Source organism: Pseudoxanthomonas sp. UC19_8 (assembly GCF_042700505.1).
GTDB lineage: Bacteria > Pseudomonadota > Gammaproteobacteria > Xanthomonadales > Xanthomonadaceae > Pseudoxanthomonas_A > Pseudoxanthomonas_A winnipegensis.
In genome coordinates this window covers 1152068-1267410 of record NZ_CP170559.1, presented here as the reverse complement: position 1 = coordinate 1267410, position 115343 = coordinate 1152068, and the positions used below count along the sequence as shown (strand labels likewise).

The 115343-nt window shown below is 68.2% G+C and carries 85 protein-coding genes, 6 pseudogenes and 1 riboswitch (1 of these 92 cut by a window edge); of the genes and pseudogenes, 27 read left to right on the top strand and 64 right to left on the bottom strand.

Features of this window, described 5'->3' with window-relative positions; genetic code table 11:
* Positions 1–810, top strand: partial view of a M3 family metallopeptidase gene (locus ACFJIT_RS05420; RefSeq protein ID WP_379655277.1) — the final stretch only. It extends 1350 nt beyond the left edge of the window; 810 of the gene's 2160 nt are visible here — the last part of the coding sequence; its start codon lies off the left edge, out of view; the stop codon is at positions 808–810.
* 677 nt (positions 811–1487) lie between these two features.
* Here ACFJIT_RS05420 and ACFJIT_RS05415 read toward each other — a convergent pair.
* The 3 genes from ACFJIT_RS05415 to ACFJIT_RS05405 form a co-directional block, all read right to left on the bottom strand.
* Positions 1488–1907 carry a hypothetical protein gene (locus ACFJIT_RS05415; RefSeq protein WP_131659723.1) on the bottom strand — a complete coding sequence of 140 codons (420 nt, stop codon included), beginning with the start codon at positions 1905–1907 and terminating at the stop codon, positions 1488–1490.
* Between the two features lie 88 nt (positions 1908–1995).
* On the bottom strand, positions 1996–3126 hold the full coding sequence (locus ACFJIT_RS05410) for a fatty acid desaturase family protein (protein ID WP_379655276.1): 1131 nt from the start codon (positions 3124–3126) through the stop codon (positions 1996–1998).
* A complete protein-coding gene (locus ACFJIT_RS05405; protein WP_379655275.1) occupies positions 3127–4209 on the bottom strand; it encodes a ferredoxin reductase in 1083 nt (360 codons plus the stop codon). It abuts the gene before it with no gap.
* Between the two features lie 122 nt (positions 4210–4331).
* Here ACFJIT_RS05405 and fabR point away from each other — a divergent pair, with 122 nt between their 5' ends.
* Together fabR and ACFJIT_RS05395 are read left to right on the top strand one after the other, a co-directional pair.
* Positions 4332–4979, top strand: a complete 648-nt coding sequence (gene fabR / locus ACFJIT_RS05400) for an HTH-type transcriptional repressor FabR (RefSeq protein WP_130518736.1) — start codon at positions 4332–4334, stop codon at positions 4977–4979.
* 44 nt (positions 4980–5023) lie between these two features.
* Complete coding sequence (locus ACFJIT_RS05395; protein ID WP_379655274.1) at positions 5024–5617, top strand: YdeI family protein; 594 nt, start codon at positions 5024–5026, stop codon at positions 5615–5617.
* Positions 5618–5624: 7 nt separating this feature from the next.
* Here the strand turns inward: ACFJIT_RS05395 and ACFJIT_RS05390 are convergent, their stop codons facing one another.
* Both ACFJIT_RS05390 and ACFJIT_RS05385 read right to left on the bottom strand, forming a co-directional pair.
* The gene (locus tag ACFJIT_RS05390) at positions 5625–7268 is read right to left on the bottom strand and encodes an acyl-CoA dehydrogenase family protein (protein ID WP_379655273.1); all 1644 of its coding nucleotides are present in this window, start codon (positions 7266–7268) and stop codon (positions 5625–5627) included.
* Between the two features lie 36 nt (positions 7269–7304).
* Positions 7305–7862 (bottom strand): hypothetical protein, encoded by a 558-nt coding sequence (locus ACFJIT_RS05385; protein WP_130533317.1) that lies wholly within the window; start codon positions 7860–7862, stop codon positions 7305–7307.
* A 158-nt stretch (positions 7863–8020) separates the two neighbouring features.
* Between ACFJIT_RS05385 and ACFJIT_RS05380 the strand changes: the two genes are divergently transcribed.
* The 4 genes from ACFJIT_RS05380 (at position 8021) to pdeM (ending at position 14216) form a co-directional block, all read left to right on the top strand.
* Complete coding sequence (locus ACFJIT_RS05380; RefSeq protein ID WP_379655272.1) at positions 8021–9022, top strand: ligase-associated DNA damage response exonuclease; 1002 nt, start codon at positions 8021–8023, stop codon at positions 9020–9022.
* A gap of 157 nt (positions 9023–9179) precedes the next feature.
* Positions 9180–10784 (top strand): ATP-dependent DNA ligase, encoded by a 1605-nt coding sequence (locus ACFJIT_RS05375; protein ID WP_379655271.1) that lies wholly within the window; start codon positions 9180–9182, stop codon positions 10782–10784.
* An 89-nt stretch (positions 10785–10873) separates the two neighbouring features.
* Positions 10874–13579, top strand: coding sequence for a DEAD/DEAH box helicase (locus ACFJIT_RS05370; protein WP_379655724.1), 2706 nt, complete (start codon positions 10874–10876; stop codon positions 13577–13579).
* The gene (gene pdeM, locus ACFJIT_RS05365) at positions 13569–14216 is read left to right on the top strand and encodes a ligase-associated DNA damage response endonuclease PdeM (protein ID WP_379655270.1); all 648 of its coding nucleotides are present in this window, start codon (positions 13569–13571) and stop codon (positions 14214–14216) included. Before ACFJIT_RS05370 ends, pdeM begins: the two co-directional genes overlap by 11 nt.
* A gap of 17 nt (positions 14217–14233) precedes the next feature.
* Here the strand turns inward: pdeM and ACFJIT_RS05360 are convergent, their stop codons facing one another.
* On the bottom strand, positions 14234–15484 hold the full coding sequence (locus ACFJIT_RS05360; RefSeq protein ID WP_379655269.1) for a multidrug effflux MFS transporter: 1251 nt from the start codon (positions 15482–15484) through the stop codon (positions 14234–14236).
* A gap of 308 nt (positions 15485–15792) precedes the next feature.
* Positions 15793–15907, top strand: a riboswitch (glycine riboswitch).
* Positions 15908–16062: 155 nt separating this feature from the next.
* Here ACFJIT_RS05360 and gcvP point away from each other — a divergent pair.
* Positions 16063–18950, top strand: a pseudogene (gcvP, locus tag ACFJIT_RS05355) (aminomethyl-transferring glycine dehydrogenase).
* Positions 18951–19176: 226 nt separating this feature from the next.
* Positions 19177–21291 (top strand): putative bifunctional diguanylate cyclase/phosphodiesterase, encoded by a 2115-nt coding sequence (locus tag ACFJIT_RS05350; protein WP_379655268.1) that lies wholly within the window; start codon positions 19177–19179, stop codon positions 21289–21291.
* Positions 21292–21304: 13 nt separating this feature from the next.
* Here the strand turns inward: ACFJIT_RS05350 and ACFJIT_RS05345 are convergent, their stop codons facing one another.
* Together ACFJIT_RS05345 and ACFJIT_RS05340 are read right to left on the bottom strand one after the other, a co-directional pair.
* Entirely contained in the window at positions 21305–23215 is a 1911-nt protein-coding gene (locus ACFJIT_RS05345; protein ID WP_379655267.1) for an ATP-binding protein, read from the bottom strand.
* Positions 23216–23464: 249 nt separating this feature from the next.
* On the bottom strand, positions 23465–23890 hold the full coding sequence (locus tag ACFJIT_RS05340) for a DUF6496 domain-containing protein (protein WP_379655266.1): 426 nt from the start codon (positions 23888–23890) through the stop codon (positions 23465–23467).
* Between the two features lie 166 nt (positions 23891–24056).
* Between ACFJIT_RS05340 and ACFJIT_RS05335 the strand changes: the two genes are divergently transcribed.
* The gene (locus ACFJIT_RS05335; protein ID WP_379655723.1) at positions 24057–26399 is read left to right on the top strand and encodes a GH92 family glycosyl hydrolase; all 2343 of its coding nucleotides are present in this window, start codon (positions 24057–24059) and stop codon (positions 26397–26399) included.
* Positions 26400–26465: 66 nt separating this feature from the next.
* Here ACFJIT_RS05335 and ACFJIT_RS05330 read toward each other — a convergent pair whose 3' ends face one another.
* The 7 genes from ACFJIT_RS05330 to lexA all read right to left on the bottom strand — a co-directional run bounded on the left by ACFJIT_RS05330 (position 26466) and on the right by lexA (position 34347).
* Positions 26466–26624 carry a hypothetical protein gene (locus tag ACFJIT_RS05330; protein WP_379655265.1) on the bottom strand — a complete coding sequence of 53 codons (159 nt, stop codon included), beginning with the start codon at positions 26622–26624 and terminating at the stop codon, positions 26466–26468.
* An 85-nt stretch (positions 26625–26709) separates the two neighbouring features.
* Positions 26710–27336 carry a hypothetical protein gene (locus tag ACFJIT_RS05325; protein ID WP_130522816.1) on the bottom strand — a complete coding sequence of 209 codons (627 nt, stop codon included), beginning with the start codon at positions 27334–27336 and terminating at the stop codon, positions 26710–26712.
* A gap of 327 nt (positions 27337–27663) precedes the next feature.
* Positions 27664–28179 (bottom strand): alpha-ketoglutarate-dependent dioxygenase AlkB, encoded by a 516-nt coding sequence (locus ACFJIT_RS05320; protein WP_379655722.1) that lies wholly within the window; start codon positions 28177–28179, stop codon positions 27664–27666.
* Positions 28180–28259: 80 nt separating this feature from the next.
* Entirely contained in the window at positions 28260–31526 is a 3267-nt protein-coding gene (locus tag ACFJIT_RS05315; RefSeq protein ID WP_379655264.1) for an error-prone DNA polymerase, read from the bottom strand.
* Positions 31527–31563: 37 nt separating this feature from the next.
* A complete protein-coding gene (locus tag ACFJIT_RS05310; RefSeq protein ID WP_379655263.1) occupies positions 31564–32994 on the bottom strand; it encodes a DNA polymerase Y family protein in 1431 nt (476 codons plus the stop codon).
* Between the two features lie 92 nt (positions 32995–33086).
* Positions 33087–33737, bottom strand: a complete 651-nt coding sequence (gene imuA / locus ACFJIT_RS05305) for a translesion DNA synthesis-associated protein ImuA (protein ID WP_235871605.1) — start codon at positions 33735–33737, stop codon at positions 33087–33089.
* 4 nt (positions 33738–33741) lie between these two features.
* Positions 33742–34347 (bottom strand): transcriptional repressor LexA, encoded by a 606-nt coding sequence (gene lexA / locus ACFJIT_RS05300; protein ID WP_379655262.1) that lies wholly within the window; start codon positions 34345–34347, stop codon positions 33742–33744.
* A gap of 124 nt (positions 34348–34471) precedes the next feature.
* Between lexA and ACFJIT_RS05295 the strand changes: the two genes are divergently transcribed.
* Complete coding sequence (locus ACFJIT_RS05295; RefSeq protein WP_379655261.1) at positions 34472–34693, top strand: AbrB/MazE/SpoVT family DNA-binding domain-containing protein; 222 nt, start codon at positions 34472–34474, stop codon at positions 34691–34693.
* Between the two features lies 1 nt (position 34694).
* Positions 34695–35123: a type II toxin-antitoxin system death-on-curing family toxin gene (locus ACFJIT_RS05290; RefSeq protein WP_379655260.1), complete on the top strand. Its 429-nt coding sequence runs from the start codon at positions 34695–34697 to the stop codon at positions 35121–35123.
* Between the two features lie 333 nt (positions 35124–35456).
* On the opposite strand, the gene ACFJIT_RS05285 is transcribed toward ACFJIT_RS05290, so the two are convergent.
* The 12 genes and pseudogenes from ACFJIT_RS05285 to ACFJIT_RS05230 form a co-directional block, all read right to left on the bottom strand.
* A complete protein-coding gene (locus ACFJIT_RS05285) occupies positions 35457–36740 on the bottom strand; it encodes an FAD-dependent oxidoreductase (RefSeq protein WP_379655259.1) in 1284 nt (427 codons plus the stop codon).
* A gap of 59 nt (positions 36741–36799) precedes the next feature.
* On the bottom strand, positions 36800–38161 hold the full coding sequence (locus ACFJIT_RS05280) for an NAD-dependent succinate-semialdehyde dehydrogenase (protein ID WP_379655258.1): 1362 nt from the start codon (positions 38159–38161) through the stop codon (positions 36800–36802).
* A 309-nt stretch (positions 38162–38470) separates the two neighbouring features.
* Positions 38471–40000, bottom strand: a complete 1530-nt coding sequence (locus ACFJIT_RS05275) for an efflux transporter outer membrane subunit (RefSeq protein WP_379655257.1) — start codon at positions 39998–40000, stop codon at positions 38471–38473.
* Positions 39987–41564, bottom strand: a complete 1578-nt coding sequence (locus tag ACFJIT_RS05270) for an MDR family MFS transporter (protein WP_379655256.1) — start codon at positions 41562–41564, stop codon at positions 39987–39989. The genes ACFJIT_RS05275 and ACFJIT_RS05270 overlap by 14 nt, the downstream gene beginning before the upstream one ends.
* Positions 41561–42769 (bottom strand): HlyD family secretion protein, encoded by a 1209-nt coding sequence (locus ACFJIT_RS05265; protein WP_379655255.1) that lies wholly within the window; start codon positions 42767–42769, stop codon positions 41561–41563. Before ACFJIT_RS05265 ends, ACFJIT_RS05270 begins: the two co-directional genes overlap by 4 nt.
* Before the next feature lie 155 nt (positions 42770–42924).
* Positions 42925–43764, bottom strand: coding sequence for an ABC transporter permease subunit (locus ACFJIT_RS05260; protein ID WP_379655721.1), 840 nt, complete (start codon positions 43762–43764; stop codon positions 42925–42927).
* A gap of 14 nt (positions 43765–43778) precedes the next feature.
* Entirely contained in the window at positions 43779–44729 is a 951-nt protein-coding gene (locus tag ACFJIT_RS05255) for an ABC transporter permease subunit (protein WP_379655254.1), read from the bottom strand.
* A complete protein-coding gene (locus ACFJIT_RS05250) occupies positions 44726–45868 on the bottom strand; it encodes an ABC transporter ATP-binding protein (RefSeq protein WP_379655253.1) in 1143 nt (380 codons plus the stop codon). The genes ACFJIT_RS05255 and ACFJIT_RS05250 overlap by 4 nt, the downstream gene beginning before the upstream one ends.
* Before the next feature lie 140 nt (positions 45869–46008).
* Positions 46009–47136, bottom strand: coding sequence for a polyamine ABC transporter substrate-binding protein (locus tag ACFJIT_RS05245; protein WP_379655252.1), 1128 nt, complete (start codon positions 47134–47136; stop codon positions 46009–46011).
* Between the two features lie 108 nt (positions 47137–47244).
* A complete protein-coding gene (locus tag ACFJIT_RS05240; protein ID WP_379655251.1) occupies positions 47245–48609 on the bottom strand; it encodes an aspartate aminotransferase family protein in 1365 nt (454 codons plus the stop codon).
* A 239-nt stretch (positions 48610–48848) separates the two neighbouring features.
* Positions 48849–50235: pseudogene (locus ACFJIT_RS05235) on the bottom strand (glutamine synthetase family protein).
* A complete protein-coding gene (locus ACFJIT_RS05230; protein WP_379655250.1) occupies positions 50232–50996 on the bottom strand; it encodes a gamma-glutamyl-gamma-aminobutyrate hydrolase family protein in 765 nt (254 codons plus the stop codon). Before ACFJIT_RS05230 ends, ACFJIT_RS05235 begins: the two are co-directional and overlap by 4 nt.
* 187 nt (positions 50997–51183) lie before the next feature.
* Here ACFJIT_RS05230 and ACFJIT_RS05225 point away from each other — a divergent pair, with 187 nt between their 5' ends.
* The 3 genes and pseudogenes from ACFJIT_RS05225 (at position 51184) to ACFJIT_RS05215 (ending at position 54391) form a co-directional block, all read left to right on the top strand.
* Positions 51184–52548 carry a glutamine synthetase family protein gene (locus tag ACFJIT_RS05225; RefSeq protein ID WP_379655249.1) on the top strand — a complete coding sequence of 455 codons (1365 nt, stop codon included), beginning with the start codon at positions 51184–51186 and terminating at the stop codon, positions 52546–52548.
* A complete protein-coding gene (locus tag ACFJIT_RS05220) occupies positions 52538–53833 on the top strand; it encodes an NAD(P)/FAD-dependent oxidoreductase (RefSeq protein WP_379655248.1) in 1296 nt (431 codons plus the stop codon). Before ACFJIT_RS05225 ends, ACFJIT_RS05220 begins: the two co-directional genes overlap by 11 nt.
* A 95-nt stretch (positions 53834–53928) precedes the next feature.
* Positions 53929–54391, top strand: a pseudogene (locus ACFJIT_RS05215) (bacteriohemerythrin).
* Positions 54392–54395: 4 nt separating this feature from the next.
* Here ACFJIT_RS05215 and ACFJIT_RS05210 read toward each other — a convergent pair.
* From ACFJIT_RS05210 to dapA, 6 genes are all read right to left on the bottom strand, one after another.
* Entirely contained in the window at positions 54396–55682 is a 1287-nt protein-coding gene (locus ACFJIT_RS05210; protein WP_130517742.1) for an MFS transporter, read from the bottom strand.
* A gap of 346 nt (positions 55683–56028) precedes the next feature.
* The gene (locus ACFJIT_RS05205) at positions 56029–56319 is read right to left on the bottom strand and encodes a hypothetical protein (protein WP_379655247.1); all 291 of its coding nucleotides are present in this window, start codon (positions 56317–56319) and stop codon (positions 56029–56031) included.
* 451 nt (positions 56320–56770) lie between these two features.
* Entirely contained in the window at positions 56771–57178 is a 408-nt protein-coding gene (locus ACFJIT_RS05200; RefSeq protein ID WP_379655246.1) for a hypothetical protein, read from the bottom strand.
* Positions 57179–57748: 570 nt separating this feature from the next.
* A complete protein-coding gene (locus ACFJIT_RS05195) occupies positions 57749–58141 on the bottom strand; it encodes a hypothetical protein (protein WP_379655245.1) in 393 nt (130 codons plus the stop codon).
* 146 nt (positions 58142–58287) lie between these two features.
* Positions 58288–59058, bottom strand: coding sequence for a formate dehydrogenase accessory sulfurtransferase FdhD (gene fdhD / locus ACFJIT_RS05190; RefSeq protein ID WP_379655720.1), 771 nt, complete (start codon positions 59056–59058; stop codon positions 58288–58290).
* A gap of 121 nt (positions 59059–59179) precedes the next feature.
* Positions 59180–60079 (bottom strand): 4-hydroxy-tetrahydrodipicolinate synthase, encoded by a 900-nt coding sequence (dapA, locus tag ACFJIT_RS05185; protein ID WP_379655244.1) that lies wholly within the window; start codon positions 60077–60079, stop codon positions 59180–59182.
* Between the two features lie 209 nt (positions 60080–60288).
* Here dapA and ACFJIT_RS05180 point away from each other — a divergent pair, with 209 nt between their 5' ends.
* On the top strand, positions 60289–60768 hold the full coding sequence (locus ACFJIT_RS05180) for a VOC family protein (RefSeq protein WP_379655243.1): 480 nt from the start codon (positions 60289–60291) through the stop codon (positions 60766–60768).
* Positions 60769–60902: 134 nt separating this feature from the next.
* On the opposite strand, the gene ACFJIT_RS05175 is transcribed toward ACFJIT_RS05180, so the two are convergent.
* Entirely contained in the window at positions 60903–61451 is a 549-nt protein-coding gene (locus ACFJIT_RS05175; RefSeq protein ID WP_379655242.1) for a cupin domain-containing protein, read from the bottom strand.
* 203 nt (positions 61452–61654) lie between these two features.
* On the opposite strand from ACFJIT_RS05175, the gene ACFJIT_RS05170 reads away from it, so the two are divergent.
* Complete coding sequence (locus ACFJIT_RS05170) at positions 61655–62965, top strand: aspartate aminotransferase family protein (protein WP_337053785.1); 1311 nt, start codon at positions 61655–61657, stop codon at positions 62963–62965.
* 296 nt (positions 62966–63261) lie between these two features.
* On the opposite strand, the gene ACFJIT_RS05165 is transcribed toward ACFJIT_RS05170, so the two are convergent.
* The 3 genes from ACFJIT_RS05165 to ACFJIT_RS05155 form a co-directional block, all read right to left on the bottom strand.
* Complete coding sequence (locus ACFJIT_RS05165; RefSeq protein ID WP_379655241.1) at positions 63262–63792, bottom strand: adenine phosphoribosyltransferase; 531 nt, start codon at positions 63790–63792, stop codon at positions 63262–63264.
* A 62-nt stretch (positions 63793–63854) separates the two neighbouring features.
* Positions 63855–65411, bottom strand: coding sequence for a YdiU family protein (locus tag ACFJIT_RS05160; RefSeq protein WP_379655240.1), 1557 nt, complete (start codon positions 65409–65411; stop codon positions 63855–63857).
* A gap of 693 nt (positions 65412–66104) precedes the next feature.
* Positions 66105–66314 (bottom strand): cold-shock protein, encoded by a 210-nt coding sequence (locus tag ACFJIT_RS05155; protein WP_130517728.1) that lies wholly within the window; start codon positions 66312–66314, stop codon positions 66105–66107.
* 507 nt (positions 66315–66821) lie between these two features.
* On the opposite strand from ACFJIT_RS05155, the gene ACFJIT_RS05150 reads away from it, so the two are divergent.
* The 3 genes and pseudogenes from ACFJIT_RS05150 (at position 66822) to ACFJIT_RS05140 (ending at position 69763) form a co-directional block, all read left to right on the top strand.
* Positions 66822–67370 (top strand): YaeQ family protein, encoded by a 549-nt coding sequence (locus tag ACFJIT_RS05150; RefSeq protein WP_130522839.1) that lies wholly within the window; start codon positions 66822–66824, stop codon positions 67368–67370.
* Between the two features lie 2 nt (positions 67371–67372).
* Positions 67373–68563, top strand: coding sequence for an NAD(P)/FAD-dependent oxidoreductase (locus ACFJIT_RS05145; protein WP_379655239.1), 1191 nt, complete (start codon positions 67373–67375; stop codon positions 68561–68563).
* 127 nt (positions 68564–68690) lie between these two features.
* Positions 68691–69763: pseudogene (locus ACFJIT_RS05140) on the top strand (LacI family DNA-binding transcriptional regulator).
* A 49-nt stretch (positions 69764–69812) separates the two neighbouring features.
* Here the strand turns inward: ACFJIT_RS05140 and ACFJIT_RS05135 are convergent.
* Positions 69813–71465 carry an alpha-amylase family glycosyl hydrolase gene (locus tag ACFJIT_RS05135; protein WP_379655238.1) on the bottom strand — a complete coding sequence of 551 codons (1653 nt, stop codon included), beginning with the start codon at positions 71463–71465 and terminating at the stop codon, positions 69813–69815.
* Positions 71462–72949: an MFS transporter gene (locus tag ACFJIT_RS05130; RefSeq protein ID WP_379655237.1), complete on the bottom strand. Its 1488-nt coding sequence runs from the start codon at positions 72947–72949 to the stop codon at positions 71462–71464. The genes ACFJIT_RS05135 and ACFJIT_RS05130 overlap by 4 nt, the downstream gene beginning before the upstream one ends.
* Positions 72950–73340: 391 nt before the next feature.
* On the opposite strand from ACFJIT_RS05130, the gene ACFJIT_RS05125 reads away from it, so the two are divergent.
* Together ACFJIT_RS05125 and ACFJIT_RS05120 are read left to right on the top strand one after the other, a co-directional pair.
* Entirely contained in the window at positions 73341–74948 is a 1608-nt protein-coding gene (locus ACFJIT_RS05125) for an alpha-glucosidase family protein (RefSeq protein ID WP_379655236.1), read from the top strand.
* 316 nt (positions 74949–75264) lie between these two features.
* Positions 75265–78035: pseudogene (locus ACFJIT_RS05120) on the top strand (TonB-dependent receptor).
* A gap of 630 nt (positions 78036–78665) precedes the next feature.
* Here ACFJIT_RS05120 and ACFJIT_RS05115 read toward each other — a convergent pair.
* From ACFJIT_RS05115 to ACFJIT_RS05075, 9 genes and pseudogenes are all read right to left on the bottom strand, one after another.
* Positions 78666–80096 carry an MFS transporter gene (locus ACFJIT_RS05115; protein ID WP_379655235.1) on the bottom strand — a complete coding sequence of 477 codons (1431 nt, stop codon included), beginning with the start codon at positions 80094–80096 and terminating at the stop codon, positions 78666–78668.
* A gap of 103 nt (positions 80097–80199) precedes the next feature.
* A complete protein-coding gene (locus ACFJIT_RS05110; RefSeq protein ID WP_379655234.1) occupies positions 80200–80784 on the bottom strand; it encodes a GIY-YIG nuclease family protein in 585 nt (194 codons plus the stop codon).
* Positions 80781–82160 (bottom strand): DUF763 domain-containing protein, encoded by a 1380-nt coding sequence (locus ACFJIT_RS05105; RefSeq protein ID WP_379655233.1) that lies wholly within the window; start codon positions 82158–82160, stop codon positions 80781–80783. The genes ACFJIT_RS05110 and ACFJIT_RS05105 overlap by 4 nt, the downstream gene beginning before the upstream one ends.
* Complete coding sequence (locus ACFJIT_RS05100) at positions 82157–82855, bottom strand: DUF1772 domain-containing protein (RefSeq protein WP_379655232.1); 699 nt, start codon at positions 82853–82855, stop codon at positions 82157–82159. The genes ACFJIT_RS05105 and ACFJIT_RS05100 overlap by 4 nt, the downstream gene beginning before the upstream one ends.
* Before the next feature lie 82 nt (positions 82856–82937).
* A complete protein-coding gene (locus tag ACFJIT_RS05095; RefSeq protein ID WP_379655719.1) occupies positions 82938–83243 on the bottom strand; it encodes a UBP-type zinc finger domain-containing protein in 306 nt (101 codons plus the stop codon).
* A 7-nt stretch (positions 83244–83250) separates the two neighbouring features.
* Complete coding sequence (locus ACFJIT_RS05090; protein ID WP_379655231.1) at positions 83251–84924, bottom strand: FAD-dependent oxidoreductase; 1674 nt, start codon at positions 84922–84924, stop codon at positions 83251–83253.
* A gap of 305 nt (positions 84925–85229) precedes the next feature.
* Positions 85230–85508, bottom strand: a complete 279-nt coding sequence (locus tag ACFJIT_RS05085) for a hypothetical protein (protein WP_379655230.1) — start codon at positions 85506–85508, stop codon at positions 85230–85232.
* Positions 85509–85655: 147 nt separating this feature from the next.
* Positions 85656–86087 (bottom strand): transposase, encoded by a 432-nt coding sequence (locus ACFJIT_RS05080; RefSeq protein WP_379655229.1) that lies wholly within the window; start codon positions 86085–86087, stop codon positions 85656–85658.
* 472 nt (positions 86088–86559) lie between these two features.
* Positions 86560–88006, bottom strand: a pseudogene (locus ACFJIT_RS05075) (glycoside hydrolase family 30 beta sandwich domain-containing protein).
* A gap of 148 nt (positions 88007–88154) precedes the next feature.
* Here ACFJIT_RS05075 and ACFJIT_RS05070 point away from each other — a divergent pair.
* Positions 88155–88481, top strand: a complete 327-nt coding sequence (locus tag ACFJIT_RS05070; RefSeq protein ID WP_340648802.1) for a BON domain-containing protein — start codon at positions 88155–88157, stop codon at positions 88479–88481.
* A gap of 653 nt (positions 88482–89134) precedes the next feature.
* Here the strand turns inward: ACFJIT_RS05070 and ACFJIT_RS05065 are convergent.
* From ACFJIT_RS05065 to ACFJIT_RS05025, 9 genes are all read right to left on the bottom strand, one after another.
* Positions 89135–91807, bottom strand: a complete 2673-nt coding sequence (locus ACFJIT_RS05065) for a M1 family metallopeptidase (protein WP_379655228.1) — start codon at positions 91805–91807, stop codon at positions 89135–89137.
* 409 nt (positions 91808–92216) lie between these two features.
* Positions 92217–92816: an XAC0095 family protein gene (locus ACFJIT_RS05060; RefSeq protein ID WP_379655227.1), complete on the bottom strand. Its 600-nt coding sequence runs from the start codon at positions 92814–92816 to the stop codon at positions 92217–92219.
* A gap of 386 nt (positions 92817–93202) precedes the next feature.
* Positions 93203–95515, bottom strand: a complete 2313-nt coding sequence (locus ACFJIT_RS05055; RefSeq protein ID WP_379655226.1) for a restriction endonuclease subunit S — start codon at positions 95513–95515, stop codon at positions 93203–93205.
* On the bottom strand, positions 95512–96981 hold the full coding sequence (locus ACFJIT_RS05050; protein WP_379655225.1) for an N-6 DNA methylase: 1470 nt from the start codon (positions 96979–96981) through the stop codon (positions 95512–95514). The genes ACFJIT_RS05055 and ACFJIT_RS05050 overlap by 4 nt, the downstream gene beginning before the upstream one ends.
* A 4-nt stretch (positions 96982–96985) precedes the next feature.
* A complete protein-coding gene (locus ACFJIT_RS05045) occupies positions 96986–97708 on the bottom strand; it encodes a hypothetical protein (protein WP_379655224.1) in 723 nt (240 codons plus the stop codon).
* Complete coding sequence (locus ACFJIT_RS05040; RefSeq protein WP_130533374.1) at positions 97708–98343, bottom strand: transcriptional regulator; 636 nt, start codon at positions 98341–98343, stop codon at positions 97708–97710. Before ACFJIT_RS05040 ends, ACFJIT_RS05045 begins: the two co-directional genes overlap by 1 nt.
* Positions 98344–98406: 63 nt before the next feature.
* Positions 98407–100788, bottom strand: a complete 2382-nt coding sequence (hsdR, locus tag ACFJIT_RS05035; protein ID WP_379655223.1) for an EcoAI/FtnUII family type I restriction enzme subunit R — start codon at positions 100786–100788, stop codon at positions 98407–98409.
* A 79-nt stretch (positions 100789–100867) separates the two neighbouring features.
* Positions 100868–101173, bottom strand: a complete 306-nt coding sequence (locus tag ACFJIT_RS05030; RefSeq protein WP_379655222.1) for a type II toxin-antitoxin system RelE/ParE family toxin — start codon at positions 101171–101173, stop codon at positions 100868–100870.
* Between the two features lie 6 nt (positions 101174–101179).
* A complete protein-coding gene (locus ACFJIT_RS05025; RefSeq protein WP_379655221.1) occupies positions 101180–101443 on the bottom strand; it encodes a YlcI/YnfO family protein in 264 nt (87 codons plus the stop codon).
* A gap of 215 nt (positions 101444–101658) precedes the next feature.
* Here ACFJIT_RS05025 and ACFJIT_RS05020 point away from each other — a divergent pair, with 215 nt between their 5' ends.
* Positions 101659–102246, top strand: a complete 588-nt coding sequence (locus tag ACFJIT_RS05020) for a DUF4375 domain-containing protein (RefSeq protein ID WP_379655220.1) — start codon at positions 101659–101661, stop codon at positions 102244–102246.
* Positions 102247–102404: 158 nt separating this feature from the next.
* Here ACFJIT_RS05020 and ACFJIT_RS05015 read toward each other — a convergent pair whose 3' ends face one another.
* The 3 genes from ACFJIT_RS05015 to hflK form a co-directional block, all read right to left on the bottom strand.
* Complete coding sequence (locus tag ACFJIT_RS05015) at positions 102405–103697, bottom strand: adenylosuccinate synthase (RefSeq protein WP_379655219.1); 1293 nt, start codon at positions 103695–103697, stop codon at positions 102405–102407.
* A gap of 637 nt (positions 103698–104334) precedes the next feature.
* A complete protein-coding gene (hflC, locus tag ACFJIT_RS05010; protein ID WP_379655218.1) occupies positions 104335–105198 on the bottom strand; it encodes a protease modulator HflC in 864 nt (287 codons plus the stop codon).
* Positions 105195–106349, bottom strand: coding sequence for an FtsH protease activity modulator HflK (hflK, locus tag ACFJIT_RS05005; RefSeq protein WP_379655217.1), 1155 nt, complete (start codon positions 106347–106349; stop codon positions 105195–105197). Before hflK ends, hflC begins: the two co-directional genes overlap by 4 nt.
* 230 nt (positions 106350–106579) lie before the next feature.
* On the opposite strand from hflK, the gene ACFJIT_RS05000 reads away from it, so the two are divergent.
* The 3 genes from ACFJIT_RS05000 (at position 106580) to ACFJIT_RS04990 (ending at position 110765) form a co-directional block, all read left to right on the top strand.
* The gene (locus tag ACFJIT_RS05000; RefSeq protein WP_379655216.1) at positions 106580–108379 is read left to right on the top strand and encodes a glycoside hydrolase family 15 protein; all 1800 of its coding nucleotides are present in this window, start codon (positions 106580–106582) and stop codon (positions 108377–108379) included.
* Positions 108376–110115, top strand: a complete 1740-nt coding sequence (gene zwf, locus ACFJIT_RS04995) for a glucose-6-phosphate dehydrogenase (protein WP_379655215.1) — start codon at positions 108376–108378, stop codon at positions 110113–110115. The genes ACFJIT_RS05000 and zwf overlap by 4 nt, the downstream gene beginning before the upstream one ends.
* Before the next feature lie 137 nt (positions 110116–110252).
* On the top strand, positions 110253–110765 hold the full coding sequence (locus ACFJIT_RS04990; RefSeq protein ID WP_379655214.1) for a gluconokinase: 513 nt from the start codon (positions 110253–110255) through the stop codon (positions 110763–110765).
* A 629-nt stretch (positions 110766–111394) separates the two neighbouring features.
* Here ACFJIT_RS04990 and folP read toward each other — a convergent pair.
* The 4 genes from folP to rlmE all read right to left on the bottom strand — a co-directional run bounded on the left by folP (position 111395) and on the right by rlmE (position 115245).
* A complete protein-coding gene (gene folP, locus ACFJIT_RS04985; protein ID WP_379655213.1) occupies positions 111395–112294 on the bottom strand; it encodes a dihydropteroate synthase in 900 nt (299 codons plus the stop codon).
* 40 nt (positions 112295–112334) lie between these two features.
* Entirely contained in the window at positions 112335–112520 is a 186-nt protein-coding gene (locus ACFJIT_RS04980) for a hypothetical protein (protein WP_130521417.1), read from the bottom strand.
* Between the two features lie 82 nt (positions 112521–112602).
* Positions 112603–114540, bottom strand: coding sequence for an ATP-dependent zinc metalloprotease FtsH (gene ftsH / locus ACFJIT_RS04975; protein ID WP_165394525.1), 1938 nt, complete (start codon positions 114538–114540; stop codon positions 112603–112605).
* 72 nt (positions 114541–114612) lie between these two features.
* Entirely contained in the window at positions 114613–115245 is a 633-nt protein-coding gene (rlmE, locus tag ACFJIT_RS04970) for a 23S rRNA (uridine(2552)-2'-O)-methyltransferase RlmE (RefSeq protein ID WP_130521466.1), read from the bottom strand.
* Between the last annotated feature and the right edge of the window lie 98 nt (positions 115246–115343).

Below are 115343 nucleotides of genomic sequence, written 5' to 3'. Positions count from 1 at the left end.
GCGCGCGCGTCCAAGCGCGGCGGCGCGTGGATGAATTCCTACGTGTCGCAGTCCGCGCTGACCGGCGACAAGCCGGTGGTGGCCAACCACCTCAACATCCCCAAGCCGCCGGCCGGCCAGTCGACGCTGCTGACCTGGGACGAGGTCACCACCGCCTTCCACGAGTTCGGCCATGCCCTGCACGGCATGTTCTCCGACGTGAAGTACCCCTACTTCTCCGGCACCAGCGTGCCGCGCGACTTCGTCGAGTTCCCCTCGCAGGTCAACGAGATGTGGGCCGACGATCCGGCGATCCTGCGCCACTACGCCAAGCACCACCAGACCGGCGCGCCGATGCCGCAGGCCCTGCTCGACAAGGTCGTGGCCGCGGCCAAGTTCAACCAGGGCTTCGCCACCACCGAATACCTGGGCGCGGCGATGCTGGACCAGCGCTGGCACCAGATCACCGAGGACCAGGTCCCGGCCGCGTCCGGCGTGGTGGACTTCGAAGCCAAGGCGCTGGCGGCTGATGGCATCGCCTACGCCCCGGTGCCGCCGCGCTACCGCACGCCTTACTTCAGCCACATCATGGGCGGCTATTCGGCCGGCTACTACGCCTACATCTGGTCCGAGGTGCTGGATGCGAACACCCAGCAGTGGTTCAAGCAGCACGGCGGCCTGAGCCGCGCCAACGGCGACCGCTTCCGCAAGACCCTGCTCTCCCAGGGCGGCAGCCAGGACGCGATGAAGCTGTTCGTCGACTTCACCGGACACGCGCCGCGGATCGAACCGCTGCTGGAGAAGCGCGGGCTGGAGGCGAAGGCGGACTGAGGGCTTGCGAGCAGCAGGCAAGTCGCGTCGCCGCAGGGCGGTGACGCGACTCTGTCGACGGGATGAGTGCGGGGCGGTGAGCGCATTGCGCCCACTAGCCTCGACCAGGCCGAGCGCGGCCCTCGGCTCGGCTCCCCCTCGATGGCCGACGCTTGAATGGGAAAGATTGACCGCGCCTCATGGCCAGGTGGGAGCAACTGTCCCCTCGAATCGCGCAGCGGCCTGCCTGTAGAGCGGAGCTTGCTCCGCTGGGGCCTTCCCCACAAACCGAACGAAACGCAGCGGAGCAAGCTCCGCTCTACAGGTGGGATTCGGTTGGCGCTCCGCGAGCACCAAGCGCGCCGCCGCGATTCATTCTGTCCGCTCTGTACCACGCGCGGCAGGATCGAGGCTTTGCGGCGAATAGATCTGGATTTCTTTCGAACCGAAGCCCCATCCATGACGCGCGCGGCAGCGGGCCGGCGGGCGGTGGCCGCGACGAGCGAGGCAGGATGCCGAGCGCCCGAGTCAGGGCAGGATGCCCTGATCGAGGGATAAGCGGACGCCGCCCGCCGGACCGCTGCCCCTCCGAAGTCAGCGCCCCCCCCACTGATCAGGCGAAGAGCCACAACGCGCAAAAAAAGCCCGGCTTGCACCGGGCTTTTCTGACGTAGTTCTTCTTGAAAGGCCTCACTCACTCAGGGCTTGGGCGGCGTTGCAATACGCAGCCCGTCACCCGCCGGCGTCACTGGATAGATCCGCCCGGTCTTCGGGTCCAGCACCTGGTTGTTACCAACCTGCACCGCGCCCGGCACCAGCCGGCCCTGCGCATCGATCACGCGCGCGGGCGTCGCCGGCGCAGTGGGCGTGACGCTGCTGGGCTGCGTGGGCCGCTGTGCATCCGTAGCAGGCCCCTTGGGACTGACCGGCGGCGTGGTCGCGCGCTGGCCCGCGTCCGAGCGCACCCCGGTGCTGCGCTGGGGAGACGTACCGGAGGCATCGCGCGCATTGGGAATCTGCACCGGCTGCGGCTGGTTGAGCTGCTGCGCCTGCGCCAGCGGCGCGGCGGCCAGGATCGGCAGCGCCGCGATCGACAGGATGACGGTCCGGTTGAGCATGACCGAACTCCTTTGTGTGAGTGTCCGGCCACGCTAGCGCGATGCCGCTGGCTGCGCGGTGAAGCCCGCTCCGCGCACGCGGCGCGGTTCAGCCGGCCGCGGGCGCCTCGACCAGCGCGCGCACCCGGCGCGGTCGGCTCGGAAACGCATGGCGCACGATGCGCCAGGCCACCTGGCTGAACTGTTTGAACAGCGAGCCGGTGTTGTAATGCTGCCCATAGCGCGCACAGATCTCGCGCACCTCCGCCGCCATCTCGCTGTAGCGGTTGGCCGGGATGTCGGGGAAGAAGTGATGCTCGATCTGGTGACTCAGATCGCCGGTGAGCACGTCCACCAGCGCACCGCCGGAAATGTTGGACGACCCGCGCAGCTGGCGCAGATACCAGTGGCCACGGCTCTCGTTGCGCACGCAGTCCTTGGGGAAGGTCTCCGCATCGGCGGTGAAGTGACCGCAGAAGATCACCACATAGGTCCAGATGCTGCGCAGCATGTTCGCCGCCAGGTTGCCCAGCAGCACCGGCAGGAACCACGGCCCGGCCAGCGCCGGGAACAGCACATAGTCCTTCAGCACCTGCCGGCCCATCTTGCGGCCGACCGGCGCGAACTGCGCGCGCAGCTGCCTGAAGCTCATCTTGCCGGCCAGCCAGCGGCCCAGGCGCAGGTCCTGGATCGCCACGCCCCACTCGAACAGCAGGCAGAACACCACCGCGATCGGCGGCTGCAGCAGGTAGAACGGCTTCCAGCGCTGCTCGGGGAAGATGCGCAGCAGGCCGTAGCCGATGTCGTCGTCCAGCCCGCGCACGTTGGTGTAGGTGTGGTGGCGGAAGTTGTGCGTCTTCTTCCAGTTCTCGCTGGTGGCCACGATGTCCCACTCGTAGCTGCGGCTGTGCAGCTGCGGATCGCCCATCCAGTCGTACTGGCCGTGGATCACGTTGTGGCCGACGGTCATGTTCTCCAGGATCTTGGACAGCGCCAGCAGCGCGGTGCCGAGCACGCACAGTGGCCACAGCAGCGCCGGCACGAAGGTTCCGCCCACTGCGCCGGCGAACAGCGCGATGCGGCCCAGCGCACCGCTCCAGCGCACCGCCGCGACCGCGCGGCGGATGTAACGCGCATCGCGCGCGCCGAGCGCGGCCACGGTGCGGGCGCGCAGGGCGTCCAGCTCGGCGCCGAAGCGCTGCAGCTCGTCCTGGGACAGGGGGCGGTTGTGCTTGCTCATCTAAAGGTCCAGCGTCAGGTCGGTGGCCGCGGCGCTGATGCACAGGCGCACGGTGGCGTCGGGCTCGCCCGAACGCGCATTGGTCTGGGTGTCGCGGGTGATGCCCTCGCGCCGGGTGCAGGCGCAGGTATTGCAGATGCCCATGCGGCAGCCCGAGGCCGGGCGCAGGCCCTGCGCCTCCAGCGCCTCCAGCAGCGACGCGTCGCGCGGCACGGTCAGCGTGCGCCCGCTGCGTGACAGGGTGAGGGCAACGCTGCCGCCCTCGCCCGGCAGCGCGCGCGGCGGGGTGAAGGCCTCGGCCTCGAACCGCACCACGCGCCCTTCCAACTGCGCACGCGCGCTCTGGACAAAGCCGTGCGGGCCGCAGGCGAACACCTGGCGATGGCCGAGCTCGGGCACCAGCGCGGCCAGGTCGGTGTCGTCGATGCGCGCCGCCGCCGGGCCATCGGCCTGGCGGGTCAGCCGCAGATGGACGCGCAGGCCGCGATGGCGTGCAGCCAGCGCGGCAAGTTCGTCGGCGAAGCAGACCTCGGCGCGGGTGCGTGCCCAGTACACCAGGTCCAGCTCGACCGGCATGCCGGCCGCGTCCAGCTCGCGCAGCATCGCCATCAGCGGCGTGATGCCGCTGCCGGCGGCCAGGAACAGCCAGGGGCCGTGCACGGCGGCCGGCAGGGTCATGGTGCCGAAGGCCGCGCCCAGCGCGAACACCTCGCCGATGCGCGCGTGCCGGCACAGGTGTTGGCTGACCCGCCCGCCTTCGACCTCACGCACGGTGATCTCGATCCGGTTGCCGGCGACCCTGCTGGGGCTGTAGCTGCGGGTGATCCGGGCGCCGTCCAGCTCCACGCCCAGGTTGATGTGCTGGCCGGCGCGCAGCCCGGCGAAATGGCGGTTGGTCTGCAGCACCAGCGTGACCGCGCCTTCGGCGGCCTGGCGGCGCTCGCGCAGGCGCGCCAGCGGGCGCTCCCAGCTCCACAACGGGTGGACCCGGCTGGCCCAGAAGTCGAAGACCGCCGGCTCGACCAGGCGACGGGCGACGCGCTGGACCGGGGAGCTGGAACGAGGACGACGGATCGCATTCATGGCCATGCACTATACAGGCGTGAGAACGGATGTCTATACACTTGTATATTGATGTGAGGGGCTATGATGGCGGCGCCCCGCACGGACCAGGATCCGCAGTGCCCGCTACCGAGTCCGCCGCCATCGACCCCAGCTCCGACGACGCCAGCGGCGGCCGCCGCGCCGCCATCTCGCGCCAGGACCTGCTGGCCGCCGCCCTGCGCCTGGTCGGCCCGCACCGCAGCCTGTCCTCGCTGAGCCTGCGCGAGGTCGCCCGCGAGGCCGGGATCGCGCCGAACAGCTTCTATCGCCAGTTCCGCGACATGGACGAGCTGGCCGTGGCCCTGATCGACCTGGCCGGCCGCTCGCTGCGCCAGATCATCGGCCAGGCCCGCCAGCGCGCGGCCTCGACCGACCGCAGCGTGATCCGCCTGTCGGTGGAGACTTTCATGGAGCAGTTACGGGCCGACGACAAGCTGCTGCACGTGATGCTGCGCGAGGGCATGGTCGGCTCGGACGCGTTCAAGGCGGCGGTCGAGCGCGAGCTCACCTACTTCGAGGACGAGCTGCAGGTGGACCTGGTGCGCCTGGCGGCGGCCGAGGGCGCCACCCTGCACCAGCCGGCCCTGGTCTCCAAAGCGATCACCCGCCTGGTGTTCGCCGCCGGCGCCAGCGCCATGGACCTGCCGCGCGAACGCGATCCGGAGCTGATCGGCCAGCTCTCCACCATGCTGCGCATGATCCTGACCGGCTCGCGCGCGATGGCCAAGGGCGTGGGCGTCGATCGCTGACGCTTGCCCTCAAGTTCGAACAAGCACGCAGACGGAAGAGCGCGATGACGGCAGCGACGGCGAATCCCAAGGTGGATGCATTCATGGTGCGGGCCGAGCGTTGGCGGGCCGAGTTCGAGGCGCTGCGATCGATCCTGCGCCAGACGCCGCTGACCGAGGACCTGAAGTGGGGGCAGCCCTGCTATGCGTTGGGCAAGGGAAACGTCGTGCTGATGCACGGCTTCAAGGAGTACTGCGCCCTGCTGTTCATGAAGGGCGCCCTGATACCCGACCCGGATGGCCTGCTGGTCCAGCAGACCGAGTACGTACGATCGGCGCGGCAGATCCGCTTCACCGCACTGGATCAGATCAAAGGCAAAGCCGCGACACTGAAGGCCTATGTCGAGGCGGCCATTGCGGTCGAACAGGCCGGGCTCAAGATCGCCCCCAGGAAGACCGCCGATTTTCCCGTGGCGGACGAGTTCCGCGCGCGGCTGGAGGAAAACGCGGCGCTGAAGGCCGCCTTCGAAGGCCTGACGCCGGGCCGCCAACGCGGTTATCTGCTGCATTTCTCGTCGGCCAAGCAGTCCAAGACCCGCCAGGCGCGGGTCGAGAAAAACCTTGCGCGGATCATGGCCGGCCTCGGCCTGGACGATTGATTCGCGCTCAGGGCAACGCACGCGCGATCAGCAGCGCGAAATCCGTCTCCGCCGGCAGCGTGCCCATCGCCAGTCCGTGCGCACCGCCCAGGCGCGAGCGGCAGAACGGCTCGGCCACGGGGCTGCCCGTGCGCAGTAGCGCGCCGGCCTGCAGCAGCAGCGCCAGGCGCTCGACCAGCAGGCGCGCGTCGGATTCGACCATCGCGCGGCCGGCCAGCTGCGCGGCGACGAGGTCCAACTGGCGATCGTAGTCGTGATCCCGCCCGCGCGCGGCGTTCAACTCGTCCAGCAGCGCCTGCACGCAGTCGGGCTCCCTGCCCAAGGCGCGCAGCACGTCCAGGCACTGGATATTGCCGCTGCCTTCCCAGATGCCGTTGAGCGGCGACTGCCGGAACAGGCGCGGCAGGATCGATTCCTCGACGTAGCCGGCGCCGCCCAGGCACTCCTGCGCCTCGTTGACGAAGGCCGGCGCGCGGCGGCACAGCCAGTACTTGCCGATGGCGGTGGTCACGCGCGCCAGCGCGGCCTCGTGCGGATCGTGCGCGGCGCGATCGACCGCGCCGGCCACGCGCAGGGCCAGGGCCAGGGCGGCCTCCCATTCCAGCGTCAGGTCGGCCAGCACGTTGCGCATCAGCGCATGGGCGGCCAGCGGCTGGCCGAAGCTGGCGCGATGGCGCGCGTGATGCACGGCCTGGGCCAAGGCCATGCGCATCTCGGCGGTGGCGCCGAGCATGCAGTCCAGCCGGGTGAGCATGACCATCTGCAGGATGGTGGCCACGCCGCGCCCTTCCTCGCCGATGCGCCGCGCCCAGGCACCGGTGAACTCAACCTCGCTGGACGCGTTGGCCCAGTCGCCCAGCTTGTCCTTGAGCCGCATCAGCCGGAAGGCGTTCTTCTGGCCATCGGGCAGGCGGCGCGGCATCAGGAAGCAGCTCAGCCCGCACGGCGCCTGGGCCAGGACCAGCCAGCCGTCGGACATGGGCGCGGAGAAGAACCACTTGTGCCCGACCAGCGCGTATTCGCCCTCGCCCGCCAGCGGCGTGGCGCGCGTGGCGTTGCTTCGCACATCCGAGCCGCCCTGCTTCTCGGTCATGCCCATCCCCAAGGTGATGCCGGTCTTGTCGGCGATGGGCACATCGCGCGGGTCGTAGTGCGGGGCGGCGGCCTTGTCCGCCCATTCGCGCAGGGCGGGCTCGCGGCGCAGTACCGGGACCGCGGCGTGGGTCATGGTCAACGGGCAACTGGTGCCGGCCTCGGCCTGGTGATGCAGATAGCTGAGCGCGGCCCGGGCGACATGCGCGCCCGGCCGCGGCGTGTGCCAGGACAACCCGGCGACGCCGCCGGCCTTGGCCGCGTGCAGCAGCTGGTGATAGGCGGGATGGAATTCGACCAGATCGATGCGCTGGCCGAAGCGGTCGTGCGTCTTCAACCGCGGCTTGTCACGATTGGCGTCGAAGCCCAGGGCATAGAGTTCGCTGCCTGCCTGTGCGCCATAGGCCTGCAGCGCGGCGGCGAATTCGCCGCCGCCCTCGCGCATGCAGCCCTCGCGCAGCACTACATCGTCGGTCCAGAGATCGCGCGGCGCGAACTCCGGCGGCTGGTTGTCGACCGTGTGGGTCTCGAAGGCGGGCGTGGCGCGGTGTTCCATCATCGGTGTCCTCCCGCGCCGATTGTGCCGCAGGAACGGTCAGCCGCCCTGCTGCAGCGCGACGACCTTGACGTCGACATCCTTGCAGGCCGCGTCGTTGCACACGCCGTTGATCCACACCTGGCCGCTGCCCAGCATCACGCCGTTCTGGTTCACCTGGAGCGCGCCATAGCGCTGGGCGGTGATGACCTGCGCGATGGCAGGCGTCAGGATCTGCTCGTACTGCGCGACGAAGTCCTGCGCGTTGTCGATGCGCCGCTTGCGATCGGCCAGGCGCACCTCGAAGGGATAGCGCATCAGCGCCGCCACCGCGGGGCGGTCGTCCGCCTTGACCGCCGCCTGCAGCCGCTCCAGCACGCTGCGATAAGCCGCGTGGTCGCCAAGCACCTGATCGATGCGGGCATCGACCTCGGCGTCATTGGTGGACGTTTCCTGCGTGGCGGCAGGCGCCGAGGCCGACAGTGCTGCGGCCGGCGCGGAGGCGACCGATGCCGTGGAAGCCGCAGGCGCTGAGGCAACAGGTGCGCCGGCCTGCGGCGCCTCGGGTGCGCACGCGCTCAGCGCAAGCAGCAGCGTGGGTAGCAGCGTTGTTCTCATGAGTCCTCCAAGTCCGCTTGCCTGCAGCTTGCAGGCCAGGGTGTTGTGGCGGCGTAAGCCCGATGCGTCAGCTGCGGTTCGGGTTCGATCTCAAGTTCTGAGACGGCCCGTCCCAACGTTGGCGGCCTGTGCACATCCCAGTCCGCACCCTCCCGACCATGGCCCAAGCCTCAAACGACCTGATCGTCCTGCGTCCCGAAGGGCTGTATTGCCCGGCCGGCGATTTCCATATCGACCCCTGGCGGCCGGTGCCGCGCGCGGTGATCACCCACGGTCACGGTGACCACGCGCGCACCGGCATGGGCCGTTACTGGGCCACGCGCGAGAGCCTGCCGATCCTGCAGTGGCGGCTGGGCGAGCAGGACTACGCCATCCACGATTACGGCGAGGCCTTCCGGATCGGCGATGCGCGCCTGTCGCTGCATTCGGCCGGCCATGTGCTGGGCTCGGCGCAGGTGCGGGTGGAAGTGGGCGATCAGGTCTGGGTCGCCTCGGGCGACTACAAGCGTCAGCCGGACCCGACCTGCGCGCCGTTCGAGGTGGTGCGGTGCGACACCTTCATCACCGAGGCGACCTTCGGCCTGCCCATCTACCGCTGGCCGGACACGCGCGAGGTCGCGCGCGAGATCGTCGCCTGGCGCCGGCACTGCGCGCAGCGCGGCGAGGCGGCGATCCTGTACTGCTATGCGCTGGGCAAGGCGCAGCGGCTGCTGGCCGAGCTGCGCGACCTGGACGATCAGCCGGCGCTGCTGCACGGCGCGATCCAGGCCGGCGTGGAGGTCTATCGCGGCGCCGGCATCGCCATGCTCGATACCTTGCCGGTGTCGGAGACCGCCAAGGGCAGCGACTACGCCGGCCAGCTGATCCTGGCGCCGCCCTCGGCGGCGGGCAGCCCGTGGATCCGGCGCTTCCGCAAGGCGCAGCAGGGCTTCGCCTCGGGCTGGATGCGGGTGCGCGGCAATCGCCGTCGGCGCAATTACGATCGCGGCTTCGTGGTCTCCGACCACGCCGATTGGCCGGATCTGCTGCGCACCGTGCGCGAGACCGGCGCGCGTCGGGTGATCGCCACGCACGGCAATACCGACGCCATCATCCGCGCGATGAACGAGGCCGGCATCGCGGCCGAAGCCTTCCGCACCGATTACGGGAGCGAGGAGTGAAACGGGCCGTGTTGTCGCCTTCGCGCGCTTGCAGTGCTGCCTGCGCAGGCGCGTTCTCGTCCTCATCGCGCGGCTGTGCCGTGGGACCGAAAGCGAAGTCCCTGGATTCCCGCGTGCTCGGGAATGACGAGGAAGACGTTGCGCAGGGGTGGTCGGCATGAAGCGCTTTGCCGAGCTGTACAAGGCGCTGGACGAGAGCACCGCCACGCTGGACAAACGCGCGGCGCTGATCACCTATTTCCGCGATGCGCCGCCGCGCGATGCGGTGTGGGCGCTGTACCTGCTGGCCGGCGGCAAGATCACCGGCCCGCGGCAGAAGATCGCCGGCACCGGCGAGCTGCGTGCGTGGATCGCGCAGGAATCGGCGACGCCGGACTGGCTGGTGGACGACAGCTACGACCATGTCGGCGACCTGGCCGAGACCCTGGCGCTGCTGCTGGACGACCCGGCCGCCCCGCCGCCGGACGTGGGCCTGGCCGAATGGATCGAGGAGCGTCTGCTGCCGGTGGCCAACCGGGACGAAGCCGTGCGCCGCGCGGTCATCGTCGAGGCCTGGCATGCCCTGCCCTATGCGCAGCGGCTGGTGTTCAACAAGCTGCTGACCGGCGCGCTGCGCGTGGGCGTGTCGCAGCGGCTGGTGCAGCAGGCGCTGGCGGAAATGAGCGGCATCGACATCGCACGCATCGCCCAGCGCATGCTCGGGACCTGGGCGCCAACGCCGCAGTTCCTGCAGGATCTGCTTTCCGACGAGGAGCTGCCTGGCGATCGCCAGCAGCCGTATCCGTTCTTTCTGGCCTCGCCACTGGAGGCCGAGGTCGGATCGCTGGGCGACATCGGCCACTGGCGCCTGGAATGGAAGTGGGACGGCATCCGCCTGCAGCTGATCCGCCGCCACGGCGAGGTGGCGCTGTGGTCGCGCGGCGAGGAGCGCCTGGACGGCCGCTTCCCGGAGATCGAAGCGGCCGCGGCCACACTGCCGCGCGACTGCGTGATCGACGGCGAGCTGCTGGCCTGGCGCGCCGGCGAGGACGCGCCGCTGCCCTTCACCGCGCTGCAGACGCGCATCCAGCGTCGCAAGCCCGGCGCCAAGACGCTGGCCGACACGCCCGCGCGCGTGCAGGCCTACGACCTGCTGGAGCTGGACGGCGAGGACCTGCGCGAGCAGCCGCTGGACCAGCGCCGCGCCCTGCTGGAACAGCTGCTCACCGCGCACGCCGATCCGCGCATCGTCCTGTCCTCGCAGGTCCAGGCCGCCGACTGGGAAGCCGCCGCGCAGCTGCGCGAGGATTCGCGCACGCGCGGCGTGGAGGGGCTGATGCTCAAGCGCGGCAGTTCCACCTACCAGGGCGGCCGCCGGCGCGGCGACTGGTGGAAGTGGAAGATCGATCCGCTGACCATCGATGCCGTGCTGCTGTACGCCCAGGCCGGTCACGGCCGGCGCAGCACGCTGTACACCGACTACACCTTCGGCCTGTGGGACGGCGACACGCTGGTGCCGGTGGCCAAGGCGTATTCGGGGCTGGACGATGCGGAGATCCTCAAGCTGGACAGCTGGATCCGCGCGCACACCACCGAGCGCTTCGGGCCGGTGCGCGCGGTCACGCCGCACCACGTGTTCGAACTGGGCTTCGAGGCGGTCAACCTGAGCAAGCGGCACAAGTCCGGCGTGGCCACGCGCTTCCCGCGCATCCTGCGCTGGCGCCACGACAAGCCGATGGCGCAGGCCGACCGGCTGGAAGACCTCAAGGCGCTGGCGCGGTGACGCCCCGCAAGACCGCGGCGACCGGCCGCACCGGCAAGGCGCAGCCGAAGGCGACGCGCCCGACGCGCGCGCGCGCCTTCGACGCGCCGCTGCAGGCCTGGCTGGGCACGCGCGGCTGGAAGCCGCTGCCGTTCCAGCGCGAGGTCTGGCAGCACTACCTGGCCGGCCGCTCCGGCCTGCTGCACACCCCGACCGGCAGCGGCAAGACCCTGGCCGCCTTCGGCGGCCCGCTGTTCGAAGCCCTGCACGAAGCTGCCTTGAGCCCCTCTCCCCCCGGGAGAGGGGTTGGGGTGAGGGTGCGTCCGAAGACAAGAAGCGCAACCGCACCAGATCTGCCTGCTGAACTAGCGCTTCAGACAGCGGCGACGCCCAAGGGCTCTTCTTCCAACCGCGAGGAAGCAGAACCCACCCCACCCCCCAAAAAAAAGAACAACCGCGTCCGCCCCCTCCAGGTGCTGTGGATCACCCCGCTCAAGGCGCTCGCCGCCGACACCACCCGCGCGCTGAGCGAGGCCATCGCCGGCGTCGGCCTGGACTGGCAGGTCGGCCAGCGTACCGGCGATGCCAGCGCGCGCGACAAGCGTCTGGCCCGCGCCGGCAAGCTGGACGTGCTGGTGACCACGCCCGAGTCGCTGGCCCTGCTGCTGTCCTATCCCGACACCGCGCCCCAGCTGCGCCAGATCCGCGCGGTCATCGTCGACGAATGGCACGAGCTGCTGCCCAACAAGCGCGGCGTGCTGCTGCAGCTGGCACTGGCCCGCCTGCGCGCTCTCTCGCCGCGTATGAAGACCTGGGGGCTGTCGGCGACGCTGGGGAATCTGGAGGAGGCTGCGGGGGCGTTGATGCCGGTGGTCGAGGCGGGACCGGGGACGGGGGACCCGGGACCCGGGAAAGCGCTGGCCGCAGGTGTCACGGCCACCGGGCAAGCCAACGCTTCTGTTTCACTCCCGGGTCCCGGGTCCCCGGTTCCCGGTCCCGGCTTCGCCCTCGTCTCCGGCGTCCGCCCCCGCACCCTGGTGATCGAGACCCTGCGGCCCAAGGCGGGCGAGCGCTTCCCGTGGTCGGGCCATCTGGGTTTGGCGCAGCTGGCGCGCGTGCTGGACAAGCTGATGTCGGTGCGCACCAGCCTGGTGTTCACCAATACCCGCGCGCAGGCCGAGCTGTGGCACCAGGCGCTGGCCTCGGTCTGGCCCGAGGCGCTGGAGACCCTGGCCCTGCACCACGGCTCGCTCGGCCCCAAGCTGCGCGCGCAGGCCGAGGCCGGCCTGCGCGCCGGCACGCTGCGCTGCGTGGTCGCCACTTCCAGCCTGGACCTAGGCGTGGACTTCCCGGCGGTGGACCAGGTGCTGCAGGTCGGCAGCCCCAAGGGCATCGCGCGCCTGCTTCAGCGCGCCGGCCGCGCACGCCATCGTCCGGGCGAGGCCGGCCACGTGGTGTGCGTGCCGACCCACGCGCTGGAACTGGTCGAGTACGCCGCCGCGCGCCAGGCCATCGCCCGCAACGCGATCGAGCCGCGCCACGCCCCGCGCCTGTCGCTGGACGTGCTGGCCCAGCACTGCGTCACCCTGGCGCTGGGGGGCGGCTTCGAGGCGGACGCGCTGCTGGCCGAGGTACGCAACACCCAGGCCTTCGCCGCGCTGGACGAGGTCACCTGGCGCGCGGTGCTGGACTTCATCGAACGCGGCGGCAGCGCGCTGGACCGCTACCCGGATTTTCACAAGGTGGTACGCGACGAGGACGGCGTCTACCGCGTGCACGACCGCAAGGTCGCCCTGCGGCACCGGCTGTCCATCGGCACCATCACCAGCGACGGCGCGGTGCAGGTGAAGTTCCTGCGCGGCGGCGGGCTGGGCTCGATCGAGGAGCAGTTCGTCGGCCGCCTGCGGCGCGGCGACCGCTTCCAGTTCGCCGGCCGCACGCTCGAGCTGGTGCGCCTGGAAGACATGACCGCCTACGTGCGCGTGGCCAAGCGCGGCGACGGCACCGTGCCCAAGTGGATGGGCGGGCGCATGCCGCTGTCCTCCGAGCTGGGGCACGAAGTGGAGGCCGTCTTCGGCGGCGACCACAGCGCGCCGGAGCTGCGCGCGATCGCCCCGCTGCTGTCCCTGCAGGCGCGCCTGTCCGCCCTGCCCGCGCCGGGCAGCCTGCTGTGCGAGCGGGTCAGGGCGCGCGATGGCCTGCACGTGTTCCTGTACCCCTTCGCCGGACGCCAGGTGCACGAGGGCCTGGCCGCGCTGCTGGCGCTGCGCTGGGGCCGGCTGCACGCCAACACCTTCGCCTTCGCCGCCAACGACTACGGGCTGGTGCTCTCGCCCGCCAATGCGGTCGAGCTGGAAGAGGACACCCTGCGCGCCCTGCTCTCGCCCGAGCGGCTGCTGGAGGACCTCACCGCCAGCCTCAACCTGGGCGAGCTGGCGCGCCGCCAGTTCCGTGAGATCGCGCGCGTGGCCGGCCTGCTGCCGCCGTCCCTGCCCGGCAAGACGCCGCGCAGCATGCGCCAGCTGCAGGCCTCCAGCGGGCTGCTGTTCGACGTGCTGACCCGCCACGACCCCGACCACCTGCTGCTGCACCAGGCCCAGCGCGAGCTGTTCAGCGGCGTGCTGGAACTGGACCGCCTCACCGACACCCTGCACGATTGCGCCCGGCGCCAGCTGCGGCTGTGCGCCCCGGCCAGCCTGACGCCGTTGTCCTTCCCGCTATGGGCCGAGAGCCTGCGCGGGCAGCTCAGCACCGAGGACTGGAGTACGCGCGTGCAGCGCGCCGCGCAGCAGCTGGAACGCAAGCATGGCCGTTGAGCTGGACCTGATGCTGGCCGGTGAACCGATGCGCGCCCTGGGCGACCGGGCGCTGTACTGGCCCGCGCGCCGGCGCCTGCTGATCGCCGACCTGCACCTGGGCAAGGGCGACATCTTCCGTCGCGCCGGCATCGCCCTGCCCAGCGGCGGCACCCACCACGATCTGGCCCGGCTGGCGGCGCTGGTCGAACACACCGGCGCGCACGAGCTGTGGGTGCTGGGCGACGTGCTGCACGGCCCGGCGCCGCAGGCCAGCTGGCGCGGGCATGTGGACCGGTGGCGGCGCCAGCATCATCACCTGCGCGTGATCGCGCTGGCCGGCAACCACGACCGCGACCTGGACGCCGCCGCCGACCTGGGCTTCGAAGCGTTTCCGGACAGCGTCGAGGACGGGCCGTTCGTGCTGCGCCACCACCCGCAGCCCGACCCGCAGCGGCACGTGCTGTGCGGCCATCTGCATCCGGTGTTCAAGGCGCCGGGCACCACGGTGCGCTGGCCGGCCTTCCTGCTGCGCCAGGAGATGACGGTGCTGCCGGCGTTCTCGCAGTTCACCGCCGGCGTGGTGCCGGACCTGGCCCCGGGCGAGCGGCTGATCGCCTGCGTCGAGGGCCAGGCGATCGCGCTGCCGCCGGCCTGAGTGGCGGCGGCGGGCTTCTAGACGTTGTCCTGCGGCTCCAGGCGCGGGGTGATCGCGTCCTGGCGCGGCAGGCGGCGGCCGGCGCGGCGGTCGGCCTTCCAGCACAGCCAGCCGGCCAGGAAGAACGCACTGGCGGCCAGCGCCAGCTTGACCGGGTTATGCGCCACCAGCGGCGAGACCACGCCGGCGACCAGCGCGCTGACCATCAGCTGGACGAAGGCCTGCAACGAGGACGCCAGCCCGCGCTGATGCGGGTACAGGTCCAGCACGGCCAGCGCCAGGATCGGGAACACCAGGCCCATGCCGGTGCCGGCCACGAAGATCGGCAGCACCGCCCACGGCACCTGCAGGCGCGGCGCCAGCAGCGCGTAGACGATGCTGGCAATGCCGGACACGCCGCAGCAGACGAAGCCCAGCCGCGCCTGGGTGGCCGGCTTCATCCTGCCGGCCATGCGCCCGGACAGCCACGCGCCCAGGGTCATGCCGCCGATGGTGGGCAGGAACAGCCAGGCGAACTCCTGCTCGGTCTTGCCCAGCAGTTCGAGCACGAACACCGGCGCCGAGGCGATGTAGAGGAAGACCCCGCCGAAGGCCAGCGCGCCGGACGCGGCCAGCCGCTGGAAGCGCCGGTCCAGCCCGATCGAGGCATAGCGGCGCGCCAGCCCGCGCGGCGACAGCGGCGTGCGCGCGTCCACGGGCAGGGTCTCGGGCAGCCAGGCCGCGGTGGCCAGCAACAGCAGCAGGCCGAAGACCATCAGGAACCAGAAGATCATCGGCCAGCCAAGGCCGGTGCCCAGGATCCAGCCGCCCATGATCGGCGCGATGGCCGGGGCGATGCCGAAGATCATCGACACCTGGCTCATCAGCTTCTGCGCCAGCGGGCCGGCGTAGAGGTCGCGAATCACCGCGCGGCCGACGATCATGCCGGCGCCGGCCGAGAAGCCCTGCAGCGCGCGGAACAGCAGCAGCGTGCCCAGATCGCGCGACAGCGCGCAGCCGGCCGAGGCGGCCACGAACACGCACAGCCCGGCCAGGATCACCCGCCGCCGCCCGAACGCGTCGGACAGCGCGCCATGGGCCAGGCTCATCACGCCATAGGCCAGCAGATAGACGCTGACGGTCTGCTGCACCGCGGTCTGGTCCACGCCCAGGCGCTGGGCCAGCTGCGGGAAGGCCGGGAAGATCGTGTCGATGGAGAACGGGCCGAACATCGCCAGCCCCGCCAGCAGCAGGGCGAGACGGCGGGTCGAGGTGGCGGGCAACGGCATGCGGGGGTCCGGGAAAGCGGGGGCCTGCCGCGCGGACGGCACGGCGGGCGCGCCGCGCGCAGGGCGCGGCGTGACGGGGAAGGAAGGCGGGTTGGTGCTCATGATAGGCGCTGCGCGCAGCGTCTTGCCGCACGGCACTGAACAGGGCTCGCGCGGCTCGCGCTGCCGCAGGCGATACGCACCCGTCCGCGGCCCGTATAATCGCCAGGGCAACACAGGTGGGAGAAGCGGCGCGGGGCCATGCCAGGCCCGCACCGCTGCCGAAGGCGCAACGCCCGTAATCGCTCAGGCCCGATACCACCGCAGGCAGCACACACTCTGGAGAGACCGGCCGCCCGCGAGGGTCGGCGCCGGCGCCGAAGGGGCACAAGGCGCAGTCCAGCGCGCCTCCAAACTCTCAGGCAGAAGGACAGAGGGGCGCGAGAGGATGCTTCCATCCGCTCGTCGTTCCCGCGCAAGCGGGAACCCGGCGACGTTGCCCGCGGCCAGGCCGCAGGCCGGCGCCGGATCTCCGCTTCGCGCGGGGGGACGCGGCCAGGAGGGGAGGTCCGTTCCATCCCGCGTGCCCTCTTCTTCGGATGCCTGCCATGTCCCAGCCCTCCCCGTCCTTGCGCGACCTCGAACACCACGCCGCGTTCGTCGAACGCCATATCGGCCCCAACGACACCGAGATCGCGCAGATGCTCGAGGCGGTCGGCCACCCCAGCCTGGATGCGATGACCGACGCCATCGTCCCGGGCAAGATCAAGTCGCCCGCCGCCCTGGCCCTGCCGGAAGGCGTCACCGAAGAGGAGGCGCTGGCCAAGATCCGCGCCATCGCGCAGAAGAACCAGGTGTTCAAGAGCTTCATCGGCCAGGGGTACTACGGCACCCACACGCCCAAGGTGATCCTGCGCAACATCCTGGAGAACCCCGCCTGGTACACGGCCTACACGCCCTACCAGGCCGAGATCTCGCAGGGCCGCATGGAAGCGCTGATCAACTTCCAGACCCTGTGCGCCGACCTGACCGGCATGGAGATCGCCAACGCCTCGCTGCTGGACGAGGCCACGGCCGCGGCCGAGGCGATGACCCTGGCCAAGCGTTCGGCCAAGTCCAAGTCCAATGTCTTCTTCGTCCACGACGCGGTGCATCCGCAGACCCTGGAGCTGCTGCGCACGCGCGCCGAGCCGCTTGGCATCGTGCTGGAGCTGGGCACCCCGGCGCAGGCGATGGAGGCCGACGCCTTCGGCGTGCTGCTGCAGTATCCGGACACCTTCGGCGAGCTCTCGTTCGACACGCTCGCCGGCTACCAGGCGCTGACCGACGCGGTGCATGCGCGCCAGGGCCTGGTGGCCGTGGCCACCGACCTGCTGGCGCTGACCCTGATCGCCGCGCCCGGCGAATGGGGCGCGGACATCGTGGTCGGCAACTCGCAGCGCTTCGGCGTGCCGTTCGGCTTCGGCGGCCCGCATGCGGCGTTCATGGCCTGTCGCGACGCCTTCAAGCGCTCGATGCCCGGCCGCCTGATCGGCGTGTCGATCGATGCGCAGGGCAACCCGGCCTACCGCCTGACCCTGCAGACCCGCGAGCAGCACATCCGCCGCGAGAAGGCCACCTCCAACATCTGCACCGCCCAGGTGCTGCTGGCGGTGATGGCCTCGATGTACGCGGTCTACCACGGCCCCGAGGGCCTGACCCGCATCGCCCGCCGCACCCATCGCCTGGCAGCGATCCTGGCCGCCGCGCTGCGCGGGGCGGGCGTGCAGGTCGGCGAGCACTTCTTCGACACCTTGCACGTCAAGGCCGTCGATGCCGACGCGCTGCACGCCCGTGCGCTGCAGGCCGGCATCAACCTGCGCGTGATCGACAGCGAGGCGCTGGGCATCAGCCTGGACGAGACCACCACCCGCGCCGACATCGTCGCCCTGGGCGAGCTGTTCGGCGTGGAGGTCGATGTGGACGCGCTGGACGCGGCCAGCGCCGATGCGCTGCCGCAGGGCCTGGTGCGCACCAGCGCGTTCCTGCAGCACCCGGTGTTCAACACCCACCACAGCGAGCACGAGCTGCTGCGCTACATGCGCGCCCTGGCCGACAAGGACCTGGCGATGGATCGCACCATGATCCCGCTGGGCAGCTGCACCATGAAGCTTAACGCCACCGCCGAGATGATCCCGGTGACCTGGCCGAGTTCTCTGCGATCCATCCGCTGGCGCCGGCCGCGCAGTGGGCCGGCTACCGCCAGCTGATCGACGAGCTGGAGGCCATGCTGGTCGAGTGCACCGGCTACGACGCGGTCAGCCTGCAGCCCAACTCCGGCGCGCAGGGCGAGTATGCCGGCCTGCTGGCGATCCGCGCCTACCACCGCTCACGCGGCGAGGGCCATCGCGACATCTGCCTGATCCCCGAATCGGCGCATGGCACCAATCCGGCCTCGGCGCAGATGTGCGGCATGAAGGTCGTGGTCACCAAGTGCGATGCCAACGGCAACGTCGATGTCGAGGACATCCGCGTACAGGCCGAGAAGTATTCCGACCGCCTGGCCGCGCTGATGATCACCTACCCGTCCACGCATGGCGTGTTCGAGGAGGACATCGTGGCCATCTGCGAGGCCGTGCACGCGCACGGCGGCCAGGTCTACACCGACGGCGCCAACATGAACGCCCTGGTCGGCGTGGCCAAGCCGGGCAAGTGGGGCTCGGACGTGAGCCACCTCAACCTGCACAAGACCTTCTGCATCCCGCACGGCGGCGGCGGCCCGGGCGTGGGACCGTGCGCGGTCAAGTCGCACCTGGCCCCGTTCCTGCCGCGCACGCTGGGCGGACAGGGCGAGGTGGGCATGGTCTCGGCAGCCAGCTTCGGCTCGGCTTCGATCCTGCCGATCAGCTGGATGTACATCACCATGATGGGCAGCGCCGGGCTGCGCAAGGCGACCCAGGTGGCGCTGCTCAACGCCAACTACATCGCCAAGCGCCTGGCACCGCACTACAAGACGCTCTACACCGGCCGCAACGGGCTGGTCGCGCACGAGTGCATCCTGGACGTGCGTCCGCTGGAGAAGACCACCGGCATCAGCGCCGAGGACATCGCCAAGCGCCTGATCGACTTCGGCTTCCACGCCCCGACCCTGAGCTTCCCGGTCGCCGGCACGCTGATGGTGGAGCCGACCGAGAGCGAGTCCCAGCACGAGCTGGACCGCTTCATCGACGCCATGATCCAGATCCGCGAGGAGATCCGTGCGGTCGAGGACGGCCGCCTGGAACGCGAGGACAACCCGCTCAAGCACGCCCCGCACACCGCCGTGCAGGTCTCCGGCAGCGAGTGGACCCACGCCTACCCGCGCGAGCTGGCGGCCTTCCCGCTGCCCTCGCTGCGCCAGGCCAAGTACTGGCCGCCGGTGGCGCGCGTGGACAACGTCTACGGCGACAAGCACATCATGTGCGCCTGCATCCCGGTCGATGCCTACAAGGAAGACGTCGAGGCCTGATCCCAGGCCCGGGTCGAGACTACGAAAGCCCCGCCTCGGCGGGGCTTTTCGTTGCCGGCGGTGTCACAGGGCGATGACGCGCCAGGTCACATTCCGCCGGGCGCCGGCAAGCCCGAGGGGCGTGCGACCGCCCGATCCAGCCCGCACGGGAGGCGCCGGGATCGGCATGGACCTTGCTTGATCGGCTGGTCGCGGTGCCCTCCCCCGAGCCGAATTCGTCAGTCGCATGTCCGGTATCTACAACCCTCTCCTGGTGGTCGCGTCCTTCATCGTGGCCGCCTTCGCCTCGTATGTGGCGCTGAACCTCACCGGGCGCATCGCCGCCAGCAGCGGCCGGGCCGCGCGCGGCTGGCTGGTCTGCGGCGCCTGCGCGATGGGCTTCGGCATCTGGTCGATGCACTTCATCGGCATGACCGCCTTCCGCCTGCCCATCCCGCAAGGCTACGACCTGCTGATCACGCTGTATTCGCTGCTGATCGCGGTGGTGGCCTCGGCCTATGCGCTGTGGATGGTGACCCGCGAGACCCTGCCGGCCAGCCAGCTGTTCGGCGGCGGGACGATCATGGGCGTGGGCATCGCCGCCATGCACTACGTGGGCATGGCCGCCATGCGCATGCAGCCGGGGATCGACTACGACCCGCTGTGGTTCGCCCTGTCGGTGCTGATCGCCATCGCGGCGGCCACCACGGCGCTGTTGATCTTCTTTAGGCTGCGCAGCGAGCGCCTCAGCCACCTGCTGCCGTGGCGCCTGGCGGCCGCCAGCGTCATGGGCCTGGCCATCGCCGGCATGCACTACACCGGCATGGCGGCGGCGCGCTTCCCGGCCGGAAGCGTGTGCGGCGCCGCCCTGCACAACGGCCTGACCCCGCCGGTGCTGGCGGCGCTGATCGGCATGGCGACCTTCGCCATCCTGGGCATCGCGCTGATGACCTCGGTGCTGGACCGGCGCCTGCAGGACCGCACCGCGCTGCTGGCCGCCTCGCTGGCCAAGGCCAACAGCGAACTGAGCCATCTGGCCCTGCACGATGGCCTGACCAGCCTGCCCAACCGCATCCTGCTGGAGGAGCGGCTGGGCGAGGCCATCGCGGCGGCCGAGCGGGAGGGCGGGCGCTTCGCCCTACTGTTCGTCGACCTGGACGGCTTCAAGGGCATCAACGACGCCTACGGTCACCAGATCGGCGACCGGCTGCTGCTGCAGTTCTCCTCGCAGCTGGTCAGGCGCCTCTCGCCGCACGCCACCATCGCCCGGCTCGGCGGCGATGAGTTCGTGGTGCTCAGCACGATCGAGGCGCCGCAGGACGCGATGCGCATCGCCGAGCTGCTGATGGAGCTGGCCAGCGTGCCGCTGGAGCTGGACCGCAGCGAGATCGCCGTGTCGGCCAGCATCGGCGCGGCGCTGTATCCCGAACACGGCACCGTGGCCCACGACCTGCTGGCCAACGCCGATGCGGCGATGTATGCGGTCAAGGAGCGCGGCCGCAACGGCTACCAGCTGTTCGAGCCGGGCATGAACCACGGCGCGCACGCGCGCATCGCGCTGATCCAGGACCTGCGCCGCGGCCTGCAGCGCAACGAGCTGCGCCTGCACTACCAGCCCAAGCTGCGCGCACCGGACGGGCCGGTGATCGGGGTGGAGGCGCTGGTGCGCTGGCAGCATCCGCAGCGCGGGCTGATCATGCCGGGCGACTTCATCGCGCTGGCCGAGCGGTCCGGTCTGATCATCGAGCTGGGCCGCTGGGTGCTGGACGAAGCCTGCCGCCAGCTCGCCCAGTGGCGCGCCCAGGGCCTGGAGGTGCAGAGCGTGGCGGTGAACCTCTCGCCCAACCAGTTCCATTCCGACCAGCTCTACCAGGATGTGGCGCAGGCCCTGCGCCGCCACGGCCTGCCGGCCAGCGCGCTGGTGCTGGAGATCACCGAATCGATGGCCATGCACGATGCGGAGGCCAGCCTGGCGATCCTGCAGCGGCTGGTGGAGATGGGCGTGAGCATTTCCATCGACGATTTCGGCACCGGATACTCGAGCCTGCTGTACCTGAAGAAGCTGCCGGCCAGCGAACTGAAGATCGATCGCGGCTTCGTGCAGGACCTCGAGCGCGGTGGCGACGATGCCGCCATCGTGTCGGCCATCATCGCGCTGGGCCACTCGCTGGGGCTGCAGGTCATCGCCGAGGGCGTGGAAACCCCGGCCCAGCAGTCCCTGCTCACAGAGCTGGGCTGCACCCTGCTGCAGGGCTATCTGCTGGGCCGTCCGATGCCGGCCGAGGAGGCGTGCGGCTTCTTCGAGAAACGCCAGGACGTGGGATCGCCTGACAGCCAGACGCCGGGGCCGATCCCGACCTGAGCGGGGTGCGCGCTCAGGCGCGTTCGGTCACCGCCGCCAGCGCCTCGCGCAGCTTGGCCGCGGTCACCGGCTTGACCAGATGGTGGTCGAAGCCGACCTGCCGGGTCAGCTCGCGATCCTCCGTGGTGCCCCAGCCGGTCAGCGCCACGATGCGCAGCGCTGCGCCGTCGGCCCGCGCGCGCAGCCGGCGGCAGACCTCGTGCCCGTCCATGCCGGGCATGCCGATGTCGGTGATGATCACGTCCGGCCTGGCCTGTTCGGCCGCGGCCAGGCCGTCGGCGCCGTTGTAGCGCGTGGTGACCTGGTGGCCGAGCAGCTCGAGCACCATCGAGATCGAATCGGCCGCATCGCGGTTGTCGTCGATCAGCAGCAGCTGCAGCGCGCCGTCGCGGGCCGGCTTGTCCTCGACGCCATGCACCACGGCCGGTGCCGGCGCGTCCAGCGGCAGGCGCACGGTGAAGGTGCTGCCCTGCCCCAGGCCGGCGCTGTGCGCCTCGATGACGCCGTCGTGGCGGCCAACGAGCTCGCGCGCCAGCGCGATGCCCACGCCCAGCCCGCCGAAGGACGCATGCCGGTTGCTGTCGACCTGGGCGAAGAGCTCGAAGATGTGCTGCAGCTTGTCGGGCTCGATGCCGATGCCGGTGTCACGCACCTCGACCATCGCCCGGCCGTCCTGTTCGCCCACGCGCAGCCGCACCTGGCTGCCGGGATGGCTGAACTTGGCCGCGTTGCTGAGCAGATTGCCCAGCACCTGCGCCATACGCGTGGAATCGGCGCGCACCCACACCGGCGCCTGCGGGAGTTCCAGCTCCAGGCGCACGTCGCGTTCCAGATAATGGGCACGAAAGGCCTCGGCCACATGCGCGGCCAGCTGGCCCAGGTCGCAGCGTTCCTTGCGCAGCACCACCTTGCCCAGCGCGATGCGGTTGATGTCCAGCAGGTCGTCCAGCAGCTGGCTCATCTGCACGATCTGGCGCTCCATCATCGGCGCGGCCGGATGCATGGCCACGCCGTGGCTGCCCAGCTTCATCGCCTGCAGGCCGCTGGTGATGGTCGCCAGCGGATTGCGCAGTTCGTGCGCCAGCATGGCGATGAACTCGGTCTTGCGCCGACCGTCCTCGCGCAGCGCATCCTCCATCTGCTTGCGGCTGGAGATGTCGTTGAACAGCACCGCCACCTGATGCAGCGCCGGCTCGCCAAAGCGCAAGGCATAGACGTCGTAGTAGAAGCCCAGCTGCGCGGCGCTGTGCTCGAAGCGCTCGGGCACGCCGCTGCGGGCGATGCGTCCATAGGTCTGGAACCAGTGCTCCTCGTGCGCCGGCGCGATCTCGCGCATGCGCCGACCCGGCGCGTCCTGGATACCGGTCTGCCGCGCGAAGGCGGCGTTGACCTCGAGAAACAGGTAATCCTGCGGACGTCCCTGCGCGTCGAACAGCATCTGGATCACACAGAAGCCCGCATCGATCGAGTCGAACAGCAGCCGGTACTTCTCGGCCGCCTCGCGCGCGCGCCGGCGCAGCGAGTTGCGCCCGGTCACATCGTCCAAGACGCCGATCAGCTGGCTCGGGCGTCCCTGCGCGTCGCGGGCGACCACGCGCGCACGGTCGCGCAACCAGCGCTGCCCGCCGCCGGGCAGGCGCACGCGGTACTCGATGTCCAACGGCGCATCGCCGGCGAGGAAGGCGTCGTACTCGCGGCGCGCGCCTTCGGTGTCGGCCTCGAACAGCGCCTGCCACCAGTCCTGTTCCGGCGAGGACAGCCCGAGCAGCAGGCGTGCGTCGTCCCCGTCCGGCGCGCGACGTGCCGACGCCGGCAGCACCGACGTGTGATAGAGCACGCCCTCGGTGCGCTGTGCGTCGGGAACGGCGCGTTCGAACGCCTCCGGCATCGGCGCCCCGTCGGGCACCGGTGTGGTGTACGGCATCGCATGACCCCTGTGGTGACTCCAGCAGGCTAGCGGCTGGGGATTCGATGGTCTGTGAACAGCGTGGCGATCCTCGCGGCCGCCGGTGCCGCCGGGCACACCCGACCACTGCTTAGGCGCACATGTTGCTCAGAGGCGCTAACCGTTACGCGTTGTGCGGGAACGACGGTTGGAACGCTCGGGCGACGTGCGAAAGTCGCTAGGTTCCCGCGTTCGCGGGAACCACGGTTGGGGCCTGTGCGCGGGCCGTCAGCTGGATTTCTTGCGCGCCGTCTTTTTCGTGGCCTTCTTTGCAGACTTCTTCGCGGTCTTCTTTGCTGTCTTTTTTGCGGCCTTCTTCGCGGTTTTCTTGACGGCCTGCTTCGTCGTCTTCTTCGTGGCGCGCTTGCGCCCGGTGGCCAGGTCCTGGCCGGCCTTGTGCTTGACCTCGCCGGAGGCTTTCTTGCCGGGCTTGGCCTGGACGCCGTCGCGGCGCGCTCTGGACAGGCCGATCGCGATGGCCTGCTGCCTGCTCTTGGCGCGGCCCTCGCCGGCCTCCAGTTCCTCGATCTCCTCGCGCACGTACTCGCCGGCCTGGGTGCTGGGGGACTTGCCGGCGCGCTTGTCGTCCTGCGCGGCCTTGTGTGCGGACTTGTTGCTGGGCATGGAAGACTCCCGATGCATCTGGAGTTCCACCTATAGAGCCGCCCCTGTCAAGGTCGCGTGCGTATCGCCGTGATGCGTGCCACCGCAGGACCAAGGTCGAGCAGGAATGCCCGGCGCTCCGTGCTAGGGTCCGTGCCCATCATCGCAATGGGGTCCATGAGCAATGCGAAACCTGTCCACCCAGCGCTCGGCGCTGATGCGGCATGTCGGCGTCCTGGGGCTGGCCGGTCTGCTGGCGGCACTGCCGCTGTCGGGCACCGCCGCGCAACGGCTGACGCCAGCCGAGCAGGCGGCGTTCGATGCGGTCGATCCCTTCATCGGCAGCGGCGGCGAGGGCCACACCTTTCCCGGCGCCACCCTGCCCTTCGGCATGGTGCAGCTTTCGCCCGATACCCAGATCAAGTCGCGCAAGGACGGCTATGGCTGGGCGGCGGGCTACCGCCACAGCGACAGCACCATCGTGGGCTTCTCGCATACGCACTTCTCCGGCTCGGGACATTCGGATCTGGGCGACTTCCTGCTGATGCCCTCCACCGGCGAGGTCAAGCTGGAGCGCGGCGACATCGACAAGCCCGGCAGCGGCTTCACCTCGCGCTTCCGTCACCAGACCGAGACCGCCCAGCCCGGCTACTACGCCGTGACCCTGGACGATGCCGGCGTGCGCGCCGAGCTGACCACCACCGCGCGCGTGGGCGTGCACCGCTACACCTTCCCCAAGGGCAAGCCCGGGCACGTGATCCTGGACATGCGCACCAGCATGTACGACTACCCGGGCAAGGTGCTGTGGTCGCGCGTGCGGCTGCGCGCCGACGGCACGGTGACGGGTTTCCGCGAGACGCGCGGCTGGGCGCCCGGTCGCCAGCTGTATTTCGCCATGCGGTTTTCCAAGCCCCTGACCGGCCACACGCTCAACGACACCGAGCAGGACGTGATCTACAAGGGCTTCGCCCCGCCGGCCGACAAGGCTCCGGGCCAGCGCGCGCAGATCGAGGGCCGCCAGCTGGTCGCCAGCTTCGATGTGGGCGATGCGGGCGGCCCAGTGCTGGTCAAGCTGGCGATCTCGCCGGTCAGCGAAGAGAACGCCATCGCCAATCTCGATGCCGAAGTGCCCGGCTGGGACTTCGACGGCTTGCGCGACGCGGCCAGGCAGACCTGGGCCACGGCGCTGGCCGCGGTGCAGGCGCAGGGCACGCCGGTCCAGCGCACGCAGTTCTACACCGCGCTGTATCACACCTTCCTCGGGCCGACGCTGTTCATGGACGTCGATGGCCGCTATCGCGGCCCGGACAACGCCGTGCACCAGGCCAAGGGCTGGACCAACTATTCGACCTTCTCGCTGTGGGATACCTATCGCGCGCTGCATCCGCTGCTGACGATCGTCCAGCCTGCCGCGCACACCAACGACATCGTCAACTCGCTGCTGGCCGCGCGGCGCGAGAGCCCGTATGGGATCCTGCCGATCTGGGCATTCAACGGCCTGGAGACCTGGTGCATGATCGGCTACCACGCCGTCCCGGTGATCGCCGATGCCTACATGAAGGGCATCCGCGGCTACGACACGCGCCAGGCGCTGGAGGCGATGGTCGCCAGCGCCAACTACGGCCCCTACGACGGCATCGCGCAGTACCGCGAGCTGGGCTATGTGCCGATCGACGAGGAAGGCGAAGCGGCCTCCAAGACGCTGGAATACGCCTTCGACGACTGGACCATCGCCCAGGTCGCGCGCGACATGGGCGATGCCGGCATCACCGCCGAGTTCGACAAGCGCGCGGGCAACTGGAAGCACGCCTTCGACCCGGCCACCGGCTTCATGCGCGCGCGCAAGCGCGATGGATCCTTCCGCGAGCCTTTCGATCCCACCGCCAGCGGCTACGGCACCGACTACACCGAAGGCAACGCCTGGCAGTACTCGTGGTACGTGCCGCAGGACGTGGCCGGGCTGGTCAAGGCGCATGGCGGCGCCGACGCGCTGCTGGGCAAGCTGGATGCGGCCTTCGACGCCAAGGTGGACCCCAAGGTGTTCGAGCACATGGAGGACATCACCGGCCTGATCGGCTGGTATGCGCACGGCAACGAGCCCGGCCACCACGTGGCCTATCTCTACGCCTACGCCGGCCAGCCCTGGCGCACACAGCAGCGGTTGAAGCAGATCATGGACACCCAGTACAAGGCCACGCCCGACGGGCTGGCCGGCAACGACGATCTGGGCCAGATGTCGGCCTGGTACGTGTTCACCGCGCTGGGCTTCTACCCGGTCACGCCGGGCAGCAACCAGTACATCATCGGCCGGCCGTTCCTGCCGCGCGCCACGCTCAACCTGGAAGGCGGCAAGCGCTTCACCGTGATCGCCGACGGACTGGATGCCGCACATCCTTACGTCGGCAACGTGCTGTTTAACGGCAAGCCGCTGGACCGCGCCTACCTCACCCACGCGCAGATCATGGCCGGCGGCGAACTACGCTTCACCATGCAGGCCCAGCCGAACACGACCTGGGCCACCGACCTGGGCAAGCTGCCCTATTCGATGTCTTCGCAGTAAGAACTCCAGGTCAGAGCAAGACGAAGGGCGGGTCGCAGGACCCGCCCTTCGTCGTTGTGCGTGGCCTCAAGCGCCGTGCGGATGGCCCGGTGCGAGCGGTTCGTCGACGGCGGGGTCGCCCTCTTCCTGGCCGTCATGCCGCGACGGGGCGGGCAACGGCGGCGGATCGTCCACGCGCGGGTCCATGTCGGACGGCGGGATGGGGGCGTTGGGCAGGGTCGGCATGCGGCGCTCCTAAAAGGCTGTCCGCAACAGACTGCATGCAGGGGCGTGGACGTCACGCCATCGCGTGACGGAGGAGTCGCGAGGCCTAGAGCCGCGCGGCCAGTGCCTGGTTGAAGTTGGCCGGCAGCGGCGCGGTCATCGACTGGGCCTGGGCCACGGACGGAGCGAGCGTGCCGCCCAGCTCCAGCGCGCCCGAGCGCGATCCGGCCGGTGCCACCCAGTCGCTGGCCGCGATCGGGGTGGCCATGGCCGGCGCGGACGCGGGACGGTGCAGCAGGTCCTGCATCTGGCCGCGCAGGCCGGGCATGGCGGCCAGCACCAGGACCAGGGCCATCGCCGCGCCACCGCAACTGATGGCAGCGCGCAGCGCCAGGGCCGGACGCCCCGGCGTGCGGGCGCGCGTGGCAATACGCGTGTCCTCGACGGGGGCATCGAGCAGCGCGGCGCGCGCGGCGTCTTCGCACAGCGTGATCTGGCCCAGACGCAGCGCGGCCTGGTAGGCGGCCACGGTGAAGCCGGCGGCGGCGATCAGCTCGCCCCGCGTCGCACCCTGGGTGAAGCCGTCGGTGGCCAGCTGCTGCACGGCGGCCTGCGCCTGCGCGCCATGGACCGAACCGTAGGCATGGACCAGCACGGTCTGGCCGCCACGGCTGAGCAGCAGGGCGGCGTCGGGCTGCTGCGGGCCATCGGCGGGCAGCGGCGCGGCACGCACGGCAAAGCCTTCCTGGCGATACGCCAAGGCCAGGCGATCGCCAACGGAAGCTGACGCACCCCCGGCGCGCCGGAGGCGATGGTGATGCTTCAAGCCGTGCATGTAACGCCCCTGTTCCTGGCGAGCCTATGCGGATCGCGTGCGCCTGTTTAGATCTGTCAAGACGGAGCTGCAAGCGCTTTCTGAAGCGGATATCCCGAATTACCAACGTGATCGAGTTGACAAGTGCATGTACGTCACGCTTGTCGAGGAAACGGCGGCACTCCCGGCCCGCCAGCCGGGGAACTCAGGCATTGCACACCGCACGCAATGCGCTTGACGCAGTTCTCAGTCCGGCCGCGCGCGGAACACCACGCTCATGCGCGGTGCCACCGCCGCATCGGTCTTGGGAATGCCATGTTCGTGGGTGAGCTGGCTGGCATGGCTCATCACCAGCAGGCTGCCCGGGGCCAGGTCGAGGGCGAAGGTGCGGCGGCGGCCGTGCATGGCGCGGATGTGCATGCGCCGGGTGCCGCCCAGCGAGACCAGCGCGATCGGTTGGCCGGGGACCAGCGTGTGCAGCTTGTCGTGGTGCATGGCCACGCTGTCGCGGCCGTCGCGATAGAAGTTCATGCCCACCCCGGTGTACGGCGCCGGCACGCGCGCTTGCACCAGGGCCAGCATGTCGGCCAGCGGCAGCTGCGGCGGTAGATCGTCCAGCCGGTAGCCGGCGCGCAGACGCGGCACGTCGACGATGCGGTCGTACATCGGGCGGCGCTCGTGCTTCCAGTGGGCGCCCTCGCGCAGGGCGTCGAACCAGCGCGCGGCGGTGGCCGCATCGACCACGTCGGGCCAGTAGCGCATGCCGCCCTCGGCGTCGTCGAACACCGTCAGCGGCGCGGGCGCGAACAGGTCGCCGACGTACGGATGGGCCGAGCGCGCGTTCAATGGAAATCCCGCGAGGGCAGCGCCAGCTCGCCGAGCATCTCGCTCAGGTCGCGCAGGTCGCCGGCGATGAGGTGTTCGACCCCGTCCACGCGCTCCCAGCGCCCGCGCACGGCCAGCAGCCGCGACTCCAGCAGCGCGCGTCGCCGGCGCATCGCCAGGTGCGGCCAGACGATCACGTTGATCATGCCCTGCTCGTCCTCGAGGGTTACGAAGATGGTGCCCTTGGCCGTGGCCGGGCGCTGACGCTGGGTGACCAGCCCGGCCACGTGCACGCCGCTGCCGCTGGGCCGGTCCTGCAGCTCGCGCAGGCCGAGGATGCGCTGGGCGCGCATGCGCCCGCGCAGCAGCGCCATCGGATGCGCCTCCAGGCTCAGGCCGACGCTGCGGTAGTCGGCGGTGATGTCCTCACCCGTGCGCGGCGCCGGCAGCGCGATGGCCTGCTCGCGCGGGCTGCCGGGCAGCAGCGGGCGACGACGCTCGACCCCGGCCACCGCCCAGCGCGCGGCATTGCGGTGACCGACCAGCGAGCGCAGCGCGCCGGCTTCGGCCAGCGCGGTGCGGGCCTTCTCGTCCAGGCCGGCGCGCAGGCACAGGTCTTCCAGATCGGCGAAGGCGCGCTGCGCGCGCGCGGCCATGATCGCCTTGCCGGTGGCCTCGGACAGGCCGGCCACCTGGCGGAAGCCCAGGCGGATGTCCGGCTGCTCGCCCGGATCGTGCGCGCTGCGCCACGGCCTTCCGCCGACCAGGGTGTTGTCCCAGTCGCTGTGCAGCACGTCCACCGGCAGCACGGTGACGGCCTGGCGCGCGGCCTTGCCGCGGCGCGCGTCCTGCACGATCTGGCTGGGCGAATAGAACCCCATCGGCTGCGCATTCAACAGGCCGCAGGCGAAGGCCGCAGGCTCGTGCCGTTTGAGCCAGCAGCTGACATAGACCAGCTTGGCGAAGGAGGCCGCGTGGCTCTGCGGGAAGCCATACGAGCCGAAGCCCTTGATCTGGTCGAAGATCTGGTCGATGAACGCCGGCGCGTAGCCCTTGTCCTCCATCAGCTGGCGGATGCGCACGCGGTGCGGCTCCATGTCGCCGCCGCGTCGCCAGGCGGCCATCGAGCGGCGCAGGCCGTCGGCCTCGTCCGGCTGATAGCCGGCATGGATCACCAGCTCCATCACCTGCTCCTGGAACAGCGGCACACCCAGCGTCGGCCCGAGGATCTCCTCGACGCCCTCGGACGGATAGGTGGGCTGCTCCAGGCCCTGACGCCGGCGCAGATAGGGATGGACCATGTCGCCCTGGATCGGCCCGGGACGCACGATCGCCACCTCGATCACCAGGTCGTAGAACTTGGCGGGCTTGAGCCGCGGCAGCATGGCCATCTGCGCGCGCGATTCGATCTGGAACACGCCGACCGTGTCGGCCAGCTGGATCATGTCGTAGGTGGGCTTGTCGTTGGACGGGACACTGGCGATGTCGTGATCGCGCCCGCGGTGTATGCGGATCAGGTCCAGCGTCTTGCGGATGCAGGTCAGCATGCCCAGCGCCAGGCAGTCGACCTTGAGCATGCCCATGGTCTCCAGGTCGTCCTTCTCCCACTGGATGATGGTGCGGTCGGCCATGGCCGCGTTCTCCACCGGCACCACGGTGGACAGGGTCTGCTCGGCGATGACGAAGCCGCCGACGTGCTGGGACAGGTGGCGCGGCTTGCCTTCGAGCATGCCGGTGAGGGCCAGGATCTTCACGATCAGCGGGTTGGCGGTATCGAAGCCGGCCTCTTCCAGCCGCTGCTGCATCGGCGTGTCGCCATTGCCCCAGCCGAAGCAGTTGGCCAGCAGCGCGATCTGGTCCGGCGGCAGGCCGAAGGCCTTGGCCACCTCGCGCACCGCGCTCTTGCCGCGGTAGCTGATGACGGTGGCCGCCAGCGCCGCACGCGCGCGGCCGTACTTGCGATAGACGTACTGGATGACCTCCTCGCGCCGCTCGTGTTCGAAATCGACGTCGATATCGGGCGGCTCGTTGCGCGCCTTGGACAGGAAGCGCGAGATCAGCAGTCGATTCTCGTCCGGGTCCACCGCGGTGATGCCCAGCGCGTAGCACACGGCGGAATTGGCCGAGGAGCCGCGCCCCTGGCACAAGATTCCCTGCGACTTGGCGAAGCGCACCACGTCATGCACGGTCAGGAAGAAGGCCTCGTACTTCAGCTCCTCGATCAGCGCCAGCTCCTGTTCGATATCGCCCCGCACCTTGTCGGAGATCGTCAGGCCGCGCTCGGCCCAGCGCGTGCGGATCCCGGCCTCGGTCAGTTCGCGCAGATAGCTGGTCGCGGTATGCCCGGTCGGCACCAGCTCGGCCGGGTAGTCGTACTTCACATCGCGCTTGAGGTCGAAGCCGCTACAGCGCCGGGCAAGGTCCACCGTCGCCTCGAGCAGCGCCGCCGGATAGATGTTGCCCAGCGCCCGGCGCGAGCGCAGGTGACGCTCGCCGTTGCGGAACAGCAGCGCGCCGGCCTCGGCCAGCGGCACGATGTGGCGGATCGCGGTGATCGTGTCCTGCAGCACGCGCTCGCGGCGGGTGGCCATGTGCACATCGCCGCTGGCCAAGGGCGTCATGCCCAACTGCCGGGACAGCGCCAGCAGCGCGGCCAGCCGCGCGTCGTCGTCGCCGTCGCGCAGCAGTTCCACCGCCAGATAGGCGCGCTCGCCGAACACCTGCTGCAGCCAGCGCCCGTCCTGCGCCTGCGGCTGCGCGCCGGGCAGCCACAGGGCGAACAGTTCGGGCGCTTCGGCATGGAACTGCGTCTCCACATCGCCACGCGTCAAGGTGTAACGGCCCTTGCTGGCCGCGCGCCGTGCGGTGGTGATCAGCGCGCACAGCTGGGTGTAGCCGGCGCGCGTCTCCACCAGCAGCACGAAGCGGGTGCCATCGACCAGCGCGAACTCGCTGCCGACGATCAGGCTGACGCCGGTGGCCCGTGCGCCTTCCCAACCGCGCACGATGCCGGCCAGCGAGCATTCGTCGGTGATCGCCAGCGCGCTGTAGCCGCAGGCCTTGGCACGTTCGAACAGTGCCGTGGCATCCGAGGCCCCGCGCAGGAAAGAGAAATCCGACAGGCAGTGCAGCTCGGCATAGGCCGGCAGGCCGTCTGCGGCCATGCCCTGCGGCGCATCGTCGTTGGCCGCCGTGCGCAGGCGCTGGGCCGTGCGCCAGGCGCGCGGCATGCGCCCACCCGGCGTGTCCCGATCCACCCCATCGACCGCGTCATCCCAACTCATCGCCCTCTCTCCCGCAGCTTTCCACTCACGCCCCGCCTCACCCGAACCACCCATGCAGCATCCACGGCGCATCGCGCACGCCGGCCGGCTGGAACGCCCAGGCACGCTGGCCACGCGCGGTTTCCACCACGTAGTAGTCGCGACGCGCATCGCCCTGGTCCCACCAACCGCTTTCCAGACGTTCTGGGCCGGAGATGATCCGCGCCGGGCCATGCAGGGCCACCGGCTGCGGCAGCAGCCAGGCCGGGCGCAGCGGACGCGCGGGGGCGGCCTCCACGCCGCGCGCCGGCGCATCGCCCAGGGCGCGGCGCCAGGCCTTTTCCGGGCGCGGATCGCCGGCCGGTTCGACCCGGTAGACGGCCGCATCGCCCAGCCGCGCGCGCAGGCGCTCGCGCAGTTGCGGCCAGTCCAGCGCCTGCTGCGGGCGGGTGTCGAACAGGTCGCGCACCGCGGGCACGAACGGCGGCAGCTGCCGCGCCAGCAGGCGCAGGCCCACCACCGGCCGATCGATGGCCACGCGCTCCAGGCGGTTGCGCGCCAGTTCGAACAGCAGCGCCTGGTTACGCTCGGGCGCCAGCAGGCCGACCTCCACATCGCTATGGCCCTGCTCGTGCTCCAGCCGCAGCACGAAACGCTGCACGCCGCCGTCGCGGATCGACAGATAGGTGCACAGATCGCCAACCAGGCGCCGCAGCGGGAACAGCAGCGCCATGTGGTTCTCCACCTCGTAGCCCATCTCCACGCGCGCGTCGAAGTGGTCCGGCGGTGCGTACCAGTCCAGCGGGTCGTCGGCCTGCCCATACAGGCGATCCAGGTGTTCGAGCAGGGCCAGACCGAAGCGCCGCCGCAGCCCGTCGCGCGGCAGCGCGCGCAGCGCGGCCAGCGTGTGCAGACCCATGCGGTGCAGGCGCTCGCCGCTGTCCTCGGGCAGGTGCGCGGCGCGGACCGGCACCGCGTCGAGGACCTGCTGCAGGCGCTCGGGGCGCGCAATGGCCAGGCCGTCCTCGCGCCCGGCCAGCACCTGCGCCGCGCGCGGCGTGGGCGCCAGTGCCAGCCGATGGCGGAAGCCCAGCGTCTCCAGCTCCTGGCGCAGGCGCCGGGCGAAGCGCGGCCACGGCCCGAACAGGCGGAAGCTGGCGCGCGCCTCCAGCACGATCGCATGCGGCCACTGCTGGCTGACCAGCGAGCTGTGGCGATAGGCCCAGCTGGCCAGGAAGCGCTGGCTGCGCGCCTGGTCCTGCGCATCGAAATCCACCGTGCGCACCTGCGCCAGCAGCGCGTGCGCGGCCGACAGGCGCATGCCAGGCGTCAGCCCGGCCTGGGCGGCGGCGGCGTTGACCGAATGCAGCCGGCGCAGCTGCGCCGGCCCTTCGACCAGTACCAGCGGCGCGGCGCGCTCGTCCTCGGGCAGGCGCCGCAGCACCGTGTCCATGGCCAGGTGCGGCAGCAGGATGCAGGCCCACAGCATCAGCGCACCGCCCGCGCGCAGGGCGTCGCGTCAGCGTCGGGTCGGGGAGCCGGATTCCACGGCAGCGGTCGATGCGATGGCATGGCCACGCCTCAATGCACCAGCCGCAGCGGCTGGGCCGGCACCTGGCCGCCGCGACACTTGCGCACGCGCCAGGCGCCCTCCTCGCTGCGGTACTCCAGGCGCAGCGCGGCCGGCGAGGCGTTGAGCGCATGGCGCGCCTCGCGCAGGGCGAAGCCGCAGCAGTCGCCGCTGTCGGCGGCCACCTGCAGGCGGCGCAGCGCGCGCTCGTCGGCCGCCTGCGGCCAGCCCAGCACGGCCGCGCAGGCGCCGCTGCGCAGGCACTGCTCGAAGGCCCACAGCGCATCGCGCGGCGCCGCGTCGACCACCTCCAGCTGCGCCAGATCCACCCCGCGGCCCTGCCAGGCCGGTGCGTAAGGGATGTACGGCGGGGCGATCAGCGCCACGCGCTCGCCGGCGCTGGTCAGGCGCGCCAGCGTCGGCAGCAGCAGGGCGATCTCGCCGATGCCGTCGGCCGGCAGCAGCAGTTCGGTCAAGGCCTTGCGCGGCCAGCCGGCGGTGGGCAGCAGTGCGTCCAGCGCGGCATGGCCGGTGGGCTCGCCGTCATGGCGCGGCGCGCCACCGCGCCCGGCCCGCCAGACCGTGCGCGCGGCCAGCAGCTCGTCCAGCGGCAGGCCCGGGGCCGGCACCGCCGACAACGCACGACGTGGCACCTCGGCCACGGCCTCAACCCCTGCGCACCAGGCCGCAGTACAGGCCTTCGATGGCGAAGTCCGCCCCGGCCGGCACCTCGATCGGCGCATGCGCCGGATTGCGCGGCAGCAGGCGCAGCTGGTGCCGGCCGCGCTCCAGGCGCTTGATGGTCAACTCGCCCTCGATGCGCGCCACCACGATCTGCCCGTCGCGCGCCTCGGCGCTGCGATGCACGCCGACCAGGTCGCCGTCGAGGATGCCATCGTCGATCATCGAATCGCCCTGCACGCGCAGCAGATAGTCCGGCCGCAGCGAGAACACGCCGGCATCCAGCAGCAGCTGCTCGTCCAGGCCGATATCCGCGCCGATCGGCACGCCGGCGGCGACCCGGCCCAGCACCGGCAGCGCCAGCAGCGCATCACGGCGCGCGGCCTCGGGCAGCCGGATGCCGCGCTTCTGCCCAGCGCGCAGCTGGATCAGGCCCGCCTCGGCCAGTGCCTGGACGTGCTTGTGCGCGGCATTGCGCGAGGAAAAGCCGAATTCAGCCGCGATCTCCGCCAGGCTGGGCGCGTGACCGCGCAATGCCTGGGCCTTCAGATAGACCAGCACGGCGGCGCGTTGAGGGGTCAGGGGGTCCATGGGTGGACATTTGTACACCGCTTGCGTCGCACGAGGCGAGATACGGCAAAGTTCTCGCTGGCCCTTGCGTTCCTGCGCCGACCTGTCGGAATATAACCATCGTTATAACCTCGAGCGCACAACCATGAAGCTCAAGATCACCACCGTCGGCAATTCGGCCGGCGTCATCCTGCCCAAGGACCTGCTGGCCCGCCTGCGCCTGGAAAAGGGCGACACGCTCTATGCCCTGGAAATTCCGGACGGCATCAAGCTCACCGTCTTCGACCCGACCCTGGCCGCGCAGATGGAAGTGGCCGAGCGGATCATGCGCGAGGACCGCACGGTGCTGCACAAACTGGCGCAGTGAGATGATCGTCTGGATGACGCGGGCCCTGGTGCTGGCCATCCACGACCGCCAACTGGCCGAGCACGGCGGCAGCGGCGGTGTGCGCGACGACGCCCTGCTCGATGCGACCCTGGCCCGCCCCCAGCAGCTGTTCGGCTACGGCCATCCACCTCCGGACCTGGCCGCGCTGGCCGCCAGCCTGGCGTTCGGGCTGGCCCGCAACCATCCGTTCGTGGACGGCAACAAGCGCACCGCCCATGTCTGCTACCGCGTGTTCCTGGTCCTCAACGGCGTGGAGCTGCAGGCCCGCGACGAAGACAAGTACATCGCCATGCTCGGCCTGGCCGATGGCGCCCTGGCCGAAGCCGCCTTCGCCGACTGGATCCGCAAGCACCTGACGCCCAAGCCCGGCAGCCAGCTCCACGAGCCTGAGGCGCGTTACGGCGGTTGATGACCACGCAGTACCCGACCGGGGCGAGGCTCCGCGAAGAATGGATGGGGAATTCTTTGACTCTCGACCCGACGTCTTCCGACGCCACGCACGAGGCAGCGCGCCGGCGGGCGGTGGCCGCGACGAGCGAGGCAGAAGCCGAGCGCCTTAAGGCAGGGCAGGATGCCCTGACCGAGGGAAAAGCGGATACCGCCCGCCGGTCCGCTGCCCTTCCGAAGCCAGTAACGCCCACGCGTTGAGAGCGCCAGGAAATCCAACGTCTTCAGCCTTATGCGAGAAAGCCACTGGATTCCCGCCTTCGCGGGAATGACGGTAGGGAGTTTGCAGCGGAACTCAGCCGCCGTCGGCCAGTTCCAAGCCAGAAGGCGCTTCCGATACCACCTGTAATCCATCGCCCGCCAACGCCAGCAGAAAGGCATCGGGCAAGGCCAGCTTCCCGAACAGGCCATGCTGAAGGCCGCTGAGCACGCGCAGCATGTGGCCGCGCCCGCCTGGCATCCGGCCCAGCCGGAGAAAAGCAAGATCGCGCAGCCTGGCCACCCGGTCGCGGTCGGACTGGAACAGCGGCGTCAGCCAGCGGCTCCAGAACTGATAGAGGCCCACATGCGCACGACGGCGCTGCTGATAGCGGGCCAGCGCGGCGGGAAGGTCGGCTTCGGCGCGCAAGGCATCGCGCAGCGCGGCGGCATCCATCAGCGCCATGTTGACGCCCTGCCCCAGCTGCGGACTCATCGCGTGCGCCGCATCGCCCATCAGCAGCAGACGGTCCCGATGCCAGGTGTGGACCACGGCATCGCGATAGCCAGCGCGCGCCAGCTGGCCACAGGCCTCAAGCGGATGCAGTCGCGCATCGGCCTGCGGCCACAGCGCAGCGACCTCCTGCCGGAAGGCCGGCATCCCCGCCTGCTCCCAGGCCGCGAATCCCTCGGCCGGCAGGCTCCAGAAGAAGCTCAGGCGCGGCGTGTCATCGCCCGGGCGCGTCCCGACCGGCAGCATGCCGATCATCTTGCGCGCAGCCACGTAGCGCTGGCGCAGCTCATGCGGCCAGGCCCAGTCTTCCTGCGGCACCAGGCACCACAGCGCGCCCCACGGATAGGCGGCCTCCGAGCGGACTCCCTGCGTGTGCCGGCGCAGCGCCGAGCCCGCGCCATCGGCGGCGATCACCAGATCGAACGGCCCATGCCACTGGCCCGAGGCCTCGCGCACGCGGCGCGTGTCCTGGCTGATCTCGACGATGCGCGTGCCGCAGTGCACGCCGCCGTAGCCCTCCCACGCCTGCGCCAGCAGCGCGAACAGCGCCCCGCGCTGCATGCCCAGCCCGAACAGACGCCGATCCAGATGCGCATAGCGCATGTCCATGACCGCGCGCCCCGCCGGCGTCTCGCCATACAGACGATCGATGCGACGCCCATGCGCCAGGGCCTGCGGCAACAGACCCATCTCCCACAGCACCTGCAGCCCCGTGGGCTGCAGCAGGAAGCCGGCGCCCACCGGCCCCAGCACCGGCGCCTGTTCGAAGACATGCACCTGATGCCCGTCCGCGGCCAGCAATGCGGCCGCCGCCTGGCCGGCGGTGCCATAGCCGATTACCGCGATCTGGTGCCTGTTCCCTGGCATGCCCCACTTTCCCGACGTGCTTGGTGCCCGCGATCATCGCATGCGGGCACCGCGCCGGATCAGCTCACGTAGATGCTCTTGATGTTGGTGAACTCATGCATGCCGTGGTTGGCCAGTTCGCGACCGAAGCCCGAGCGCTTGGTGCCGCCGAACGGCAGGCGCACGTCGGACTTGACGATGGCATTGACGAAGGCCGCGCCGCATTGCAGCTGCTGGGCCACGCGCTCGCCGCGAGCGGCATCGGCGGTCCACACACTGCCGCCTAGGCCGAAGCTGGTGTCGTTGGCCACGCGCACGGCCTCGGCCTCGTCGTGCACCCGCAGGATGCTGGCCACCGGGCCGAACAACTCCTCCGCATAGGCCGGCATGCCAGCCTTGACGTGATCCAGGATGGTCGCCGGGTACTCGGCATGGCCGGGCCCGGGCCGGCCGCCGAGCAGCACGGTGGCGCCATCGGCGACGCTGGCGGCGACCTGCTTGTGCAGTTCGTCGCGCAGATCCTGGCGCGCCATCGGCGCCAGCGTGGTGGCTTCATCGTTGGGATCGCCGGTGCGCAGCTGGCCGGCGGCCTCGACGAAGCGCTGCACGAAGCGCTCGGCGATCGCATCGACCACGATGAAGCGCTTGGCCGCGATGCAGGTCTGGCCGGCGTTGTCGAAGCGGCCCTTCACCGCCGCGGCGACCGTCTTGTCCAGGTCGGCATCGTCGAGCACGACGAAGGCATCGCTGCCGCCCAGTTCCATCACGCATTTCTTCAGCACGCTGCCGGCGGTGGCGGCGATGGAGCGGCCCGCGCGCTCGGAGCCAGTCAGCGTGACCGCGGCCACGCGCGGATCGCGGATGACCTGGGCGGCCTGATCGTTGTCGATGTGCAGCACGCCGAACACACCCTCGGGCACGCCGCCGGCGCGCAGCGCCTCGGCGATGGCATCGGCGCAGCGCGGCACGTTGGTGGCGTGCTTGAGCAGCGCGGTGTTGCCGACCATCAGGGTCGGCGCCAGGAAGCGGAACACCTGCCAGATGGGGAAATTCCACGGCATCACCGCGAACACGCAGCCGATCGGTTCGTAGCGCACGTAGCTGGAGCGCGCCTCGGTCTGGATCGGCTCGGGCTTCAGGTAGTGCGCGGCGTGGTCGGCGTAGTAGTCGCAGGCGTCGGCGCACTTGTCGACCTCGGCCAGGGCTTCCTTCTTCAGCTTGCCCATCTCGGCCGTCATCAGCGCCTGGAAGGTCCCGCGTCGCTCGCGCAGCGCCGCGGCGACCGCATGCAGGACTTCCGCTCGCGCCTCGATGGAGCGCTGGGCCCATTCGGGGAACGCGGCCTGGGCCGCGTGCAGCGCCGCCTCCACGGTGTTGGAGCCCATCAGCGTCTGACGGTGCTCGACCTGGCCGGTGTAGGGATTGGGGACTTCAGTAGACATGCGCGACTCCGCGAAGCATCAAGACAGCGCGCCATCATCCGCCGATGCGCGTTACCCAGCCGTCGCCGCTGCTTCGTCCCGCTCCTTGTGGGAGCCGCCATGGCAGCGATGGGGCTCTACCGGCAAAGCCCCATCGCCGCCATGGCAGTTCCCCCCTTGTAGAGCGGAGCTTGCTCCGCTGGGGCCTTCCCCACGAACCGAACGAAGAGCAGCGGAGTCCCCAAGCGGGGATGGCCACAAGCTCCGCTCTACAGACGGACGGCTGCTGGAGTTGAGGAGACAGTTGCTCCCACCCAGCATCCCCGCCACTCAGCGCCCCGCGATGCCCGGCTGCGGTGCGTCCTGCCAGCCCAGGCCCAGGCTCTTCTGCAGGGCCACGTAATCCACCAGCAGCTGCACCTGCGCCTGGGCCGCGCTGTCTCGGGCGCTGCGCTGCTGGCGCTGCACGTCCAGCAGGTCGATCTGCGAGGAGGCGCCCGCCGCGCGTCGCTGCTGCATCAGCACGGCGGCGCGGTCGGCCGAGGCCTGGGCCTGCACCGCCACCAGCAGCTGCTGGCGCGCCGAACCGAAGTTGGACAGCGCGGTGTTGGCATCCTGCAACGCGGCCAGCACGGTGTTCTCGTAAGCGGCGGCGCGGCCTTCGGTGCCGGCGCGGGCCTGGGCGACCTGGGCCTTGATGCGGCCGAAATCGAAGATCGACCAGCGCAGGAACGGCGCCACCAGCGTAGCGGCCGAATCGGCATTGAGCTCGCTGGGCTTGGTCGCCACCGCGGCCAGGTTGCCCATCAGCGTGACCTGCGGGAAATAGCCCGACAGCGCCTCGCCGATCTGGGCGTTGGCGCCGGCCAGCTCACGCTCGGCCTGGCGCACGTCCGGGCGGCGACGGATCATCGCGGCCGGGTCGTCCACCTTCACCTGCGCCGGCAGCGCGGGCAGCGGCACGACCGGCACCAGGCGCGCATCGAGCGAACCGGGCACCTGCCCGACCATCAAGGCCAGCTGGTCCAGCGCCTCGCTGCGCTGGGCCTGCAGCGGCAGCAGCCGCGCTTGGTCCTGCTGCAGCTGGCCGCGGGCGCGTTCGACCTGCAGGTCCGAATCCGCCCCGTGCGCACGGCGCTGGGTGGTGAGGTCCAGCGCCTGCTGCGCATCGCGCACGGCGTCCTGGCCCAGGGCGATACGCGCCTGCAGGCCGCGATAGTTGAGATAGACCTGCGCGATCTCGGCGGCCAGGCGTACCTGCGCATCGGCCAGCTGCGCCTGCGCGGCCTCGGCCTGCGCCGCCGCGCCTTCAGCGGCGCGACGGCGGCGGCCGAAGAAGTCCAGCTCCCAGCTGGCGTCGAAGCCGGCCAGGTACAGGTCGCTGTCCAGATCGAGGTCGCGCGCGGCCTGTTCGACCGCCGCGCCGGTGGCCGGGTCGGTGGCCTGGGCGATGCCGGCGGCCCCGTCGCGGATGTCGTGCTGGATCGAATCCGGCGCCTTGACGTGGGCGTAGGCGCCCATCGCACCGACCTGCGGCAGGCGTTCGGCGCGGCGCTGGGCGAACAGCCCGCGCGAGGCCTGCACCCGCGCGTCGGCCGCGCGCAGGTTGGGGCTCTGGCGCAGCGCGGTGTCGATCAGCCAGTCCAGCTGCGGATCGTGCAGTTCGCGCCACCACTGGCTGGGCGGCGGCGCGCTGACCACCTCGGCCGCGTCGGCGCGATGCAGGCGCGGCGCCTGCACGGCCTCGGGCGCCACCTCCGGGCGAACATAGTCGGGGCCGAGCACGCAGCCGGCCAGCAGGGCCGGCACCAGTACGGCCAGGGATGCGCGCGCGGCGCGGCGGGCGTCAATGCATCGCAAGTTGCGTCCCCTTGGGCAGCGGTTTGAGCAGGAAGGCCAGCGGGATCGAACACACCACGATGACGCCGAAGATCCAGAACAGGTCGTTGTAGGTCATCACCAGCGCCTGCAGCTGCACCATCCGCGCCAGGGCGCCGATGGCCTGCATCGCGGCATCGCCACCGGCGGCGTGCAGGGCACCGGTGAGCTGGTGCACATAGTCCTGGCCCAGCGGCGAGTTGGCCGTGACTGAGCTGCCCAGCACTTGGGTGTGATAGGTCATGCGCCGCTCCTGGAAGGTGGAGATCAGCGCCAGGCCGATCGAGCCACCCAGGTTGCGCGCGGCGTTGAACAGGCCCGAGGCATCGCCGGCCAGGTCCTTGGGCACCGAGCTGATCGCCGCCTGGTTGAGCGCCATCATCGCCAGCGCCAGCCCGCAGCCCTGCAGCAGCTGGCCGGCGACGAAGGTCTTGCCCACGCTGTAGGAGGTCAGGTCGATATTGATGAAGCACGCAGCGGCGAAGCACAGCAGCCCGCCGATCACCAGCACGCGTACGTCCACCGTGCCCAGCAGCTTGGGCATGAACGGCATCAGGATCACCGTAGGCACGCCGCCCAGCAGCAGCACATAGCCGGACTGCTCGGTGTTGTAGCCCGAGACCATGGCCAGGAACTGCGGGATCATGTACATCACGCCGAACAGGATCATGCCCACCGCGAGCATCATCACAAACACGGCGCTGAAGCTGCGATTGAGCAGCACCTTGAGCTGGATCACCGGCTCGTGCCGCAGGAACTGGGTCGCCAGCAGCGCGGCGAAACCCACCAGCGACAGCGCCGACAGCAACAGGATGAATTCCGATTCGAACCAGCGCTCGCGCTGCCCCTCCTCCAGCACCACCGTCAGCCCGCCCAGGCCGGCGGTCAGGCCGAAGATGCCCAGCCAGTCGGCCTCCAGCAGGCCGGCCCAGCGCGCCTGCTCGTGCTGCAGCCCGAGCAGCAGCAGCGCCACCAGGCCCGCGCAGACCGGCACGTTGAGGAAGAAGGCGTAATGCCAGCTGACGTTCTCGGTCAGCCAGCCACCCAGCAGCGGGCCGATCACCGGGCCCATGATCACCGTCATGCCGAACAGCGCCGTGCCCATGGTCTGCTGCGACGGGGGCAGGCGCGTGGCGACGATGGTCAGCGCGGTGGGGATCAGCGCGCCGCCGGCGAAGCCCTGGCCGACGCGGCCGACGATCATCATCGGCAGCGAGGTCGACAGCCCGCACATCACCGAGAACGCGGTGAAGGCCAGCGCGCAGATCAGCAGGAAGTTGCGCAGCCCCAGCGTGCGCACGAACCAGCCGGTCAGCGGAATCATCACGATCTCGCTGACCAGATAGGCCGTGGAGATCCACGTGCCCTCGGTGCCGCTGGCGCCGACCTCGCCCTGGATGGTCGGCAGGGCCGCGTTGACGATGGAAATGTCCAGGGTGGCCATGAACGAGCCGATCGTGCCGGCGGCCACCGCCAGCCACGCCCCGGCGTCGGCCTTCTGCGCGCCGGCCGTCCGAGCGCCCGCGCTGGCGCCGGTGGCGCTCACGGCTTGGAGGTGTCCCGGGCGTCGAGACGGTCGGCCTCGTCCTGGGCCTCGTCCTTGGCGCCCTTGGCCGAACGCGTATCGACCGTGGCGATCACCGACATGCCAGGCACCAGCACCTTGCGCGCCTGCTCGCCGGCGTCCACGCGGATGCGCACCGGCACGCGCTGGACGACCTTGGTGAAGTTGCCGGTGGCGTTCTCCGGCGGCAGCAGCGCGAACTGCGATCCGGTGCCGGGCGACAGGCTCTCCACGTGGCCATGCAGGGTCACCCCCGACAGCGCATCGACCTCGATCTCGACCGGCTGGCCCGGGCGCATCAGCCCGACCTGGGTCTCCTTGAAGTTGGCCGTCAGGTACAGCGACTCCACCGGCACGATGGTCATCGTGCGCGTGCCGGCGGCCAGGAACTGACCGACCTGCACGGTGCGATCGCCCACGCGCCCGTCGATGGGCGCCTTCAGATGCGTATCGCCCACCGCCACGTTGGCCTGGTCGACATTGGCCTGGGCCTGCTGCAGCCCGGCCTTGGCCTGCTCCAGCTGCGCCTCGCCCGCGGCGATCTGGCTCTGCGCGCCGACGATCTGCGCCTGGGCGGCATCGAACTGCGCCTGGGCCTGATCGCGCTGCTGACGCAGGCTCTCCAGATGCTCGTGGGTGTCGGCACCGGAGGCGGCCAGTGGCGTGAAGCGCGCCACCTCGGCCTTGGCGAACTTCAGCTGCACCTGCGCCGAGGCGGCCTGGCTGCGCGCCTGCACCAGCTGCGCGCGATGGCCCTCGATGGCCGCCTGCGCGGCGGCGATGTCGGCCTGGCGCACGGCCACGGCGGCCTGGGCCTGCTCCAGCTGCGCGGTGTAGGTACGGCCATCGATCTCGATCAGCGGCTGCCCCGCCTTGACCCGGGCGTGGTCCTCGACCAGCAGCTTGGTGACATAGCCGTTGACGCGCGGCGCCACGGCCACCGCATCGGCCTGCAGATAGGCATCGTTGGTCTCCTGCAGGTAGCGCCCGATGAGCAGGTGATAGACCAGCCAGACGATCAGCGCGATCAGCACCACCACGCCGATGAGGATCAGCGTCCAGCGCACCTTGGGATTCTTCAGCGGCGAAGGCTTGGGCGGATCCTGCCGGCCCTGCGGATCGTCCCCGTCGGCGGGGGGCTGCGCACGGCCGTCCTGGCCGCGGTCGGGATCGTCGTGTTGGCTCAAGGCAGGTTCCTGCGCGCGAAGGTGGGGGCCATGCCCCAGGCGCTTGCACCCGCGATCTGCGGCGCAAGCGCTCGGGGCCGTGCACGTCTGCGTGGAGGCTAGAGCACCGGGGCCTCACGACGCCGTGAAAGTGAAACCCGGAGTCCCATTTAATGTCAACTCCGGCCGTCGTCCCCGCCCCGCAGCGCCAGCTGCCGGTCCCGCTTGCGGCGCTGTTCGCCGCGCGACATCAGCCACCAGCCCAGGCACGCGCACAGCGACACCGCCACGATCATCAGCGTCGCCAGGGCATTGATCTTGGGACTCAGGCCCAGCCGCACCGAGGAGAACACCTTCATTGGCAGCGTGGTCGAATCGGGGCCGGAGACGAAGCTGGCGATCACCACATCGTCCAGCGACAGGGTGAAGGCCAGCAGCCAGCCCGAGACCAGCGCCGGGGCGATGATCGGCAAGGTGATCAGGAAGAACACCTTGACCCGGTTGGCGCCCAGGTCCATCGCCGCCTCTTCCAGCGACCTGTCCAGCTCGGCCATGCGCGAGGACACCACCACGGCGACGAAGGCCAGCGAGAAGGTGGTGTGCGCGATCCAGATCGAGACCATGCCCTTGGGCTGGAAATGGAACACCTCGCCCAGCGAGACGAACATCAGCAGCATCGACAGACCGATGATCACATCGGGCATCACCAGCGGCGCGGCGATCAGCCCGCCGAACAGCGTCCTGCCCGGAAAGCGGCGCAGGCGCGTCATCGCCAGCGCGGCCAGCGTGCCCAGCACCACCGCGGCGGTGGCGGTCCAGAAGGCGATGCGCAGGCTCACCCAGGCCGCCTCCAGAATCGACGCGTCGCCCAGCAGCTCGCCATACCACTTGAGCGAAAACCCCGCCCACACCGTGGCCAGCCGCGAGCGGTTGAAGCTCCACAGCATCAGCAGCAGCACCGGCAGATAGAGGAACGAAAAGCCCAGCCCGAGCACGATCCGGGCGGGCCAGCGCATGCGACCGAACGCGCTCACGTCAGCCGGCCCTCGAGCTGGCGCTGCTGGACGCGGTGGAAGATCAGGATCGGGATCATCAGCAGCGCCAGCATCGCGATGGCCACCGCCGAGGCCAGCGGCCAATCGCGGTTGGCGAAGAACTCGTTCCACAGCACCCGGCCGATCATCAGCGTGTCCGGGCCGCCGAGCAGTTCGGGAATCACGAACTCGCCCACCGCCGGGATCATCACCAGCATGCAGCCGGCGACGATGCCGGCGCGCGACAGCGGCAGGGTGATCGTGACGAACGCCTTCCACGGACGCGCGCCCAGGTCGTAGGCCGCCTCGAGCAGCCGCGGGTCGTGTTTGACCAGGTTGGTGTACAGCGGCAGCACCATGAAGGGCAGATAGCAGTAGACGATGCCGAGGTAGGCGGCCAGCGGCGTGTACAGGATCTGCCGGCCCGCGATCCAGCCCATCGCCTGCAGCGCATCGATCACGCCCAGCTGCTCCAGCAGCCGTCCGACCGGCCCGCTGCTCTTGAGCAGGCCGATCCAGGCATAGACGCGGACCAGGAACGAGGTCCACGACGGCAGTACCACCAGCATCACCGCGATGTGGCGCGAGGCCGGCGGCAAGCGCGCGATGACATAGGCCATCGGATAGCCGATCAGCAGCGCCAGCAGCGTGGCGATGGCGGCGATCTTCAGCGAGCTCAGGTAAGCGGCGATGTAGCCGTTCTGCAGCGCGCCCAGCTGCAGGTAGTTGGACAGGTCGAGCCTGAGCGCGACCTGCGCACCGTCCATGTCCAGGATCGGCGTGTACGGCGGCATGGCGATGGCCAGCCTGGCGAAGGAAATCTTCAGCACGATCAGGAACGGAACGGCGAAGAACACCAGCAGCCACAGATACGGCACCCCGATCACGCCCCAGCGCGGGCCGGGCGTGCGCTGGCGCAGCCGCGTCAGCCAGGCCGGCGCGCTCATTGGGTCAGCACCACGCCATCGTGGTCGCCCCACCACACCCAGACCGGATCGCCCCAGGTCAGGCCCTCGCTGGCCCAGCGCTGCACATTGGCGAAGTGCGCCAGGACGACCAGACCGCTGGGCAGCCTGACGTGATAGACCGAATGACTGCCGAAGTAGGCGATGTCCTCGATCACGCCGGGGGCCTTGTTGTACGGCTGCGCCGGTTCCTCCTTGGCGATGCCCAGCTTCTCCGGCCGCACGGCGAAGCACACCGCCTGGCCTGCAAAGCCGGAAATGCCGTGGCCGACGTAGATGTCGGTGGCCAGCTGCGGCGCACGCAAGGTGACGAATTCGGCGTGGTCCTGGTCGATCACCGCCTCGATCATGTTGACCGAGCCGATGAAGCCGGCGGCGAAGCGGCTGGCCGGCTGCTCGTAGATCTCATCGGGCGTGCCGACCTGGCGGATGCGGCCGGCCTCCATCAGCGCGATGCGGGTGGCCATGGTCATGGCCTCTTCCTGATCGTGGGTGACCATCACGCAGGTCACGCCGGTCTTCTCGATGATCGACACCAGCTCCAGCTGCATCTGCGTGCGCAGCTTGCGGTCCAGCGCGCCCATCGGCTCGTCCAGCAGCAGCAGCTTGGGCCCCTTGGCCAGGCAGCGCGCCAGCGCCACGCGCTGCTGCTGCCCGCCGGAGAGCTGGTGCGGCTTGCGCCTGGCCAGACCGTCCAGCCGCACCAGCGCGAGCATCTCATCCACGCGCCTGGCGATCTCGCGCTTAGGGATGCGGTCCTGCTTGAGGCCGAAGGCGATGTTCTGCTCCACCGTCATGTGCGGGAACAGCGCATAGGACTGGAACATCATGTTGATCGGCCGCTCGTACGGCGGCAGCGCGCCCAGCTCCTGGCCATCGAGGAAGATCCTGCCGGCACTGGGCGTCTCGAACCCGCCCAGGCAGCGCAGCAGCGTGGATTTGCCGCTGCCCGAGCCGCCCAGCAGGGCGAAGAGCTCACCCCTGCGGATGGACAGGTCGATCTCGTCCACGGCCAGGACGCCATCGAAGTCCTTGCGCACGCCCTCCAGGCGCAGATAGCCCTCCGCCCCCGGCGCGGGGCCGGATCCCGAAGTGACCACCTGCTGTTCCCCTGCCGCCATCTCGCTGCCTTCGTCGCTGTTGGATGCCTGCGCGGTACCGGCCGCCGTGGGTGGATCATGCGGGCGACGGGCGGATCACGCCTGGATTCTGCCGCAGCGCCGCACCACGATGCAGGCCATGCGCCCCGCCCCGTCGCCGCCTACCGGCTGGTCTTCAGATCGGTCCACAGCCGGGTGTACTGCTTGTCCACCTCCGGCGGGATGATGGCGAAGGTGAACAGCTTGGCTTCCACCTCCGGCGGCGGATAGATCGTCGGGTCGGAGGTGATGGCCTTGTCCATCAGCGCCTTGGCCTTGGGCACCGCGTTGGGATAGCGGACGAAGTCCGAGTCGCTGGCCATCACCTTCGGGTCGAGCAGGTAGTTGATGTAGGCGTAGGCGTTGTCCACGTTCCTGGCGTCCTTGGGGATGGCCAGCATGTCGAACCACAGCGGCGCGCCTTCCTTGGGGATCGAGTAGGCGATGTGCACGCCGTTGCCGGCCTCGGCCGCGCGCTCGCGCGCCTGGATCACATCGCCCGACCAGCCCACCACCAGGCAGGTATCGCCATTGGCCAGCGCATCGATGTAGGCGGAGGAATGGAACTGGCCGATGTAGGGGCGGATCGTCTTGAGCAGCGCGCCGGCCTTGTCGATGACCTGCGGATCGGTGCTGTTGGGGTCTTCGCCCAGGTAGTTGAGGGCGATCGGGATCAGCTCGGACGGGGTGTCCAGGAAGGTGACGCCGCAGTCCTTGAGTTTGGCCAGGTTCTCCGGCTTGAACACCAGATCCCAGCTGTTGGTGACCTCGGTATTGCCGAAGGCCGCCTTGACCTTGTCCACGTTGTAGCCGATGCCGGTGGTGCCCCACATGTAGGGCACGGCGTACTGGTTGCCGGGATCCTGCTTGGCGATCTTCTGCATCATCTGCGGGTCGAGGTTGGCCAGGTTGGGGATCCTGGCCTTGTCCAGCGGCTGGAACACGCCGGCCTGGATCTGCCGCCCCAGGAAGTTGAGCGTGGGCACCACCACGTCGTAGCCGCTGGCGCCGGCCAGCAGCTTGGCCTCCAGCACCTCGTTGCCGTCGAACACGTCATAGGTCACCGAGATGCCGGTGGCCTTCTCGAAGTCGGCATTGGTGTCCGGGGCGATGTAGTCCGACCAGTTGTAGACGTTGACGTTCCTGGACTTGCCGCCGCCCGCCTCGCCCGACGCTGCCGCGCCATCCCCGCCGCCGCAGGCGGCCAGGCCGGCCATCGCCACCACCATTCCGAACACCCGCAACTTCATCGCCACTCTCCACACTGATCCGCCGCCGCGGCGGTCGTTGGTCAGACTGTACCCGTCGCAGCCTGCGTGCGGCCCGGGTCGATGGGCTGTCCTGACCGGCATCACGCCTCAGATCCCCAGTGCCGCGGCGGTGTCGTCCAGCGCCTTCCAGGCCTTGTCGAACAGCTCGTCCACCTGCGCGCGCTCGATCACCAGCGGCGGTGACAGCAGCATCGCGTCGTAGGTGGCACGCAGGATCAGCCCGTGGCGCAGCGCGTTGTCCCGACACAGCGCCCCCACCTTGCCGCGTTCCTCGAACAGGGTGCGCCGGCCCTTGTGCGGGACCAGCTCCAGGGCGCCCATCAGGCCGACGATGCGCGCCTGGCCGACCAGCCGGTGCTCACCCAGCTCCGCCCAGCGCTGGGCCAGGTACGGCGCGATGTGATCGCGCGCGGTCTCGACGATCCGCTCCTCCTGCAGAATGCGGATGTTCTCCAGCGCCACCGCCGCGCACACCGGATGGCCCGAGTACGTCGCCCCGTGCGCCAGCTCGCCGCCCTGCGCCTTCAGCACGCCGGCCACGCGCTCGCCAAACATCGCCGCGCCCAGCGGGATGTAGCCGGAGGTGATGCCCTTGGCGATGGTCATCACATCGGGACGGAAGCCGAAGGTCTGCGCGCCGAACCATTCCCCGGTGCGGCCGAAGCCGGTGATCACCTCGTCGGCCACCAGCAGCACGTCGTACTGGCGGCAGATGCGCTCCACCTCCGGCCAGTAGGTGCGCGGCGGGATGTACACGCCGATCGCGCCCATCACCGGCTCGCCGATGAAGGCGGCCACGCGCTCTGGCCCCAGTTCGAGGATCTTGTCCTCCACCCGGCGCGCGGCGAGCAGGCCGTATTCGTCTTCTGAAAGCTCGCCGCCATCGTGGAACCAGAACGGCGGATCGACATGGACGATGTCCGGGATCGGCAGGCCGCCCTGCCCGTGCATGCTCTTCATCCCGCCCAGGCTGGCGCCGGCCACGGTGGTGCCGTGGTAGCCGTTGTGGCGGGCGATGAAGACGTTCTTGCGCGGCTGGTCCTGCACCGCCCAGTAGTGCCGCACCAGGCGCAGGATGGTGTCGTTGGCCTCCGAGCCGGAGTTGACGAAGAAGGCGTGATCCAGATCGTACGGCGTCAGCTCGGCCAGCTTGGCCGCCAGGCGGATGGTCGGCTCGGTGGTGCACTGGAAGAAGCTGTTGTAGTAGGCCAGCTGCTCCATCTGCCGCGCGGCGGCCCGGCCCAGCTCGGCGCGGCCATAGCCGATGTTGACGCACCACAGCCCGGCGAAGGCGTCGAGCAGCTTGTGGCCTTCGGCATCCCAGACGTAGCAGCCCTCGCCGCGGGTCAGGATGCGCGTGCCCTTGGCGGCCAGCGCCGCGTTGTCGTTGAACGGATGCAGATGGTGAGCGGCATCGAGGTCTTGCAGAGTGCGGGCTTGGTGGGCATCCATGGACTTGTGCTTCTCGCTTGTTACACAGTGGCAGTCGTACTTGCGTTGGTTTCTCTTAGCGGCTTGGATCAGCCCATAAGGCCATCGTTTCCGCGACCTAGAAAAACCGTCATTCCCGCGAAAGCGGGAATCCATGGACCTTCGCGCGCAAAGCCCATGTCCACGGGGGTCCCCGCTTTCGCGGGGACGACGACGGAGAATGATCGGCCGCTTCCACAGCGCCACCGCGTGGCACGCGCCTAGACATTCAACAGCAGAAACTCCCGCTCCCACGAACTGATCACCCGGAAGAACGTCTCGTACTCCTTGCGCTTGACCGAGATATAGGCACGCACGAAGCGTTCGCCCAGCAGCGCCCGCAGCGGCGCGCAGCCCTCCAGTTCGTCCAGCGCCTCGCCCAGCGAGCGCGGCAGCTCGAAGCCGATGTCCTGCGCACTGCTGGCCAGCGGCTTGGTCGGCTGCAGCTTCTCCTGCAGCCCCAGCAGGCCGCAGGCCAGGGTCGCCGCCATCGCCAGATACGGATTGGCGTCGGAGCCGGCGAAGCGGCTCTCCACGCGCGTGTTCTCCAGCGTGTCCTTGGGCACGCGCAGGCCGCAGGTGCGGTTGTCGTAGCCCCACTGCACATTGATCGGCGCCACCTGGCCGATGGCCAGGCGCCGGTAGGAATTCACGTTGGGCGCGAAGAAGGCCATGGTCATCGGCGCGTACTTCTGCAGCCCGCCCATGTAGTGCAGGAAGGTCTTGCGCTCCTTGCCCAGCTCCTTGCCGGCGAACACGTTCGCGCCGGTCCTGCGATCCAGCAGGCTCTGATGGATGTGCATGGCGCTGCCGGGCTCGTTCTCCATCGGCTTGGCCAGGAAGGTGGCGTAGATGCCGTGGCGCAGCGCGGCCTCGCGCATGGTGCGCTTGAACAGGAAGACCTGATCGGCGCGGCTGAGCGCGTCGGCGTGAGTGAAGTTGACCTCAAGTTGCGCCGCGCCGGATTCGTGGATCAGCGTGTCCACGTCAAGCTCCATCGCATCGCAGTAGTCGTACATCAGGTCCAGGATCGGGTCGAACTCGTTGACCGCATCGATGGAGTACGACTGGCGCGCGGTCTCCGGCCGGCCCGAGCGCCCGGCCGGCGGCAGCAGCGGAAAGTCCGGGTCGGTGTTCTTCTGCACGCAGGAAGAACTCCAGCTCCGGCGCCACCACCGGCTGCAGGCCGGCCTCCTCGTAGGCCTTGAGCACGCGCCGCAGCACGTTGCGCGGGGCCAGATCGTGCGGCTCGCCGTCCTTGGTCCAGCAGTCGTGGATCACCTGCGCGGTGGGATCGGCGGCCCACGGCACCATGCGCACGGTGCCCGGGTCCGGGCGCAGGAACATGTCCGAGTCCGAGGGGCTGGTCAGCTCGTAATAGTCGTCGGGATAGTCGCCGGTGACCGTGGTGGCGAAGATGCCTTCGGGCAGGCGCGTGCCGTAGTCGTGGCTGAACTTGTCGGCCGGAATGATCTTGCCGCGCGCGATACCGGTGATGTCCGGCACCAGGCACTCGACCTCGGTGATGCGCCGCTCCTTGAGCCAGCGCCGCAGCGAATTGTCGGCCGGCTCTGCGGGCGTATCGGGTTGGGTCTTGCGGCGGCTCATGCGAAGGCGACCTCCTGGCGGCGGGTGGCACGGGCACGGCAGGCCTGGCCGAAGGCATGGAAGATGCCGGCGTAGAACGGCTGCTCGGTCACCCGCCACTCCGGATGCCATTGCACACCGAGCAGAAAACTCGCGCCTTCATGTCGAAAGGCCTCGATCAGGCCATCGGGCGCGGTCGCCTCGACCACCAGGCCCTCGGCCAGGCGGCGCACGCCCTGGCCATGCAGCGAATTGACCCACGGCGCGTCCTCGCCGAAGGACGCCAGCAGCCCGCCCGGCGCCAGTGTCACCGGATGGGCCGGGCCGTACTGCATCTCCAGCGGCGCGCGCGTGTCCTCGCGATGGTCCATCAACCCCGGCACCGCGTGCACCTTCTGGTGCAGCGTGCCACCCAGGGCGACGTTGACCTCCTGGAAGCCGCGGCAGATCGCCAGGATCGGCACGCCGGCGGCCAGCGCCGCACGCACCAGCGGCAGCGCGGTGCCGTCGCGCGCCGCATCGTGCGGGTTGCCTTCCCAGCTCGGTTCGTCCGAATAGTGATGCGGCTCGATGTTGCTGACCGCGCCGGTCAGCAGCAGGCCATCTACCGTGTCCAGCAACGCCTCCACCGGCAAGGCCGGCGTCAGCGACGGCCACAGCAGCGGCACGCAGCCGGCGCCCTCGACGAGCGCCCGCAGGTACTTCTCGCCCACCATCAGAAAGGGATGCGATCCGATCGGTCTGCGGTCGGTCGGCACACCGACCAGCGGCGGTCTGGCCATGCAGGACGACTCCTCAGGGCGTTGAAGCAAGCTAGCGTGGCCGTTTTATTTTTACAACACACACCGCGTGCGAGCCGTCGGTTGCTGTCCTGCAGGCCAGATTCATGAACTCGCGCGGCAACGGCGTTGAGTATTCTTGACAACAACGCGCCTGCTAGGCTGTCTCCAACGCCGCCAAGAGTCCGCCATGACCGCCCCGTCTGACGCCCGCGACGCCGCTACCCTGGCCGCCCTGCCGGACCTGGAGGCCATCGACCTGCTGCTGCCGGACATGAACGGCGTGCTGCGCGGCAAGCGCATCACGCGCCAGGCGCTGGACAAGGTATTCGCCGATGGCATCTGCCTGCCGATGTCGCTGATCGCCACCGACATCACCGGCAACACCGTCGAGGAAACCGGCCTGGGCTACGACATCGGCGACGAGGACCGCATCTGCCGGCCCGTGCCCGGCTCGCTGCGGCCGGTGCCATGGGCGCCGCGCCCCACCGCGCAGCTGCTGCTGGCGATGGAGGACGGCGCCGGCGGCCTGTTCGAGGCCAATCCGCGGCAGGTGCTGGGCCGGGTGGTGCAGCGCTTCGCCGACCTCGGCCTGACCCCGGTGGTGGCCATCGAGCTGGAGTTCTACCTGTTCGACCGCCTGCCCGATGCGCACGGCCGCCCGCAGCCGGCGATCAACCCCAATACCGGCACGCGCAACACGAGCACGCAGGTCTATTCGATCGAAGACCTGGACGACAACCGCGATTTCATCGATGCGGTCGCGTCCGTGTGCCGCGCGCAGGACATCCCCGCCGACACCGCCGTGGCCGAATACGCGCCGGGCCAGTTCGAGATCAATCTCAAGCATCGCGCCGACGCGCAGCAGGCCTGCGACGACGCGGTGATGCTCAAGCGCGCGATCAAGGCCGTGGCACAGCAACAAAGACTGCAAGCCAGCTTCATGGCCAAGCCGCTGGTCGACCAGGCCGGCAGCGGCCTGCACGTGCACGTGAGCCTGCTCGACGCGCAGGGCCGCCATGTCTTCGCCGGCACCGCGCAGGCGCCGGCCGCGGCGCTGCTGCACGCCGTCGGCGGCCTGCAGGCCAGCGCGGCCGACACCATGCTGCTGTTCGCCCCGCACGCCAACAGCTACCGCCGCTACGTGCCCAACGCCTTCGTCCCGCTGGGCCGCAGCTGGGGCTACAACAACCGCACCGTGGCCATGCGCATCCCGCACAGCGATGCGGCCAACACGCGCATCGAGCACCGTATCGCCGGCGCCGACGCCAATGTCTACCTGGCCTGCGCCGCGGTGCTGGCCGGGATGCTGCATGGACTGGAACAGCGCCTCGATCCCGGCCCACCCATCGTCGGCAACGCCTACGCCCAGACCGAGCAGCACAGCCCGCACTGGCGCGGTTCGATCGAGGATTTCCTGGGCAGCGCCTTCATCGCCGAACATTTCGGCGAGCGCTTCCGCCACCTCTACGGCCAGCAGAAGCGCAAGGAACAGCGCAGCTTCGACACCCAGGTCACCGACCTGGACTACGCCTGGTACCTGCGTGCGGTCTGAGCCCGACACGCCCGGCACCTACCCCGACAGCTGGTACGCGGCCAGCACCACGCCCCTGCCCGCCCAGCCCACGCTCGAGGGGCGCATCGACTGCGATGTCTGCATCCTCGGCGCCGGCTACACGGGCCTGGCCGCGGCGCTTGAGCTGGCCGAAGCTGGCCATCGCGTGGTGGTGCTGGAGGCGCAGCGGATCGGCTGGGGCGCGTCGGGCCGCAACGGCGGCCAGGCCATCGTCGGCTTCGGCTGCGGCGAGGAGAAGCTCGAGGCGCTGGTGGGCCTGGACGACGCGCGGCGCATGTTCGATCTGTCCCGCGAAGGCCTGGCCTGGCTGCACGCGCGGCTGGCCCGACACGGCATCCAGGCGCACTGGCGCCCCGGCCACGCCACCGTGCCGCTGAAAGCCCGCCAGCAGCGCGAGGTGCAGGCCATGGTCGAACGCTTCCACACCCACTACGAGCATCCGGTGCAGTGGTGGGACCGCGAACGCCTGCGCGCCACCCTGGCCAGCGAACGCTACCTGGGCGCGCTCTACGATCCGATCAGCGGCCACCTGCATCCGCTGGCCTATGCGCTGGGCCTGGGACGCGCGGCGCTGGACGCCGGCGTGCGCATCTTCGAGACCAGCGCGGTGACCCGCCTGCAGCGCGGCGCGCGGCCGATGTTCAGCACGGCACGCGGGCAGGTGCACTGCGACTTCGGCGTGCTCGCCGGCAATGCGCCGCTGCACGGTATCGCGCCGGAACTCGAAGCGCGGATCATGCCGGTCGGCACCTACATCGCCGCCACCGTCCCGCTGGGCGAGGAACGCGCACGCGCGCTGATCGGCAACGACATGGCCGTGGCCGACACGGCCTGGGCGCTGGACTACTACCGCCTCAGCCACGACCACCGCCTGCTGTTCGGTGGACGCGCCAGTTACTCCGGGCGCCCCCCGCGCGATCTCGCGGCGATCATGCGCCGGCGCATCGCGGAGGTGTTCCCGCAGTTGGGCGAGGTCGCGTTGGATTATGTCTGGGGCGGCCTGGTAGACATCTCGCGCAACCGCGCCCCGCACTGGGGGCGACTGCAGCCCAATCTGTACTTCGCGCAGGGCTTCTCAGGCCACGGCGTGGTCGCCACCGGCCTGGCCGGCAAGCTGATCGCCGAGGCCATCGCCGGCCAGTCCGCCCGCCTGGACCTGTTCGCCAAAATCCGGCAGGCGCCCTTCCCTGGCGGACAGGCACTGCGCACGCCGCTGCTGGTGGCGGCGATGAGCTGGTACAAGCTGCGCGACGCGCTGTGGTGACCGCACGACATTGACTGCGATCAATGCCGCGGCGATCGGCCGATGCCAGCCTGCGGGCATGGGGCCTCAGGGCCCGCAACCGCACGGGACACGCGATGGCACTTCTGATCTGGCAGGACGATCTGGACACCGGCATCGGGGTGATCGACCAGCAGCACCGGCGCATCGTCGAGATGATCAACACTCTGCATCAGACCCAGCAGCAGGGCCAGCGCCTGGCGGTGGGCGAAGTGATCGCCGAACTGGTGGACTACACCCTCTCCCACTTCGCCTTCGAGGAGGAGCTGATGGAGGAAGCCGGCTATCCCTTCTGCGCCGCGCACAAGCGGGTGCATGAGGTGTTCACCCGCCGCGTCAGCGAGTACCGCCTGCGCTTCGAGGCCGGCGAAGACGTCACCGAGGAACTCAAGCAGATGCTGGCGCGCTGGCTGTTCAACCACATCCGCAGCGACGACAAGGCCTATTCGGAGACCGTGCGCCGGCACCTTGGACCAGTTCAGCCGCCACCACCAGCAGGGCGGCTGGCTGGCGCGCACGATGGCGCGCCTGTTCCGCTGAAGGCCTACAGCGTGACGCTGGCGTGGCGGCGCACCGCCAGCAGGGCCAGGATGGTGATCAGCGCCGCCCCGCTGAGGTAGAAGCCCACCGGCTGCACGCCGTACTTACCGGCCAGCCAGGTCGCCACGTACGGCGCCGGCGCGGCGCCCAGCACGCTGGCCAGGTTGAAGGACAGCGACGAGCCCGTGTAGCGCACCTCGGTCGGATACACCTCCGACAGCAGCGTGCCGACCGGGCCATAGGTCCAGCCCATCACGAACAAGCCCAGGCACAGGAACACCAGCACGAAGGCCGGATGCCCGGCGGTGAACAGCGTCGGGAACACCAGCCCGAACAGCAGGATGCCCACGCTGGCCACCATCATCGCGTGGCGCGCCGAAGTGCGGTCGCCGAACTTGGCCGAGATCGGGATGCCGGCGGCGAAGAACAGCATGCCCACCATCTGCATCAGCAGGAACTCCTGCTTGGAGTACCCCAGCGTCACGGTGCCGTAGCCCAGCGCGAACACCGTCATCAGATAGAACAGCACAAAGGTCGCCAGCGCCCCCAGCGTGCCCAGCACCAGCGGCCCCAGATGCTGGGAGAACACCGCGCGGAACGGCACGCGCAGACGCTCGTTACGCTCGATCGCCTGCTGGAAGGCCGGCGTCTCGCGGATCGACAAACGCACCCACAGGCCGATCAGCACCAGCAGCGCCGAGGCCAGGAACGGCACGCGCCAGCCCCAGGCCAGGAACTGCTCCGGCGACAGCAGCGCGCCCATGATCAGGAAGGTCGAGGCCGACAGCAGAAAGCCCAGCGGCGCACCCAGCTGCGGGAACATGCCGTACCAGCCGCGCTTGCCCGGCGGCGCGTTCTCGGTCGCCAGCAGCACCGCCCCGCCCCACTCGCCGCCCAGGCCGATGCCCTGGCCGAAGCGGCACAGCGTCAGCAGCACCGGCGCCAGCAGGCCGACGCTGTGATAGCTGGGCAGCAGGCCGATCACCACCGTGGAGATGCCCATGGTCAGCAGCGCCGCCACCAGCGTGGCCTTGCGGCCGATGCGGTCGCCGAAATGGCCGAACAGCGCCGAGCCGAACGGCCGCGCCACGAACGCCACCGCGAAGGTCGCCAGCGACGCCAGCTGCGCGGCCACCGGATCGCCCTGCGGAAAGAACAGCTTGGGGAACACCAGCACCGCGGCGGTGGCGTAGATGTAGAAATCGAAGAATTCGATCGTGGTACCCATCAGGCTGGCCAGCAAGACGCGGGCCGGAGAGTTGACGGGCGGGGCGGCGGTGGTCGAGGACATCTTCAGGTCGCGTTCCGGAACAAAAGCCGGCGGATTCTGTCATGTTTGACCGGGGGGCGTGGAGACGGTTGCGCTTGAGACGATTCGCGAGGACGAGATGAGCCAAATGTTATGGATTGCCCAAGTCTTCCCTAATCTCATGGTCATAGGAAATGCTACGGCCCAAGAATATGGCGCCGACTGTGTCATAGGCATCCGTTTCTTGACCTGTCAGCACTTCGCGGGCGGCCATTCAGATAAGCGTAGCGAATCATTTAATCAATATGGCCTTAGGTGCCGACCAGATCAGATAATAAAGCCCAGTCAAGCGACATGACAGCAGCACACATAATTCAACACGCATTGGCTACTGTTGCAAGCCGGACCCAGCTCTTTTCCGGACTTCAGCTATTAATTTAGGATCGTCAACAGGACAGAATTTAACGGCGCCCCCGGAATAATCATAGCGCACCACGTCAATTACCCCATTGGCACGCAACAGTTGAAATATCCCAGGATCCTCGCCACCACTCTCATTCGCGATCTTTATAGCATCCTGTGTAAGCGATCTCGCAGTTACCAGACCAGTCTTTTTACCGCCGGCACTTAGCCACTCAAAATCCGCAAAAGCTCCATTATCAGTGATGTAGGTACTCATGTGTATATCTGACCTTAATTCCTCCCCTGGCGGCAGGAAGTGAGGGGCTCGACATCCGGATCTAAGTTGAAAATTCGCATCATAAAGCCTTCCACAAGCACAGAAATTCGCTACGCAAGCACAAATTACGGCGATCTGGCCCAATTTACGATTTGACACGTAGGACTTCATTTTTTCGCACTTAGAGATAGTATTCGGATCTGGCGCCCACGCCGGATAGCGCCCCGCCGTTGAGAGCATAGTGGAGATGCAGGATACCGCGGCAATGTTACGTTGGGCGCACGCAACCTCCGGATTACTTAGTGTGCCGCTCCAAGATGAGGCATTTGCACTTGTTCTGCTCGTAGCAGACATCATGTGCGAAGCAACACACTTGAGCACGCGTGTTGTTTGATATGCATGCCCCGTCAGAGCAAATGCCATCTGGGTCGTGACGTCGTAGGAGTCATGGTCATAACGTTGTATTACAGTGCCTGAGAAATCGGTCAGCAGACGTGTGCTGCCCAGCAAGTCGCTCAAGAAATAGGCACGACAGCTGCGCGCATGACGCTGGTCGATGCCCGGCCCCCGTCAGGATCGGATTAACCGTGGTGCCCTGCGTCTCCTGGACCACGTCCAGCCCGTCACAGAGGTGATTGGTGGTGGCCCCACCCTCGGTTTTGGCGATGCGCCGTCCCAATGCGTCATAGCTGAAACTGGCGATGACCGTGCTGCCGGACTTGATCTGGATCAGCCGGTCGCGATCGTCCCAGACGTAGGTTCGGCTGCCTTCGCTGATCAGGTTGCCGTTGCCGTCGTAGCTGAGGGCGACGTTGTTAGCCTTGGTCTGGCGGTTGTTGTCTGTTGGTACTGGCCGCAAGAAGCGACTGCGGGGCGTGCGTACCGGTCTGGGCCACCAGCTGGCCGCTGCCGTCTTAGCCACAGCCCAAGCTGCCCAGCGCCGTCTGCCCGGACTTGCCACAAGTTGTCGTACTTCCAGCCCAGCGCATCGGAGATGCTATAAAACCCTGTTGTGACTTAGTCGAGACCATAAAGAACCAGAAAATTAAATGGATCACTTACCTCGCGGATACAGCCCAAGCACTTCCAGGATTCTAAATGCCGGAGCCAGAACAAGATATACGACCAGGGGAGAGTAGATAAAGATAGCGGACATCGAAATTAAATCCAGATAGGCTGGATGTCTATTAATAAGCCAATCCCTCGTTGAAAAGACAAAAACAGTAATTCCAAAGAGTTTTATTGCTATCCAAATGGCAGACAGGATTAACCTATTAGCACTCACGGCGAGCCCCACTGTTTAATGGATTAGCCAACTTCCTCCGCCCTCAGGCCCTCGCACTAACTTTCTCCACAAGCCGTCCGCGCTTGGCGGTATCCACTCCATTTCAAAGGATTCCAGGTCTTTCCGCCTCTGACGCTTCATCCATCAGTGCGGATCCCCTTCACAAATTCCAAGCGCCCGATCAAGAATATTCTTGGGAGGAAGACCACCCATACTTGGATGCGCAGCTATATATGTCTTCGCGGCCTTGATGGCTCCTCGATCTTTCTCGCGGCAGCTCCAATACGGCACCGCGGGCGCGTACACGCCAAGATCGAATAACGCCTGACCGATATCCCTCTCGTGCAGCGCCACAGAATAGGAAAGATCATGGCGTTCTATCGCAGCGGCCGACAGTCGGATACGCCCCAGCGCCTGGGAGACCTCATTCTGACCGGCCAGGGTGGCCATCATATCCGCCCCTTGCTTGATCCCAAAATAAAATCCGATACCGCCCGCAGTCCCCATCAAAACCAATATCAAGGCAATCTTGGCCACGCTCTTCATCCCTTCTCCCTTCCAGTGCGCGCCCGCACCATAGCGTTGCGTTGAAGCACTCGTTCTCACCACCCAGAGCCCAGCCACTGAGAAGGGCTCGGTGTAGCGTGGCCCACCGATGCGCCAACGCCCCGATCTTCAGCGCCTTATCCGTCCAGCCGCTGGGGATGGGTATAGACAGCGTAGCCGTCCTCGCGGGCGAAGCCCAGCAGGGTCAGGCCGGTGCGCTGGGCCAGCGCGAGGGCCAGGGCGGTCGGGGCGGAGATGGCGGCCAGGAAGGCGATGCCGGCGCTGGCGGCCTTCATCGCCATTTCGTAGCTGGCCCGGCTGGTGACGACCAGGAAACCGGCCTGGGGATCGAGCCCGGCGCGGTGCATGGCGCCGATCAGCTTGTCCAGCGCGTTGTGCCGGCCCACGTCTTCGCGCACCAAGGCGATCTCGCCGTCGGCCAGCGCCCAGCCGGCGGCATGGGTGGCGCCGGTGCGGGCGCCCAGCGGTTGGGCGGCGCGCAGCGCGCGCAAGGCGCGCTGCAGCGCTGCGGGCGTCACGACGATCCCGGGGCCGACCGGTGCGGGATCGCGCAGGGCCGCCTCCAGCAGTTCGCTGCCGCACACGCCGCAGCCGCTGCGCCCGCTCATGCTGCGGCGGCGTCGCTGCAGCGCCTGCTCGCGTTGCGGCGGGATGCGCATGCGCACCTCCACGCCTTCAAGCAGGTGTTCGATCGACTCGACATGCGCATCCTCGATGGCCTCGACGATGCCCTCGCTGAGCGCGAAGCCCTGGGCGAAATCGACCAGGTCGCACGGCGTGGCCATCATCACCGCGAACGGCGCGTCGTTGTAGACGAAGGCCACCGGCACTTCCTCGGCGATCTCGTCCGCGCGTGCCTCGGCGACTTCACCGCGCACGCGCACCATCTCGCGCCGCACGCTGCCGGCGTCTTCGGTTGAAGCCGGCCGCGTCGGATCGCTCAAGGCCGCAGGCCTGCGATCCGGCGCGGGGCGGCACGACCTGTGCGCGGCGCCGGCGACATCGGCGTCAGCCCAGCAAGCCGGCTTCGCGCAGCGCCGCCTCGACCTTGGCCTGGTTGGCCGGCTCGAGTTCGGTCATCGGCAGGCGTAGCGTGCCGCCGCAGTGGCCCAGGCGCGACACCGCCCACTTGACCGGGATCGGGTTGGCCTCGACGAACAGCTGCTTGTGCAGCGGCAGCAGGCGTCGCTGGATCGCCATTGCGGTGACGACATCACCGGCCAGCGCCGCCGCGCACAGCTCGCGCATCAGCCGCGGGGCAACATTGGCGGTGACGCTGACGTTGCCGTGGCCGCCGCACAGCATCAGCGCCACGGCCGTGGCGTCGTCGCCGGAGTAAATGGAAAAGCCTTCCGGCGCCTCGCGGATCAGCCACTGCGCGCGCTCGATGTTGCCGGTGGCCTCCTTGATGCCGACGATGCGCGGCAGCTGCGCCAGGCGCAGCACGGTGTCGTGCGCCAGGTCGGCTGCGGTCCGGCCGGGCACGTTGTAGAGCACGATCGGCAGATCGCCGGTGGCCTCGGCGATGGCGGCGAAGTGGCGGTACTGCCCTTCCTGACCGGGCTTGTTGTAGTAAGGCACCACCTGCAGCTGGCTGTCGGCGCCGACCTCGCGCGCGAACCTGGCCAGCGCGATCGCCTCGGCGGTGGAATTGGCCCCGCAGCCGGCCATCACCGGCACGCGGCCGGCGGCCTGCTCGACCGCCACGCGGATGATCTCGCAGTGCTCCTCCACGTCGACCGTGGGCGACTCGCCGGTGGTGCCGACCACGCCGATGCAATCGGTGCCTTCGGCCACGTGCCAGTCCACCAGTTTGCGCAGGGCGGCGTAGTCGACGCTGCCGTCCTGGTGCATGGGGGTGACGAGCGCGACGATGCTGCCGCGCAGGGGGGCGTGGGAAGTGGTCATGAAGGCAGGGCTTGCGGAATGGAATGGAGGGAACCGTCGATTCTAAGCGGCACGGCGCGGCCGCGGGCGCGCCGCAAGCGGTGTCGCCTGCAACCATCGCGCTCGGAGTCCGTTGGCCTGCGTGTCGATCTTCATCGCCTTCGCGCGTCGGAGCCGTATAAGGACGCGGCAGTCCCGCCGCGTCGTTCACCGCCAGGAGGAAACACCCCATGATTCCGAAGAACACCCTGTGCCTCTGGTACGACGGCACCGCGCTGGAAGCTGCGCAGTTCTACGCGCAGACCTTTCCCGACAGCCAGGTTGGCGCCGTGCGGCGCGCGCCGTCCGACTTCCCCTCCGGCAAGGCCGGCGACGTGCTGGTCGTGGAGTTCACCGTGTGCGGCGTGCCGTGCATCGGGCTCAACGGCGGGCCAGTGTTCAAGCACAGCGAGGCGTTCTCGTTCCAGATCGCCACCGATGACCAGGCCGAGACCGACCGCCTGTGGGACGCCATCGTCGGCAACGGCGGGCAGGAGAGCGCCTGCGGCTGGTGCAGGGACAAGTGGGGCCTGTCCTGGCAGATCACGCCGCGCACGCTGACCGAAGGCATGGCCGATCCGGACCCCGCGGTGGCCAGGCGCGTATTCGAGGCGATGATGACGATGGGCAAGATCGATGTGGCCGCGATCGATGCGGCGCGCCGGGGCTGATCCCAGGGAGACTCTCCAGCGTCTGATCCTGCTGCTGCTTCGCGTCGCAAGGAGAAGCGGCTGTCTGGATACCGCGCGATGCCCTGCACGCTCCGCAGCCCATCGCTCGCAGGGCTGCGACGGCGGCGTCGGTCTCAGAACGTCGGCGGCGTGTTCGCGCTGACGATCACGGCCTCGGTCTCGCCCAGGTTGCGGAGGCGATGCGGCACGCGGCTTTCGAAGTAATAGCCCTCGCCGGCGCGCAGCACGCGCACCTGCTCGCCGACGGTGATCTCCACCTCGCCGGCCACGACCACCCCGCCCTCTTCGCCGGCGTGGACCAGCAGGGTCGGGCCGGTGTCGGTGCCCGGCGGCATCACCTCGCGCAGGATGCACATCTGCCGTCGCGCCACGCGTTGTCCGACCAGGAAATAGTGCACGCCGTTGCTGCCCACATCGGGCGTGTCGGCCACCGTGTAGAACGGGCTGTCCGGCGGTCCCGGCTGCAGGTCGAGGGTGAAGAAATCGGCCAGCGAGATCGGGATGCCGTCCAGCACCTTCTTCAACGAGCCGACCGAGGGGCTGACCTTGTTCTGCTCGATCAGCGAGATCGTGCTGTTGGTCACGCCCACGCGCTTGGCCAGCTCGCGCTGACTGAGCTGCTTGGCGGTGCGCACCTGCTGCAACCGCGCTCCGATGTCCATGGTGGCTCCCTGGCTGCCCATCTGTTGCGGATTCTTGACACGCAAGGCCGCATTGAGCCGTTTCGGCCGCAAGTTGTAAAGTTTCTTCAACGCGCTAGGCTAGCGCCGATCCCTTTCCCGTCCCCTGCGAGGCCTGCATGAGCGCCGATTCCCTCTCCCCGCGCGATGGCTACGCGGCCCACTACGCCGAACTGGGTGCACACATGCCCGATTCGCTGGACGCGTTCTGGATGCCGTTCACCGCCAACCGTGCGTTCAAGGCCAAGCCGCGCCTGCTGGCCAGCGCCAAGGACATGCACTACATCGACGTCGACGGCCGGCAGATCCTGGACGCCTGCGCCGGGCTGTGGTGCGTCAACGCCGGTCATGCGCGGCCGCGCATCGTCGATGCCGTGCGCCAGCAGATCGGCACGCTCGACTTCGCGCCCAACTTCTCGATGTCCTCGCCGCTGCCGTTCGTGCTGGCCGAGCGTCTGGCCGCGCTGACGCCGGGCGACCTCAACCACGTGTTCTTCACCAACTCGGGCTCCGAGTCGGTGGACACGGCGCTGAAGATCGCCCTGGCCTACCAGCGCGCGCGCGGCGAAGGCCAGCGCACCCGTCTGATCGGCCGCGAGAAGGCCTACCACGGCGTCGGCTTCGGCGGCATCTCGGTGGGCGGGCTGCCCAACAACCGCAAGTGGTTCGGACCCGGCCTGCCGGGCGTGGACCATCTGCGCCACACGCTGGATATCGCGCGCAACGGCTTCTCGCAGGGTCTGCCGCCGCATGGCCTGGAGTGGGCCGAGGAACTGGAACGCGTGATCGCGCTGCACGATCCGTCCACCATCGCCGCGGTGATCATCGAACCGATCTCCGGCAGCGCCGGCGTGATCCTGCCGCCGGAGGGCTATCTCAAGCGCATCCGCGAGATCTGCACGCGGCACGGCATCGTGCTGATCTTCGACGAGGTGATCACCGGCTTCGGCCGCGTCGGCAAGGCCTTCGCCTCGCAGCGCTTCGGCGTCACGCCAGACATCATCACCGCGGCCAAGGGCATCACCAACGGCTGCGTGCCGATGGGCGCGGTGTTCGTGTCCGAGGACATCTTCGAGGCCTTCGACCAGGGGCCGGACAGCGCCATCGACCTGTTCCACGGCTATACCTATTCGGGCCATCCGCTGGCCTGCGCCGCCGCGCTGGCCACGCTGGACACCTATGCCGAGGAGAATTTGTTCGAGAAGGCGATCGAACTGGGCGACTACTGGCAGCAGGGCCTGCATTCACTCAAGGGTCTGCCCCATGTGATCGACCTGCGCAACTTCGGGTTGATCGGTGCGATCGAATTCGCGCCCCGCGAGGGAGCGCCGGGCGCGCGCGGCTTCGAGGTGTTCCGCCGCGCCTTCGAGGACGGCCAGATGCTGACCCGCGTGACGGGCGATGTGATCGCGCTGTCGCCGCCGCTGATCGTGGAGAAGCCGCACATCGACCGGATCTTCAATGTGCTGGCCGATGTGATCAGGGCGACGGGCTGAGGCGGGAGATCGCGCGCGGGGCGACGGCCTGCTTCCCGCCAGTCCCCGCGAACGTCCATGGATCCCCGCGTTCGCGGGGATGACGGAATTTGCGCTGACGCACGTGTGGCGAATGCCCGCTCCGGCACCGCTCCGCCCCTCCCCTTGCGCAGCAGGGGGAGGCCGGGAGGGGGTTGGATCAGGTCGCGGGAAACGCTGGCTCAGGCTTCCAAAGCACCCGCCGTATCAAACCTCTTTCCCGAGCATTCAGGGCCGCAGATGTCACAGGACCCCGGCTCCGCCGGCGCTTGTTGCCCTCACGGAAAGCGCAGCACCGCGGTCAGCGGCAGGTCCGCCTGCCAGCGCCCGCGCCCGCCCAGCGCCTGCAGCTCGATCAGCATTGCCGCGCCCAGCACGTCGCAGCCCTGCTGTCGCGCCAGCGACAGCGCCGCATGCAGCGTGCCGCCCGAGGCCAGCACGTCGTCGACGATCAGCACGCGCGTGCCCGGCGGCAGCGCGTCGCGGTGCATCTGCAGGGTGTCCTTGCCGTATTCCAGGCCGTACTCGACGCTGAGCACCGAAGCGGGCAGCTTGCCCGGCTTGCGCACCGGCACGAACCCGCACTTGAGCGCACGCGCCAACGCCGCGCCGAGGATGAACCCGCGCGATTCGATGCCCAGCACCGCCTGCACGCCGGCCTCGCGCCAGGGATCGGCCAGCGCGGCCGTGGCCGCCGCGAACCCAGCCGCATCGGCCAGCACCGGCGTGATGTCCTTGAACAGCACGCCAGGCTTGGGGAAATCGGGCACATCGCGGATCAGCGCGGCCCATTCGGTTTGCACGGACATCGACACGCTCGTGGTCCTGGGTAAAGCGCGATGCTACTGCACCGCGCCGCACGCTGCCGTGCTCAAGAGCTGCACGACAGCATCGAGCAGCCCACCCGATCGCGCGCCCAGTCCGGGCGCTTGCGGGCGAAGGCCTCGCGCCCCGGCTGATCCTCGTAGGGACGGCGCAGCACCTCCAGCAGCGTGTGGATGCCGCCCAGGTCGCCGTCGTGCGCGCGGTCGATCGCCTCCTGCGCCAGATAGTTGCGCAGCACGTAGCGGGGATTGACCCCGCGCATGCGCGCACGCCGTGCGGCCTCGTCGCCGTCCTGCGCGCAACGCGCGGCGTAGCGCGTCAGCCAGTCGGTGAACGCAGCCGCGTGCAGCTCGAACTTCGCGGCGTCGTAGAACGCCTCGCGCAGCGCCTCCAGCGCCTGCGGGCCTGGAGCCTGCTCGCCCAGCTCGCGGAAGAACAGCGTCATGTCCACCTCGGCCGCGTGCAGCAGCGCGCGCAGATCGGCCATCAGCGCGGCATCGGCCGGCGTGTACTGCGCCAGGCCCAGCTTGGCCGCCGTATCGCGGCGCTCGCAGGCGGCGAACACATCCGCATACGCCTGCAGCCCGGCCTGCAGCGGCGCCGGATCGGCGAACAGCGGGGACAGCGCGCCGGCCAGCCGGCTCAGGTTCCAGAACGCCACCTGCGGCTGCCAGCCGTAGCGATAGCGTCGGCCCTGACGGTCGGTGGTGTTGGGCGTCCAGTCCGGATCGAAGTCGTCGATCCATCCATACGGACCGTAGTCGATGGTCAGGCCCAGGATCGACAGGTTGTCGGTGTTCATCACTCCGTGGACAAAGCCCACCCGCATCCAGTGCGCCATCAGCTCGGCCGTGCGCGTGCACACCTGCGCAAACCAGGCCGCATCGCGCGCCTCGCCGGCCGGGCCGTCGAGCTCGGGAAAGTCGCGCGCGATGGTGAAGTCCACCAGCCGGCGCAGCAGCGCCACATCGCCGCGCGCCGCCGGTAGCTCGAAATGTCCGAAGCGCAGGAACGAGGGCGCCACCCGGCACACGATCGCCCCCGGCTCCGGCGCGGCATGGCCGTCGTAGAACATGTCGCGGATCACCGCATCGCCCGTGCCGACCAGGCACAGCGCGCGCGTGGTCGGCACGCCGAGATGCGCCATCGCCTCGCTGCACAGGAACTCGCGGATCGACGAGCGCAGCACCGCACGGCCGTCGGCGAAGCGCGAGTACGGCGTCGGCCCCGCGCCCTTGAGCTGCAGCTCCTGGCGACGCCCGTCCACCGCGATAACCTCGCCCAGCGAGATCGCCCGCCCATCGCCCAGCTGTCCCGCCCAATGGCCGAACTGATGCCCGCCATAATTGGTGGCGAACGGCGCCATGCCCGGCGCCAGCGCATTGCCGCCGAACACCTGCGCAAAGCGCGGCTCGGCGATGTCCTCGGCCTGCAGGCCCAGCAGCGCGGCGACCTCCGGCGACCAGGCCAGCACGCGCGGCGCCGCCACCGGCGTCGGCGCGACCGAAGACCACAGCGCCCCTTCGACCTGACGCGCCTGCGGCCCCACGACCGGATCGCCCGGCAGCTCGGCGATGAATCGGTTGTCGAAGTTCAACTGCATGGAGCCCGCCTCGCGTTTGCGCCTTGTCGCTGCTGATATGGCGGCGCTACCGGCATAAAAAAGGTGCTTCGCCGGAGGACGCGGGAGCAGCTGTCTCCTCGGATCCCGCAGCGACCTATCTGTAGAGCGGAGCTTGCTCCGCTGCTTTTCGTCCGGTTCGCGCGAAAGGCCCCAGCGGAGCGAGCTCCGCTCTACAGAGTAGGATCCGCCCTTGTGGCCTGTCTGGCCAATGGCGATGGCGCTTTGCCGACGAACCCTCATGGCGGCTCATGCATTACCGGTAGCGCCTTATCGCCGCCATTGGCCAGACAGGCCACAAGGGCGGATCCCACGGTGACTTGGGGCAGACAAAGCACGTCGCGTTCAGCATTTCAGCCGGGACGAGGCTCCGCTGCAGATGGATCGCGATTTCTTTCGACAAGAAGCCTTACTGCCTGACGCGCGCGGCAGCGGTTCGGCGGGCGGTGGCTGCGGCAAGCGAGGCAGGACGCCGAGCGCCCGACTCAGGGCGCCGATGCCCTGATGGAGGGAAAAAGCGGACACCGCCCGCCGAACCGCTGCCCGTCCGAAGCGGCGATGCGTATGCACCTCCGGAGTCGCACCACGCACGGCCCAAGCCCCCTCGATAAAGCAAAAAAAAACGCCGGGACAAGCCCGGCGTTCTTCATGCGTGTTGACGCGGTGGGGGCTGGATTACAGCGCCTGCACCTGGTCGGCCTGCATGCCCTTCTGACCCTGCACGGCCACGAAGGTGACCTGCTGGCCTTCCTTCAGCGACTTGAAGCCGTTGCCCTGGATCGCGCGGAAATGCACGAACAGGTCCGGGCCGCTCTGCGGGGTGATGAAGCCGAAGCCCTTGGCATCGTTGAACCACTTGACGGTGCCGGTCTGACGATCGCTCATTTTTACTACTCCTGAAAACATGATGGGTAATCGCGGCGCCGGGATTCCGGGCCGAGACTGGGTTTGCAGGCGTAGGAAAAACGCAAACGATGTAGCCGATCTGTCGATCTACCGCATCAGGCTCACGAACCACGGTGACCCTGGCAAGCACAGTGGGCCGCACGATACGCAGGTTGCGGTGAAAAAGCCAACACAATCGCCGGCCGATCCAGGAAATTCGCCGGCCAGGCCCCGACATTTCCAAACCCGATCGTTCAACAAGCCACGAAATCCCTTTCAAAACAAACAGCTAGCCGGTAGCATACGCCGTCCGGCAGGTGCCCCAAGTCGCCGCCGGTGGCGCCAGCGGATGCTGCGCTGCAGCAGTGCAGTGGGCGTTCGCGCCGGCTCCAGGCCCTGGATGGCCCTGTCCTGCGCGGGATCCTCCCTGCCCCCTCCTTCCCGTGATCGCCCGCGCCGCCTGCCTGCGCGGGGGACGCGTTTGTTCTCACTTCCTTGTCTTGAGCCATGGCCCTTTCCGCCACGATCCGCAAGGTCGAGCTGCAGATCAGCGACCTCGACCGCAACCACTACGCCAGCCACAGCCTGACCCTGGCCCAGCACCCCTCGGAGACCGACGAGCGCCTGGTGGCGCGCGTGCTGGCCTTCGTCCTGTATGCCGACGAACGCCTGGCCTTCGGCCGCGGCCTGAGCAACGAGGACGAACCCGACCTGTGGCGCCGCGACTACAGCGGCCAGATCGAACAGTGGATCGAACTGGGCCAGCCCGACGAGAGCCGCCTGCGCAAGGCCGCCGGCCGCGCGCGCGAGGTGGTGGTGGTCGGCTACGCCGGGCATGCCGGCGATGTGTGGTGGCACAAGCACGCCGCCTCGCTGCGCCGCATGAAGCAGCTGACCGTGATCGACCTGCCGCAGGACGCGATCCGGGAACTGGCGGCCAGGCTCGTGCGCACCCTGCGCCTGGACGTGCTGATCCAGGACGGCGAAGTCCAGCTGATGGGCGACGATCTGCAGCTGGTGGTGGTCCCCATCGTCCGCCACGCGCCGCAGGACTGAAGGTGCCGTCCGGCTTCACCCACGATGTCCTGATCATCGGCGGCGGCGCGGCCGGGCTGATGTGCGCGGCCACCGCCGGCGCGCGCGGACGGTCGGTGCTGGTGATCGAGCACGCCAACCGCGTGGGCAAGAAGATCCTGATGTCCGGCGGCGGGCGCTGCAACTTCACCAACACCGGTACCTCGCCGGCCAACTATCTGTCGGACAACCCGCACTTCTGCCGCTCGGCGCTGGCGCGCTACACGCCGCGCGACTTCATCGCGCTGGTCGAGAAGCACCGCATCGCCTATCACGAGAAGGAGCTGGGCCAGCTGTTCTGCGACGACGCGTCCAAGCAGATCGTGGCCATGCTGGTCGCCGAATGCGAAGCAGCCGGCGTGCGCATCGCCACCGGCTGCGGCGTGGAGCGCGTGGTCGCACGCGAGGATGGCGGCTATGCGGTGCACACCGCGCAGGGCGTGTTCGCCGCGCCCTCGCTGGTGGTGGCCAGCGGCGGGCTGTCGATTCCCGCCATGGGCGCCAGCGGCTTCGGCTATGCGCTGGCGCGGCAGTTCGGCCACACGGTGCTGCCCACGCGCGCGGGGCTGGTGCCGCTGACGCTGAGCGGCCGCCCGCAGGAGCAGCTGGCCGACCTGGCCGGCGTGTCGCTGCCGGTGCGCGCGGCGTCCGGCAAGGTCGCCTTCGACAACGCCATGCTGATCACCCACCGCGGCATCAGCGGCCCGGCGATCCTGCAGATCTCCTCGTACTGGCAGCCCGGCCAGCCGCTGCACCTGGACCTGCTGCCGGGGCAGGACGCGCTGGCCGTGCTGCAGGCGCAGCGGGCCGCGCGCCCCGCCGCCGAGCTGAAGACGGTGCTGGGCGATCTGCTGCCGCGCCGCTTCGCCCAGCGCCTGTGCGAACACTGGCTGTCCAATCGGCCGATGAAGCAGTTCAACGACCCGCAGCTGCGCCAGGCCGCCGAGCTGCTACGGGCCTGGCCGCTGGTGGCCAGCGGCACCGAGGGCTATCGCACCGCCGAGGTCACGCTGGGCGGCGTGGACACGCGCGAGGTGTCGCAGGCCACGTTCGAATCCAGGCGCGCGCCCGGCCTGCATTTCATCGGCGAGGTGCTGGACGTCACCGGCTGGCTGGGCGGCTACAACTTCCAGTGGGCCTGGGCCAGCGGCCATGCCGCAGGCGAAGCGGTGTAGCGGAAGGTTCCAGGACGGCGGCCAACGGCGCCTGAGCCGGCGCGGCCATCGGGCTTGACCCGACGCCCGCACCCACAAAGCGCAATCGATGCGGCACTGCAGCACGGCCTTCCCGAGGCCGCATGGCATGATCGCGCGCAACGCAATACAGGCGTGGTGTTCCGTGCAGCATTCGATCAAGGGCAAGGCCACCTCGCTCGACATCGCGCACCTGGCCGGCGTGTCCCAGCCCACGGTCTCGCGCGCCCTGCGCGGCAGCCCGATGGTCAACGAAGACACCCGCCGGCGCATCCTGGCCATCGCCGAGCAGCTGCACTACAAGGTCGACAAGAACGCCTCCAACCTGCGCACCCAGCACACCGGGACGCTGGCGCTGCTGTTCTTCGAGGACCCGACGCCGGACGAATCGGCGATCAATCCGTTCTTCCTCTCGATGCTGGGCTCGATCACCCGCGCCTGCGCGCTGCATGGCTACGACCTGCTGATCTCTTTCCAGAACCTGTCCACCGACTGGCAGGCCGACTACGCCGACAGCAAGAAGGCCGATGGGCTGATCCTGCTCGGTTATGGCGACTACCTGCAGTCGCGCGTGCGGCTGGAGAAGCTGCAGCAGCAGGGCATCCGTTTCGTGCGCTGGGGCGCCGCGCTGCCCGGCCAGCCGGGCGTGTCGATCGGCTGCGACAACTTCCAGGGCGGGCACGACATGGCCGCGCACCTGATCGCCCAGGGGCGGCGGCGCATCGCCTTCCTCGGCCATGCCTCGGCGCACTACCCCGAATTCAGGAGCGCCATCGTGGCGTCTGCGCCGCCCTCGACGCGGCGGGGCTGCGGCACGAAGCCGCGCTGCAGGTGGACGCCGAGACCAGCGAACGGTCGGGCTACGACGCGGCGCGCACGCTGCTGGCGCGTGGCGTGGCCTTCGACGCGGTGTTCGGCGCCAGCGACCTGATCGCCATCGGCGCGATGAAGGCGCTGCGCGAGGCAGGCCTGCGCATCCCCGAGCAGGTGGCCGTGGCCGGCTTCGACGATATCCCGCTGGCGGGCTTCGTCACCCCGGCCCTGTCAACCGTGCAGCAGGACACGCGCCAGGCCGGCATGCTGCTGGTGGACGCCCTACTGCAGCAGCTGCACGGCCAGCCCGTGGACAGCCAGACCATCCCCGTCACGCTGGCGCTGCGCGGCTCCACCCACTGCGGCTGAAGCGCCGCGCAGGCGTCACCGCAGGTCGAGGCGCGTAGGCGCGCCCCGCTCAATCGCGCAGCCGGTGGCCCATGTCTTCGGCCAGGCGCTTGCGCAGGTCGGCATTGGTCAGCGCACCGTCGTAGAACAGCACCCGGACGCCATGCGCCGGCACCTCCAGCGCGAGGCGGTCCTCGATGCGCACCTGGCTACCGTCGAAGCCATCGCGCCAAGTGCCGGCCTGCAGCAGCGTCTCCAGTCGCAGGGTCGAGGCCTTATCGGCCTTGTTGAGCAGCACCAGCGCGGTCTGCGCCTGCCCGTCGTGCTCGTAGACGCGATAGAAGGCGCCGGTATCGCCCTTCAGCATCAGGTTGAGCTGGAGCCCGCGCTGCAGGGCGATCGAATCGCGGCGCAGGTTGGCGATGCGCCTGAGGTTGCGGTAGATCGCGCTGTCGCCCGCGGCATCGATGCGCTGCTGGCCGTAGTAGTTGCGGTTGCCGGCATGCTCGGCCGCGCCGCGCATGAAGCCGGTCTCCGAGCCGTAGTAGATCGCCGGGATGCCGCGCGCGGTGAACAGCCAGTTGTTGGCGTCGATGAAGCCCGCATCGCTGGCATCCAGCCGCGCCATGTCGTGGTTGTCGTAGAAGGTGACCAGGTCGTACGGATTTGCGTACGGGCCGTCCTCGAGATACAGCGTGCGCTCCAGGTCCTCGTAGCCACCGCCCTCCTTGCCGAACACCTTCGACAGCCTGGCACGCTGCGGGAAGTCCAGCACGCTGTAGTGACCGTTGCGCTCCAGCGTGTGGGCGGCGATGAAGGCCGCGTCGTAGTCGAAGGCCTCGCCGAACATGAAGAAGCCCGGGTGCCTGGCGCGGATGCGGTCGGCGAACTGCTTCCAGAAGCGGTGCGGCATCCAGCCGATCGTGTCCACGCGAAACGCCGCCGCGCCCTGCTCGATCCACTGCTCGTAGGCGCCGGCCAGATAGTCCAGCACCGCCGGGTTGTCCTCGGCCAGGTCCGAGAGCTGGGCCAGGCCGCCACCGGTGTTGTAGAAGGCGTGCATGGGGTTGTGCTTCGGATCCAGCTGGGACGGATCCAGGTTCTGGTGGTCGGCCAGCTTGCGGCCGTCCTTGTCGAAGATCTGGCCGAACTTGGGCTGCGCCTTGGGCATCGAGTACGCCGGCGAGCCGTGGTTGGCCACGATGTCCAGCACCACGTCCAGCTGCTGGCCCTTCATGGCGCGGGTGAAGCCGGCGAAGTCCAGGCCCTTGCTGGGCAGGTGTTCGTCCAGCTTGTAGAAGTTCACGCCCCAGTAGCCGTGATAACCGGTCTTGCCCCGGTCGGTCATCGCGCTGCCCCAGCGCACCGGATCGCCGCCGGTGAAGGCCTCATCCGGGTTGTCCACGATCGGCGTCACCCACACCGCGCCGAAGCCCATGTCGTGGATATAGCCGGCGTTGTCGACGATGCCTTTGAAGTCGCCGCCGAGGTAGCCGATGTTGTCGCTCTGCCCGACCGGCGCGCCCGGCGTGGGCAGGTCGAAGGTGCGGTGTCGACCGCCCTGGTCGCGATGATCGTTGGACGGATCGCCGTTGACGAAGCGGTCGGTCATCACGAAGTAGATCGCCTTGCTGGCGAAGGGTTCGAGCGTGCCGTACAGCTCGTCGGCGCGCGCCGGCACGGCCAGGGACAGGGCCAACAGCGAAAGGCAGAACGTTCTCATGCGTGGGCTTCCGGACGGGCGTCCCGCACGCGCAGCGTGCACAGGCCGGCCACCAAGAGGCTCAGGCCACCGACGGCCAGCGCGTTGATCGGCGCGCCGCCCAGCACGGTCTTGACCAGCAGGCCCAGGATCGAGGCGGCCACCAGCTGCGGGATGACGATGAAGAAATTGAAGATGCCCATGTACAGGCCCATCTTGCGCGCCGGCACGCTGTCGGACAGCAGCGCATAGGGCAGCGACAGGATCGAGGCCCAGGCGAAGCCCACGCCGACCATCGACAGCAGCAGCCCGTGCGGATCGCGGATCAGCAGAAACGACAGGAACCCCACTCCGCCCAGGCACAGATTGAGCAGATGGCTCCAGCGCAGCCCCAGCACCCGCACCATCTGCGGGATCACGATCGCGGCCAGCGCGGCGAAGCCGTTGTAGGCGGCGAACAGTACACCCACCCAGTTGGCGCCGTCGTTGTAGGCGGCCGAAGTGGTATCGCGCGTGCCGAAGTGCGTGGCCGTGACCGCATCGGTGGTGTAGATCCACATCGCGAACAGGGCGAACCAGGAGAAGAACTGCACCACCGCCAGCCGGCGCATGGTCGGCGGCATGTCCAGCAGATCGTCGACGATAGCCGCATACATGCCGCCGCGCACGCGGCCGCGACCCAGCAGCAGGGCGCCGAACACGGCCGCGCCGCCGCCCAGCACATACAGCTGCTTGTCCAGGCCCAACAGCGCGACCAGCGCGCAGCCGATCAGGCCCAGCACCAGCGCAGCGGTGCCCAGGCGCAGACGCAGCGCGGGCGGGGATGCCGATAGCGCCGGCGCGACCTCCGCCTCCGGCGCTTCGCGCTCGCCGGCCAGCTGGCCCGGCGGGTCCTCGCGCGTGGTGAGCACGGTCCACAGGATGGTCAGCAGCAGCACCGCCCCGCCGAAGTAGAACGCATAGCGCACGGTGTCCGGCACCTCCCCTGCACCGGCGGTGTTGGCCACGCCGGCCTGCGCCAGCAGCCAGGGCAGCAGGCTGGCCACCACCGAGCCGATGCCGATGAAGAAGCTCTGCATCGCATAGCCCGAGGCGCGCTGACGCGTGGGCAGCAGGTCGCCGACGAAGGCGCGGAAGGGCTCCATCGAGATGTTGATCGAGGCGTCCAGCACCCACAGCAGGCCAGCCGCGATCCACAGCGCGGGCGAGTGCGGCATCGCCAGCAGCGCCAGCGTGGCCAGCACCGCACCGATGAGGAAATACGGGCGACGCCTGCCCAGCCGCGTCCAGGTGCGGTCGGACAGATAGCCGACGATGGGCTGCACGATCAGCCCGGTCAGCGGCGCGGCCATCCACAGCACCGGGATGTCGTCCACCGAGGCGCCCAGGGTGTGGAAGATGCGGCTGACGTTGGCGTTCTGCAGGGCGAAGCCGAACTGGATGCCCAGAAAGCCGAAGCACATGTTCCAGATCTGCCAGAACGACAGGGTGCGGGTTTGGCTCATGACGCGCGATCGATCCCCTTGCGACACCGCGCGGCCGTGTCGAATCACGGCCGCGGTTCGCCGGGCGACATGGTGACCGTTGCCGTCGCGCTTTCCATGCTGCAGTGCAACCAAGTGTGTGCATACGCTGCGATGTCAAAGTCGCTTTATTCGAATGTGTACGACACGCCCGAAACACCTATTTTCAAGCGGTATCAGCGATGCGCCGCATGATCGATGCACCCCGCGCGAAGCCCCTTCTTCGACTCACACATCGCAGCGCGCTGCATACGTATTCATGGCCTCGCCCCGTCGTTGCGCGAGGACGCGCCGGGTCATGCGTGGAATAGTGGCGCCCGCTTCGCCCAGGGCCGCTCGCGGCGCCCGGGCCGGATGACTTCGGGGAACGGCAATGAACAACTGGTGGCGCGGCGCGGTGATCTATCAGGTCTACCCGCGCAGCTTCAAGGACACCAATGGCGATGGCGTGGGCGACCTGCCCGGCATCGTCGAGGGCCTGGACTACATCGCCAGCCTGGGCGTGGACGCGATCTGGATCTCGCCGTTCTTCAAGTCGCCCATGGCCGACTTCGGCTATGACATCGCCGACTACCGCGATGTCGATCCGCTGTTCGGCACGCTGGCCGACTTCGACGCCCTGCTGGCCAAGGCGCATGCGCTGGGCCTGAAGGTGATGATCGACCAGGTCCTCAGCCACTGCTCGGACCAGCACGCCTGGTTCCAGGAGAGCCGGCTGAGCCGCGACAACGCCAAGGCCGACTGGTACGTCTGGGCCGATCCGAAGGAGGACGGCACCCCGCCGAACAACTGGATGTCGCTGTTCGGCGGCGTGGCCTGGCGCTGGGAGCCGCGGCGCGAGCAGTACTACCTGCACAACTTCCTCGGCGCGCAGCCGGATCTGAACTTCCACAACCCGGCCGTGCAGCAGGCGACGCTGGACAATGTGCGGTTCTGGCTGGACCGCGGCGTGGACGGCATGCGCCTGGACGCGATCAACTTCTGCTTCCACGACGCGCAGCTGCGCGACAACCCGCCCAAGCCCAAGGACCAGCGCGTGGGCCGCGGCTTCAGCGCGGACAACCCCTACGCCTACCAGTATCACTACTACAACAACACCCGCCCGGAGATGCTGCCCTTCCTGGAGCGGCTGCGCGGGCTGATGGACCGCTATCCGGACGTGGCCGCGCTGGGCGAGATCTCCTCGGAGGACTCGCTGGCCACCACCGCCGAGTACACCGGTCGCAAGCGCCTGCACATGGGCTACAGCTTCGAGCTGCTGGTCGAGGATTTCAGCGCCGGCTACATCCGCGACACCGTCGCCCGGCTGGAGGCGGCGATGGACGATGGCTGGCCGTGCTGGGCCATTTCCAACCACGACGTGCCGCGCGCGGTCTCGCGCTGGGGCGGCGCGGGCGACGATGCCTTCGCCGCGCAGCTGGTGGCGCTGGTGTGCTCGCTGCGCGGCTCGGTGTGCCTGTACCAGGGCGAGGAGCTGGGCCTGAGCGAGGCGCAGGTGCCCTTCGAGCTGCTGCAGGACCCCTACGGCAAGGCCTTCTGGCCCAACTTCAAGGGCCGCGACGGTTGTCGCACACCCCTGCCTTGGCGCGATGCCGATGCCGGCGGCTTCACCAGCGGCAAACCTTGGCTGCCGGTGCCGGCCGAGCACCGTGCGCGCAGCATCGCCGCCCAGCAGGCCGATGCGGACTCGGTCCTGCAGCACGTGCGCCGCTTCCTGCGCTGGCGGCGCCGGCATCCGGCGCTGGTGCTGGGCACGATCGCCTTCCTGCAGACCGACGAGCCGGTGCTGGCCTTCCTGCGCGAACACGAAGACCAGCGCGTGCTGGTGGTGTTCAACCTCTCGGCCCAGGCGCAGCGCTGGACCCTGCCCGAAGGCCTTGCCGCCACCGCGCTGGAGGATCACGGACTGCCGGGTACACGACTCGAAGGACGCACGCTCGCCCTGCCCGCGCGCGGCAGCTGGTTCGGCGCCGTGGCGTGATCGAGCGTGATGTCGGCGGCTGCGCGGAATCGTTCCTGCGCTGCAGCACGGACGCCAGAAACCGCCGGAAAGCCCTTGTTTTCAAGCCGTTTTCGGTCGCGCGAGCGAAGACGCAGGCCGCTGCATCGCCCGTCCGATGACGCCGTTGCAAGCGCACCGCCATGAATACGTATGCAGGCCCATGCACATCCGGGAACGCGCACTACCATGGCCGCCCATTCAAGCAAGGCGCTGTTCCGGGCCTTCGCGAATCGCCGGTGTCGAGGGGGACACCGGATCAACTCGAATGCAGTACCAACATTGACTGGAGGGGAAAATGTTGACTCCCAAGCGCAACCTGCTGTGCCTGTCCATCGCCGTGGCCATGAGCATGGCCACCGCCCAGGCCTGGGCCCAGAGCACGCCGGCCGACACCGAGGCCGATCCGGCCGCGGTCAAGACCGACGCCACCGACCTGGACCGGGTCAAGGTCACCGGCATCCGCCGCGGCATCGAGGGCGCGATCTCGGTCAAGAAGGACGCCACCTCGATCGTCGAGGCGATCTCGGCCGAGGACATCGGCAAGCTGCCCGACGTGAGCATCGCCGAGTCGCTGGCCCGCCTGCCCGGCCTGGCCGCGCAGCGCGTGGCCGGACGCGCGCAGGTGATCAGCGTGCGCGGCCTCTCGCCCGACTTCTCCACCACCCTGCTCAACGGCCGCGAGGTGGTGAGCACCGGCGACAACCGCAGCGTGGAGTTCGACCAGTACCCGTCCGAGCTGGTCAACGGCGTGACCGTGTACAAGACGCCCGACGCCGGCCTGGTCGGCCAGGGCCTGTCGGGCACGGTGGACATGCAGACCGTGCGTCCGCTGAGCTTCGGCGAGCGCGTGATCGCGCTCGGTGGCCGCTACCAGCGCAACTCGCTGGGCAAGGCGGCCAACGTCGATCCTTACGGCAACCGCCTCAGCGCCAGCTACATCGATCAGTTCTTCGACAAGACCCTGGGCCTGTCGATCGGCTATGCGCATACCGACACGCCGATCCAGGAAAACCAGGTCGGCCTGTACGAGCCGTGGAGCACGCAGAACACCGACAGTGGCAACCGCCCCGGCGTGGCGCCGGGCACTTACTTCTCCGACGGCATCAAGGCCCTGCGCCGCACCGGCAACTCCAAGCGCGACGGCGTGATGGCGACCCTGCAGTACCGCCCGTCCAACGCCTGCGACCAGCACGCCTGGACGCCTTCCACACCGAGGCCGAGCAGGTCGATACGGCCAACCAGTTCGAGGTCAACCTCAGCAACTACAACGGCGGCTACACCCCGGGCCTGAACATCGCCAACCCGCAGGTCAACGGCAACGACACCTTCACCGGCGGCACCGCCAGCGGCGTCTATCCGCTGGTGCGCGGCATGTACAACAAGCGCAAGGACAAGATCGACGCCTTCGGCTGGAACAACGCCTTCAATGTCGGCGCGGTCAAGGTCAACGCCGACCTCAACTACTCCAAGGCCACCCGCAAGGAGCTCAACCTGGAGAGCAATCTCCAGCTCACCCCGATGCCGCAGCTGGACACGGTCGGCCTGGCCTATCGCAACAACGACTTCTCGCAGATCTCGCCGGGGCTGAACTACTCCAACCCCGAGTCGCTGTTCATCACCAACACCATCTACGGCTCGGGCTACGGCAAGGTGCCGCAGGTGGAGGACGAGCTGAAGGGCGCGCGCCTGCAGGCCAGCTTGCCCATGCCCGACGCGCTGAGCTGGTTCTCCGACCTGGACGTGGGCGTCAACTACGCCCGCCGCGAGAAGACCAAGCACCAGCCCGAAGGCAACATCAACCTGGGTCCGCAGGGCGACACCACCATCGCCCCCGATCTGCAGTACGCGCCGGTCAACCTGGGCTTCGCCGGCATCGGCTACATCCCGGCCTGGAACGTGCCCGGCGCGGTGGATCGCTACATGCAGTTCTCGCCCAACGAGGACGCCTCCTACCTGGTGTCCAAGGCCTGGACCGTGCTGGAGAAGATCACCACCGCCTGGATGCGCGCGGACATCGACACCCAGTGGGGGGAGGTGGGCGTGCGCGGCAACCTGGGCGTGCAGCTGCAGCACACCGATCAGTCCTCCCAGGCCAACTACTGGGACGGCTCGCAGCCGGCGGGCAGCGAGGTGCGCCCCATCGACGACGGCAAGACCTACAACGACTGGCTGCCCAGCCTCAACCTGGCCTTCCAGTTCCCCGCCGACCAGACCCTGCGCTTCGCCCTGGCCAAGCAGGTCGCGCGCCCGCGCGTGGACCAGATGCGCGCCTCGCTGGAGTTCGGCGTGGATACCTCCACCGGCAAGCCCGGCGCCAGCGGCGGCAATCCGATGCTCGATCCGTGGCGCGCCAATGCGCTGGACATCTCCTACGAGAAGTATTTCGGCGAGAAGGCCTACGTGGCCGCCGCGTTCTTCTACAAGGATCTCAAGAGCTACATCTACACCCAGACCCGCGACGACTACGACTTCAGCGACCTGGTCGCCGGCTACGTGCGTCCGCCCGGCATGACCGTGCCGGTGCAGACCACCGGCACCTTCAGCGCGCCGTTCAACGGCAAGGGCGGCAAGCTGCGCGGCCTGGAACTGACCGCCTCACTGCCGCTGGACATGGTGTTCGCGCCCCTGGAGGGCTTCGGCATCCAGGCCAGCGCCACGTTCAACGACAGCGACGTCAAGATCAAGGATCCGGAGAGCGCCTCCAGCGTCGGCGACGGCGCGATCAGCCTGCCCGGCCTGTCCGATCGCGTATACAACCTCACCGCCTACTTCGAGCGCAACGGCTTCGAGGCGCGCGTGAGCCAGCGCCGCCGCTCGGACTTCATCGGCGAGATCGGCAACTTCAACGGCAACCGCACCCTGCGCTACGTGGTCGGCGAGAACATCACCGACGCCCAGGTCAGCTACACCTTCGGCAGCGGCCGGTTGGACGGCCTGAGCCTGCTGCTGCAGGCCAGCAACCTCACCAACACCCCGTACCGCACCTACGCCGGCAGCAAGGACCGCCCGCTGGAGTACATCGAGTGGGGCCGCACCATCGTGCTGGGCGTGAACTACAAGTTCTGACTCGCTTCGCCTGAGAAGATGAAGCAAGGGCGCCGGATCGCATCCGGCGCCCTTTTTTGGTTGCTTCTCTGGATTGATGGACCGGCGCCCTTCTTTTGCTGCTTCTCTCGACTGATGGACCGCAGCCCATTTTTTGCTTCTCTCGACTGATCGATTGGCGCATGCGCGTGTCGAGCTTCTTGGGGGGGTGGCGGGCCGGCAGGGCGCGGCGCCTCGGCTCGCTGATTCCCGGAAGGCCGGCGTCTGGATGGAAAAGGCCTGAGTGGGTTTCATGCTGCGCTGCGAGCAGCTGTCTCTCAGATCGCAGCCTCGTTGTAGAGCGGAGCTTGCTCCGCTGCTCTTCGTTCGGTTCGCAGGGAAAGCCCCAGCGGAGCAAGCTCCGCTCTACAAGTGGCAGCCGGCGAGCACCAGGCGCGCCGCCGCGGTCCATCTTTCGAGCCGAAGCCCATGCGCTCAACGCGCGCGGCAGCGGGCCGGCGGGCGGAGGCCGCGCCTAGCGAGGCAGGATGCCCTGACCGAGGGAAAAGCGGACGCCGCCCGCCGGACCGCTGCCTTTCCGAAGCAACAACGCGCACGCACCACGGTCCATCGCAACGTGATCCCTCGCTCAGGGGAACAACATTCCCCGACTCAAGTCCCCGGTCGCGCCACCACCTTGGGCTCGTGCACTTCCTCGCCCGGCTTGGCGCGGCCGGCCATCTCCGCGCCGGCGTCGGGCGCCAGCTTGCGCATGGCGATCACCGAGCTGGCCGAGATCAGGCCGATGGTGAGGAAGGCGAAGGTGAAGTTGATCGGCACCCCGGTCGGCTGACCGGTCGCCAGGCTGGCCAGGCTGAGCGCATAGCCGCCGACCGTCACGCCCAGGGCCAGCGAGATCTGCTGGATCATCGCCGCCAGGCTGGTCGCCTGCCCCATCCGCGCCTGATCCACTTCCGAATAGATGATCGCGTTGAGGCTGGTGAACTGCAGCGAGCGGAAACAGCCACCGACCAGCAGCAGCGTCACCATCAGCAGATACGGCGTCCCCGGCCGGAAGAAGCCATAAGTCGCCAGCATCAGCGAGGCCGCCACCGCGTTGAACACCATCACCTTGCGGAAGCCATAGCGCTTGAGGATGCGCGCCGCCAGCGTCTTCATGAACATCGCGCCAGCCGCCGAAGTAAAGGTGATCGCACCGGACTGCAGCGGATTGAGGCCGAAGCCCAGCTGCAGCATCAGCGGCAGCAGGAACGGGATCGCGCCGATGCCGATGCGGAACACCGACCCGCCCAGCACGCCGATGCGATAGGTCGGCAGCTGCAGCAGGCTCAGATCGATCAGCGGATGCGCGACCCGGCGCGCATGCCACAGGTAGACGCCCATCACCGCCCCACCCACCGCCACGCAGCCCAGCGCCAGACCGATATTGACCATGTGCCGGCCCAACGTGGCCAGCCCGAACATCGTCAGCGCAAGGCCCAATCCCGACAGCGCGAAGCCCGTCCAGTCCAGCGGCTGCACCGGCTCCTTGAGCAGCGGGATATGCCGCCACGCCAGCCACATGCCCAGCGCGCCGATCGGCAGATTGATCAGAAAGATGAAACGCCAGTGGCTGTAGGTGGTGATCAGACCGCCGAGCAGCGGGCCCAGGATCGGCCCCAGCAGCGCGGGGATGGTCAGCCAGCTCAGCGCCCGCACCAGCTCGGCCTTGGCCACGCTGCGCAACAGCACCAGCCGCCCGACCGGCACCATCATCGCCCCGCCCATGCCCTGGACGAAGCGCGCGGCGACCATCCATTCCAGCGAAGTCGAGGCCGCGCAGCCCAGCGAGCCGAGCAGGAACACCGCGATGGCCGTCATGAAGGTCGGCCGCGCGCCGAAGCGGTCGGCGACCCAGCCGCTGATGGGGATGAACACCGCCAGCGCCAGCAGGTAGGTGGTCAGGGCCAGCTTCAGCGCCACCGGCTCCACGCCCAGGTCCGTGGCGATCGCCGGCAGCGAGGTGGTGATCGCCGTGGAGTCCATGTTCTCGATGAACAAGGCGGTGGCGACGATCAGCGGCAGCAGGCGTTCGGGCTTCAATGGACCGGTGGGGCGACAGCGGTAGCGGTGATTTTCGCTCAAACGCCCTTGCTCGCGCGTGAGCCGCGGCCCGGCCCGGCCCGCTGGCCGGCACACGCCGAGTTCAGACCTTGCCGTACCAGCGCGCGATCGCCGGCGACAGCCGATCGGTGAGGTCGATGTCCAGGCTGCGATAGCCGTCCAGCACATCGCCCAGCGCCCGCCCGGCCGGCGTGGGACCGACCAGGCCCTCCAGCTCCTCGACGCTGAGCTGGGCATCGGCCCAGTCGTAGAGCCGGTCGATCCGCGACAGGGCCGCCGCCCGCAGCCAGCCGTGCAGCGGCAGCACGCGATAGCCGCCCTGCGCCAGCTCGGCCACGTGCATGGCCAGCGGCGCGGCCACGCCGCGGAACCACTCGGTCTGGCCGCCGGCCGCATCGCGGATGGTCAGCGGCATCGGCGCGCGATGGGCACGCAGCGGCCCGCGCAGCCGCAGTTCCAGGTCGCGGGCATCGCGGACGGTCTCGGTCTCGATCAGCACGCCGCTGTGCAGGTCGAAGAACTCGAACCAGCGCGGATGCAGCGCGCCGATCCGCCCCAGCGGATCGCGCGAGAACCCGATCTTGCAGAAGTCCTCCCAGGCGCACGGAAAGACATAGGTGAAGCAGCGCCCGTCGATCGGGAACGCCGCCTTGACGGCGCGGCTCACGATGCGGCGCGCTGCGGAGCGGCCGGCGCGGGAGGAACTCCGGCCGCCTCATCCGGCGCCGGCTCCCAGCCAAACACGCTGCGCCCGCCATAGCGGTGTGACTGGCGGCGCTCCTCTTCCAGGTACGCCTCCAGCGACGGACCTTCGGCCTGCGCCTCCAGCTGCCGCGCCTGCGCATCCAGGCGGCGGATCGCCTCGAGCTTTTCCTCGTTGCCCAGCCGGGCCTGGCGCACGGCGGTCTTGAGCACGCCGATGGTGTGGTCCAGCACCCGGGTCGGCACCGGGAAGGGATGCCGGTCCTTGCCGCCATGGGCCAGCGAAAACCGCGCCGGATCGCTGAAGCGGCACGGCGTGCCGTGCAGCACCTCGGCCACCATCGCCAGCGAGCGCACGGTGCGCGCGCCCACGCCGGGCACCTGCAACAACGCAGTGAAGTCCTTCGGCCCCTGCTCGGCGGCCGCGGCCAGGCTGCCATGCAGCCGGCGCAGGACGATGTCCTGGGCGCGCACGTCGTGATGGTCCGGTAGCGACAGATGCGGCTGCGCGGCCGGATTCCAGGCCTGCGGATCGGGTGCCTCCGCCGCCGGCTCGGCGAACAGGTCGCCGGTGACGGGCAAGGCGGCCTCGGTCCGCGCGCGTGCCAAGCGCTTGACCGTCGCCGCCGACGGCGTCGCCAGGCGCCCGTACTCGCGCGCGATTTCCTGCGGGCTCAACGTCTGCAGCAGCGAGACCTGCGCCGCCCGCGCGCCGGCGGCCCGACGATCGGCCAGGTTGACGATCGCACCCTGGCGCGGGCCCTCGATGGCCGCGTGCGGCGCATCGACGAAGTCCTTCAGCCCTTCGGACAGCCAGTGATAGCGACGCGCCTGCCTGCTGGCGGTGTTCATGCCCTGCTGCACCACCACCCACTGGCCGTCGTCGCCGACGATGAAGCCGTGCAGATACAGGTCGAACCCGTCCTGCACCGCCGCGCTGTCCACCTTGGCCACAAGCCGGCTGGCGCGCGCCAGCGCCGCGCCGTCCACGCCGGTGCGCTCGCCCACCGCCAGCAGCTCGTCGGGCGTGGCGCGCGAATGCCGGCCGCGCCCGCCGCAGACATGGATGCCCAGCTCGCCCGACAGCGGCGTCAGCCCGCGCTTGAGCGCGCCGATCACGCTGGTGGTGATGCCGGAGGAATGCCAGTCCATGCCCATCACCGCGCCGAAGGACTGGAACCAGAACGGATGGGCCAGCCGCCGCAGCAGCTCGTCGCGCCCATAGGTGTGGACGATGGCCTGGCACATCACCGCGCCCAGCCGGGTCATGCGCTGGCCCAGCCACGCCGGTACGCGCCCGCCATGCAGGGGAAGATCGGCGCTGCCGCCGCGTCGGGTCATGGAACCTGCCTCACCGCGCCAGCCTGCCACGTGCCCATCTCAGCGCGTGAGACGGCTAAAGCACCTCGGACACGAAGTACGCCACGAACGCCAGCAGCAGGAGGACACAGCCCGCAGACGCGAGCCTGCTCGCGCGCGATGCGGGGCCGGTCATGGCCTGTTCGGCGGGGAACGGCAAGCTGATCGCACGCAGGGTGCTCAGAAACCCCGCCGTCGCGGCGATCACGCGCAGCCAGTCGTTGCGCAGCCAGGGCATGCACCAGGGCCTCGATGCTCGCCTGATCCTGCAGCGCGCCGGGCGCGCCCTTGGCGACGGCCCAGAGCGCGGCATTCATGGGCCAGAACGACGCCACGGTGAAGACCAGCACGACCAGGATCGTCAGCGCCGAGGCCAGCAGCCAGCGGCGGTAGCGCATCGGGGTGCGCCAGCCGGCGAAGACCGCGATCCACGTGGCGACCAGCAGCAAGGCCGAGGGCGGAATGAAGAAATCACCGGTATTGACCGGATACGCGGCCCCGTAGGGCAACAGCCGCAACGAGGCCGGCGGCGCCGCGCTCCAGGCGCCCGCCAGGACCACCAGGTCGAAGACCTTGGCCCCCAGCAGGACGCCCCACGCGATCGCCGCGAACCAGAGCGCGCCACGCACGATCCTTTGACGCCATGGCGAAGCGGGCACCACGCTCGGGCTGGACATGCACGGTCCTTCAGGCTGCGGTGACCGCATCGTACCGGACCCGTCGGCCTCGGCATCGCCCGACGGTCGCACCGCGGCCGCGCTACACGTAGCGCGGGATCGGCCCCAGCTGCGGCGTCTGATCGGGCAGATCGACCTCGGTCCTGTCCACGTAGCACCAGCCCCAGCCTTCGGGCGGGTCGTAGCCCTCGATGATGGGATGGCCGGTGGCGTGGAAATGCGCGCTGGCGTGGCGATGCGGCGAATCGTCGCAGCAGCCCACGTGGCCACAGATGCGGCACAGGCGCAGATGCACCCACGGGCTGCCGATGGCCAGGCAATCCTCGCAGCCCTTGGCGCTGGGCGTGACCTCGGCGATGTCATCCAGATGCGTGCAACGGGATATGATGGCTCCTTCAGGGCTCTGCGGCAGGGCGCGGCTCCAGGGCCGCCAGGTATTGATGGATCTGCGCGACCACGGCCGCGCCCTCGCCCACCGCGGCGGCCACGCGCTTGACCGAACCTGCGCGCACATCGCCGATGGCGAACACGCCGGGCCGGTCGGTCTCCAGCAAGGCCGCGCCGTTGGCACCGGTGACCACGAAGCCGGCCGGGTCCAGCGTCACGCAGCCCTTGAGCCAATCGGTGTTGGGGTCGGCGCCGATGAACAGGAACAGATGCCGCAGCGAGCAACTGTGCGACTGGCCGCTCGTGCGATCGCGATAGGTCGCACCGGCCAGCGCGCCCTGATCGTCGGCCTCCAGCGACAGCAGCTCGGTATTGGTGTGCAGCTCCACGTTGGGCAGCGCCTGGATGCGTTCGATCAGGTAGCTGGACATCGACGCCTCCAGGCTCTTGCCGCGGATGACCAGATGCAGCTTCTTCACCTTCGGCGCCAGGTAGACCACCGCCTGCCCGGCCGAATTGCCGCCGCCCAGCAGCGCGATCTCCTCGCCGGCGCACATGCGCGCCTCGATCGGGGAGGCCCAGTAGGACACGCCGCTGCCCTCGAAGCGCGCCAGCTGCGCGACCTCCGGCCGGCGATAGCGCGCCCCGGAAGCGACCACCACCGTGCGCGCCTGCACCACCTGGCCGTTGTCCAGGCTCAGCTGCAGCGGCGCATGCGGATCCTCGGCCCTGGCCTCGCACTGCAGCGTGCGCACATCCAGCGGCAGCGCCAGTTCCACGCCGAACTTCAGCGCCTGGTTGTAGGCGCGCCCGGCCAGCGCCTGGCCGGAGATGCCGGTGGGGAAGCCCAGATAGTTCTCGATGCGCGAAGACGCACCGGCCTGCCCGCCGATGGCGCGCTGCTCCAGCACCAGCACCGAGAGCCCCTCGGACGCCGCATAGACCGCCGTCGCCAGCCCCGCCGGCCCCGCGCCGACCACGACCACATCGTGGACCACCGCCGGATCCAGCTCCGGCGTCATGCCCAGGCAGCTGGCCGCGGCCAGGTTGGTCGGCCGCTTGAGCACGGTGCCGTTGGGGCAGATCATCAGCGGCAGTTCTTCGGCGTGGATGCCCAGGCGCTCGACCAGGGCCTGGCCCTGCGCGTCCTGGGTCGCGTCCAGCAGCGTGTTGGGATAGCCGTTGCGGGTGAGGAAGCCCTGCAGCCGCACCAGCTCGGCCTCGCCCGGCTGGCCGACCAGCACCGAGCCGACCGCCTTGCTTTCGATCAGGCCCACGCGGCGCAGGATCAGCGCGCGCATCACGATTTCGCCCAGCTCGGCCGCGCCGATCAGCAGGGCGCGCAGATGCGCGGCATCCAGGGGCACGGCCGTACAGCCCTGCGCACCGGCCACGCCACCGGCCAGCGAACTACGCCCGGCCAGCTGGCTGACCTCGCCGGTGAAGCTGCCCACGCCGTGCTCGTGGATGACCTCCTCATGGCCCAACCCGTCGCGACGCGACACGACGATGCTCCCCTCCAGCACCAGCCAGACCGGCGCCGGGTGGTCGCCGACGGCAAACACCTCCTCGCCCGGCGCGAACCGCCGCAGCGGCCCGCTGGCGAACCGTCGCGCCGTGGCCAGCTGGGCCGCATCCAGCGCCGGGTACATCTGGTGATGCCGGGTATCGATCAGTGCCATGCGAATGCTCGGTGTCCAGGCAGCAGACCCCCGCCGCCGAACGCCCTTTCTACCATCTTGGGTCGATCCGGGACCGCATACCTGCGCGGCGCGCCGGACCACGCAAGGCAAGCCCAAGGCCTGCCCCGCATCATGGTGCCGGAAAATTCAAAAACCCTCTGTAGAGCGGAGCTTGCTCCGCTGCCTTTCTGTCAGATCGCCCGGAAATGATCAACGAAGCAAGCCCCACTGCCCTTCGATCAGATCGCCTGGAATGCTCCAGCGGAGCAAGCTCCGCTCTACAGGGCCGTTGCCCTTCGACCAGATCACCGAAGATGCCCAGCAGGACAGATATCGCTGCCTGCCAGATCGCCGAAAGCGCCGATCATCGAGCGATCGCAAGCGATCAGCACATCACGCGACATGGCGCAGAAAAATTCAAACCCTCTGTAGAGCGGAGCTTGCTCCGCTGCCCTTCGATCAGATCGCCTGGAATGCTCCAGCGGAGCAAGCTCCGCTCTACATGGCCGCTGCCCTTCGGCCAGATCACCGAAGATGCCCAGCGCAACAGATACCGCTGCCTGCCAGATCGCCGAAAGCGCCAATCATCGAGCGATCGCAAGCGATCAGCACATCACGCGACATGGCCCAGAAAAATTCAAACCCTTTGTAGAGCGGAGCTTGCTCCGCTGCCCTTCGGTCAGATCGCCTGGAATGCTCCAGCGGAGCAAGCTCCGCTCTACAGGGCAGGGTCATGGCGCCAGCGATAGGTCGTTGCCATATCGGCACCAGGCATGTGGATACTCACCCAAACCCCCAGCCAATCCACGTCGCACAGGATTCCCGAGGATGTAGCGCGCCTGCGTCAGCAGATCCTCGTCACCGCGCATCTGCCGGTCGTAGAACCCTGGTTGCCAGAATGCACCGCGTGTTCCGCACGCGATATTGATGTCACGCGCAGCCTGCGACTTCAATCGCTGCACCACACGGCTCAAGCTCTCGGCCCGCAATTCGAACAGCCAGTGCACGTGATCCGGCATAACGACCCGGGCAATGGAGTCGCTATCGCCGGACGCATCCGACCCACGCAATTCAGAAGCCATCGCTTGCGCGGCGACCAGATTGGCGAAGAGGGGACGACGCAGAAGCGTCACCGTCGTCACCGCGTAGACAGCGCCGATCACCGAGTACCGTCCAATGTGTAGCGCAGGGCTTGCCATGCCCGCAGCCTGAGCGGCGCGCCTCGCGCAATGCATCAGGCGCTCGCCCGATATCGCATCGGAAAAATCGCAACCCACCGTAGAGCGGAGCTTGCTCCGCTGCCTTTCGTTCGGGTCGCCGGAACCGTAGAGCGGAGCTTGCTCCGCTGCCCTTCGGTCGGGTCGCCGGAACCGTAGAGCGGAGCTTGCTCCGCTGCCCTTCGGTCGGATCGCCGGAACCGTAGAGCGGAGCTTGCTCCGCTGCTCTTCGGTCGGGTCGCCGGAACCGTAGAGCGGAGCTTGCTCCGCTGCCCTTCGGTCGGGTCGCCGGGGCCGGTCTAGCGGAGCAAGCTCCGCTCTACAAGATGGACGCCACGGGCCAAAGCAGGACATCCCGCGGATGCGGGGCGTCTTCTTCGATCATGCCGATCGAAGAGGCCGGGGATGACGCGACGGCTCAGTACACCAGCGTCTGGATCGCGTGCGCGGGGATCTCCACCTGGGTGGATGCCTCGCCGACATAGAAGTTGTAGGTGATCGCCTGGTCGCTGCCATTCATCACCACGGTCGCCAGCCGGTTGTCCAGGTTGAGAAAGGCCGTGGTCATCAGATTGCTGCGGCTGCTGGCGGCACTCACGCGCTGCGCCTGCGGGCGGATGAACTTGGAGAAATGGCCGATGTACCAGTACGGCGGGGTGTAGATCAGCGCGCCGGTGCGCGTGTCGGCCTGCAGCGGCGCGAAGCAATAGTTGCCCACGTGGTTGGGGCCACCATGCTCGTCCAGCAGGATGTTCCAGTCGGTCCAGGCCACCGCACCGCCGTTGAAGTCGTGGATCATCGAGGCGCCATAGCGCTCACCGTGGGCCCAGTCCTGGATACGGTCGAAGTCGAACTTCTCGATCGAGGCCTCGGTCAGCAGCAGCGGCTTGTCCGGATAGGCGCGCGAGACGGAGGCCACGTTGTCGTACATCGGGTCGAAGCCAGCCCAGGTCTCGTACCAGTGGAAGCCCATGCCCCAGGCGTACTTGGCCGCCTCCGGGTCGTCGAACAGCACGTTGGCGCGGTGGACCATCATGTCGCGGTTGTGGTCCCACACGATGATCTTCTTGTCGCCGTAGCCGGCCTTGGCCATGGTCGGGCCGAGGTGGTCCTTGAGGAAGTCGCGCTCCTGCTCGGCCGAGAACTGCATCGACTCCCAGATCTGGACCGCCATCGGCTCGTTCTGGATGCTGATGCCCCAGATCGGGATACCTTCCTTCTCGTAGGCCGCGATGAACTTGGTGTAGTAGTTGGCCCAAGGCGTCGGCGTACTCCGGCAGCAGGTGGCCGCCCTTGAGCATGCTCTTGTTGTCCTTCATGAAGGCCGGCGCGCTCCAGGGGCTTGCGAACATCGGCAGCGTGCCGCCGGCCGCGGCGATCGCCTGCTTGATCATCGGGATGCGGTACTTGCGATCGTGCGCGATGGAGAAGGTTTTGAGGTCCTTGTCGCCTTCCTTGATGTAGGTGTAGCTGGCGCTGGAGAAGTCCGAGCTGTGGATGGTGGTGCGGGCCCAGCTGTAGCCGATGCCGGCGTCCGGGTCGTAATAGGCCTTCATGAATTCGGCCTGCTTGGCCTTGCTCAGCTTGGCGTAGGTCTCGGCAGCGGCATCGGTGATCGCCCCGCCCACGCCCATCACGGTCTGGAAGCGCCGGGTCGGGTCGACGAAGATCGAGTTCTCGCGCTCGGTGAGGGCGTGGCCGGGCTGCAGGGCGGCCACCTCGCTGCGCACCATCTGCGCGGGCGCGCCCGAGGCCGAGGTGTAGACCGTCACCGCGCCGCCGCTCGGCGTGTAGGCCGCGCTCGTGACCTCCGCCCCCTGCGCACTGGCCGCCGCCAGCAGCGCGCCCATCAGCGACACCCGCATCGTCTGTTTCATCGTGCCCTCCCAGGCGAATCGAAATCCCGGCAAGCATACGCGTCCCGGCCGGCGCGCCCTTCATCGAGCGCGCTCTTGGCGGTGCGCTCACTTGCGCGGGCGCAGCATCGCCTCACCCACTACAAGGACTTCCACCATGAGCACCCCTGCCCGCTCCGACCAGCTGATCGGCGACGATGTGGTCCGCACCCTGGCGCAGCAGCCGGACATCGAGGCCGGCGAGATCCTGGTCGAAATCCAGGACGGCCAGGTCACGCTGACCGGCAACGTGCCCGAGCGCGACATGAAGCAGCGCGCCGTGGCCTGTGTGCGCCAGATCGAGGGCGTGGTCGGCGTGCGCGACCTGATCCGCTACGACGACGGCAGCGCGTCCTTCGGACCGCCGGGCCAGGCCGTGCGCGATGGGGACCATGAAGGGGGTCCGGGATCGGCCGCGGAGGCTGATCTGCGTGAGGATGGCTGATAGATCCGGACACACCTCTAGATCCGGACATACCTCGCAAAAGTGACCTTCGCCCGATCCAGGGAGCAGTGCGTCTGAGGGCTGGGACTTCGGTAGGGGCACGTCAGGTCATAGGGCTTCGGTTTGCGGGGGTGTTCGAACCCCTGCCTCGCGCACACCACAATCAGTGACAGGAAACTATCGACTTGAGGCCCCCTCCCTTTCGCCATAGGCGAAGGGGAGGGCTGGGGAGGGGTCGAGGCTTTACCGGGAAAGCTACCGAAGCAAAAGCAAAAGCACCCCACCCCGGCCCTCCCCTTCGCCTGCGGCGAAAGGGAGGGGGCAGAGCGCTGCTTGAGGCCTTCAAGTTCGAAGAAGTCCTGATCCATCCGCCGCAGCGCCTCGACACGGCCGGGCACGCGAAGAGCGGGCCTTGGATGGCCCGCGGCGGCGAGTCCGCCATGGAGGTCGGACCGAGCCGAGGAGCCGTGCCCGCCCGGGTCGAGGCCGCTTGCCGAAGTAGCGCTTACCGACACAAGCGGCGTGGCGCACATTTACGCGCTTCAACAAGTGGTCCGCATCCCCGCACACCAGCGAGGGACAAAAAGAAGCCCCGCATCGCGGGGCTTCTTCCTGCCTGCACGCCTCAATCCCTGGCATGCCTCAGACAGTGCTTACTTCTGCTGCTTCAACCACGCCACCACCTGCGGACGGCGTTCGGCCTGCAGCTTGACCCGGGTCTGGATGCTGGTCATCACCGTCTCGGCCGCGCGGCGCGAGGTCGGGGCGATGTACTTGTCGGCATAGGCCTTGATCTTGTCCACCATCTTCAGGTCGTCCGCGCTGCTGCCCAGGCCCGGGTAGTAGCGCGCCCGCGAGGTCGAATCGACCAGCGTGTCGACCTTCTCGCGGTGGGCCACGGCGAAGTCGAACGCCAGGTCGGCATGCTCCTGGGACACCGCGCCGATCATGCTGGCGGCGTTGGTCGCCCCCGGCTCATCGGTCAGCGCCATGTCCAGCGCACGCTGGGCCAGCGCCGGGTCCTTGGCGTAGGCCAGCAGCGAGTAGTACTGGTCGCGCACCATGGACGAGGTCTCCTGCTTGGCCATCGCGTGCAGCGTGTCCCAGGTGGCCGCGTCGGCGTTGCGCGCGACGATGCCCAGCACGGTGCGGCGCAGATCCGGCGAGAGCGACTTCGGGTCGGCCTGGAAGGCCGCGAAGCGGCGGCGCGCCTCGGCGATCACCTGCGCATCGCCCATGTTGCTAAGCACGCCGATCAGGCTCGAACGCAGCTGCTTGACCCGCGCCGGATCGCCCGCGCGGTTGTCCCAGCCCAGCTGCTGGAACTTGGGAGACAGGCGGGCGATGGCGTACTTGCGCCACGCCGCCTGCTGCTTGGCATCGCCATCGAACAGCCCGTCGACGCCGCCCAGCACGCCGGCCACCTGCAGCCACAGGTCCGGCGAGGCATCCAGCGGCACCTTGGCGGTCAGGTCCAGCTGGTCGGCGACCGGCTGCAGGCCGACGCTGGACAGCGCGCCGGCGTCCATGATCACGCCCAGCTGGTCCACCACCGGCAGCGTGGAGAACTTGGCGCTGAGCGCCTGGAACATCGCCGGCGCATACAGCGTGCGGTAGTAGCCCTTCTGCCCGGCGTTGATCACCACCGGCTGCTGGCAGCCCGGCAGCGTCACGCGGGCGCTGCCGTCCTGCACCAGCACGCGCGTTTCCTTGCCGTCGGCGCCGCGCAGGGTCACCGGCACGTTCCAGCGCAGCGGCGTCTTGTTGGGGCGGTCCAGCGTGAATTCGCCCTGCTCCAGCGTCACCGTGGTGCTGTTGCTGGCGCAGACCGCATTGGCCTTGATCAGCGGCACGCCCGGCTGCAGGGTGAAGTCGTGCGCGACCTGGGTGAAGTTCTTGCCCGGCGCGGCCTTGTCGACCTCGCTCCACAGCTCGTCGGTGACCGCGTTGCCGTGCGCGTGGGCCTTGATGTAGCTGCGCACGCCGGCACGCCAGTTGTCCGAGCCGACGTAGTCCTCCAGCATGCCGATCACCGCAGAGCCCTTGCCGTAGGTGATGCCGTCGAAGGCCTGGCTGGCCTGCTCGACCGTGGCCACGTGCTGCACCACCGGATGGGTGGTGGCGTAGGCGTCGCGGCCCATCGCGCCGCGGCTGGTGTAGGCCGCCTCGGTCTTGTCGATGTCCCATTCCGGATGCAGCTTGGCCGTGGTGCGGCCCTCCATCCAGGTGGCGAAGCCCTCGTTGAGCCACAGGTCGTCCCACCACGCCATGGTCACCAGGTCGCCGAACCACTGGTGGGCGATCTCGTGCGCGGCGGTGGTGAACACGCGCTGCTCATCGTTGACGTTGGACACGGCCGGGTCCAGCAGCAGCGAGTACTCGAAGGTGAAGATCGCGCCCCAGTTCTCCATCGCACTGAAGAACTGGCTCTGGCCGGGCGCGGCGATGTTGTCCAGCTTGGGCAGCGGATAGTCCACGCCGAAGTAGGCGTTGTATTCCTTCAGCACATCGCGCCCGGACTCCAGCGCGAACTTGGCCTGGTCCACCTTGCCCTTCTGCGCGATCACGCCGATTTCGGTGCCGTTGGGCCCCGCCAGCGTGGCGCGCTCGAAGTCGCCCAGGCCGAAGAACAGCAGATAGGTCGACATCTTCGGCGTGGTGGCGAACACCACCTGCTTCATGCCGTTGCCGGCGTCCCTGGACGAGGCGATCGGCATGTTGCTCACCGCCATCTGCGCGGCCGGCACGGTCACGCTGAGGTCGAAGGTCGCCTTGAAGTCCGGCTCGTCCCAGGACGGGATGAAGCGGCGCGCATCGGAATTCTCGAACTGCGTGTACAGCGAGCGCTTCTGGCCATCGGCGGTGGCGTAATCCAGCGCGAACAGGCCATTGGCCTGGGTGTTGATGATGCCGCTGTAGTCGATGGACAGCACGTACTTGCCCGGCGCCAGCGTCTTGTCAAAGGCGAAGCTCGCCGTCTGCGCATCGGCATCGGTGCTGACCTTGGCGGTGAGCGGCTTGCCCTTGCCCGCGCTGAGCGTGCTGGTGCCGAAAGTCAGGTTGGCCGCCTGCAGCACCAGGGTCTGGGTCGGCTGCAGCACCTGCACATCGATCCTGACCTTGCCGTCGAAGCTCATCTTGTCCGCGTGCGGGATGATCTGCACCGCGTAGTGGCTGGGGCGCGCGGTGCGCGGCAGCTGCGTGGTCACCTGCGCGGCGCTGTCGGCGACCTGCGCGGCGGGAGTGGCCGGGGTGGACTGGGCCGACGCCGCCAGGCTCGTGCCGGCCAGGGCCAGCGTGATGGCGGTCACCAGGGTCTTGCGCATGCGGATTCCTTGAAGTGGCTGGCGCGTCCCCGCGCCGAAGCCGCGGATGATCCTCTCCCCCTACCCGGCCCGGCGCCCCCCGAAAGTCATGTCGGTTTTGTCAGGTAGCCCCTCAAGCGTGAAGACCGCGCTACCGCGTGTCGCGAAGGCGCTCGGCCATCGGATCGAGCGGGCGGCGCATTCCATATTCCGGAATACGGAACATTGACCATAACCCGTTGTTTTGCATGACCAGGCCCGCCAGACAGCCCATCGCCAGCTGCCCATCCCGGCTGACTTCGCGCCATCTATGGTCACCTCCCCCCAACCCCCACGTCGTCATCCCCGCGAAAGCGGGGATCCAGGGGACCTTTCCAACCGACCGCAACAAAAGCGGAGCCTCGCTACCCTGCCCGATGCCCCTTGAAGCTCAGTGCATCCACCCGCGTTCGTCAGCCTGCACCGCCGGCCCCACCGCGTAGATCGCCTGTTCCTCGCGCACGCGAGCCGACAACGCGGCACGCAGCGGCTGACGCTCGACCTGCCCCAGCAACGCACGCACCTCATCGACCGCAGCGCAAAGCGTCTCGCCCACTTCCGGCGGCGCATGCCCTACCCGCCCGGTCGCATCGCCCACCGCCACCACCCTCGCATGCGCCGAAGCGGTCTCGACCAGCAGGTTGAGCCGGTCGAGTTGTGCCAGCGTAACGCGGAAGGCTGCGCACCCTGCATCTGTCGCCCCATCACCATCGATATCGGGCAGGCCCTCAGCCGCATCCCCAGGGCCCTGCGCCGGCCACGACAGCGCCTCCAGCACCTGCCCCACCTGATCGGCCAACAGCTCCAGGCAGAACGCCACCTCGCCCATGCGCACCCCACGCCCAGCCGCGTCCTCCTCCGCCTGCGTGCGCGGCGCCAAAAGCCGTGCCAGAAACCTGACGTGATCGCTCAAGCGCGCCAACCGCACCTGGCCCTCCACCGGCAGGAAATAGCCGGGGCCTTCTTCATCGTCCAAACGGTCGTACGACATCGGTGCCTCCTCGTTCCATGAAGGGAGCCGCCCGCCGAGAATGGCGGACGGGAAGTCGGGAGGCTCGAAACCGCAGACAGCCGGCGGGCTTATTCCCCTTGCGGGTGTTGTATTCACCGCCCTCCCGACGCAGGCATCGCGTCGGTTGCGCCTGCAGAACATCCAGGCACAAAAAACCCACCGGTTTATCGGAGGTGGGTACCGCTGTCTGCGGAGTTTCGAGGCTCCGTGCAGCAAGACTGCTACTGAAAAATCCCGACGTCAAGCATGGATATCGAGCCCTGCTGCGAGCAGGGGAAACGCATAATTAGCCAACGGCAACGAGGCTTCCTCATCAGAACTCAAACGATCCGTTGCCATCAGCCCGTACCCAGAACGCCACAGATTCATTTGAACAAGAAAGCTGCCTGTGGCTTCGTCACCGCACTGTTACCCGTCGGGACAAGTCCATGATCGCGCATCCAGCCAAGCCACTTACCTAAGATGTCCGGTGTGAAGCGCTCCTTCGCCTCATGCCAGTTGCCGCGAAACTCATTGATCAACCACTCGTCATTGGGATGGAGCCCCTCAGCAAGCGCATCGTTCCAGACTGCGTACAGCGTTGCGACGGCCTCCAGATCGTCCGTCTTACGCCCTTCGAATAGCGCGATAAGACGATCCAACTCCTTCCGACCAGCGCCGAGTGCAGCAGCCGCCATTTCGACAGAGCGATTGATGTTCGCCCCGATGTGATAGGCGACCTTTTCCTGCCCAGATTTGAGCACCTCGACTGAGGTCGTATACAGCCCTTTCTGAGCGGCACGCTCCTCCACCCGGTAAATCGACGTATCGAGTGGGCCAGCAGCATGGCGACGATATCCATCCATCAAGCGCAAGCCCAGATGAGAATCCGCCAAGAACAGCAACTTCATATGCGCAACACGGCCAAAGGTGCGTTGTAGCGCGAGCTTTGAGATCAGATAAGCACTGAAGTCGACAATCTCAGCCCTCGACTCCTTCTCACCATTCAAAGCTTGGCCAACCAATGCATTAGCCAGATTCCCATGCACTTGGCGGGCCTCGCCGAGGCGAGCTTTGAGTTGGTCGCAGAGTGCCATCAGTTGATCAACCTTGGCGACGATGCGGTGTTGTTCGGCTAGCGGCGGCAACGGAAACGCACATGCCCGAAGTTGGGTCATGTTGATGGAAGCAAGATTTGTGGTCTGTTTTGACGAGCCAGCGAAATACTCTCTTGCTGAGGCAGAGTTCAGATACATCTCAGCCCAGCGAGGCTCCCAATCTGCTGTAACTGCACGCGCCCGGAATACATGATTTTGATGGAGACATTCAGGCAGCTCATCTCGCCACGTTGCTGTACGTCCGACCTTGTCCCAATCACCACCTTCAGTAATCAGCAGATCGCCGCGCTGAAGTAGGTACTTCTCAACTTCGTCTTCCGGTACTTCGACTTCCTTGATGTGATCCATCGTCAAGCGACCCCGCTGGACATTCGCCACGCGGAGATAGGGCTTAGACACTAGCTTGCGACCGGCAAGCTGTCGCCCAAGGGTTACGCCGCCCGTTACATGCAGAACATCATCAATAGTTCGCCACTCCCAGCCATCAGGAACTTCGAATGGTGGCTCCGGGCGCGATTCTGTAGCGAAATCCTTTTGTTTACGGGCCTTTGATTCAGCCAGGTAGCGCTGCTTCTCAGCATGAATTCGATGTACAAGCGCGCTGGCCGGTTTATCGCTAGGATCTTGCTGCACCAGCTTGCCCATCACCGCCAGTTGCAGCAGGGCTTGCTTGAGGGCGTCGATGCTGGATTCGGTGGTGAACAGGGTATGGAAGTGTTCGGCCAGGCGCTGCCAGCTTTGCTCAAAGTCTTCGACATCACTAGCCTGGGTCAGGCCGCCCAGCAGCGCCTGCACCAGTTTGGCGTGGGCGCTATCGGCATCGGCCTGCCGGGCTTCCAGACGGTCGCACAGTGCCATCAGCTCATCGACTTTGGCGACGATGCGATGCTGCTCGGCGAGCGGGGGAAGTGGAAAAAAGGCTTGCCTACCGTCTTCGGTTCCTAGCCTAGGCATTTTCATACCGTAGCTCCGAGCATTCACATAGCTGAGAAAGTACGGACTTTTCAGCGCTACCATGAAGTAGTGAGCTACAAAAGGACCGTAGCATCTGAAAGGAAGAATCTCAGTTGTGCAGAATCCGTCCTCGTCAGCCACCAGAACCTTATTGAGATATGGGCGAAGTTTTCCATAGAGGACATCGCCTTTAGTAAAACTGTTCTTGTCACTGAGTGAGTTGCGCTCTTTAAGACAAGCTTTCTGCAAAAGTTTTGATGTGTCTTTTTCGATATCCTCCAGATCGAGTACCCAGGCATCCTCTGGAATTTCTCCTTTTTTGATAGTGATACCAAAGTTGGTGATTTCGCCAAGACGAGCCCACTCCCAGGTCACCGGAATTTCAAACGGCACCCCGTCCGCGTTTATATCAGCGAGCGGCTTTTGCTTCTTAATCTTCCCCTCCGCCACCAACCGCGCCTTCTCCTCGGCAATCCGCTTTAGCAACCTACTGGCCGGCTCGTCACTTGGGTCTTGCGGCACCAGCTTGCCGCGTACCGCCAGCTCCAGAATCAGCTCGCGCAGCTTCTTGATGCCATTGGGCGCACCCGCAAGCAGCGGAAGATTGTCGGTCAGCAGCGCCGTCATACCCGGCGCTCCAGCGCTTCGGCCAGCACAGCTTTGAGCTGGTCGCGCAGCTCGCCAATCCCGCCTTGCAGAGCGGCATAGCTGCGCAACAGCTCGTCCGGGTCGTGACTTATCTGCTCGCCGACGTGAGGGTTCTTGCTGTCGAGGTTCCAGTTGCGGCTTTGCAGCTCGTCGAAGCTGACCTTCCAGGCGAACTCGTTTTCCACCCGCGTGGCAAAGCCATCTGCCTCGCTGCCCCACCAAGCCTCCTCGATAGCAAACTCCTCGACGCGCATGGGCTTGGTCTTGGAATAACTCTTGTAGCCGGCCGGGTACTGGTGCTCATAGAACCACACGACCCTGGTGGGCGTGCCCTTGGTGAAGAACAGCAGGTTGGTCTTGATGCCGGTATAGGGGTTGAACACGCCGTTGGGCAGGCGCACGATGGTGTGCAGGTTGCACTCGCTGAGCAGCTTTTCCTTGATGCGGCTCTTAATGCCTTCACCGAAGAGGAAGCCATCTGGCAGCACCACGGCGGCGCGGCCACCGTCCTTGAGCAGGTGCATGATCAGCACCAGGAACAGATCGGCGGTTTCCCGGGTGCGGAAGGCGGTGGGGAAGTTGGTTTCGATGCCGTCTTCTTCCATTCCGCCGAACGGCGGGTTGGCGACGATGCACTCGACCCGCTCGCCCGGCCCCCAGTTGATCAAGGGGCGAGCCAGGGTGTTGTCGTGCTTGATCTGGCTGGGCACCTCGATGCCGTGCAGCACCATGTTGGTGGTAGCCAGCAGGTGCGGCAGCGGCTTCTTTTCCACGCCGAAGATGCTGGCCTGCAGGATTGCCTCGTCCTCGGCGGTGCGCACATAACGCTGGCGTTTGTGCTCGATGGCGCAGGTGAGGAAACCACCGGTGCCACAGGCAGGGTCCATCACCTTTTCATGCAGCTTGGGATCGACCATGCGCACCATGAACTCGGTAACCGGGCGCGGCGTGTAGAACTCGCCTGCGTTGCCGGCGCTCTGCAGGTCGCGCAGCAGCTGCTCGTACATGTCGCCGAAGGCATGGCGCTCCTGCGCCTTGTTGAAGTCCACGCCACTCTGCATCTTGTTGAGCACCTGGCGGATCAGTTGCCCGGACTTCATGTAGTTGTAGGCGTCCTGGAACACATTACGCACGACAAAGCCCAGCGGCTTGCTGTGGCGCGGTTTCAGGTCGCGCAGCCCGGGAAACAGCTCGATATCGATGAAAGTTTTCAGCTCCTCTCCGGTGATCCCTTCCGGATCAGCTGCCCAGTTGCGCCAACGCAGGCGCTGCGGCAACGGCGAACGGTAGTCCTCGTGGATGAGCTCCCATTCCTGCTCTCGGTCATCGAGGATCTTGAGGAACGACATCCACACCAGCTGGCCGATGCGCTGGGCGTCTCCGTCGACGCCGGAGTCCTTGCGCATGATGTCCTGGATGGATTTGATGGTACTGCTGATCGACATCGTGTTACCTGTTGAATGATGCAAGTGCGTCCAGCCGCGTGAAGATCAACTCCTCGCGCTGGCGGTTGTTGTTGGAAGTGGCCTGAACGGCATAGCTGAAGTCGCGGTGGCGCAGGAGTTCGGCGATCCCCTGGGCGATATCCAACTGCAACGCCGTGGACGCCTGCGCGACCTCATCGCACAGGCTGGCGCGGCCATCCACGACATTGAGGATGTCCTCGATATCCCGGCTGGCCAATGGATCGCGGTTGCCGCGGCCCCGGTAGGCCTCCAGCTTGGTGCCCAGAAAGTAGGGTGGAGTGACCACGCGGATCGTCACACCTGTCGGCAGCGCGTGATCGTACGCCTCACGCAGCGCATCGGCGTACCAACGATTGCTGAATCCGAGGACGGCAGCGTCGTCGGGCATGAAATCGACGATCAGCTCACTGGGATGCTGATCGCGCAGGCGGGTGCGGCAGACGACGTCGTCGTTGGGCGAGGTGCGAAAGCCCTTACCCGCCAGCACCTGCTGCAGGCGGTACCAACTACCCAAGCCCATGACGTGCACGATCAGGTCGACGTCTTCGGTAAAGCGGACAGCTTCCCGGCTTACCGAGTCTGTCATCAGCAGACCGGTGGTGCAGCCTCCGACGAAGGCGACTTCCGGCAGCAGATCCGGCCCAAGCGCTTTAGCCACGCGTGCCAGCATGTGCTGTTGGATATCCCAGTTTCCAGGCGCGCCCATTACGGTACCTCCCGCAGATATTGGGTCAGCACACTGCCGGCAAGCGCCGACTCACGCTCACGCCCCAGCCTTATCGCATCCACCAATGCCAGCATGGCGTACAGCTCCGCATCGCGACGGACGGCACGCGGCACACTTTTGTACAGGGGCTCCACGCGCTGACCCTGTTCGCTGCCGTAGCCGTCCTCCCAGACGTAGATGTGTTCGCCCGCGGACAACAAACGATCGGCCAGTACCGGCGCGGCGTGTGCCGTGGGAATGCCTCGGACAATCGGGCCTGGGCGCGCCGGGAACACATACTTCAGCCCGTTCATCACAAAGCCCAGCAAGGCGCGCGTGTTGACGCGCGGGATTCCACTGCCACGCTCGGGTAGGACCAATCCCACGTCGGCGCAACGCCGGAGCGCCTGACTGACTTCCGATTTGCTGATGCCGGTGGATTCCTCAAGGCCACGCACGGAGAACGCGTCTTCGGCCAGGCCGGTCGCCCTCTCATCCTCCTGAGCTGACGACATGGCCCAGCCGCGCCAGTCATCGGGAATGCCGAGCGCGGCTTTCTCGCCGCGCACAGGGACCGATTGCTGGCGCTCAAGGCTGACCAGTTTCAGCAGGAGCAGAATGTCTTGACTTTTCATGAGTAACGGAAATGGACCGTCCCTCGTCCTGAAACAAAGGACAAGAATACTATGGAAAGCAGCTCAGGCAACGTCCGCGCTGCTGTATAGCTGGCTTTCCAGCTCCAGGATGGCCTGTTGGTAATCCGTCTTGCCGCCAAAGGCGGCCACAAGTTCGACCGGTGCTCCAAGGGTACGGAATGGGTCGAGCTGCAGGATCCTGATGTCCTCGATGTGCTCCACCCCAGTGTCGGCGTACTTGTCCAACAAGCCTTCGAGTACCTGCCGCGCCTTGCCCTGATACTTGGCGAAGTAATTGCGCTTGCGCACACCCTCCGCCCGCTCCCTGCGCGACAGCGGCGGTTGATCGAAGGCCACGTGACAGATCAGATCGAACGGATCAAGTGGCTGGCCGAGCTTCTTCTCGACCTCGCCGGCCAGCTCCTCCCATAACACGCCCTGGCTAGCCAGCTCGTCGATGATGGCCTTCTTCTGCTGGGCATCACTCCAGCGCCGCAGGAAGTCATCGAGCGATGCGAACTGGCGCAGGACGCGTTGGCGGGTGTAGTCGCGCAGCGACTCGGTGATGAGCTTGCCATCGGATCCGTAATACAGGACGCGCTCGGCCACGACCGATACCGATAGTTTGTCGATGACGTATTTGATGCGCTTCGGCCCATCCTCACCTCCGATGGTGACGTCATCACCGCCATCTGGAGGATCGCCGATCACACCGCCGTCGCCACCCTCGCCGCCTCCGATCTCAGGCGGTACAGGACTGTCGTTGGGCGAGGGGTTGTAGATCACCTCCGGGTCTCCATCGAATGATGGATCAGCGAACAGTTCGGTCGCCTTCTTGAAATCCATGATGGTGAACCAATACTTGCCGTAGTCTTCATTGATGCGCGTCCCGCGACCGATGATCTGCTTGAACTCGGTCATCGACCTGATGTGCTGGTCCAGCACGATGAGCTTGCAGGTTTGCGCGTCAACCCCGGTTGTCATCAGCTTGCTGGTGGTCGCGATGACGGGGTAGCGCATTTCCGGACTGATGAAATTGTCGAGCTCGGCCTTTCCCTCATTGTCATCGCCGGTGATGCGCATGATGTACTTCCGATTTTCCGCGACGCGCTGCGGATTGAGATTCACCAAGGCTTGGCGCATACGCTCGGCATGATCGATGTCGTCACAGAAGACAATGGTCTTCTGGAATGGACCGGTGGCAGTTAGGAATTCGGTGACTTTCTGCGCGACCAGATATGTCCGCGCTTCGACCACAAGATGGCGATCCATATCCCGCAGGTTGTAGATGCGATCTTCGATCAACTCGCCGTTTTTGTCGCGCATCCCTTTGGGTGGCCGCCAGCCCTGCAGATCGACATCGAAGTCAATGCGAACCACTTTGTACGGTGCCAGGAAGCCGTCTTCGATGCCCTGCTTCAGCGTGTAGCTGTAGACGGGCTCTCCAAAGTAAGTACTGCTGGAGACCTCCTTGGTCTCCTTTGGCGTCGCGGTCAGACCGATATGCGTGGCACCAGAGAAGTACTCCAGGATCTCCCGCCACGCAGAATCCTCGGCCGCGCTGCCCCGATGGCATTCGTCGATGACGACAAGGTCAAAGAACTCCCGAGAGAACTGCTTGTAGATGTTCTTGACGTCCTCTACGCCGGTCACCGCCTGGTACAGGGATAGGTAGATTTCGTAGGACGTATCAATCTGGCGCTTGGTGATCTTGGTCATCGCCGCGCCGAACGGCTTGAAATCGTTGTTCTTTGTCTGATCGACCAAGATATTGCGATCAGCCAGGAACAGGATGCGCTTCTTCTGGCGCGACTTCCAAAGCCGCCAGATGATCTGGAAAGCGGTATAGGTTTTTCCGGTTCCGGTGGCCATCACAAGCAGGATGCGGTTCTGACCATTGGCCACAGCCTCGATCGTTCGATTGATCGCATTGATCTGGTAGTAGCGCGGCGAGCGACTGCTGCCATCGTCGTAGTACGGGGACTCGACCACCTGTCGTGCGTCCTCACCAAACCCCTTCCAGAGGCAATAGCGACGCCACAGTTCCTGTGGCGAGGGAAACTGGTCCAACGTCAATTCGGTTTCGACCTTGCCGCCGGTTGCGGTTCTATCGTGGAAAAGAAATCCGTCGCCGTTGCTTGAGAACACAAACGGAACATCCAGCGCATCTGCATACCCCAGCGCCTGTTGCATGCCGGAACCAACGGCATGCCTATTGTCCTTTGCCTCGATCACGGCCAAAGGAAGATTGGCGCGGTGGTAGAGCACGAAGTCGGCACGACGCGCCAACCCTCGGCTGTGCAGCTTGCCGCGAACGACAACACGCCCCTTGGTAAAAGCGACTTCTTCGCGCACCTGGAGATCCATATCCCAGCCCGCAGTGACGATTGAAGGAATGATGAACTTCGTGCAGATATCGCGCTCGGTTAACGACGACTTGTCCATTCAATCCCTCTTATCTCCAGCTTCCCGTAATTGGCGACGCGCTCCGGGCACAGGCGCCATTTATCGATTGACTCGCCGCCTAATGATAGTCATCTTCACGCTGGTGCCTGACGGCCAGGACGGTGACCGTCGTGCTGTTCTCGATCTCGAACAACAGCACGTATCCCGCACTGCTCAAGCCCATCACAAGCTCTCGCAAGAACGGATCCGCCGTGGCCTTGCGGCAGCTCATCGGTGCGCATTCGAGGAGGGCGATGCCTTCGCGCATGGCCTGCAGGGCCCGTTCGGCAACGGAGTAGTCCCACGCCGCATGCTGCAGCAGCCAGTCGTATAAGCGCTCCAGGTCCTGCTGCGCTTCTTCCGTAAAGCGAATGGTCCATGCCATCCCGGCCTATTCCTTTCGTGCGCGATCCAAGCTTGCTTGCAGTCCGTCCAACACATCCTGCGCATCGATGTAGCGCCCTGTCTGGCGCGCCTGCTCGCGCGAAGCCAGGCCTCTGGCGATGAATTCGGCCTGGTGCCGGCGACGCCGCACCTCATCGCGCAGCGACTGCTCCATCAGGGCGGACAGACTTTCGCCCTTTTGCAGGACCGACTCGGCGGCTTCGCGCAGTTCTGGATCGACCCGCAGGGACGGCAGCGACGCGGTTTTCATCCCACACCTCATGCGTTGCAATTGCGATGCATGGTCTCAAGTGATGCGCAGGCGTTCAAGTGCTACTGGCGAAGGATCGCCCCAGATCAATGAGATAGCCGCACCACGCGGGCGGCTGAGGCTAGCTCGTATAGCCGCACCCAGGGGATCTGTCCATCGGGTATACAACGTACGGATCATGCTCTTACGCTTGAGATTGGGCCCTGGATGGTGTGATGAAGGTTCCCTGCAACGCATGTGGTGCACCGATTCTGGAAACGACGGCTGCCCGAAACGGCGGCGTGTGCCTGCCCTGCAAATCGGGCAGGCGCGCCAGCATCGAAGCCTCGAAGGCGAGCCATCAGCGGGAGCGCGAACTCGACGCGACAGATCCATCCCGAATTTATTGGCGCTCGCTGATAGCGCGTATCTACGGTGACGATGGCGGCATCGAACGCCTGTCCGACGTGGAGAAGCAGTACTGGGCGGTGGGCTGCTTGGCTGATGAGGTCTACAACGGCGGTTTTGATCAGTTCTTCTTCAACAGTTCGGGTGAACACTACGAATGGGCGGTTGTCGGCCTGGAATCCATGGGCGCGACGCATTCGCTGGAGCTCCTGAAAAAAGCGAAACAGATCCTGTTTGGCTTTGGGAGCGTTCCCGTGGATACCTGGACCCGACGTCAGCGGGTGATTCAAATGCGCCCGGACGACAGACGCCTCGACGCATTGGACGGGCGATTCTGCGCAGACCCGGATCGACTTTCCGACAGGTGCCAGGCATTCGCCTTGCACCATGGGTTGTTCCAGTCTGAAGGATCGTAAGGATCGCGGGCGTTGCATCGGCACCGAACCACTGGAACGAATTTTCTATCGCCAGAAGCACCAAGCCCCGCTTGCGCGGGGCTTGGCATGGGCAAAGGCGCTGAAAGGCCCTCACCCCCGCCCTCTGCCGCACGCGGGAGAGGGGGCACAACGTGCAATCAGGCGAACGGATCCTGCAGCACCATCGTGTGGTCGCGGTCCGGGCCGGTGGAGACGATGCTGATCGGGCAGCCGGCCAGTTCCTCCAGCGCGCGCAGGTAGGCGCGGGCGGCGGCGGGCAGCTTGTCCCACTCGGTGATGCCGTGGGTGGTCTCGTTCCAGCCGGGGAACTCCAGGTAGACCGGGGTGCAGTCTTCCCAGCCCTGCGCGTCCAGCGGGGCGTACTCGGTGCGCTTGCCGTTGTACTCGTACGCGATGCAGACCTTCAGCTTCTCCATGCCGTCGAGCACGTCCAGCTTGGTGATGCACAGGCCGGAGATGCCGTTGATGGCCACGGCGCGCTTGAGCGCGACGATGTCCATCCAGCCGCAGCGGCGCGGGCGGCCGGTGGAGGCGCCGTACTCGGCACCGCGGTCGCGGATGCCCTGGCCGATGGCGTCGTCCAGCTCGGTCGGGAACGGGCCGCCGCCCACGCGCGTGGCGTAGGCCTTGGCGATGCCCAGCACGTAGTCGATGTCCTGCGCGCCCACGCCGGTGCCGGCCAGCGCGCCGCCGATGGTGGTGTTGGAGCTGGTGACGTAAGGGTAGGTGCCGTGGTCGATGTCCAGCAGCGCGCCCTGCGCGCCCTCGAACAGCACGCGCTTGCCCTGCTTGCGCAGGTCGTGGCAGATGCCGGCCACGTCGGACTTCATCGGCTGCACGTACTCGCCGAAGGCCAGCGCCTCATCCAGGGTCTTCTGGAAGTCGACCGCCTCCACGCCCAGGTACTTGGTCAGCACGAAGTTGTGGTAGTCCAGCGCGGTGCGCAGCAGTTCTTCCAGCTGCTTGGGGTAATGCAGGTCGGCGATGCGGATGCCGCGGCGCGCCACCTTGTCTTCGTAGGCCGGGCCGATGCCGCGGCCGGTGGTGCCGATGGCCTTGCCGCCGGCGGCCTTCTCGCGGGCCTGATCCAGGGCGATGTGGTACGGCATGATCAGCGGCGCGGCCGGCGAGATCTTCAGGCGGCTACGCACTTCCACGCCGGCCGTTTCCAGCTCGTCGATCTCCTTGATCAGCGCGGCCGGGCTGATCACCACGCCGTTGCCGATCAGGCACAGCGCGTCCTGGCGCAGGATGCCGGACGGGATGAGGTGCAGCACGGTCTTCTTGCCGTTGATGACCAGGGTATGGCCGGCGTTGTGGCCGCCCTGGAAGCGCACGACGGCGCCGATCTCTTCGGTGAGCAGATCGACGATCTTGCCCTTGCCTTCATCGCCCCACTGGGCGCCCAACACCACCACTGACTGACCCATGACGGGTACTCCTGTTTTGTTGCGGCCATCGGGGCCGCGGACTTGGGCCGTGCGGTCTGGAGTGTGAGGTGCGTGTATGTCAGCCGCCATCGGGGCGGGCCGCACGCGCATCACCGCATCCAGGACACGGAAAAAGCCGGAAGGGTGTGCTTCTGGTGGGAAGCGCCCGGCCGGCTTTTGTGCATTATCCGGGTTTTGCGGGACGGGGGCCACCTTGGGTGGTGGGGATGTCGTTCAGGTTGCGAGAGGCGTGGCATTGGCTTTGCGTGCGATGGGGATGCGCTTGGTCGGGCGTTGGGCAGGATGGGCTGCCTTTCGCTGCTGCAAGTTCGCCTCTCTGGAGAAGCAAGGCTCTCGCACTGATTGGCGGTGCGGGCTAAGAGCAGCCGAGCAAGCTCGGCTCTACAAGAGCGGACGGTCACACGCGGGCGGACGGTCGGGCGCCTGCGGACGGTCGCGCGCGTTCTGTAGAGCGGAGCTTGCTCCGCTGCTTTTGCTCGCTTTCAGCGTTGGCTTCCAGAGCCCCCACAAGGGATCAAAACAAGCCCCGCTCCAACCAAAAGCACAAACCCCCAAACAAAGCGAGGCGCCCCAAGGCGCCCCGCTCCACTTCCATCAATGGATCAACAACAGCCAATCAGCGATCGGACTTCATGTACTGCAGGAACGGGTCGTTCTTGTCCAGCACGATCACCGCGTTGCCGTCGGCGAAGGACTGCCGGTAGGCCTCCAGGCTGCGGTAGAAGGCGTAGAAGCCCGGGTCGGCAGCCGACGCCTTGGCGTACAGCTGCGCGGCCTGGGCATCGCCCTCGCCGCGCAGGCGCTGGGCGTCGCGCTCGGCCTCGGCCGCGATGACCGTGGCCTGGCGGTCGGCCTCGGCGCGGATGGTGCGGGCCTGCTCCTCGCCCTCGGCGCGCAGCGCGCTGGCGACCTGCTGGCGCTGGGCGCGCATGCGGTCGTAGACCTCGCCCAGCACCTTGCTGTCCTGCGGCAGGTCGATCTGCTTGAGGCGGATGTCCACCAGCTGCATGCCCAGGTTCTTGATCGCCGCGTTGATCGACACCAGCTGCCTGGCGATGATCTCGCTGCGGTCGCCGGACACCAGCTGGGTCAGCGTGCGCGAGTTGATCTCGTTGCGCAGCGAGTTGGTCACGATCGGCGCCAGGCGCGCGTTGGCGTTGCGCTGGTCGCCGCCGGTGGCGCGGTAGTAGGCGCGCACATCGGAGATGTAGCCGATGGCGAAGAAGTCCACCGACACGTCCTTCTGCTCGGAGGTGAAGTAGCGCTCCGGCGCGGTCTCCAGGATCTGGAAGCGGCGGTCGAACACACGCGCGGTCTCCACCAGCGGCAGCTTGAAGTGCAGGCCCGGCTTGACGTCGGCGCGCACCACGCGGCCCAGGTTGAGCACCATCGCGGTCTGGTCCTCGCGCACGACGAACACCGAGCCCATCAGCGCCAGCAGGGCGGCCACGATCACGGCCACGGTCACGGAAGTCTTCATGGGCGGCCCTCCTCGCGGCCGGTGGGTCGCGGCGGGCGCAGCGGGTCGGTCGGCGTCGACGCGGCGCTGTCGCTGCCGCCCGCGCTCTGCACCGCCGGCAGCAGCGTGTCGGTCGGCAGGCGCGGCAGGGTCGAGGCCGGAGGCAGCACCTTGGCCTGGGCGTTGGCGTCCATCGGTACGTAGATCAGCTGACGGCCATCGCCGCCGACCACCTTGCGGTTATGGCCCAGCACCTGTTCGACCGTCTCCAGCCACAGGCGCTTGCGGGTGGTCTCCGGCGCGGCGGCGTACTGCTGCTGCAGCAGGCTGAAGCGGTCGGCGTCGCCCTGCGCGTTGGCGATGGCGGCCTCCTTGTAGCCTTCGGCGGCGGTGCGGGTGCGCGCGGCCTCGCCACGGGCCTCGGGCACCACGCGCGCAGCGTAGGCCTGGGCCTCGTTGACCAGGCGCTCGCGGCTCTGCTGGGCGCTGTTGACGTCGTCGAAGGCCGGCTTGACCTCGTTGGGCGGGCGCGCATTGGGCAGGGTCAGGTCGGTCACGACCATGCCGGTGTGGTAGGCGTCCAGCGCCGCCTGCAGGCGCTCCTTGGCGGCCGAGGCCAGCGGTCCACGCTTGTTGAGCACGTCCTCCAGCGAGGCGCGGCCGGCCTGCTCGCGCACCGCGCTCTGCGCGGCCTGCTGCAGCACCTGGTCGGCGTCCTGGGTGCCGTAGAGGTACTGGCGCGGGTCGTTGATCCGGTACTGCACGTTGAGGGTGACGTTGACGATGTTCTCGTCGTTGGTCAGCACGGGCATTTCCTGCAGGCCCCAGGTGCCGATGGTGGTCACCTGCACGTTGCGCACGCTTTCGATGGGCCAGGGCCACTTGAAGTTGGGGCCGGGCTGCATGATCCGCGCGAACTGGCCGAAGCGCAGCACCACGCCGCGCTCCTGCTCGCCCACCAGCTGGAAGCTGCTGAAGGCCAGCAGCAGCACGACGAACACCAGCACCCAGCGCAGCGGGCCACCGCCGCCGGCGCCGAAGAGGGCGCGCAGGCGCGCCAGGATCTGGTCCAGGCCGCCGCCCTGTCCCGGCTTCCAGGAATTGCGCCCCCCGCCCGGCCCGTTGCCGCTTCCGTTGTTTCCCGAACCGCTACCAGGGGTATTCCAGGCCATGCCAACTCCGAATTGATGAGACGCAGCGCGCCCGATGTGGCGGGGGCACGGCGCCGGCCGATTCTACCCGCTTGCCCCGGGGCTGCCCGCTGACAGGGGCGTCATGGCGACGAAGCGCCGCGATGACAAGGCCCGGCAAACCTGAACACTGCCCGCGCGGCCGGGTGCCAGACCACGCACCGCCCACGGCCGCGCTGGTACTTCTACGCCGCTCAGTCCGGAACCGCCCGATGTCGACCCCCATCGAAGACTACGCCATGCTCGGCAACTGCCGCAGCGCCGCCCTGGTGACCCGCGCCGGCTCGATCGACTGGCTCTGTCTGCCGCGGTTCGACTCCGACGCCGTCTTCGCCGCCCTGCTCGGCACGCCCGAGCACGGCCGCTGGCTGCTCTGCCCGGCCGACGAGTCCGCCCGCAGCCAGCGCAGCTATCGCGACGGCAGCCTGGTGCTGGACACGATCTTCGAGACCGACGGCGGGCAGGTGCTGGTCACCGACTTCATGGTCGCCAGCCATAACGGCGAGGTGCATAACCATCTGGTGCGCCGGGTGGAGGCGCTGCGCGGGAAGGTGCCGATGCGCACCGAGCTGGTGATGCGCTTCGGCTATGGCCTGATCGTGCCGTGGGTAACCCAGCAGGACGACGGCCTGCGCGCGGTCGCCGGCCCCGACCAGCTGCTGCTGCGCACGCCGCTGACCATCGACAGCCACGACATGGTCTCCACGGCCGAGTTCACGCTCGAACCGGGCCAGCGCACGTGGTTCGTGCTCAGCCACGGCGCCTCGCATCTGGAGCAGCCGCCGGCGCTGGAGGTGGAAGAGGCGCTGCAGACCACGCTGAGCTTCTGGGAAGACTGGTCCTCGCGCTGCGCCGATGCCGGGCCCTGGAGCGCGCAGGTCAAGCGCTCGCTGGTCGTGCTCAAGGGCCTGAGCTATCTGCCCACCGGCGCCATCGTGGCCGCGCCGACCGCCTCGCTGCCCGAGTCTCTGGGCGGTGAGCGCAACTGGGACTACCGCTACTGCTGGCTGCGCGACAGCAGCTTCACCCTGCTGGCACTGACCAACGCTGGCTATCGCGAGGAGGCCGCGGCCTTCCGCGACTGGGTCAAGCGCGCGGTGGCCGGCACCCCGGGCCAGCTGCAGGCGCTGTACGGCGTGGGCGGCGAACGGCGCCTGCCCGAGTGGGTGGCCGACTGGCTGCCCGGCTATGGCGACTCGCGCCCGGTCAACCTGGGCAACGCGGCGGCCAAGCAGTTCCAGCTGGACGTGTATGGCGAGCTGATCGGCATGCTCGAGGCCGCGCGCCTGCGCGGCATGGAGTCGGGCGAGTCCGGCATCGAACTGGAGCGCGCCTTCCTGGTCGAGCTGGAGCAGCGCTGGCACGACCCGGACGAGGGCATCTGGGAGGTGCGCTCGGGCCGTCGCCACTTCACCCATTCCAAGCTGATGGCCTGGCGCGCCTTCGACCTGGCCGCGCAGAACGAGGCCAGTTATTGCGAGGAAGATCGCGCCCGCTGGCGCGAACAGGCCACGCAGGTCCACGCCGACATCCTGGCCAACGCCCTGCATCCGGATGGCTACTTCGTGCAGAGCTACGGCGGCGAGGCGCTGGACGCGGCGCTGCTGCTGATGCCGCTGACCGGCTTCCTGCCGCCGGACGATCCGCGGCTGGTGGCCACGGTCGAGGCGATCCGCGACCGCCTCACCGTCGACGGCCTGGTCCAGCGCTATGCCACCGAGCAAGCCGGCGACGGCCTGCCCGACGGCGAAGGCACCTTCCTGGCCTGCAGCTTCTGGCTGGTCGAGGCGCTGGCGATCATCGGCCACACCGACCAGGCGCTCGAGCGTTACACCGCCTTGCTCGCGCTGTGCAACGACGTGGGCCTGCTGGCCGAGGAATACGACCCGCGCGGCCGGCGCATGCTCGGCAACTTCCCGCAGGGCTATTCGCACGTGGCCCTGGTCAACGCCGCCTATCGCCTCAACAACCTCCACGACATCCAGCGCACCAGCACGGAGATCCACGCATGAGCGACACCACCTCTCCCGGCGTCACCGCCGAAGCCCTGGCCCCGCCCTGCATCCTGGTGCTGTTCGGCGCCCGCGGCGACCTGGCCCAGCGCCTGGTGCTGCCGGCGCTGTACAACCTCAAGCGCGCCGGCCAGCTGGACGAGCGCTTCGCCATCCTGGGCTTCGACCACGGCGATGTCAGCGAGGCGGCGTGGCGCCGCAAGATCGGCGATGCGCTGCGCGCGCAGGCGGCCTCGCGCGGCGGCGAGTTCCAGGCCGAGAGCATCGATGAGGACACCTGGCGCTGGCTCTCAAAGCGCATGTTCTACCAGCGCGGCGATTTTACCTCGGCCGAGGACTACCGCCTGCTGGGCAAGCGCCTGGAGGAGATCGACCCCAAGCACGACACGCAGGGCAATGTGCTGTTCTACCTGGCCACCGCGCCGCGCTTCTTCGGCACGGCGGTGACCGAGCTGGGCCGCGCCGGGCTGGTCAAGCAGACAGAGGGCGGCCCGTGGCGCCGGGTGATCGTCGAAAAGCCCTTCGGCCATGATCTGGAGAGCGCGCGCGCGCTCAATGCGCAGATCGCCGACGTGCTCGAGGAGGACCAGGTCTTCCGCATCGACCACTTCCTGGGCAAGGAGACGGTGCAGAACATCCAGGCCTTCCGCTTCGCCAACGGCCTGTTCGAGCCGGTCTGGAACCGCGACCGCATCGACCACGTGCAGATCACCGCGGCCGAGACCATCGGCGTGGAGGGTCGCGGCAGCTTCTACGAGCCCACCGGCGCGCTGCGCGACATGGTGCCCAACCACCTGTTCCAGCTGCTGGCGATGGTGGCGATGGAGCCGCCGTCCGACTTCACCCCCAAGGCGATGCTGCGCCGACGCTCGGAGGTCATCGAAGCCGTGCGTCCGCTGGCGCCTGAGGACGTGGTGCGCGGCCAGTACGCCGCCGGCAGCGTCAACGGCAGCAACGTGCCGGGCTATCGCGAGGAAGACACCACCTCGGATACCTCCGAGACCGAGACCTATGTGGCGATGAAGCTGGCCATCGACACCTGGCGCTGGGCCGGCGTGCCGTTCTACCTGCGCACCGGCAAGCGCCTGCGCACGCGCACCACCGAAGTGGCGATCCGCTTCAAGCCCGCGCCGCTGGCGCCTTTCCGGCATACGGCCATCGGCGGCTATGGTCCTGACTGGCTGGTCCTGCATATCCAGCCGGACGAAGGCATCTCGCTGCAGTTCGACGTCAAGCGGCCGGGCTATCCGGTGGCGCTGGCGCCGGTGCGGATGGACTTCCGCTATCGCGACTGGTTCCCGCAGCAGAACACGGTGGGCTATGAGCGTCTGCTGCACGACTGCATGCGCGGCGAGGCGGCGCTGTTCCAGGACGCGACGATGGTCGATGCGGCCTGGCGCATCGTGCAGCCGGTGCTGGACGCCTGGGCGCGGCAGCCGGCGACCGAATTCCCGAACTACGTCGCCGGCAGCGAAGGGCCGACCGCCGCCGATGCGCTGCTGGCGCTGGACGGCGGACGCACCTGGCGCGCGCTCACGCCCGGGCGCACGCGTCCGCCACAGCGCGCCCGTACGCAGGCGGCCGACAAGCCCGCAGGCAAGGTTGGCAAGGCCGCTTCCGCGCCGGCGGCGAAAACCGCCAAGCCGGCGGTGAAGAAGGCACCGGCGAAACCCGCCGGACGCAAAGCCGTGAAGAAGACCGCCAAGGCGGCCGCGAAACGCGCGCCGCGTCGTTGAGACAGGCGTGAGTGGAAAGGCGTGAGGAATGAGCGAAAGCCAGCGCATCAGTTGAATCAGGCGACACCTGCTGTTCGCAGTCGCTTCTGCTCACGCCTCACGCCTCTCCGCGCATTCCCCGCTTGAACTCCACCACCATGCCCCTCCCCAAGACCCTCATCGTGATGGGCGTCTCCGCCTCCGGCAAGACCACCGTGTCCAGGCTGCTCGGCCTGGCGCTGGACTACCGAGTGCTCGACGCCGACGACCTGCATCCGCAGGCCAATATCGACAAGATGCGCCAGGGCATCGCGCTCACCGATGCCGACCGCGCGCCCTGGCTGCGTAGGGTCGCCGCCTGGATCGCCGAGCAGCGGGCGCAGGGCGTGGGCGTGGTGGTGGCCTGCTCGGCCCTCAAGCGCGCCTATCGCGACGTGCTGCGCGACGGCGACGCGCAGGCGGTGTTCGTCTGGCTGGACGTGGCGCGCCAGCAGCTCGACCAGCGCATCGCCCAGCGGCCTGGGCACTTCATGCCCGCCAGCCTGCTCGGCAGCCAGCTCGACACGCTCGAGCCCCCTGCCGCGGACGAGCGCGCGTTGCACGTGGTACCGGACGCCGTGGTCGCGCACACCGTGGACGACGTACTCGCCAAACTGAAAGCGCTGAACTAACCGCCGCGCACAAAGCCTCAACCGTCGTTCCCGCGAAAGCGGGAACCCATGGACGTTGCGCGACCTGGACGAAAGTCCCTGGATCCCCGCATTCGCGGGGATGACGACTGTTAGGTTCACAGCGCGAATCCGCGCGCAATCTTCCTATCGTCGTTCCCACGGAAGCGGGAACCCATGGACGTTGCGCGGCCTGGACGAAAGCCCCTGGAGCCACCGAGTTCGCGGGGATGACGACTGTTGGGTTCGCAGGGCGAGCCCGCGCGCGAGTCTCCCTATCGTCGTTCCCGCGGACGCGGGAACCCATGGACATTGCGCGATCTGGACGAAAGTCCCTGGATCCCCGCGTTCGCGGGGATGACGACTGTTAGGTTCACAGCGAACCTGCGCGCGAATCTCCCTACCGTCGTTCCCGCGAAAGCGGGAACCCATGGACACTGCGCGGCCTGGACGAAAGTCCCTGGATCCCCGCGTTCGCGGGGATGACGACTGTTAGGCCCACAGCGAACCTGCGCACGAATCCTCCTACCGTCGTTCCCGCGAAAGCGGGAACCCAGCGACTTTCAAGCGCGACGCGCGAGGCCGGTCACCGCTTCCCGGGAAACCAAAGCCCCCTCACCCGCCCTGATCACTCAATCCTCGGGCCAGCGAATCTCAGGCTTCTTCGGCGCGTCCTGACGCACCGCCGGCACCGCATCGACGGCCGCCCACACCTTGAGCGCGTCCACCGTGGCGGCCACATCGTGCACGCGCACCAGCATCGCGCCGCGCTGCACGGCGATCAGGTGCGCGGCCACCGAACCCGCCGTGCGCTGCGCCGGCGCCTCGCGCCCGGTCAGCTCGCCAATGCTGCGCTTGCGCGACATGCCGGCCAGCACCGGCACGCCCAGTTCGGTGAAGCGCTGCAGCTGCGCCAGCAGCGCGAGGTTGTGCGCGGTGGTCTTGCCGAAGCCGAAGCCGGGATCGACGATCAGCTGGCGCCGGTCGATGCCGCTCATCTCGGCGGCGAAGATGCGCTCGGCCAGGAAGCGATGCACCTGTCCGACCACATCGTCGTACTCCGGCGCCTCCTGCATCGACTGCGGCTCGCCCAGCATGTGCATCAGCACGACCGGCACGCGCAGCTGCGCGGCGGCCTCGAGCGCACCATCGGCGCGCAGCGCACGGATGTCGTTGATCATGCCCGCGCCCGCGGCCACCGCCGCGCGCATCACCTCGGGCTTGAAGGTGTCGATGCTGATCGGCAGCGTGGTCCGCTCGACCAGCGCCTCGATCACCGGCACCACGCGACGCAGCTCCTCCTCCACCGGCACGGCCTGCGCGCCGGGGCGCGTGGATTCGCCGCCGATGTCCAGGATGTCCGCGCCCTCCTCGGCCAGCTTCAGGCCGTGGGCCACCGCCGCCTCCAGCGTGTCGTGCGCGCCGCCGTCGGAGAACGAGTCCGGCGTGACGTTGACGATGCCCATCACCCGCGGCCGGTCCAGGCGCAGCACGCGGCCGTTGCAGTCCAGCTGAGGCGAGGTGTCGAACATGGGCGCTGCGGCGAGTCTGGGCGAGCGCGCATGATACGCGTCAGCCGCCGCGACGCTTCTTCTTCTGGCTGCTCATGAACACGCCCAGCACCGCGCCCAGGCCGATGCCGATCGCCAGGCCCACGCCGAGGTCGTGCATGGCCAGGCCGAAGCCCGCCCCCAGCGCCACGCCCAGCGCGATGCCGACGCCCAGGCTCCATCCACTGCTGTCGAAGATCGTACGCACGCGCCCCTCTTGATCGGTCGGTGGTGACAAAGCAAAAGGCCGGGACTGATCCCGGCCTTTCGATGACCTCTGCGCCAGGCCCTCAGGTCTGCGCAGCGGGGCCGGCGATCGGCGGCAGGGGCCGCTTGCTGCCGCCACCGCGGTCGTTATTGTCGTTGTTGGTCTTGCTCCAGCCGGCCGGCGGCGGCGGGTCGCGGCCTTCCATGATCGCGTCGATCTGCGGCGCATCGATGGTCTCGTACTGCAGCAGCAGCTTGGCCATCGTATGCAGCTTGTCCAGGTTGTCGGTCAGGATCTTGGTGGTGCGCTGGTAGGCGTTGTCCAGGATCCCGCGCACGACCTCGTCGATCTTGCGCGCCGTGGCGTCGGAGACGTTCTTGTGCTGGGTCACCGAACGGCCCAGGAACACCTCGTCCTCCTCCTCGCCGTAGGCGATCGGGCCCATCTCGTCGCTCAGGCCCCACTTGGTGACCATGTTGCGGGCCATCTTGGTCGCGCGTTCGATGTCGTTGGATGCGCCGGTGGTGACCTTGTCGGTGCCGAAGATCAGTTCCTCGGCGACGCGGCCGCCGTACAGCGAGCACAGCTGCGACTCGATCGCGGTGCGGTTGTAGCTGTACTTGTCGCCCTCGGGCAGGTACATGGTCACGCCCAGCGCGCGACCGCGCGGAATGATGGTGACCTTGTAGACCGGGTCGTGCTCGGGCACGACGCGGCCGACGATGGCGTGGCCGGCCTCGTGATAGGCGGTCAGCGTCTTCTCGTCCTCGCTCATGGCCATCGAGCGGCGCTCGGCACCCATCAGGATCTTGTCGCGGGCGCGGTCGAAGTGGTCCATCCGGACCTCCTTCTCGTTGCCGCGCGCGGCGAACAGCGCCGCCTCGTTGCACAGGTTGGCCAGGTCCGCGCCGGAGAAGCCCGGCGTACCGCGCGCGACGATCATCGCATCGACATCGTCGGCCAGCGGCAGCTTGCGCATGTGGACCTTGAGGATCTGCTCGCGGCCCTTGACGTCCGGCAGGCCGACCACGACCTGGCGGTCGAAGCGACCCGGGCGCAGCAGCGCCGGATCCAGCACGTCGGGACGGTTGGTCGCGGCGATGATGATCACACCCTCACCGCCCTCGAAGCCGTCCATCTCCACCAGCAGCTGGTTGAGGGTCTGCTCGCGCTCGTCGTGACCGCCGCCCAGGCCGGCGCCGCGATGGCGGCCGACCGCGTCGATCTCGTCGATGAAGATGATGCACGGGGCGTGCTTCTTGGCCTGCTCGAACATGTCGCGCACGCGGCTGGCGCCGACGCCGACGAACATCTCCACGAAGTCAGAGCCGGAGATCGAGAAGAACGGCACCTTGGCCTCGCCGGCGATGGCCTTGGCCAGCAACGTCTTGCCGGTGCCGGGCTGGCCGACCATCAGCACGCCGCGCGGGATCTTGCCGCCGACTTTCTGGAACTTGGTCGGGTCGCGCAGGAATTCGACCAGTTCGCCCACTTCCTCCTTGGCCTCGTCGCAACCGGCGACGTCGGCGAAGGTCACCTTGACCTGGTCCTCGCCCTGCAGCTTGGCGCGCGACTTGCCGAAGGACATCGCGCCCTTGGCCCCGCCGCCACCGCCCTGCATCTGGCGCATGATGAAGATCCAGAAGCCGATGATCAGCAGCACCGGCAGGAAGTTGAGCAGGATCGCGGCCAGCGAGATGCCGCTGTCCGGCTCCTGCTGGCTAATGTTCACGCCCTTGGCGATCAGCACGTTGACCAGGCTCTCGTCGGTCGGGCCGAACACCAGGCCCTGGGTGCCGTCGGTGCGCTTGTAGCTGATCGCGTTGGTCTTCTGGTCGCCCTTGTTGGTGAACTCCACCGAGCTGATCTGCCCGTTGTTCACGTCGTTGACGAACTGGGTGTAGGTGAGCTGGTTGCTGCCCGGCCCCGCGCCCGGGCGCGGGGAGAAGCTCTGGAACACCACCATGAGCACCACCGCCACTACGACCCACAGCAGCAGATTCTTGGTCAAGTCGTTCATCCTCATGGCCTTGGGTGGTCCTCTGGCACTACACGTTAAAGCGAAATTGTCTGACCGGCCCGCTCGTCCGGTTCACTTGGGCTGGGCGCGCTTGCCCTGCCCCAGTGCGTACACTTCCGGCGACCGCTTGCGCGAGGCGTCCGGCTTGCGGATGACGACCTTGTCATACCGCTTGCGCAGGTCGCGGATGTAATCGTCGAAGCCCACGCCCTGGAACAGCTTGATCAGGAAAGCCCCGCCGGTGCGCAGATGGTGGTCGGCGAAATCCATCGCCAGTTCCGCCAGATGCATCGCCCGCGGCTGGTCCACCGCATCCACACCGCTCTTATTGGGGGCCATGTCGGAAAGCACAAGGTCGACCTGCGCCCCGCCCAGCATGGCTTCCAGCTGGGATAACACGGCCTGCTCCCTGAAGTCCCCGTGAAGGAACTCCACCCCCGCCAGGGAGGGCATGTCCAGGATGTCCATCGCCACGACCCGGCCGTTGTCGCCCATGGCCTGGCGCACGTACTGCGACCAGCCGCCGGGCGCGGCGCCCAGGTCGACCACGGTCATGCCGGGCTTGAGCAGCCGGTCGCGTTCGATCAGCTCCTCCAGCTTGTAGGCGGCGCGGGAACGCAGCCCCTCGGCCTGCGCCTTTTTGACGTAGGGGTCGGAGAAGTGTTCCTTGAGCCAGCGCTGGCTGCTTTGACTGCGTTTGGCCATGGGGACGGCGGTTTGCGCGGCGCGCACGCTCGCGTGATCGGGATGGAAAATAGGGGGCCATGATACGCTGATCGCCCTCCACCACCCCCAAGTGCCTT

Coding starts and splice junctions, on each gene's coding strand:
- ACFJIT_RS05030 (WP_379655222.1), bottom strand. CDS start 101,173: ATGGCATGGACCATTCGCTTTACGGAAGAAGCGCAGCAGGACCTGGAG.
- hflC (WP_379655218.1), bottom strand. CDS start 105,198: ATGAAGACTTCCGTGACCGTGGCCGTGATCGTGGCCGCCCTGCTGGCG.
- ACFJIT_RS05045 (WP_379655224.1), bottom strand. CDS start 97,708: ATGGGCGCGCCTGGAAACTGGGATATCCAACAGCACATGCTGGCACGC.
- ACFJIT_RS05260 (WP_379655721.1), bottom strand. CDS start 43,764: ATGCGCTGGCCCGCCCGGATCGTGCTCGGGCTGGGCTTTTCGTTCCTC.
- ACFJIT_RS05150 (WP_130522839.1), top strand. CDS start 66,822: ATGGCCCTTTCCGCCACGATCCGCAAGGTCGAGCTGCAGATCAGCGAC.
- ACFJIT_RS05255 (WP_379655254.1), bottom strand. CDS start 44,729: ATGAGCGCGCCGGCCTGGCTGACGCGGCTGCGCCAGCGCACGCCCGGC.
- ACFJIT_RS05360 (WP_379655269.1), bottom strand. CDS start 15,484: ATGCCGTTGCCCGCCACCTCGACCCGCCGTCTCGCCCTGCTGCTGGCG.
- ACFJIT_RS05310 (WP_379655263.1), bottom strand. CDS start 32,994: ATGCTGTGGGCCTGCATCCTGCTGCCGCACCTGGCCATGGACACGGTG.
- ACFJIT_RS04990 (WP_379655214.1), top strand. CDS start 110,253: ATGCCCCTCCCCAAGACCCTCATCGTGATGGGCGTCTCCGCCTCCGGC.
- rlmE (WP_130521466.1), bottom strand. CDS start 115,245: ATGGCCAAACGCAGTCAAAGCAGCCAGCGCTGGCTCAAGGAACACTTC.
- zwf (WP_379655215.1), top strand. CDS start 108,376: ATGAGCGACACCACCTCTCCCGGCGTCACCGCCGAAGCCCTGGCCCCG.
- ACFJIT_RS05385 (WP_130533317.1), bottom strand. CDS start 7,862: ATGAGAACAACGCTGCTACCCACGCTGCTGCTTGCGCTGAGCGCGTGC.
- ACFJIT_RS05070 (WP_340648802.1), top strand. CDS start 88,155: ATGAGCACCCCTGCCCGCTCCGACCAGCTGATCGGCGACGATGTGGTC.
- ACFJIT_RS05065 (WP_379655228.1), bottom strand. CDS start 91,807: ATGCGCAAGACCCTGGTGACCGCCATCACGCTGGCCCTGGCCGGCACG.
- ACFJIT_RS05240 (WP_379655251.1), bottom strand. CDS start 48,609: ATGGATGCCCACCAAGCCCGCACTCTGCAAGACCTCGATGCCGCTCAC.
- ACFJIT_RS05375 (WP_379655271.1), top strand. CDS start 9,180: ATGAAGCGCTTTGCCGAGCTGTACAAGGCGCTGGACGAGAGCACCGCC.
- ACFJIT_RS05250 (WP_379655253.1), bottom strand. CDS start 45,868: ATGGCGGCAGGGGAACAGCAGGTGGTCACTTCGGGATCCGGCCCCGCG.
- ACFJIT_RS05165 (WP_379655241.1), bottom strand. CDS start 63,792: ATGTCCGTGCAAACCGAATGGGCCGCGCTGATCCGCGATGTGCCCGAT.
- ACFJIT_RS05225 (WP_379655249.1), top strand. CDS start 51,184: ATGACCGCCCCGTCTGACGCCCGCGACGCCGCTACCCTGGCCGCCCTG.
- ACFJIT_RS05295 (WP_379655261.1), top strand. CDS start 34,472: ATGAAGCTCAAGATCACCACCGTCGGCAATTCGGCCGGCGTCATCCTG.
- hflK (WP_379655217.1), bottom strand. CDS start 106,349: ATGGCCTGGAATACCCCTGGTAGCGGTTCGGGAAACAACGGAAGCGGC.
- dapA (WP_379655244.1), bottom strand. CDS start 60,079: ATGACCACTTCCCACGCCCCCCTGCGCGGCAGCATCGTCGCGCTCGTC.
- folP (WP_379655213.1), bottom strand. CDS start 112,294: ATGTTCGACACCTCGCCTCAGCTGGACTGCAACGGCCGCGTGCTGCGC.
- ACFJIT_RS05050 (WP_379655225.1), bottom strand. CDS start 96,981: ATGTCGATCAGCAGTACCATCAAATCCATCCAGGACATCATGCGCAAG.
- ACFJIT_RS05415 (WP_131659723.1), bottom strand. CDS start 1,907: ATGCTCAACCGGACCGTCATCCTGTCGATCGCGGCGCTGCCGATCCTG.
- ACFJIT_RS05040 (WP_130533374.1), bottom strand. CDS start 98,343: ATGAAAAGTCAAGACATTCTGCTCCTGCTGAAACTGGTCAGCCTTGAG.
- ACFJIT_RS05205 (WP_379655247.1), bottom strand. CDS start 56,319: ATGAGTACCTACATCACTGATAATGGAGCTTTTGCGGATTTTGAGTGG.
- ACFJIT_RS05245 (WP_379655252.1), bottom strand. CDS start 47,136: ATGAAGTTGCGGGTGTTCGGAATGGTGGTGGCGATGGCCGGCCTGGCC.
- ftsH (WP_165394525.1), bottom strand. CDS start 114,540: ATGAACGACTTGACCAAGAATCTGCTGCTGTGGGTCGTAGTGGCGGTG.
- ACFJIT_RS05285 (WP_379655259.1), bottom strand. CDS start 36,740: ATGCCAGGGAACAGGCACCAGATCGCGGTAATCGGCTATGGCACCGCC.
- ACFJIT_RS05090 (WP_379655231.1), bottom strand. CDS start 84,924: ATGGCACTGATCGATACCCGGCATCACCAGATGTACCCGGCGCTGGAT.
- ACFJIT_RS05175 (WP_379655242.1), bottom strand. CDS start 61,451: ATGGACATCGGAGCGCGGTTGCAGCAGGTGCGCACCGCCAAGCAGCTC.
- hsdR (WP_379655223.1), bottom strand. CDS start 100,788: ATGGACAAGTCGTCGTTAACCGAGCGCGATATCTGCACGAAGTTCATC.
- ACFJIT_RS05280 (WP_379655258.1), bottom strand. CDS start 38,161: ATGTCTACTGAAGTCCCCAATCCCTACACCGGCCAGGTCGAGCACCGT.
- ACFJIT_RS05380 (WP_379655272.1), top strand. CDS start 8,021: ATGGCCCAAGCCTCAAACGACCTGATCGTCCTGCGTCCCGAAGGGCTG.
- ACFJIT_RS05160 (WP_379655240.1), bottom strand. CDS start 65,411: ATGCAGTTGAACTTCGACAACCGATTCATCGCCGAGCTGCCGGGCGAT.
- ACFJIT_RS05135 (WP_379655238.1), bottom strand. CDS start 71,465: ATGAGAACGTTCTGCCTTTCGCTGTTGGCCCTGTCCCTGGCCGTGCCG.
- ACFJIT_RS05335 (WP_379655723.1), top strand. CDS start 24,057: ATGCGGCATGTCGGCGTCCTGGGGCTGGCCGGTCTGCTGGCGGCACTG.
- ACFJIT_RS05170 (WP_337053785.1), top strand. CDS start 61,655: ATGCCCGATTCGCTGGACGCGTTCTGGATGCCGTTCACCGCCAACCGT.
- ACFJIT_RS05100 (WP_379655232.1), bottom strand. CDS start 82,855: ATGTCCAGCCCGAGCGTGGTGCCCGCTTCGCCATGGCGTCAAAGGATC.
- fdhD (WP_379655720.1), bottom strand. CDS start 59,058: ATGGTGCGCGTGCGCGGTGAAGTCGCCGAGGCACGCGCGGACGAGATC.
- ACFJIT_RS05020 (WP_379655220.1), top strand. CDS start 101,659: ATGAAGGTTCCCTGCAACGCATGTGGTGCACCGATTCTGGAAACGACG.
- ACFJIT_RS05230 (WP_379655250.1), bottom strand. CDS start 50,996: ATGGCCAGACCGCCGCTGGTCGGTGTGCCGACCGACCGCAGACCGATC.
- ACFJIT_RS05130 (WP_379655237.1), bottom strand. CDS start 72,949: ATGAGCCAAACCCGCACCCTGTCGTTCTGGCAGATCTGGAACATGTGC.
- ACFJIT_RS05155 (WP_130517728.1), bottom strand. CDS start 66,314: ATGAGCGATCGTCAGACCGGCACCGTCAAGTGGTTCAACGATGCCAAG.
- pdeM (WP_379655270.1), top strand. CDS start 13,569: ATGGCCGTTGAGCTGGACCTGATGCTGGCCGGTGAACCGATGCGCGCC.
- ACFJIT_RS05315 (WP_379655264.1), bottom strand. CDS start 31,526: ATGAGTTGGGATGACGCGGTCGATGGGGTGGATCGGGACACGCCGGGT.
- ACFJIT_RS05320 (WP_379655722.1), bottom strand. CDS start 28,179: ATGCGCTACTGGCCCGACGTGGTCGATGCGGCCACCGCCGCGCGCTGG.
- ACFJIT_RS05015 (WP_379655219.1), bottom strand. CDS start 103,697: ATGGGTCAGTCAGTGGTGGTGTTGGGCGCCCAGTGGGGCGATGAAGGC.
- ACFJIT_RS05395 (WP_379655274.1), top strand. CDS start 5,024: ATGACGGCAGCGACGGCGAATCCCAAGGTGGATGCATTCATGGTGCGG.
- ACFJIT_RS05330 (WP_379655265.1), bottom strand. CDS start 26,624: ATGCCGACCCTGCCCAACGCCCCCATCCCGCCGTCCGACATGGACCCG.
- ACFJIT_RS05025 (WP_379655221.1), bottom strand. CDS start 101,443: ATGAAAACCGCGTCGCTGCCGTCCCTGCGGGTCGATCCAGAACTGCGC.
- ACFJIT_RS05210 (WP_130517742.1), bottom strand. CDS start 55,682: ATGTCCTCGACCACCGCCGCCCCGCCCGTCAACTCTCCGGCCCGCGTC.
- ACFJIT_RS05125 (WP_379655236.1), top strand. CDS start 73,341: ATGAACAACTGGTGGCGCGGCGCGGTGATCTATCAGGTCTACCCGCGC.
- ACFJIT_RS05290 (WP_379655260.1), top strand. CDS start 34,695: ATGATCGTCTGGATGACGCGGGCCCTGGTGCTGGCCATCCACGACCGC.
- ACFJIT_RS05390 (WP_379655273.1), bottom strand. CDS start 7,268: ATGATGGAACACCGCGCCACGCCCGCCTTCGAGACCCACACGGTCGAC.
- ACFJIT_RS05055 (WP_379655226.1), bottom strand. CDS start 95,515: ATGACGGCGCTGCTGACCGACAATCTTCCGCTGCTTGCGGGTGCGCCC.
- ACFJIT_RS05410 (WP_379655276.1), bottom strand. CDS start 3,126: ATGAGCAAGCACAACCGCCCCCTGTCCCAGGACGAGCTGCAGCGCTTC.
- ACFJIT_RS05345 (WP_379655267.1), bottom strand. CDS start 23,215: ATGCCGTACACCACACCGGTGCCCGACGGGGCGCCGATGCCGGAGGCG.
- lexA (WP_379655262.1), bottom strand. CDS start 34,347: ATGGACCCCCTGACCCCTCAACGCGCCGCCGTGCTGGTCTATCTGAAG.
- ACFJIT_RS05105 (WP_379655233.1), bottom strand. CDS start 82,160: ATGACCCGACGCGGCGGCAGCGCCGATCTTCCCCTGCATGGCGGGCGC.
- ACFJIT_RS05180 (WP_379655243.1), top strand. CDS start 60,289: ATGATTCCGAAGAACACCCTGTGCCTCTGGTACGACGGCACCGCGCTG.
- ACFJIT_RS05000 (WP_379655216.1), top strand. CDS start 106,580: ATGTCGACCCCCATCGAAGACTACGCCATGCTCGGCAACTGCCGCAGC.
- ACFJIT_RS05405 (WP_379655275.1), bottom strand. CDS start 4,209: ATGAATGCGATCCGTCGTCCTCGTTCCAGCTCCCCGGTCCAGCGCGTC.
- ACFJIT_RS05350 (WP_379655268.1), top strand. CDS start 19,177: ATGTCCGGTATCTACAACCCTCTCCTGGTGGTCGCGTCCTTCATCGTG.
- ACFJIT_RS05060 (WP_379655227.1), bottom strand. CDS start 92,816: ATGTCGTACGACCGTTTGGACGATGAAGAAGGCCCCGGCTATTTCCTG.